The 113,342-nt window shown below is 69.3% G+C and carries 110 protein-coding genes, 2 tRNA genes and 3 pseudogenes (1 of these 115 only partly in view); 46 read left to right on the top strand and 69 right to left on the bottom strand.

The features are described from left to right. Nucleotides 1-61 (top strand): annotated as a pseudogene (locus LOZ83_RS36255) (transposase); its annotated part reaches 133 nt to the left of the window's first position; the annotation flags it as partial. Between the two features lie 414 nt (nt 62-475). On the opposite strand, the gene LOZ83_RS36250 reads toward LOZ83_RS36255, so the two are convergent. From LOZ83_RS36250 to LOZ83_RS36240, 3 genes are all read right to left on the bottom strand, one after another. Beyond that, complete coding sequence (locus LOZ83_RS36250; RefSeq protein ID WP_236796393.1) at nt 476-808, bottom strand: hypothetical protein; 333 nt, start codon at nt 806-808, stop codon at nt 476-478. Nucleotides 809-1,136: 328 nt separating this feature from the next. Further along, a tRNA-Thr gene (locus LOZ83_RS36245) sits at nt 1,137-1,209 on the bottom strand. Nucleotides 1,210-1,225: 16 nt separating this feature from the next. Then, nucleotides 1,226-1,795: a TIGR03086 family metal-binding protein gene (locus tag LOZ83_RS36240; RefSeq protein WP_236796392.1), complete on the bottom strand. Its 570-nt coding sequence runs from the start codon at nt 1,793-1,795 to the stop codon at nt 1,226-1,228. Between the two features lie 50 nt (nt 1,796-1,845). On the opposite strand from LOZ83_RS36240, the gene LOZ83_RS36235 reads away from it, so the two are divergent. The 5 genes from LOZ83_RS36235 (at nt 1,846) to LOZ83_RS36215 (ending at nt 8,613) form a co-directional block, all read left to right on the top strand. Continuing rightward, nucleotides 1,846-2,253, top strand: coding sequence for a MarR family winged helix-turn-helix transcriptional regulator (locus LOZ83_RS36235; protein WP_236796391.1), 408 nt, complete (start codon nt 1,846-1,848; stop codon nt 2,251-2,253). Between the two features lie 121 nt (nt 2,254-2,374). Then, nucleotides 2,375-3,886: a threonine/serine exporter ThrE family protein gene (locus tag LOZ83_RS36230; RefSeq protein WP_236796390.1), complete on the top strand. Its 1,512-nt coding sequence runs from the start codon at nt 2,375-2,377 to the stop codon at nt 3,884-3,886. Between the two features lie 87 nt (nt 3,887-3,973). Beyond that, complete coding sequence (locus LOZ83_RS36225) at nt 3,974-5,416, top strand: trehalose-6-phosphate synthase (protein ID WP_236796389.1); 1,443 nt, start codon at nt 3,974-3,976, stop codon at nt 5,414-5,416. 49 nt (nt 5,417-5,465) lie between these two features. Then, complete coding sequence (gene otsB, locus LOZ83_RS36220; protein ID WP_236796388.1) at nt 5,466-8,018, top strand: trehalose-phosphatase; 2,553 nt, start codon at nt 5,466-5,468, stop codon at nt 8,016-8,018. A gap of 58 nt (nt 8,019-8,076) precedes the next feature. Next, nucleotides 8,077-8,613, top strand: a complete 537-nt coding sequence (locus LOZ83_RS36215; RefSeq protein WP_236796387.1) for a Uma2 family endonuclease — start codon at nt 8,077-8,079, stop codon at nt 8,611-8,613. Here the strand turns inward: LOZ83_RS36215 and radA are convergent. After that, nucleotides 8,610-9,968, bottom strand: coding sequence for a DNA repair protein RadA (gene radA, locus LOZ83_RS36210; protein ID WP_236796386.1), 1,359 nt, complete (start codon nt 9,966-9,968; stop codon nt 8,610-8,612). The genes LOZ83_RS36215 and radA overlap by 4 nt on opposite strands. A gap of 33 nt (nt 9,969-10,001) precedes the next feature. Next, the gene (locus LOZ83_RS36205) at nt 10,002-10,616 is read right to left on the bottom strand and encodes a hypothetical protein (RefSeq protein ID WP_236796385.1); all 615 of its coding nucleotides are present in this window, start codon (nt 10,614-10,616) and stop codon (nt 10,002-10,004) included. A 273-nt stretch (nt 10,617-10,889) separates the two neighbouring features. Here LOZ83_RS36205 and LOZ83_RS36200 point away from each other — a divergent pair, with 273 nt between their 5' ends. From LOZ83_RS36200 to LOZ83_RS36165, 8 genes are all read left to right on the top strand, one after another. Then, the gene (locus LOZ83_RS36200) at nt 10,890-11,381 is read left to right on the top strand and encodes a CarD family transcriptional regulator (protein ID WP_236796384.1); all 492 of its coding nucleotides are present in this window, start codon (nt 10,890-10,892) and stop codon (nt 11,379-11,381) included. 42 nt (nt 11,382-11,423) lie between these two features. Then, nucleotides 11,424-12,062 carry a 2-C-methyl-D-erythritol 4-phosphate cytidylyltransferase gene (locus tag LOZ83_RS36195; protein WP_236796383.1) on the top strand — a complete coding sequence of 213 codons (639 nt, stop codon included), beginning with the start codon at nt 11,424-11,426 and terminating at the stop codon, nt 12,060-12,062. After that, on the top strand, nt 12,059-12,526 hold the full coding sequence (gene ispF, locus LOZ83_RS36190; RefSeq protein ID WP_236796382.1) for a 2-C-methyl-D-erythritol 2,4-cyclodiphosphate synthase: 468 nt from the start codon (nt 12,059-12,061) through the stop codon (nt 12,524-12,526). Before LOZ83_RS36195 ends, ispF begins: the two co-directional genes overlap by 4 nt. 46 nt (nt 12,527-12,572) lie before the next feature. Beyond that, a complete protein-coding gene (locus LOZ83_RS36185) occupies nt 12,573-13,259 on the top strand; it encodes an HAD family hydrolase (protein ID WP_236796381.1) in 687 nt (228 codons plus the stop codon). Between the two features lie 34 nt (nt 13,260-13,293). After that, on the top strand, nt 13,294-14,685 hold the full coding sequence (gene cysS / locus LOZ83_RS36180; RefSeq protein WP_236796380.1) for a cysteine--tRNA ligase: 1,392 nt from the start codon (nt 13,294-13,296) through the stop codon (nt 14,683-14,685). Between the two features lie 5 nt (nt 14,686-14,690). After that, on the top strand, nt 14,691-15,647 hold the full coding sequence (gene rlmB, locus LOZ83_RS36175; RefSeq protein WP_236796379.1) for a 23S rRNA (guanosine(2251)-2'-O)-methyltransferase RlmB: 957 nt from the start codon (nt 14,691-14,693) through the stop codon (nt 15,645-15,647). Between the two features lie 97 nt (nt 15,648-15,744). Further along, entirely contained in the window at nt 15,745-17,178 is a 1,434-nt protein-coding gene (locus tag LOZ83_RS36170; RefSeq protein ID WP_236796378.1) for an MBOAT family protein, read from the top strand. A 164-nt stretch (nt 17,179-17,342) separates the two neighbouring features. Next, on the top strand, nt 17,343-17,528 hold the full coding sequence (locus LOZ83_RS36165; protein ID WP_236796377.1) for a hypothetical protein: 186 nt from the start codon (nt 17,343-17,345) through the stop codon (nt 17,526-17,528). A 74-nt stretch (nt 17,529-17,602) separates the two neighbouring features. Here the strand turns inward: LOZ83_RS36165 and LOZ83_RS36160 are convergent, their stop codons facing one another. Next, a complete protein-coding gene (locus LOZ83_RS36160; RefSeq protein ID WP_236796376.1) occupies nt 17,603-18,643 on the bottom strand; it encodes a hypothetical protein in 1,041 nt (346 codons plus the stop codon). Between the two features lie 199 nt (nt 18,644-18,842). Here LOZ83_RS36160 and LOZ83_RS36155 point away from each other — a divergent pair, with 199 nt between their 5' ends. Both LOZ83_RS36155 and LOZ83_RS36150 read left to right on the top strand, forming a co-directional pair. Beyond that, nucleotides 18,843-20,051, top strand: a complete 1,209-nt coding sequence (locus LOZ83_RS36155) for a DUF445 domain-containing protein (protein ID WP_236796375.1) — start codon at nt 18,843-18,845, stop codon at nt 20,049-20,051. A 21-nt stretch (nt 20,052-20,072) separates the two neighbouring features. Beyond that, nucleotides 20,073-21,383 (top strand): hypothetical protein, encoded by a 1,311-nt coding sequence (locus tag LOZ83_RS36150; protein WP_236796374.1) that lies wholly within the window; start codon nt 20,073-20,075, stop codon nt 21,381-21,383. On the opposite strand, the gene LOZ83_RS36145 is transcribed toward LOZ83_RS36150, so the two are convergent. The 3 genes from LOZ83_RS36145 to LOZ83_RS36135 are packed head-to-tail and all read right to left on the bottom strand — an operon-like array spanning nt 21,337 to nt 23,930. Continuing rightward, nucleotides 21,337-22,221, bottom strand: coding sequence for a metal ABC transporter permease (locus tag LOZ83_RS36145; protein WP_236796373.1), 885 nt, complete (start codon nt 22,219-22,221; stop codon nt 21,337-21,339). The genes LOZ83_RS36150 and LOZ83_RS36145 overlap by 47 nt on opposite strands. Beyond that, nucleotides 22,222-23,022, bottom strand: a complete 801-nt coding sequence (locus LOZ83_RS36140; RefSeq protein ID WP_236796372.1) for a metal ABC transporter ATP-binding protein — start codon at nt 23,020-23,022, stop codon at nt 22,222-22,224. After that, nucleotides 23,019-23,930, bottom strand: coding sequence for a metal ABC transporter solute-binding protein, Zn/Mn family (locus LOZ83_RS36135; RefSeq protein WP_374202763.1), 912 nt, complete (start codon nt 23,928-23,930; stop codon nt 23,019-23,021). The genes LOZ83_RS36140 and LOZ83_RS36135 overlap by 4 nt, the downstream gene beginning before the upstream one ends. A 194-nt stretch (nt 23,931-24,124) precedes the next feature. On the opposite strand from LOZ83_RS36135, the gene LOZ83_RS36130 reads away from it, so the two are divergent. From LOZ83_RS36130 to LOZ83_RS36120, 3 genes are read left to right on the top strand one after another with little or no spacing between them, the layout of a single operon-like run. After that, a complete protein-coding gene (locus LOZ83_RS36130; RefSeq protein WP_236796371.1) occupies nt 24,125-25,225 on the top strand; it encodes a LacI family DNA-binding transcriptional regulator in 1,101 nt (366 codons plus the stop codon). 31 nt (nt 25,226-25,256) lie between these two features. Then, nucleotides 25,257-25,748: a carbonic anhydrase gene (locus LOZ83_RS36125; protein WP_236796370.1), complete on the top strand. Its 492-nt coding sequence runs from the start codon at nt 25,257-25,259 to the stop codon at nt 25,746-25,748. A gap of 9 nt (nt 25,749-25,757) precedes the next feature. Beyond that, entirely contained in the window at nt 25,758-26,642 is an 885-nt protein-coding gene (locus LOZ83_RS36120) for an A/G-specific adenine glycosylase (RefSeq protein ID WP_236796369.1), read from the top strand. Between the two features lie 69 nt (nt 26,643-26,711). Here the strand turns inward: LOZ83_RS36120 and LOZ83_RS36115 are convergent, their stop codons facing one another. Together LOZ83_RS36115 and LOZ83_RS36110 are read right to left on the bottom strand one after the other, a co-directional pair. After that, complete coding sequence (locus tag LOZ83_RS36115) at nt 26,712-27,452, bottom strand: alpha/beta fold hydrolase (protein WP_236796368.1); 741 nt, start codon at nt 27,450-27,452, stop codon at nt 26,712-26,714. Next, on the bottom strand, nt 27,449-28,858 hold the full coding sequence (locus LOZ83_RS36110) for an ATP-binding protein (protein WP_236796367.1): 1,410 nt from the start codon (nt 28,856-28,858) through the stop codon (nt 27,449-27,451). Before LOZ83_RS36110 ends, LOZ83_RS36115 begins: the two co-directional genes overlap by 4 nt. Nucleotides 28,859-28,892: 34 nt before the next feature. Here LOZ83_RS36110 and LOZ83_RS36105 point away from each other — a divergent pair, with 34 nt between their 5' ends. Further along, entirely contained in the window at nt 28,893-29,195 is a 303-nt protein-coding gene (locus LOZ83_RS36105; RefSeq protein ID WP_236796366.1) for an antibiotic biosynthesis monooxygenase, read from the top strand. Further along, complete coding sequence (locus LOZ83_RS36100) at nt 29,185-30,009, top strand: Sir2 family NAD-dependent protein deacetylase (protein ID WP_236796365.1); 825 nt, start codon at nt 29,185-29,187, stop codon at nt 30,007-30,009. The genes LOZ83_RS36105 and LOZ83_RS36100 overlap by 11 nt, the downstream gene beginning before the upstream one ends. On the opposite strand, the gene LOZ83_RS36095 is transcribed toward LOZ83_RS36100, so the two are convergent. After that, nucleotides 29,996-30,910, bottom strand: a complete 915-nt coding sequence (locus LOZ83_RS36095) for an endonuclease/exonuclease/phosphatase family protein (protein WP_236796364.1) — start codon at nt 30,908-30,910, stop codon at nt 29,996-29,998. The genes LOZ83_RS36100 and LOZ83_RS36095 overlap by 14 nt on opposite strands. Before the next feature lie 166 nt (nt 30,911-31,076). On the opposite strand from LOZ83_RS36095, the gene LOZ83_RS36090 reads away from it, so the two are divergent. Beyond that, entirely contained in the window at nt 31,077-32,027 is a 951-nt protein-coding gene (locus LOZ83_RS36090) for an ATP-binding cassette domain-containing protein (RefSeq protein ID WP_236796363.1), read from the top strand. Next, nucleotides 32,024-32,824 carry an ABC transporter permease gene (locus LOZ83_RS36085; RefSeq protein ID WP_236796362.1) on the top strand — a complete coding sequence of 267 codons (801 nt, stop codon included), beginning with the start codon at nt 32,024-32,026 and terminating at the stop codon, nt 32,822-32,824. The genes LOZ83_RS36090 and LOZ83_RS36085 overlap by 4 nt, the downstream gene beginning before the upstream one ends. Nucleotides 32,825-32,852: 28 nt before the next feature. Here LOZ83_RS36085 and LOZ83_RS36080 read toward each other — a convergent pair whose 3' ends face one another. From LOZ83_RS36080 to LOZ83_RS36065, 4 genes are all read right to left on the bottom strand, one after another. After that, complete coding sequence (locus LOZ83_RS36080; protein WP_236796361.1) at nt 32,853-35,969, bottom strand: BTAD domain-containing putative transcriptional regulator; 3,117 nt, start codon at nt 35,967-35,969, stop codon at nt 32,853-32,855. Between the two features lie 75 nt (nt 35,970-36,044). Continuing rightward, nucleotides 36,045-36,398 carry a helix-turn-helix domain-containing protein gene (locus LOZ83_RS36075; RefSeq protein WP_236796360.1) on the bottom strand — a complete coding sequence of 118 codons (354 nt, stop codon included), beginning with the start codon at nt 36,396-36,398 and terminating at the stop codon, nt 36,045-36,047. Between the two features lie 85 nt (nt 36,399-36,483). After that, entirely contained in the window at nt 36,484-36,630 is a 147-nt protein-coding gene (locus LOZ83_RS40625; RefSeq protein WP_308190380.1) for a hypothetical protein, read from the bottom strand. A 91-nt stretch (nt 36,631-36,721) separates the two neighbouring features. Further along, entirely contained in the window at nt 36,722-39,274 is a 2,553-nt protein-coding gene (locus LOZ83_RS36065) for an ATP-dependent Clp protease ATP-binding subunit (protein ID WP_236796359.1), read from the bottom strand. A 296-nt stretch (nt 39,275-39,570) separates the two neighbouring features. On the opposite strand from LOZ83_RS36065, the gene LOZ83_RS36060 reads away from it, so the two are divergent. After that, nucleotides 39,571-40,392: a (2Fe-2S)-binding protein gene (locus LOZ83_RS36060; protein WP_236796358.1), complete on the top strand. Its 822-nt coding sequence runs from the start codon at nt 39,571-39,573 to the stop codon at nt 40,390-40,392. 260 nt (nt 40,393-40,652) lie between these two features. Here LOZ83_RS36060 and LOZ83_RS36055 read toward each other — a convergent pair whose 3' ends face one another. Both LOZ83_RS36055 and lysS read right to left on the bottom strand, forming a co-directional pair. Beyond that, nucleotides 40,653-41,000 carry an Lsr2 family protein gene (locus tag LOZ83_RS36055; protein WP_236796357.1) on the bottom strand — a complete coding sequence of 116 codons (348 nt, stop codon included), beginning with the start codon at nt 40,998-41,000 and terminating at the stop codon, nt 40,653-40,655. Nucleotides 41,001-41,144: 144 nt separating this feature from the next. Then, nucleotides 41,145-42,656 (bottom strand): lysine--tRNA ligase, encoded by a 1,512-nt coding sequence (gene lysS, locus LOZ83_RS36050; protein ID WP_236796356.1) that lies wholly within the window; start codon nt 42,654-42,656, stop codon nt 41,145-41,147. 73 nt (nt 42,657-42,729) lie between these two features. Here lysS and LOZ83_RS36045 point away from each other — a divergent pair, with 73 nt between their 5' ends. Next, complete coding sequence (locus tag LOZ83_RS36045) at nt 42,730-43,491, top strand: class I SAM-dependent methyltransferase (RefSeq protein ID WP_236796355.1); 762 nt, start codon at nt 42,730-42,732, stop codon at nt 43,489-43,491. Nucleotides 43,492-43,502: 11 nt separating this feature from the next. Here LOZ83_RS36045 and LOZ83_RS36040 read toward each other — a convergent pair whose 3' ends face one another. The 7 genes and pseudogenes from LOZ83_RS36040 to LOZ83_RS36010 all read right to left on the bottom strand — a co-directional run bounded on the left by LOZ83_RS36040 (nt 43,503) and on the right by LOZ83_RS36010 (nt 50,125). Continuing rightward, complete coding sequence (locus tag LOZ83_RS36040) at nt 43,503-44,273, bottom strand: type III pantothenate kinase (RefSeq protein WP_236796354.1); 771 nt, start codon at nt 44,271-44,273, stop codon at nt 43,503-43,505. Further along, nucleotides 44,274-44,768, bottom strand: coding sequence for an aspartate 1-decarboxylase (gene panD / locus LOZ83_RS36035; RefSeq protein ID WP_236796353.1), 495 nt, complete (start codon nt 44,766-44,768; stop codon nt 44,274-44,276). A gap of 12 nt (nt 44,769-44,780) precedes the next feature. Then, the gene (gene panC / locus LOZ83_RS36030) at nt 44,781-45,662 is read right to left on the bottom strand and encodes a pantoate--beta-alanine ligase (protein WP_236796352.1); all 882 of its coding nucleotides are present in this window, start codon (nt 45,660-45,662) and stop codon (nt 44,781-44,783) included. Continuing rightward, nucleotides 45,659-46,561: pseudogene (locus LOZ83_RS36025) on the bottom strand (Rossmann-like and DUF2520 domain-containing protein); the annotation flags it as partial. The pseudogene LOZ83_RS36025 and the gene panC, both read right to left, overlap by 4 nt. Nucleotides 46,562-46,699: 138 nt before the next feature. Continuing rightward, nucleotides 46,700-47,833 carry a PrsW family intramembrane metalloprotease gene (locus tag LOZ83_RS36020; RefSeq protein ID WP_236796350.1) on the bottom strand — a complete coding sequence of 378 codons (1,134 nt, stop codon included), beginning with the start codon at nt 47,831-47,833 and terminating at the stop codon, nt 46,700-46,702. Nucleotides 47,834-47,872: 39 nt separating this feature from the next. Then, nucleotides 47,873-49,594, bottom strand: a complete 1,722-nt coding sequence (locus LOZ83_RS36015; RefSeq protein WP_236796349.1) for a DUF6779 domain-containing protein — start codon at nt 49,592-49,594, stop codon at nt 47,873-47,875. 69 nt (nt 49,595-49,663) lie between these two features. After that, nucleotides 49,664-50,125, bottom strand: coding sequence for a DUF3180 domain-containing protein (locus tag LOZ83_RS36010; RefSeq protein ID WP_236796348.1), 462 nt, complete (start codon nt 50,123-50,125; stop codon nt 49,664-49,666). Between the two features lie 53 nt (nt 50,126-50,178). On the opposite strand from LOZ83_RS36010, the pseudogene LOZ83_RS36005 reads away from it, so the two are divergent. Then, nucleotides 50,179-51,152: pseudogene (locus tag LOZ83_RS36005) on the top strand (MerR family transcriptional regulator). Here the strand turns inward: LOZ83_RS36005 and folK are convergent. From folK to dacB, 13 genes are all read right to left on the bottom strand, one after another. Then, a complete protein-coding gene (folK, locus tag LOZ83_RS36000; protein WP_236796347.1) occupies nt 51,133-51,633 on the bottom strand; it encodes a 2-amino-4-hydroxy-6-hydroxymethyldihydropteridine diphosphokinase in 501 nt (166 codons plus the stop codon). The pseudogene LOZ83_RS36005 and the gene folK sit on opposite strands and share 20 nt — an antisense overlap. Further along, nucleotides 51,630-51,989 (bottom strand): dihydroneopterin aldolase, encoded by a 360-nt coding sequence (folB, locus tag LOZ83_RS35995; protein ID WP_236796346.1) that lies wholly within the window; start codon nt 51,987-51,989, stop codon nt 51,630-51,632. Before folB ends, folK begins: the two co-directional genes overlap by 4 nt. After that, nucleotides 51,982-52,821, bottom strand: coding sequence for a dihydropteroate synthase (folP, locus tag LOZ83_RS35990; protein WP_236796345.1), 840 nt, complete (start codon nt 52,819-52,821; stop codon nt 51,982-51,984). Before folP ends, folB begins: the two co-directional genes overlap by 8 nt. Continuing rightward, entirely contained in the window at nt 52,818-53,429 is a 612-nt protein-coding gene (gene folE / locus LOZ83_RS35985) for a GTP cyclohydrolase I FolE (protein ID WP_236796344.1), read from the bottom strand. The genes folP and folE overlap by 4 nt, the downstream gene beginning before the upstream one ends. Continuing rightward, on the bottom strand, nt 53,410-55,770 hold the full coding sequence (gene ftsH, locus LOZ83_RS35980) for an ATP-dependent zinc metalloprotease FtsH (protein ID WP_236796343.1): 2,361 nt from the start codon (nt 55,768-55,770) through the stop codon (nt 53,410-53,412). Before ftsH ends, folE begins: the two co-directional genes overlap by 20 nt. Before the next feature lie 192 nt (nt 55,771-55,962). Next, nucleotides 55,963-56,787 carry an ESX secretion-associated protein EspG gene (locus tag LOZ83_RS35975; protein ID WP_236796342.1) on the bottom strand — a complete coding sequence of 275 codons (825 nt, stop codon included), beginning with the start codon at nt 56,785-56,787 and terminating at the stop codon, nt 55,963-55,965. Next, entirely contained in the window at nt 56,784-57,599 is an 816-nt protein-coding gene (locus tag LOZ83_RS35970) for an ESX secretion-associated protein EspG (protein WP_236796341.1), read from the bottom strand. The genes LOZ83_RS35975 and LOZ83_RS35970 overlap by 4 nt, the downstream gene beginning before the upstream one ends. Continuing rightward, nucleotides 57,599-59,020: a hypothetical protein gene (locus LOZ83_RS35965; RefSeq protein ID WP_236796340.1), complete on the bottom strand. Its 1,422-nt coding sequence runs from the start codon at nt 59,018-59,020 to the stop codon at nt 57,599-57,601. The genes LOZ83_RS35970 and LOZ83_RS35965 overlap by 1 nt, the downstream gene beginning before the upstream one ends. A gap of 17 nt (nt 59,021-59,037) precedes the next feature. Beyond that, nucleotides 59,038-59,406: a hypothetical protein gene (locus tag LOZ83_RS35960; protein WP_236796339.1), complete on the bottom strand. Its 369-nt coding sequence runs from the start codon at nt 59,404-59,406 to the stop codon at nt 59,038-59,040. A 154-nt stretch (nt 59,407-59,560) separates the two neighbouring features. Beyond that, nucleotides 59,561-60,115 (bottom strand): hypoxanthine phosphoribosyltransferase, encoded by a 555-nt coding sequence (gene hpt / locus LOZ83_RS35955; protein ID WP_236796338.1) that lies wholly within the window; start codon nt 60,113-60,115, stop codon nt 59,561-59,563. Between the two features lie 3 nt (nt 60,116-60,118). Continuing rightward, complete coding sequence (tilS, locus tag LOZ83_RS35950; protein ID WP_236796337.1) at nt 60,119-61,075, bottom strand: tRNA lysidine(34) synthetase TilS; 957 nt, start codon at nt 61,073-61,075, stop codon at nt 60,119-60,121. Continuing rightward, entirely contained in the window at nt 61,062-62,120 is a 1,059-nt protein-coding gene (locus LOZ83_RS35945; protein WP_236796336.1) for a zinc-dependent metalloprotease, read from the bottom strand. Before LOZ83_RS35945 ends, tilS begins: the two co-directional genes overlap by 14 nt. 20 nt (nt 62,121-62,140) lie before the next feature. Beyond that, on the bottom strand, nt 62,141-64,294 hold the full coding sequence (dacB, locus tag LOZ83_RS35940; protein WP_236796335.1) for a D-alanyl-D-alanine carboxypeptidase/D-alanyl-D-alanine-endopeptidase: 2,154 nt from the start codon (nt 64,292-64,294) through the stop codon (nt 62,141-62,143). A 165-nt stretch (nt 64,295-64,459) separates the two neighbouring features. On the opposite strand from dacB, the gene LOZ83_RS35935 reads away from it, so the two are divergent. After that, nucleotides 64,460-64,975 (top strand): inorganic diphosphatase, encoded by a 516-nt coding sequence (locus LOZ83_RS35935; RefSeq protein WP_236796334.1) that lies wholly within the window; start codon nt 64,460-64,462, stop codon nt 64,973-64,975. A 54-nt stretch (nt 64,976-65,029) separates the two neighbouring features. Here the strand turns inward: LOZ83_RS35935 and glyA are convergent, their stop codons facing one another. Next, nucleotides 65,030-66,298 (bottom strand): serine hydroxymethyltransferase, encoded by a 1,269-nt coding sequence (glyA, locus tag LOZ83_RS35930; RefSeq protein WP_236796333.1) that lies wholly within the window; start codon nt 66,296-66,298, stop codon nt 65,030-65,032. 107 nt (nt 66,299-66,405) lie between these two features. After that, nucleotides 66,406-66,927 carry a gamma carbonic anhydrase family protein gene (locus tag LOZ83_RS35925; protein WP_236796332.1) on the bottom strand — a complete coding sequence of 174 codons (522 nt, stop codon included), beginning with the start codon at nt 66,925-66,927 and terminating at the stop codon, nt 66,406-66,408. Between the two features lie 88 nt (nt 66,928-67,015). On the opposite strand from LOZ83_RS35925, the gene LOZ83_RS35920 reads away from it, so the two are divergent. Then, entirely contained in the window at nt 67,016-67,660 is a 645-nt protein-coding gene (locus tag LOZ83_RS35920) for a Pr6Pr family membrane protein (protein WP_236796331.1), read from the top strand. On the opposite strand, the gene LOZ83_RS35915 is transcribed toward LOZ83_RS35920, so the two are convergent. Continuing rightward, nucleotides 67,645-68,076, bottom strand: a complete 432-nt coding sequence (locus LOZ83_RS35915) for an ArsI/CadI family heavy metal resistance metalloenzyme (protein ID WP_236796330.1) — start codon at nt 68,074-68,076, stop codon at nt 67,645-67,647. The two genes, LOZ83_RS35920 and LOZ83_RS35915, sit on opposite strands and share 16 nt — an antisense overlap. A gap of 73 nt (nt 68,077-68,149) precedes the next feature. On the opposite strand from LOZ83_RS35915, the gene LOZ83_RS35910 reads away from it, so the two are divergent. The 3 genes from LOZ83_RS35910 to LOZ83_RS35900 all read left to right on the top strand — a co-directional run bounded on the left by LOZ83_RS35910 (nt 68,150) and on the right by LOZ83_RS35900 (nt 71,162). Further along, complete coding sequence (locus tag LOZ83_RS35910) at nt 68,150-68,500, top strand: metalloregulator ArsR/SmtB family transcription factor (protein WP_236796329.1); 351 nt, start codon at nt 68,150-68,152, stop codon at nt 68,498-68,500. Between the two features lie 89 nt (nt 68,501-68,589). Then, complete coding sequence (locus LOZ83_RS35905) at nt 68,590-68,796, top strand: heavy-metal-associated domain-containing protein (protein WP_236796328.1); 207 nt, start codon at nt 68,590-68,592, stop codon at nt 68,794-68,796. Next, complete coding sequence (locus tag LOZ83_RS35900; protein ID WP_374202762.1) at nt 68,793-71,162, top strand: heavy metal translocating P-type ATPase; 2,370 nt, start codon at nt 68,793-68,795, stop codon at nt 71,160-71,162. Before LOZ83_RS35905 ends, LOZ83_RS35900 begins: the two co-directional genes overlap by 4 nt. On the opposite strand, the gene LOZ83_RS35895 is transcribed toward LOZ83_RS35900, so the two are convergent. Beyond that, a complete protein-coding gene (locus LOZ83_RS35895; protein ID WP_236796327.1) occupies nt 71,125-71,679 on the bottom strand; it encodes a sigma-70 family RNA polymerase sigma factor in 555 nt (184 codons plus the stop codon). The genes LOZ83_RS35900 and LOZ83_RS35895 overlap by 38 nt on opposite strands. A 62-nt stretch (nt 71,680-71,741) precedes the next feature. On the opposite strand from LOZ83_RS35895, the gene LOZ83_RS35890 reads away from it, so the two are divergent. Genes LOZ83_RS35890 through LOZ83_RS35880 form a run of 3 tightly spaced genes read left to right on the top strand, consistent with a single transcriptional unit; the run spans nt 71,742 to nt 74,839 of the window. Continuing rightward, nucleotides 71,742-72,470 (top strand): zf-HC2 domain-containing protein, encoded by a 729-nt coding sequence (locus tag LOZ83_RS35890; RefSeq protein WP_236796326.1) that lies wholly within the window; start codon nt 71,742-71,744, stop codon nt 72,468-72,470. 36 nt (nt 72,471-72,506) lie between these two features. Next, nucleotides 72,507-73,202, top strand: a complete 696-nt coding sequence (locus tag LOZ83_RS35885; protein WP_236796325.1) for a YcnI family protein — start codon at nt 72,507-72,509, stop codon at nt 73,200-73,202. After that, complete coding sequence (locus LOZ83_RS35880) at nt 73,199-74,839, top strand: FixH family protein (protein ID WP_236796324.1); 1,641 nt, start codon at nt 73,199-73,201, stop codon at nt 74,837-74,839. Before LOZ83_RS35885 ends, LOZ83_RS35880 begins: the two co-directional genes overlap by 4 nt. A gap of 4 nt (nt 74,840-74,843) precedes the next feature. Here the strand turns inward: LOZ83_RS35880 and LOZ83_RS35875 are convergent, their stop codons facing one another. Then, nucleotides 74,844-75,410: a DUF5134 domain-containing protein gene (locus LOZ83_RS35875; protein ID WP_236796323.1), complete on the bottom strand. Its 567-nt coding sequence runs from the start codon at nt 75,408-75,410 to the stop codon at nt 74,844-74,846. A 555-nt stretch (nt 75,411-75,965) separates the two neighbouring features. Here LOZ83_RS35875 and LOZ83_RS35870 point away from each other — a divergent pair. From LOZ83_RS35870 to LOZ83_RS35860, 3 genes are all read left to right on the top strand, one after another. Next, nucleotides 75,966-77,246: a hypothetical protein gene (locus LOZ83_RS35870; RefSeq protein WP_236796322.1), complete on the top strand. Its 1,281-nt coding sequence runs from the start codon at nt 75,966-75,968 to the stop codon at nt 77,244-77,246. A 147-nt stretch (nt 77,247-77,393) separates the two neighbouring features. Next, a complete protein-coding gene (locus LOZ83_RS35865) occupies nt 77,394-77,903 on the top strand; it encodes a nucleoside-diphosphate kinase (protein WP_236796321.1) in 510 nt (169 codons plus the stop codon). Between the two features lie 15 nt (nt 77,904-77,918). Then, nucleotides 77,919-78,239, top strand: coding sequence for a hypothetical protein (locus LOZ83_RS35860; RefSeq protein ID WP_236796320.1), 321 nt, complete (start codon nt 77,919-77,921; stop codon nt 78,237-78,239). Nucleotides 78,240-78,301: 62 nt separating this feature from the next. On the opposite strand, the gene LOZ83_RS35855 is transcribed toward LOZ83_RS35860, so the two are convergent. The 4 genes from LOZ83_RS35855 to LOZ83_RS35840 all read right to left on the bottom strand — a co-directional run bounded on the left by LOZ83_RS35855 (nt 78,302) and on the right by LOZ83_RS35840 (nt 80,285). Further along, the gene (locus LOZ83_RS35855; protein WP_236796319.1) at nt 78,302-78,643 is read right to left on the bottom strand and encodes a permease; all 342 of its coding nucleotides are present in this window, start codon (nt 78,641-78,643) and stop codon (nt 78,302-78,304) included. Nucleotides 78,644-78,664: 21 nt separating this feature from the next. Continuing rightward, complete coding sequence (locus tag LOZ83_RS35850) at nt 78,665-79,069, bottom strand: NUDIX hydrolase (RefSeq protein WP_236796318.1); 405 nt, start codon at nt 79,067-79,069, stop codon at nt 78,665-78,667. Continuing rightward, entirely contained in the window at nt 79,066-79,722 is a 657-nt protein-coding gene (locus tag LOZ83_RS35845; protein WP_236796317.1) for an NUDIX hydrolase, read from the bottom strand. Before LOZ83_RS35845 ends, LOZ83_RS35850 begins: the two co-directional genes overlap by 4 nt. Nucleotides 79,723-79,856: 134 nt before the next feature. Further along, on the bottom strand, nt 79,857-80,285 hold the full coding sequence (locus tag LOZ83_RS35840; RefSeq protein ID WP_236796316.1) for a transcriptional regulator: 429 nt from the start codon (nt 80,283-80,285) through the stop codon (nt 79,857-79,859). A gap of 168 nt (nt 80,286-80,453) precedes the next feature. On the opposite strand from LOZ83_RS35840, the gene LOZ83_RS35835 reads away from it, so the two are divergent. Genes LOZ83_RS35835 through LOZ83_RS35820 form a run of 4 tightly spaced genes read left to right on the top strand, consistent with a single transcriptional unit; the run spans nt 80,454 to nt 83,560 of the window. Further along, entirely contained in the window at nt 80,454-80,729 is a 276-nt protein-coding gene (locus tag LOZ83_RS35835) for a helix-turn-helix domain-containing protein (RefSeq protein WP_236796315.1), read from the top strand. Beyond that, a complete protein-coding gene (locus LOZ83_RS35830; RefSeq protein WP_236796314.1) occupies nt 80,726-81,073 on the top strand; it encodes a WhiB family transcriptional regulator in 348 nt (115 codons plus the stop codon). The genes LOZ83_RS35835 and LOZ83_RS35830 overlap by 4 nt, the downstream gene beginning before the upstream one ends. Beyond that, on the top strand, nt 81,070-81,396 hold the full coding sequence (locus tag LOZ83_RS35825) for a hypothetical protein (protein WP_236796313.1): 327 nt from the start codon (nt 81,070-81,072) through the stop codon (nt 81,394-81,396). Before LOZ83_RS35830 ends, LOZ83_RS35825 begins: the two co-directional genes overlap by 4 nt. Before the next feature lie 43 nt (nt 81,397-81,439). After that, the gene (locus LOZ83_RS35820) at nt 81,440-83,560 is read left to right on the top strand and encodes a cell division protein FtsK (RefSeq protein WP_236796312.1); all 2,121 of its coding nucleotides are present in this window, start codon (nt 81,440-81,442) and stop codon (nt 83,558-83,560) included. 171 nt (nt 83,561-83,731) lie between these two features. Here the strand turns inward: LOZ83_RS35820 and LOZ83_RS35815 are convergent, their stop codons facing one another. From LOZ83_RS35815 to LOZ83_RS35805, 3 genes are all read right to left on the bottom strand, one after another. Further along, nucleotides 83,732-84,004, bottom strand: a complete 273-nt coding sequence (locus LOZ83_RS35815; protein WP_236796311.1) for a GntR family transcriptional regulator — start codon at nt 84,002-84,004, stop codon at nt 83,732-83,734. A 23-nt stretch (nt 84,005-84,027) separates the two neighbouring features. Beyond that, nucleotides 84,028-84,351 (bottom strand): winged helix-turn-helix domain-containing protein, encoded by a 324-nt coding sequence (locus LOZ83_RS35810; protein WP_236796310.1) that lies wholly within the window; start codon nt 84,349-84,351, stop codon nt 84,028-84,030. 506 nt (nt 84,352-84,857) lie between these two features. Further along, nucleotides 84,858-85,190, bottom strand: a complete 333-nt coding sequence (locus LOZ83_RS35805; RefSeq protein WP_236796309.1) for a hypothetical protein — start codon at nt 85,188-85,190, stop codon at nt 84,858-84,860. On the opposite strand from LOZ83_RS35805, the gene LOZ83_RS40955 reads away from it, so the two are divergent. Then, nucleotides 85,164-85,499, top strand: coding sequence for an NUDIX hydrolase (locus LOZ83_RS40955; protein ID WP_374202765.1), 336 nt, complete (start codon nt 85,164-85,166; stop codon nt 85,497-85,499). The two genes, LOZ83_RS35805 and LOZ83_RS40955, sit on opposite strands and share 27 nt — an antisense overlap. A gap of 62 nt (nt 85,500-85,561) precedes the next feature. Here the strand turns inward: LOZ83_RS40955 and LOZ83_RS35800 are convergent, their stop codons facing one another. From LOZ83_RS35800 to LOZ83_RS35790, 3 genes are all read right to left on the bottom strand, one after another. Then, nucleotides 85,562-86,533, bottom strand: a complete 972-nt coding sequence (locus LOZ83_RS35800) for a restriction endonuclease (protein ID WP_236796308.1) — start codon at nt 86,531-86,533, stop codon at nt 85,562-85,564. A gap of 114 nt (nt 86,534-86,647) precedes the next feature. Continuing rightward, complete coding sequence (locus LOZ83_RS35795) at nt 86,648-88,156, bottom strand: tyrosine-type recombinase/integrase (protein ID WP_236796307.1); 1,509 nt, start codon at nt 88,154-88,156, stop codon at nt 86,648-86,650. A gap of 82 nt (nt 88,157-88,238) precedes the next feature. Further along, nucleotides 88,239-88,312, bottom strand: a tRNA-Thr gene (locus tag LOZ83_RS35790). A gap of 114 nt (nt 88,313-88,426) precedes the next feature. Here LOZ83_RS35790 and LOZ83_RS35785 point away from each other — a divergent pair. Further along, on the top strand, nt 88,427-90,067 hold the full coding sequence (locus LOZ83_RS35785) for a hypothetical protein (protein WP_236796306.1): 1,641 nt from the start codon (nt 88,427-88,429) through the stop codon (nt 90,065-90,067). A gap of 3 nt (nt 90,068-90,070) precedes the next feature. On the opposite strand, the gene LOZ83_RS35780 is transcribed toward LOZ83_RS35785, so the two are convergent. The 6 genes from LOZ83_RS35780 to LOZ83_RS35755 all read right to left on the bottom strand — a co-directional run bounded on the left by LOZ83_RS35780 (nt 90,071) and on the right by LOZ83_RS35755 (nt 98,582). Continuing rightward, nucleotides 90,071-91,282, bottom strand: a complete 1,212-nt coding sequence (locus tag LOZ83_RS35780; RefSeq protein ID WP_236796305.1) for a DNA polymerase III subunit delta' — start codon at nt 91,280-91,282, stop codon at nt 90,071-90,073. Nucleotides 91,283-91,313: 31 nt separating this feature from the next. Next, complete coding sequence (locus LOZ83_RS35775) at nt 91,314-93,386, bottom strand: MFS transporter (RefSeq protein ID WP_236796304.1); 2,073 nt, start codon at nt 93,384-93,386, stop codon at nt 91,314-91,316. 184 nt (nt 93,387-93,570) lie between these two features. After that, nucleotides 93,571-94,050, bottom strand: coding sequence for a hypothetical protein (locus LOZ83_RS35770; RefSeq protein WP_236796303.1), 480 nt, complete (start codon nt 94,048-94,050; stop codon nt 93,571-93,573). 120 nt (nt 94,051-94,170) lie between these two features. Next, complete coding sequence (locus tag LOZ83_RS35765) at nt 94,171-94,947, bottom strand: ESX secretion-associated protein EspG (RefSeq protein WP_236796302.1); 777 nt, start codon at nt 94,945-94,947, stop codon at nt 94,171-94,173. Between the two features lie 55 nt (nt 94,948-95,002). Next, nucleotides 95,003-97,753: a type I DNA topoisomerase gene (topA, locus tag LOZ83_RS35760; RefSeq protein WP_236796301.1), complete on the bottom strand. Its 2,751-nt coding sequence runs from the start codon at nt 97,751-97,753 to the stop codon at nt 95,003-95,005. 214 nt (nt 97,754-97,967) lie between these two features. Next, complete coding sequence (locus tag LOZ83_RS35755; RefSeq protein WP_236796300.1) at nt 97,968-98,582, bottom strand: hypothetical protein; 615 nt, start codon at nt 98,580-98,582, stop codon at nt 97,968-97,970. Nucleotides 98,583-98,679: 97 nt separating this feature from the next. On the opposite strand from LOZ83_RS35755, the gene LOZ83_RS35750 reads away from it, so the two are divergent. Then, complete coding sequence (locus tag LOZ83_RS35750) at nt 98,680-99,447, top strand: TipAS antibiotic-recognition domain-containing protein (RefSeq protein ID WP_236796299.1); 768 nt, start codon at nt 98,680-98,682, stop codon at nt 99,445-99,447. Here LOZ83_RS35750 and LOZ83_RS35745 read toward each other — a convergent pair. Both LOZ83_RS35745 and LOZ83_RS35740 read right to left on the bottom strand, forming a co-directional pair. After that, nucleotides 99,437-100,036 (bottom strand): hypothetical protein, encoded by a 600-nt coding sequence (locus LOZ83_RS35745; RefSeq protein WP_236796298.1) that lies wholly within the window; start codon nt 100,034-100,036, stop codon nt 99,437-99,439. The genes LOZ83_RS35750 and LOZ83_RS35745 overlap by 11 nt on opposite strands. Before the next feature lie 135 nt (nt 100,037-100,171). Continuing rightward, entirely contained in the window at nt 100,172-102,463 is a 2,292-nt protein-coding gene (locus tag LOZ83_RS35740) for a sodium-translocating pyrophosphatase (RefSeq protein WP_236796297.1), read from the bottom strand. 239 nt (nt 102,464-102,702) lie between these two features. Here LOZ83_RS35740 and LOZ83_RS35735 point away from each other — a divergent pair, with 239 nt between their 5' ends. Then, entirely contained in the window at nt 102,703-105,177 is a 2,475-nt protein-coding gene (locus LOZ83_RS35735) for a DEAD/DEAH box helicase (protein ID WP_236796296.1), read from the top strand. Here the strand turns inward: LOZ83_RS35735 and LOZ83_RS35730 are convergent. The 8 genes from LOZ83_RS35730 to ssd form a co-directional block, all read right to left on the bottom strand. Continuing rightward, complete coding sequence (locus tag LOZ83_RS35730; protein ID WP_236796295.1) at nt 105,144-105,767, bottom strand: bifunctional DNA primase/polymerase; 624 nt, start codon at nt 105,765-105,767, stop codon at nt 105,144-105,146. The two genes, LOZ83_RS35735 and LOZ83_RS35730, sit on opposite strands and share 34 nt — an antisense overlap. A 349-nt stretch (nt 105,768-106,116) precedes the next feature. Next, nucleotides 106,117-106,458, bottom strand: coding sequence for an Rv3654c family TadE-like protein (locus LOZ83_RS35725; RefSeq protein ID WP_236796294.1), 342 nt, complete (start codon nt 106,456-106,458; stop codon nt 106,117-106,119). Continuing rightward, nucleotides 106,445-106,810, bottom strand: coding sequence for a TadE family type IV pilus minor pilin (locus tag LOZ83_RS35720; RefSeq protein ID WP_236796293.1), 366 nt, complete (start codon nt 106,808-106,810; stop codon nt 106,445-106,447). The genes LOZ83_RS35725 and LOZ83_RS35720 overlap by 14 nt, the downstream gene beginning before the upstream one ends. Then, entirely contained in the window at nt 106,810-107,037 is a 228-nt protein-coding gene (locus LOZ83_RS40205) for a DUF4244 domain-containing protein (protein ID WP_255826791.1), read from the bottom strand. Before LOZ83_RS40205 ends, LOZ83_RS35720 begins: the two co-directional genes overlap by 1 nt. Before the next feature lie 33 nt (nt 107,038-107,070). After that, nucleotides 107,071-107,652 carry a type II secretion system F family protein gene (locus LOZ83_RS35710; RefSeq protein ID WP_236796292.1) on the bottom strand — a complete coding sequence of 194 codons (582 nt, stop codon included), beginning with the start codon at nt 107,650-107,652 and terminating at the stop codon, nt 107,071-107,073. Next, nucleotides 107,649-108,410, bottom strand: coding sequence for a type II secretion system F family protein (locus LOZ83_RS35705; RefSeq protein ID WP_236796291.1), 762 nt, complete (start codon nt 108,408-108,410; stop codon nt 107,649-107,651). Before LOZ83_RS35705 ends, LOZ83_RS35710 begins: the two co-directional genes overlap by 4 nt. Before the next feature lie 665 nt (nt 108,411-109,075). Next, a complete protein-coding gene (locus tag LOZ83_RS35700; protein WP_236796290.1) occupies nt 109,076-110,245 on the bottom strand; it encodes a TadA family conjugal transfer-associated ATPase in 1,170 nt (389 codons plus the stop codon). Nucleotides 110,246-110,635: 390 nt separating this feature from the next. Beyond that, nucleotides 110,636-111,709, bottom strand: a complete 1,074-nt coding sequence (ssd, locus tag LOZ83_RS35695; protein WP_236796289.1) for a septum site-determining protein Ssd — start codon at nt 111,707-111,709, stop codon at nt 110,636-110,638. A gap of 441 nt (nt 111,710-112,150) precedes the next feature. Between ssd and LOZ83_RS35690 the strand changes: the two genes are divergently transcribed. Beyond that, nucleotides 112,151-112,984 carry an HAD family phosphatase gene (locus tag LOZ83_RS35690; protein WP_236796288.1) on the top strand — a complete coding sequence of 278 codons (834 nt, stop codon included), beginning with the start codon at nt 112,151-112,153 and terminating at the stop codon, nt 112,982-112,984. Nucleotides 112,985-113,342 lie beyond the last annotated feature (358 nt).

Below are 113,342 nucleotides of genomic sequence, written 5' to 3'. Positions count from 1 at the left end.
CAGGCCCATCCGCACCCTGCACACCGGCGCGGGACTTCTCACCGAGAACCAACGCACCCGACCGGTGGTGGTGGTGGTGGTGGTGCGTTTCCGCTGTAGCCGATCGATGCCATGACTCCTGGACGCGGTCCACGGCAAGCCCAGCACGGAATTGACGATCGCCGACGTAGGCACCGGAAGAGGCAACGGGCTGATTGTCGGCGAGTCAGGGGTCTGCGGTCGGCGCGCAGCCGATCAGCGCAAGGCGGTTGGCGGTGACCGCTCGGTCGGGGCGTCAGGCCAACGGCTGGGGTTCCGCTGACCAATTCTGGGGTGTCGCCACTGCATTGGCGTGTGGTGCGACTGGGCTGAAGTGAATACGGCGATTCAGCGTTGTATGCCCGGTTTCCACACGGAGTCGTATAGGTCCACCCAGGCCCCAGAGTTCGACGGACACCGCGCGCCACTGCAAAATCCGATTTGCGCCGTTCATCGTCTAGAATTCAATTTTCATCACACGAATTACGGTTTCGCTGATCAAACACATGTGCGACTGTGAGCATTGCTGTTCGCCAATCTCGGCGACGACGATCCGGCCGCCGAGAACGGCTGGCGTCTCGCGTGCGCCGAAGCACTGCGTGCGCAGATCGGCCTGGAGACGACGCGCATCTTTGTCGCACCGGCACACGAGGGACTTGTGGCCTGCGGCATCGACACCATTGAGGACTGGCTTCCTGGTCCGCATCTGCACAACGGCCGGATCGGTCACGTCATCGGCTTGGTCACCGATCCACGTCACCGACGACAGGGAACACAGCTGGTCCATCATAGAGCGACTCCTCGAATGGTTCCGCGCCCGCGACGTTGCACGAGTCGACTTGCACCCCCCACCTATGGGAGCGCCGCTGTACCGCTCTCCCGGCTTCGTCCCGCATTGTGCCGCTGGCCGTGACGCTCATGCAGGCACACCACAGGGCCGCTGGCTACCTCACCGAGTACGTTGCTTGGTTGACCGCGGACCATACGACGCCAAGATATGCGTTCGAGACATCGAAGTCTTCCGCACCTGCCCCGCTCCTCTCCCGGTCGATCGGGCAGGCCATTCCGTCCACCCGCATGCTCACCTCCGGCGCGCGAATCGTCACAATTCGTACGAGAGCCGACTAGGGGACTCGAACCCCTGACCTGCTGTTTACAAGACAGCTGCTCTACCAGCTGAGCTAAGTCGGCGTGTGAAGCGTGGTCATCATACGTCGGGCCAGTTCGGGGAGCGGCCCAGGAGCGTCAGGATGCGGTCGAGCAGCGGCCCGCCTGCCGAAGCGGAAGGCAGCGCCGGCGCGAACGCCGCGCCCGGGCGGGTGCGGGCCTCGCCGCCGGGCACTCGGGCCGCGATCACCAGCGCGGGCTCCAGCAGCGTGTCATCGAACGACACGGACGTGCCGAGGGCGCGGGCGAGATCCCAGGTGTGCACCACATAGTCGATGAAGTGGAACCCGATCGCCTGCTCGGCCGGGAACGGGTCCGGGCCGATTTCGGGCAGCAGTAACGGATTCCGCGCGCTCGCGAAGGCGACCAGCACCTCGCTCGCCGCCGACAGGTAGTCCGCGACCGGGTCCGTCGCGACGACCGGATCCCACGACGCGCTCTCCCCGCGGGCCGCCGCCGCGAAGCCGCGGTGCTGAACCGTCATATGCGCCAACAGATCCGCCACCGACCAGCCGGCGCACGGCGTCGGCCGGGGCAGGTCGGCGGCGCGCACCCCGCAGGCGATCGAGACGCTGGCGAGCACGGCATCACGGTGCAAATCAATAAGCATGAGCTTACAATAAGCTCAGACTTACGATAAGCGCAAGCTATCCTCCCAGCATGAACCGGCCCGACCTCGCGGCGATGATCGTTCCCCTCGGCCGCGCCCTGACCCGTGCCGAGGAACCGATCCTGCGCGAGCACGGCCTGACCATGTGGGCGTACATCGTGCTGCTCGCCCTGCGCGAGCAGGAGACCCGCACCCAGGCCGCACTCGCCGAGCGCATCGGCGCCGACAAGACCCGGCTCATCCCCGTCCTCGACGAGTTGCAGGACCGCGGCCTGATCGAGCGCCACCCCGATCCGGCCGACCGCCGGGTGCGCCTGCTCGCGATCACGACCGAGGGCCGCCGGCTCACCGCGAAGACCCAGGCGGCCATCCAGCGCAACGAAGAGAAGCGACTGGCCCGCCTCGACCCGGCGGACCGCGAGGCATTCCTGCGCGCCCTCCGGACTCTCGCCGAGTAGCGCGAACCCGTGTTTTGTGGAGGATCGGCAAGGTGGCGCACGCCACGGTTTCTTCCTTGCAACACAAGCCGGGGTGACGCCGATGGTCACCGGGAGAACCCAGTGAGGAGGTGGCGGCCCAATGAAAAGCAACCAGCGCGCCCGGGGCCCGGTGACCCGGCGGCGCGGCTGGCACATCCTGGAAGCGCCCCAGGATCCGAACATCGACAAAGAGAACCGGCGCAAACGCCCAACCGAGCCACGGCGCCGCGCGTGGCACATCCTGGAAGCACCCACCGGTGAGCATCCGGCGCCGCCCGAAGCGGAGTACGGCCCATCGCTGCCCGACGATGCGACCGTCAACTTCGTGCTGGATCTCGCCCTGCGCATCGGCGAGGTCCAGATGGCCAGTGGCGCCGGCGCGTCCGACGTCACCGCGACGATCCTCGCGCTGACCTCGGCGCTCGGCCTGCCGCACTGCGAGGTCGACGTCATCTTCACGTCCATCACCGTCACCTGCCATCGCGGCACCGACATGGCGCCGGTGAGCGCACTGCGCGTGGTGCGCTCCCGCAGCCTCGACTACACCCGGCTGTCCGCGACCGAGCTGCTCGTCCGGAAGATCACCCGTGGCCAGGTCAGCGCGGAAGAGGCGTACGCGGCACTGCAGCGCATCACCACCGCCCCGCACCCGTATCCACGCTGGGTCGCCACGCTCGCCTGGGGCGGCATGGCCTTCTTCATCACCCTGCTCATCGGCGGTGGCGCCGACATCGCCGTCGGCGCGCTCGTCATCTCCGCACTGGTCGACCGGCTCGGCCGCCAGCTCAACAAGTACGCCCTGCCGTTCTTCTTCCAGCAGGTCGTCGGTGGCCTGGTCGCCACCGGCCTGGCGACGCTGACCGTCGAAACCGGCCTGGTGCCGACGAAATTCTCCACCCTCGTCGCGGCCGCGGCGATCACCGTGCTGCTGTCCGGACTGTCCACGGTCTCGGCCGTGCAGGACGCCATCACCGGCTACAACGTGACCGCGGCCGGCCGCACCATGGAGACCGCGCTGATGAGTGCCGGCCTCATCACCGGCGTCGCGCTCGCCCTGCAGCTCAGCAAGGCGCTGCGCTTCATCCAGGTCGAACCCGAGCTGCCCGCGCAGTCCGTGCTGACACTGCCCGTCATGATCGTCGCGGGCGCCGGCACGGCCGCGTGCTTCGCGCTCGGCAGCTATTCGACCCTGCGCACGCTCCTGGTCGCCGCCACGGCCGGCGCGATCGGCGCCGGTGTGTACGGGGCGCTCGTCGTCACGAAGTTCGACCCCATCACCTCGTCCGCGCTCGCGGCGACGCTCGTCGGGTTCTGCGGCGGCGTGCTGTCGCGGCGGCTGAAGGTGACGCCGCTCGTGGCCGCCGTGTCGGGAATCACGCCGCTGCTTCCCGGCCTGTCCACTTATCGAGGTCTGTACGAGCTGGCAACACAAGGAAACGGCAACGTCTCTACCCTGATGAAGGCGGTCGCCATCGGACTGGCCCTGGCCGCGGGCGTCGTGCTCGGGGAGTACCTGGCACAGCCCGTGCGCAGCGGGCTGGGCAGGCTCGAACGGAGGATGGCCGGGCCACGGCTGGCCGGGCCGCTGCGCTCGGACAGCAGGCTGGAGTAGGACATTTCAGCCACCGCGCGGTCGATCTTGTCCGCTGGGCACGAGATAGTCTCTCGTAACGCCGCGCGAGAGCGAGGAGCAGCAAGCGTGGGTGATGTACGGATCGGGAACGGCTCGGCGGATTTCGTCGTGGTCGCCAACAGGCTGCCCGTCGACCTCGAAAGAGGCGCCGACGGCACCCAGCGCTGGACGGCGAGCCCGGGCGGCCTGGTGGCCGCGCTCGAGCCGTTCCTGCGGTCCCGCAAGGGAGCCTGGGTCGGCTGGCCCGGCGTACCCGGGGTCGAGGTCGACCCGTTCAGCGACGAAGGCATGGTCCTCTACCCCGTCACCCTGACCGCGGAAGACGTCCGCGACTACTACGAAGGCTTCTCCAACGCGACGCTCTGGCCGCTGTACCACGACGTCGTCGAGCGCCCGGTGTTCGACCGCAGCTGGTGGGAGTCCTACGTCCGGGTCAACCGCCGCTTCGCCGAGGCCAGCGCGGACATCGCGGCCGGCGGCGCCACCGTGTGGGTCCAGGACTACCAGCTCCAGCTCGTCCCGAGCATGCTCCGCGAGCTGCGGCCGGACCTGCGCATCGGCTTCTTCCTGCACATCCCGTTCCCGCCGGTGGAGTTGTTCATGCAGCTGCCGTGGCGGGCGGAGATCGTGCGCGGGCTGATCGGCGCCGACCTGGTCGGCTTCCACCGGCCCGGTGGCGCACAGAACTTCCTGTGGCTGGCCCGCACCCTGGTCGGCCTCGAACCGAGCCGCGGCGCGGTCGGCGTCCGGTCCCGGCCCGGCATGATGCAGGTCGGCAACCGGACCGTCCGGGTCGGCGCGTTCCCGATCTCGATCGACGCCGCCGGACTGGACACGCTCGCCCGCTCCCGGCAGGTCGTCGAACGGACCGCCGAGATCCGCCAGGACCTCGGCAACCCCAAGACGGTGCTGCTCGGGGTGGACCGGCTCGACTACACCAAGGGCATCGACCTCCGCCTGCAGGCGCTGCACGAACTGCTGCACGAGGGCCGGGTCAAACCCGAAGACGTCACTTTCGTGCAACTCGCGACGCCCAGCAGGGAACGTGTCGAGCACTACCAGCGGATGCGCAGCGACATCGAACAGATGGTCGGCCGCATCAACGGTGAATTCGCCAGGGTCGGCCACCCGGTGGTGCACTACCTGCACCAGTCGGTCAGCCGCACCGAGCTGGCCGCGTTCTACTCGGCCGCGGACGTGATGGTCGTGACCCCGCTGCGCGACGGGATGAATCTGGTGTGCAAGGAGTACGTCGCGTGCCGCCACGATCTCGGCGGCGCGCTCGTGCTGTCCGAGTTCGCCGGCGCGGCGGCGGAGCTGACCAGTGCGTTTCTGGTCAATCCGCACGATCTCGACGGGGTGAAGAACGCCCTGGAGGCGGCCATTACGCTCGACCCTGCCGAGGGCCGGCGCCGGATGCGAGCATTGCGGCGTCAGGTCCTCACCCATGACGTGGACCGGTGGGCGCGATCGTTCCTGGAAGCACTCGGCTCGGAACCGACTTCCTGATTCGGCCGACTTGTCGACAACGATGTTCTGAACTCCTTAAGGAGGAGTGGTGACCGCCGAGTCCCTGCCCGCCGAGCTGCGCCGTGCGATCGTGCAGATCGCCCGCACGCCGCGACTGCTGGTCGCGTGCGACTACGACGGGACCTTGGCTCCGATCGTGACCAACCCGGACGAGGCGCGGCCGCTGCCCGAGTCCGTGGGCGCGCTGCGTTCGCTCGCCGGGTTGCACGAGACGACCGCCGCGGTGATCTCCGGCCGGGCGCTGCGGGATCTGGCGATCCTGTCGCGCCTGCCGTCCGAGGTACACCTGGTGGGCAGTCACGGGTCGGAGTTCGACATCGGGTTCGTGCACGCGCTGGACGCCAAGGCCCGCGAGCTGCACCGCACACTCGAGCACGAGCTGGAGAAGCTGGCCGGGGACGTGCCTGGGGTGCAGCTGGAGGTCAAGCCCGCCAGCATCGCCGTGCACGTCCGCCGCGCCGAGCGCGAGGACGCCCGCCGGGTCCTCGATGCGGTCCACAGTGGACCGTGCACTTGGGACGGTGTGACGACCACCGATGGCAAGGAGGTCGTCGAGCTCGCGGTGGTCCAGACCGACAAGGGTCGCGCGCTGGACACCCTGCGCCACCAGGTCGGCGCCACGGCCGCGCTGTTCCTCGGTGACGACGTGACCGACGAGAAGGCGTTCGCGCGACTGTCCGGGCCGGACCTCGGGGTCAAGGTCGGCGACGGGGAAACCCTTGCCACGTACCGGGTCCGCGGTACCGAGGAAGTCGCGATGGTGCTCGCGTTCATCCTCGAGGAGCGGCGGAACTGGCTCTACGGCGAGCAGGCGCCGCCCATCGAGCGGCTGTCGATGCTGGCCAACGAGCGCTCGGTCGCGCTGATCACCCCGGACGCGCGGCTGACCTGGCTGTGCCACCCCGGCCCCGACGCGCCCGCGGTGTTCGCGGACCTGCTCGGCGGCGCCGGTGCCGGGCACTTCTCGATCAAGCCCGCGCGCGGCGATTCCGCCCAGCGCAACGGGAACCTGCCGCTGGGCCAGCGTTACCTGCCCAGCACGATGACGGTCGAGACCCGCTGGTCCCGGCTGCTGGTCACCGACTACCTCGAGCCGGAGACCCCGTCGCACCGGACCGATCTGGTGCGCGTGATCTCCGGGTCGACCGCGGCCTCGGTGTCGTTCGCGCCGCGGCCCGAGTTCGGCGCGGTGCCGGTGAGCCTGGTGCCCGAGGCGGACGGTCTTCGCGTGGTCGGCACGTCCGAGCCGATCGTGCTGCGTGCGCCGGGCGTGCGGTGGGAGATCACCAACGACGGCCTGCACGACACCGCCACCGCCGTCGTGAACCCCACGCTCGAAAACCCGGTGGTGCTCGAACTGCGTTGCGGCACAACGGATCTCGGCCCGGCCGAGCTGTCCGAAGTGGACCGGCGGACGCGCGCGGGCAGGTACTGGAGCGACTGGGCGTCCGGGCTGAAGCTGCCGAACATCGAGCCGGAGCTCGTCGCGCGCTCGGCGCTGACCCTGCGCGGGCTGGTCAACACCGACACCGGCGGCGTGCTGGCGGCGGCGACTTCGTCGCTGCCCGAGGAGATCGGCGGCGTGCGGAACTGGGACTACCGGTACTGCTGGGTCCGCGACGCCGCGATGACCGTGCGGGAACTGGTCGGCGTGGGGTCGCTCGCGGAGGCCGACGGGTACCTGAAATGGCTGCACGGCGTGCTTTCCACGCTGGCGGGCCCGGAGCGGTTGCACCCGCTGTACACGCTCGCCGGCACGACCCTCGGCGCCGAAGCCGTCATCGACACCCTGCCGGGGTATGCGGGCTCGCGGCCCGTGCGCGTCGGGAACCTGGCGAACCACCAGGTGCAGCTCGACGTGTTCGGACCGGTCGTGGAGCTGGTGTGCGCGCTGGCCGAGGCGCGCGGCGAGTTGCGCGACCAGGACTGGCAGATGGTGCGCGCGATGGCGGAGGCGGTGACGCGGCGCTGGTCGGAGGCCGACCACGGCATCTGGGAGGAGCGGCACGTGCCGCGGCACCGGGTGTACTCGCGGGTGATGTGCTGGTTGACGATCGACCGCGCGATCAAGCTCGGCGAGGTCTACGAACGCGAAATCCCGCACGGCTGGGAGGAGCTGCGCGCGACGATCGCGAACGACGTGCTGGAGAACGGCTGGAACGAGGAGGTCCAGGCGTTCACCACCGCGTACGACGGCACGGACCTCGACGCGGCTTCGCTGTTCGTCGGTCTTTCCGGGCTGCTGGACCCGTCCGACGAGCGGTTCCAGTCCACGGTCACCGCGATCGAGGCGGAACTGCGCAGCGGCTCGACGGTCTACCGCTACCACCGCGACGACGGCCTGCCCGGCGGCGAGGGCGGGTTCCACATCTGCGCGGCGTGGCTGATCGAGGCCTACCTGTTGACCGGCCGCCGCAACGAGGCCGAGGAACTGTTCGAGCAACTGGTCGACGCGGCCGGCCCGACGGGCCTGCTGCCCGAACAGTACGACCCGATCGCGGAGCGTTCCCTGGGCAACCACCCGCAGGCGTACTCGCACATCGGCCTCATCCGCTGCGCCAAACTCCTGGCGGCCCAGTAGTCGCGGTGTGGCGCGTCCGCGCCTCAGGGAGACCAACCGCCCCGGGCATGCTTGCCCGATGCTGGGACCAGTACCTATCGAAGAGTGGTTCGCGGCCGAGCACCCGTCCGACGGGTCTCGGCTCGAACTGATCCTGGGTCACCTCCACGTGACCCCGCCGCAAGACGCCCTTCATCAGCACGCGATGGCGAAGCTCGCTTTCGCGGCCGACAAGGCACTCGGATGTGCTTGCCGGGCCGATCTGACCGTGCTGCCCGGCGTCGGTGTGCGGATCAGTACGCCGTTGCGTACCGCGCTGATACCCGACGTCGTCGTAGTCGATATTGATTCGGATCGTCCGCTGTTCGATGCCGAGAACGTGCTCCTCGCGGTCGAGGTGTGGTCCTCGGACAACACGAAGGCCGAGCGTGAGACAAAGGTGGCCGCGTACGCGGCCACCGGTGTGCCTTATCTGTGGCTCGCCGAGGCCGGGACGTTCAAGGGCTACCGCCTGACCGGCAACGGTTACCGGTTGGAAGTCCAGGCCGAGGCAGGCGAGACCATCACCGCACCCGGACCGGTGCCGGTCAAGATCGACACTTCCGAACTCGCCTAGGCCTTCATCGCCGCGTTCACCGCGTCCGCGACGCTGCCTGCCTCCAGCACGCGGATGCCATCCGGCAACTTCCCTGGGTCCGGCGGCACGATGGCGTGCGTGAAGCCCAGCCGCTGGGCCTCCGCGAGCCGGCGGCCGACGCCGGTCACCCGGCGGATCTCGCCGGCCAAGCCGACCTCACCCAGCGACACCAGGCGCGGGGAAAGCGCTTCCTCCCGCACCGAGGACGCGATCGCCAGCACGACCGCCAGGTCCACCGCCGGCTCGGTCACCTTCATCCCGCCGACCGTCGCCGCGTACACGTCCTGCTCCCCGAACCGCACACCGCCGCGCTTCTCCAGTACCGCCAGCACCATGCCGACCCGCGCGGCGTCCAGCCCGCTCACCGCCCGGCGCGGCTGCGGCAGGCTCGACTTCGCCACCAGCGCCTGCACCTCGCACAACAGCGGCCGCTTGCCCTCGACCGTCACCGTGATCGCCGTCCCCGGCACTTCGTCGGTATGCCGGTTCATGAACAGCCCGGACGGATCCGGCACCCCGATGATCCCGTCGTCCCGCAGCTCGAAACAGCCGATCTCGTCGGCCGGGCCGAACCGGTTCTTGATCCCGCGCACCAGCCGAAGCGTCGAATGCCGGTCACCCTCGAACTGCAGCACCACGTCCACCAGATGCTCCAGCACCCGCGGCCCGGCGACCGAGCCGTCCTTCGTGACATGCCCGACCAGCACGATCGGCAACCCACGCTCCTTCGCGAGCGCAACCAGCCCGGCCGTGACCGCCCGCACCTGCGTGACCCCACCGGGCGCGCCCTCGACCTGCGGGGATGCCATCGTCTGCACGGAGTCCACGATCAACACCCCGGGCCCGACCGCGTCGACATGCCCGAGGATCGCCGACAGGTCGCTCTCGGCGGCCAGGAACATGCGCTCGTGCAGGTTCCCCGTCCGCTCGGCCCGCAACCGGACCTGACCCGCGGACTCCTCGCCCGTCACGTACAGCGCGGGCTTCGCCGCGGCGGCCGCCCACTGGTAGGCGACCTCCAGCAGCAGCGTCGACTTGCCGACCCCCGGCTCACCGGCGAGCAGGACCACCGCGCCCGGGACGAGCCCGCCACCGAGCACCCGGTCCAGCTCGGGCACTCCGGTCGGCCGCGCGCGGGCCGACTCCAGGTCCACCTGACCGATCGGCCGTGCCGGGGCGCTGGGCGCACCGGCGGCCACCCTGGCTATCGCCGGTCGCGCGTCCCCGCGCTCCTCGAGCGTGCCCCACGCCTGACACTCGGGGCAGCGGCCGACCCATTTCGCGGCTTCGTGACCGCATTCCGCGCAGCGGTAGCTGTTGCCCTTCTTGACCACGGTCGCCGACGTTAGCGGTCGGCACCGACAATCTCAGTGACCCGTTTCGGCCTGTTGCGGCACGGTCTGGCAGTTGGGCAGCTCTTCGGTGGGCGCGTTGACCGGCAACTCCATCGTCACCGAGCCGGCATCCCGGAAAACGAACGTCACCGGCGTCAGCTGACCGGGCCAGACGACCTGCTTGATGCCCTGCAGCTCGATACTCGCGCGCCCGATCTGCGGCTTGCCCGCCGCGGAGCCGCTGGTGGCCGGCGACGCGGACGTGCTGGTGGCCGCGGACTCGGCCTGGTTGGCGGGGCCGACCACGACGCTGGTGCGCGCGGTGAGCGTCTGCTGGCCGCTGACCGCGGCGCTCGCGGCGTTGGGCGAGGAGACCGAAACCAGCTGGTCGTCGGCGGCGCCGTCGTTGGTGATGACCAGCGACAGCGGGGCGCTCGACCCGGGTGCGTAGGCCTGCTGGCAGCTGTTGGTGTTCGCGAGACCGGCGTTGCGGACGGTGATCTTGCCCGTCGTCGCAAGCGCGCCGTTGACCGCAGGCAACATGGTGTCGGTCTGGGTGATCTGCCCGGCACCACACCCGGCCAGTGCCAGCGCGGCGCCGAGGCCCAGCACGCCCGACGTGAGCACACGACGTTTCTGCAGCCTCACGGTCTTCAGTCCCTCCTAGAGCCCGTTACCACTGCGCAGACTAGCCGGGGCACTTCCACCCGGTAGAACCCGGTGGCCACTGCCCGCGCCCGACCGTCCACAGTGGATTCGTGATCAACCGGTGGACCACCTGCATGAGCACGCCAAAAGTGGATTTGTCAACCCCCTCGACGGTGCGCGCATGGCCCCTGACCTGCGAGGACGATCTCGGCCCGGTGGATGGGCCCCATCACAGCGTGCTAGCATGGAGCCAGCGAAAGGGGCAGAGGACACATGGTTTTCAAGGTCGGAGAGACCGTCGTCTACCCGCACCACGGTGCCGCACTCATCGAAGCGATCGAGACCCGCGTGATCAAGGGCGAGGAAAGGCAGTACCTCGTCCTCAAAGTCGCGCAGGGGGATCTGACGGTTCGCGTTCCCGCTGACAATGCCGAGATCGTCGGCGTGCGGGATGTCGTCGGCCAGGATGGTCTGAACCGCGTTTTCGACGTGCTGCGTGCTCCCCACACCGAAGAGCCCACGAACTGGTCTCGTCGGTACAAGGCCAACCTCGAGAAGCTCGCCTCCGGCGATGTGAACAAGGTGGCCGAAGTGGTGCGCGACCTCTGGCGGCGAGAGAAGGACCGTGGCCTTTCCGCTGGTGAGAAGCGGATGCTGGCCAAGGCTCGGCAGATCCTGGTGAGCGAACTCGCCCTGGCGGAGGGCACCGACGAGGGCAAGGCGGAGACCCTCCTCGACGAGGTGCTGGAAACAGCGTCGGTTTAGCCGGCACCGAAAGGCGCACCGAGGGTCTGTGAAAAGCGGCTCATGAAGACGGCTGCGCTCGTCGTCGCCGACGCGGTGGGTTTGGACGCTCTGGTCCAGGGAGAGTCACTGCTGGCGCACGCTATCCATGGCGTGCTCGCTGCGGGCTGCGTGGATGACCTGCGAATCGTCGCCCCGGCGCGACAACTCGACAGTTACGAATCGATCGTGCGGGCGGTGCCCGGAACCGGAAACCGGTGCCGGGTACTGCCGTGCGGCGGTTCCCGGGCCGAATCGATTCGGCTCGCGTTCGAAAGCCTTCCCATCGGCTTCGATGTGATCCTTCTTTGTGACGCCGACCGCGCGTTCGTGCCATCTCCCGTCATCCGGGCGGTGGCGGAAACCGTCGCGGGGGGCGTGCCCGCGGTCGTCCCGGTCCTTCCCGTGACCGACACCGTGAAACTCGTGAATTCTCACGAAGTGATCATCGCAACCGAAGATCGCGCGCGGTTACGCACCGTTCAGACCCCGTTCGGCTGCATGCCGGAATTACTTCACGAAATGTGCATCCGCGGTATCGATCCACTCGCCGAACCGCCGGCCGGCGTGCGCACGATCTCCGGACACCAGAACGGGATCCGGGTCAAAACGCCGTTCGATATCGCCGTCGTGACGGCACTACTGAGCGAGGAGCAGGCGTGAGGGTCGGTACCGGCGTCGACGTGCATCCGGTCGAGCAGGGGCGCGAGTGCTGGGTCGCCGGGCTGTACTGGGACGGCGTTCCCGGGTGCGCCGGGCATTCGGACGGGGATGTGGCGGCGCACGCGCTGTGCGACGCCATGCTGTCGGCCGCCGGGCTGGGTGACCTCGGTTCGGTGTTCGGTACCAGCGACCCGCGCTGGGCAGGCGTGCACGGCCCGGAGTTCATCGCCGAGGTCCGGCGTCGCGTCGAGGCCGCGGGCTGGCGGCTCGCGAACGCGTCGGTGCAGGTCGTCGGCAACGCGCCGCGGATCGGCAAGCGCCGCGAGGAAGCGCAGGACGTGCTGAGCAAGGCCGCGGGCGGCCCGGTCAGCATCAGCGGGACCACCACCGACGGCCTCGGGCTCACCGGCCGTGGTGAGGGCATCGCGGCCATCGCCACCGCCCTGCTCCTCGCGGCCGAGTAGGTCACAAGTCGCCCGCCGCCCGGCTGTGGCCCACTAGCCTGGAGACGTGACGATTCGGGCGGTGATGTTCGACTTCTCCGGGACGTTGTTCCGGCTCGAACAGAACGAGAGCTGGGTGGCTCACCTCAAGGACTCCGACGGCGTACCGCTGGATCTCGAGGCGCAGGCCGAGTTGATGCGCCGGATGACCGCCCCCACCGGCAAGGTCGTCGAACTGTCCGAGGAGTACCAGTACGCCTGGGAGAACCGCGACCTGGACCCGGCGCTGCACGAGAAGATCTACATCGAGGTGCTGCGCAAGTCCGGCCTGCCGCGGCTCGACCAGGCCAAGGCGCTCTACGACCGGCTGATCGATCCGGACGAGTGGACGCCGTACCCGGATACCGAAGCCGCGCTCAAGAGCAGCGCGGGCAAGGGCCTCAAGGTCGGGGTGCTGAGCAACATCGCGTTCGACATCCGGCCGGCGTTCGCCGACCACGGCTTCGACCAGTACGTGGACTCGTTCGTGTTGTCCTTCGAGGTCGGCGCGATCAAGCCGGACCCGGCCGTCTTCCACGCGTTGCTGGACCAGCTCGGCGTCCCCGCCGAGGAGACCCTGATGGTGGGCGACAGCGACGAAGCGGACGGCGGGGCGCGAGCGCTCGGCTGCGCGTTCGCGCTGGTCGACCCGCTGCCCACGAACGAGCGGCCGGACGGCCTGCTCGCCGCGCTGCGCACGCACGGGGTGCTCTGACCACGGGTTCCGGTCGGCCCCGTACCATTTGAAGGTGGCCTTACACCTTTTCGACACCGCGACCAGGGACGTGCGGGAGTTCCATCCCGCTCGTAGTGGAACGGCGTCCATCTACGTGTGTGGGGCCACCGTGCAGGGCATTCCGCATATCGGGCACGTCCGCGGCGCGCTGAACTACGACGTGCTCCGCCGCTGGCTTGTCCACAATGGACTCGACGTGCTGTTCGTGCGGAACGTGACCGACATCGACGACAAGATCCTCACCAAGGCCGCCGACGCGGGCAGGCCGTGGTGGGAGTGGGCCTTCAAACACGAGCGCGCGTTCGAGGACGCCTACGAGGCGCTCGGCTGCCTCCCGCCGTCGATCGCGCCGCGCGCGACGGGGCACATGCCGCAGATGGTCGAGCTGATGCAGCGGCTCATCGACGGCGGCCATGCCTATGCGGAGGGCGGCGACGTCTACTTCTCGGTGGGCAGCTTCCCGGCGTACGGCGCGTTGTCGCGGCAGAAGCTCGACGAGGTCCAGCAGGGCGAGACGCTGGCCGAAGGGAAGCGGGACCCGCGCGACTTCACGTTGTGGAAGGGCGCCAAGCCGGGCGAGCCGTCGTGGTCGACGCCGTGGGGCCCGGGGCGCCCCGGCTGGCACCTGGAGTGCTCGGCGATGGCGACGAACTACCTCGGCCCCGAGTTCGACATCCACGGCGGCGGCGTCGATCTGGTGTTCCCGCATCACGAAAACGAGCGCGCCCAATCGAACGCGGCCGGCGACCCGTTCGCGCGGTTCTGGCTGCACAACGCGTGGGTCACGCTGTCGGGCGAGAAGATGTCGAAATCGCTGGGCAACACGGTGTCCATCGAGGCGATGCTGCGGAACTACCGCGCCGCGGAACTGCGGTACTACCTCGTCCAGCCGCACTACCGCTCGACCATCGAGTACTCCGACGCGGCGCTGTCCGAGGCCGCGGCGGGCTATCGGCGCATCGAGCAGTTCGTCCGCCGGGTCAGCGAGCGCACCGGCGACGTGGCGCCGGGCCTGCTGTGCGCCGACTTCACTGAGGCGATGGACAACGATCTCGGTACCCCGGCCGCGATCGCCGCCATTCACAACGTGGTCCGTGAAGGCAACGCGGCACTCGACGCGGTGAACGAGACGGCCGCCCGGTCGGCGGCGGGTTCGGTCCGCGCGATGATGGGTGTGCTGGGGCTGGATCCGCTCGATCCGAAATGGGTGGACACCGCGAACGCCGACTCGCCGGCCCGGCACGCACTGGCCGACCTCGTCGGCAACATGCTCGCCGAGCGCCAGGAAGCCCGCGCGGCACGCGATTTCGCGCGTGCGGACGCGGTGCGGGATCGGTTGCTCAAGGCCGGTATCGCGGTCGAAGACACCCCGGATGGTCCACTGTGGACCGTTAAGGACGCTTAGGAACAATGGCAGGAAACTCGAAACGCCGGGGCGCGACCCGCAATCCCGGCAGCAAGAAGGGCGCCGTCAAGGGCTCGGGCGGGCAACGCCGGCGCGGCCTCGAAGGCAAGGGCCCGACGCCGCGCGCGGAGGTGCGCCCGGGGCATCCGGCGCAGCGACGCGCCGCGGCCGCGTCGAAGGCCGAGCGGGCGCGAGACAAGAAGGCCGAGGGCCCGGAGATCATCGCCGGGCGTAACCCGGTGGTCGAGGCACTGCGCGCGGATGTGCCGGCCACGACGCTGTACGTGGCGTTGAACATCGAAGCCGACGACCGGGTGAACGAGGCCGTGCAGATGGCCGCGAACAAGGGCATCTCGGTGCTCGAAATCCCCCGCGAGGAGCTGGACCGGAAGACGAACCGCGCGGTGCACCAGGGTCTCGGCCTGCAGGTGCCGCCGTTCGAGTACGCCCATCCGGACGACCTGCTCGACGCCGCGCGCGACTCCGGTGAGCCGCCGCTGCTGGTCGCGCTGGACGGCGTGACCGACCCGCGGAACCTCGGCGCCGTCGTGCGCTCGGCCGCGGCGTTCGGCGCGCACGGTGTGCTGCTGCCCGGCCGGCGTAGCGCCGGCATGACGGCTGTCGCGTGGCGGACGAGCGCCGGCACCGCGGCGCGGATGCCGATCGGGGTGGCACCGAACCTGACCAGGCAGCTCAAGGCCTGGGCGAGCGAGGGCCTGATGATCGCGGGCCTGGACGCGGACGGCAGCGTCGACATCGACGGGATGGACCTGGCCACCGATCCGCTGGTCATCGTGCTCGGCTCGGAGGGGCGCGGGCTTTCCCGGCTGGTGCGCGAGACGTGCGATGTGACCGTGTCGATCCCGATGGCCGCGGGCGTCGAGTCGCTCAACGCTTCGGTGGCCGCGGCGGTGCTGCTGGCCGAAGTCGCCCGCCGCCGCCGCATCGCGGGCCGCGTCTAGCCCCGGGTGCGGTTGGCGTCACGGGCATTTTTCACCGGGTCGCGCGGATGGTCGGTTAAGGTCAGCAGGCTGATCCTGATGGGGGGCCCGCGCACCGATGTCGTTCGTCTCGCCGTTGTTCCTGTGGTACTTCATGCCGGCGTTGCTCGTCGCCGTGCTGGTGCTGCCGCGGACCTGGCGGAACGGCATCATCGCGGTCGCGAGCTTCGTCTTCTACGCGAGCGGCGCGGGCGCGTTCCTCTTGCTGCTGCTCGGCTGCATGGTGGTCAACTACTTCGTCGGGATCGCGCTTGAGCCGAACGACTGGGAACGGCGCGCCTCGCTGCGCAAGCGGCTGCTGATCGGCGTGATCTGCTTCGACGTGGCGATGCTGGTCATCTGGAAGTACGCCGGGTTCGCGACCCAGCAGTTCGACTATCTGGCCCGGGTGTTCGGCGGGGACTTCCCGATCGTGCACCTGGCCTTGCCGATCGGCATCTCGTTCTTCACCTTTCACCACATTTCGTATGTGGTCGACATCTATCGCGGCGAACGGCGAGCGCTCCGTAATCCGGTTTCGTTCGTGACCTATATCGCGATGTTCCCGCAACTGGTCGCCGGGCCGATCGTGCGCTATCGGGAGATCGCGGACCAGCTACCGCAGATTCGTTCACACCGGCTGGACGACATCGCGGCCGGATTCCCGCGGTTCGCGCTGGGACTGTGCAAGAAGACGATCATCGCGGACTCGCTCAACCCGATGGTGGAGGCGTGTTTCCGGACGTCGCCGGACAATATGACCTTCGGCGTCGCGTGGCTGGGCGCGGTCGGGTACACCTTGCAGTTGTTCTTCGATTTCTCGGGCTATTCGGATATGGCGATCGGGCTCGGCCGGATGCTCGGTTTCCGGCTGCCGGAGAACTTCGCGCGGCCGTATTCGTCGGTGACCGTGACCGAGTTCTGGCGGCGCTGGCACATGTCGCTTTCCCGCTGGTTCCGCGACTATGTGTACATCCCGCTCGGCGGTAACCGGCGCGGCGCGGCGAAGACCTACCGGAATCTGTGCATCGTGTTCGTGCTGACCGGTTTGTGGCACGGCGCGAACTGGACTTTCCTGGTGTGGGGTTGTTATCACGGGGCGCTGCTGATCATCGAACGCGCCTTCGGCTGGGACACCACGCCGGCGGCGCGCCTGCCCCGCCTGGGCCGGCGGGTGCTCACGCTCGTGCTCGTCGTGTTCGGGTGGGTGTTCTTCAAGTCGCCGGACCTGACGCACGCGCTGACGATGATCGGGCACATGTTCCTGCCGGACTTCTCGGGCCTGACCGACGTGGTGTCCTCGGCCCTGACCAACCAGCGGCTGGTGATCCTGCTGCTGGCGCTGCTGGTGGTCTTCCTGCCGGCGGATCCGGTGACCGGGCCGCTGCTGGAATCGTCCCGCGGCAAGCCGGCGACGAGCCTGCGCATCGGCGTGATGACCGTGGGCCTGGCCTACGCGGCGATACTGGTGGCGAACGGGACGTTCAGCCCGTTCCTGTACTACCAGTTCTGAGGGACGCCTGCCGGGAGGCCGCATGCGGCACAGCGCTCACCCGCGCGGGTTCGACGTTCAGGCGTTGTTCGGCGCGCTGGACGAACGCCGCGACCGTGAAGGGCTCAGCTGGGCGCAGGTGGCGAGCGCCATGTGGCAGCTGTCGGCCGACCTCAACGCCGGCAGTGAACGAAGCCCGCACCGGACGCGGGGCCAGCTGGGCACAGACGGCGCCGCGCCTGCACTGCACGCCGAGCCAGCTCACCGGGCTGCGGACCGCCAAGTTCGCCACGAGTATGCGGCTGGCCATGCGCATCTGCCAGGGACTCCGCCGCCCGGCGGCTGACTTCGTGCACCCCGCCGGCTGGTAGCACCTGTTTCCGGGCAACGAAAAGCCGCCTTCCCGTCAAAGACGAAAAGGCGGCTGAGGGAGGAGAGGAAAAGGTCAGGCGGGAACCTTGCCCGAATCCTCGGCGGGGACGAGCTGCTTGAGCGCTTCCTGCAGCGCGGAATGCGTCGCGGTGAGCCGCTCGGTGACTTCTGCCTTGAACTCGAAGGCCTGCGTGCGGTTCTGCTCGGCCTCGGTGAGCTGACGCTCGGCGTCCGCCACGAGCACGGCCGCCCGCTCCTCGGCCTCCAGCGTCTGCCGGGAAAGCCTGCTCTCCGTCTGCGACACCTTGGCCGCCAGCGACTCCTCGGTCTGGCGGACCTTGGTCGCGAGCCCCTCTTCGGTCGCGCGGACCTTGGTGCTGAGGTTCTCCTCGGTGGTCGAGACCTTCTCGGCAAGCGCTTTCTCGGTGGTCGAAACCTTGGTGGCGAGCGCTTCCTCGGCGTCGGAGATCCGGATCGCCAGCTCGTCCTCGGCCTGCTTCTCGGCCTGGGCACGCTGCAGGTTGGACGCCTCGTCGAGCCGGGCGCGCTCGGCGTCGGCCTCGGCGTTGAGGCGATCGATCTCGCCGCGCGCGGTCTTCATCAGGTCGTCGTGCTCGCCCTTGAGGCGGGTGGTCAGCGCCTGGTACTCGGCTTCGAGCTCGTTGCGCCGCTCCGCGATGTCGGCCTCGCGCTCGGAGACCCACTTGTCGGTCGCCTTGCGGGTGTCGAGGTCGTACTTCTCGGCCTCCGCCCGGATCGCCGCGGCCTGGTCGTCGGCGTGCTGGCGCAGCTCGGCGATCTCTTCCTCGGCGAGCGTCATCATCGAGCGCACGCGCTCGGTCATGGTGGTGGCGCTGTTCGGGTCGCTCGCCATCCGCGACAGGGCGGTCTTGGTCTCGATGAGCTCCTGCTGCGCGTAGCTGAGCGCCTTCGTCAGCTCCGCGACCGAGGTCATGGCCTCGTCACGGGCCGCCGAAAGATCCTTCATGTCGGCCGCGACCTGGTTGAGCCGCTCGTCGACCGGGACCCGGTCGTAACCGCGGAAGACCAGCGGGAAGTGAGGCGCACCGAGCGAAGGTTCGGTTGATTGGATGGGGGACTGGGCTGGGGGCATGCGGCGACCTTAGTAGGTCCGCGAGTTGGATTCCATACCGCCATTCGAACGCTTCACTCTAGGTAAATGGCAGGTTCACCTCCCGCCGCCCCGCGCGGCGCGACTGTCCACGTTGGTCAGCCGTCTCCGGTGGTGGGTGAGCAGGGCGTTTCCGCACTCCATTAGCCTTGTCGGGCGAGACTGGAGGGAGGTTCCGGGGGTGGCACAGGACCTCGCCGCGCACTGGCCGCTCTATCTAGCGATCCCGTTCATCGCCGCGCTGATCGGCTACGTGACCAAACGTGTCGCGATTGAAATGATGTTCCGCCCGCTCGAGTTCGCCGGCATCCCCCCGCTGCTGGGCTGGCAGGGCATCGTGCCCAAGCACGGCGGCCGGATGGCCGCGATCGCGACCGACCTGCTCACCTCGAACCTGCTGGACCTGAAGGAGATCTTCGCCCGGATCGACCCGGACCGGCTGATGGCCACAATGGAGCAACCGCTGCTGCGGGCCGTGGACGACATCACCCGCGACGTGCTCGCCGAGTACCAGCCGCGGGTCTGGGAAGCGCTTCCAGCGATGGCGCGGGAGCTGGTCGTCAAACAGGTCCAGGCGGGCGCGCCACGGCTTGTCCGGGACCTGCTGGCCGATCTTCGGGACAACCTCGACGAGGTGCTCGACGTCAAGCACATGACCGTCCAGCTCCTCACCCGCAACAAGGCGTTGCTGGTCCGGCTGATCCGCGAGACGACCCGGCCGGAGATGGCCTTCATCGCGCGCTGCGGCATCTACTTCGGCTTCGGGCTCGGCCTCGTGCAGGCGGTCGTCTGGGCGCTGACGAAGAACCCGTGGGTGCTGCCGGTCTTCGGCGGCTGCATCGGGTTGTTCACCGACTGGCTCGCGATCAAGCTGATCTTCCGGCCACGCCGCCCGGTCCGGCTCCTGCCGGGACTGGTCGTGCAGGGCAAATTCCACAAGCGACAGCGCGAGGTCGCCCGCGACTACGGCCACGTGATCGCGCAGGAGGTACTCACCACACCGAACCTGCTCGACGCGATCCTGCGCGGGCCGCGGGCCGACCAGATGGTCGCCATGGTGCGGCGGACGGTCGCGAAGGCGGTCGATGAACAGGCCGGGCGGCTGGTGTCGGTGACCGTCGGCGCGACGCGCCTGCACGAACTGAAGGAGGCCGCGGCGGACCGCGCGGTGGCCCGGCTGCCCGAGACCGTCCGGTATGCCGAGGACTACCTCAGCGAAGCGATGAACGTGGCGAACATGGTGGAGCAGCGGATGCTCGCGCTGACGCCGGTGCAGTACGAGGGACTGCTGCGGCCGGCGTTCCGGCAGGAGGAGTGGAAGCTCATCGTCGTCGGCGGGGTGATCGGCTTCCTCGTCGGCGAATTGCAGGTTCTGCTGCTGTTGCACTGAAGCAGCGGATACCGTGAGGCCGTGGCGCAAGAACCGCAGCAACTGCCCGCCGTGCACGAGGCGTGGCTCCCCCGGGAGCATCCGCTGCACCGTCCCCGGCATGGCGGCAAGCAGCTGACCGCGTTGATCAGCGCCCTCGTGTTCTTCGTGACACCGACCCTGATGTGGGTGTTCGGCGTCCGCCCGACCGAGATCGAGAACCACGCGCTCGCCGGCTTCCCCAGCATCTCCTCCGGCTGGGGCTTCTTCACCGCGCTGCCGACGTGGGCGACCGACCAGCTTTCCTTCCGCACGGCGGCGATCGGGGCCGCGGACGGGATCAGCCGCGGTGTGTTCGGCGAGCCGCTGCCGCACGACACAGGCGGCACCTCGAACTCCGGGCCGCTGCCCGGCGGCCCGCCGCCCGCGAACGGCGGCACCCCCGGACCGGAGGTCGGCGCCGGGCCACTGGATCAGGCCGGCTACCGCCAGGTGATCGAGGGCAAGGACGGCTGGCTGTACTACGGGGTCGACGCCGAGGCCAAGTGCGCGCCCACCCGTGCGCTCGCCGACACGATCGACCGCATCGAAACGGTGCGGAACTTGGTCATCGCCTCCGGCCGCCAGTTCGTGTGGGTGGTGCCGCCGGACAAGTCGACGATGGTGCCGCAGTTCCTGCCGTCGAGCTATCCCGGCAAGGACTGCCAGCAGGCCGCGGAGGCGCCGACCTGGTCACAGCTCGACCGGGCGGGCGCGCTCGACCTGCGCCCGGAACTACGGGCGATCACGGCCCAGCTGGGCCATCCCGTGTACACGCCGGCGGACACACACTGGACCGACGAGGGCGGGCTTTCGCTGACCCGCAACGTCGCCGAGGCCGTGCAGCCCGGGGTGACCAAGACCTGGAAGAGCCCGGCCATCGGCTCGTACACCGGCAGCGCGGACCTGCCGAAGCTGCTCGGCAAGACCGGCACGAAGACCAGCGTCCTCTACAACCTGCTGCCGGATGGCGCGACCAACCGCGCCGGGCCGATCGTGACCGACATCGAGACGCCGGCCAGGCACACGGCGCCGCCGATCACCGGCACCGTCGACAAGAAGACGCTGGTGTACGGCGACTCGTTCAGCATCGCGTCCTCGCGCTATCTCACCGGCGCGTTCAGCGATCTCACGATCCTGGCCTACTCCACCAACAAGACCACCCCGGCGCAGGCCGTGGACGAGTTCGTCGGCGCTCAGGCCGTGGTGATGGAGACCGTGGAGCGCAGCATCTCCGCCGGGGCGTTGCCGTTCTTCGACAACGGGTTCATCGACCAACTGCGGACGGCACTCGCGCAACATCCGGTGCGCTGATCCGGCTGGCGCGCGACCGGCGGTACGCGATCAGCCGGCACACCAGGTAGATCAGGAACGAGATCGCGGTGACGAAGGCGCTGACCGGCACGCCGGGCGCGAGCGACAGGATGATGCCGCCCAGCGCGGCGATCTCCGCGAACAGAACTGCCAGCAGCGTCGCCCGCCACGGGCTCGCCGTGACACGGACCGCGGCCGCTGCCGGGGTGACCATGAGCGACACCACGAGCAGCGACCCGACGATCTGCACGCCGAGCGCCGTCGCGATCCCGACGAGCACCGCGAACACCACCGACAGCAGCCGGCTCGGTACGCCCCGGGCGGCCGCGACATGCGGGTCCACACTGGAAAACAGCAGCGGCCGGTAGATCACCGCGAGCACGAGCAGCACCACGACCGCGGCGGCGATCAGCACGACGATGTTCGTCGAGTCGATGGACACGATCTGTCCGATGAGGATGCCGAACTTGTTCGACGTCCGTCCCGGATAGAACGTCAGCAGCAGCACGCCGAGGCCGAGCCCGAAGGACAGGATCACGCCGATCACCGAGTCGCGATCGGACTCACGCCCGCCCAGCAAACCTAGCAGCAGCGCGGCGATCACCGATCCGGCGAGCGCGCCGTACTCGACGCCGATGCCGAGCAGGAGTGCTCCGGCCGCGCCGGTGAACGCGAGTTCCGCCGTCCCGTGCACCGCGAACGACATCCGCCGGGTCACGATCAGCGGGCCGAGCATGCCGGCGACCAGACCGAGCACCGCGGCGGCGAGCAGCGCCGTCTGCACGAACGGTTGCGCCAGCAGCTGCCCGGTCAGCCCGAAGTCGAACAGCTTGTCCACTCAGGACACCCGCTCTTCCACACCGAGGTGATGGGCCTCGTCCTCGCACAGCGCGCTCTGCGTGCCGACGACGTGGATCTGCCCGCCGACCCGGATGACCTCGACCTTCGTCCGGTACAGCTCGGAGAGCGTCTTCGAGTTCATCACCTCGTCCGGCGTGCCGATCCGGAACCGGCCGTCCACCAGGTACAGCACTCGGTCCACATAGGACAGAACGGGGTTGAGCTCGTGAGTGACGAACAGCACGGCGGTATCCGCCTCACGGCGGCGCCGGTCGATCAGGGCACTCACCGCGCGCTGGTGCGCGAGGTCCAGCGACGCCAGCGGCTCGTCGCACAGCAGCACGTCGGGTTCGCCGATCAGTGCCTGCGCCACCCGCAGCCGCTGTTGCTCGCCGCCGGACAACCGCCCGACCGGGGACTTCGCGTAGGCCTGCGCGCCGACCGACTCGATCGCGGCCGCGACCCGGCGGCGCCGCTCCGCCAGCCCGAACAGGCCGAGACCCCAGCGGTGCCCGTCGAGGCCGAGCCCGACGAGGTCGACGCCGCGCAACGCCAGCGCTTCCTGCATCGCGCGCTGCTGCGGCACGTACCCGACCGGCCGGTCACTCGCCATCCGCCACGAGCCCGCCGACAGCTGCTGGAGCCCCAGCAGGATCTTGAGCAGGCTGGTCTTGCCCGACCCGTTGGGGCCGAGGATCGCGAGGAACTCGCCGGGCTGGACGGTCAGGTCCAGCCCGGACCACAGCGTCCGCCCGCCGAAGGCGAGGCTCGCACCGGAGATCTCGACTGCGGCACTCAAGAGTTCAATGCTCCAGACAAGGCGTTGACTTCGCTGGTCATCCACGAAATGTAGTCCGTGGCGCCGACCGGCAGCGTCTCGGTCACGTCCACGACCGGCAAGCCGGCCTTCTTCGCACTGTCGACCACCTGCTGTGTCACGGGAGTCACCGTCTGCGCGTTGTTCACGACGGCTTGCACCTGCTTGCCCGCGATCAGGCTGTTGACCTCGGCGAGCGCGGCGGCGGGCACGTCGCTCTCCTGCTCGACGGCCTCGGAGAACTCCTTCGGGGTCGCGTCGGTGATCTTCGCCGTCTCCAGCAGGTAGTGCGCGACGGGCTCGGTGGCGATCACCTTCTGGCCCGGGTGCGCGGCGCCGGCCTGCTCGGTCTTGGTCGCGAGGTCGGCGACCTTGGCCTTGAACGTGGCGGCGTTGGCGGTGAAGGCCTGGGCGCTGGCGGGACGGATCTGCCCGAGGTCGGCCGCGACCTGGTCGGCGACCTTCTCGACGCTCGTGAAGCTGTACCAGACGTGCTCGTTCTCGTCGCCGGTCGCGGCGATGTCGTACGCCACGAGCTTCTTGGCGTTCGGCGCCTGGTCGGCGAGCTTGGTGAAGAAGTCGTCGTAGCCACCGCCATTGCCCAGCGTCAGCGCGGCCTTCTGCGCGGCCAGCGCGTCCTGCGGGGTGGTCTCGTAGGAGTGCGGGTCGGCGGCGGGGTCGTGGATGATCGAGGTGACCTGCACCTGGTCGCCGCCGACGGCGGACAGCAGGCTGCCCCAGACGTCGGTCGACGCGACCACATCGAGCTTCCCGCCGCTCCCACTGTCGCCGGTGGTGTTACCACCGCCACATCCAGCGAGCACCAGAGCCAGTGCGGAGGCGGCGGAAGCCAGGCCGATCAGGCGTGGCGAACGACTGTGACGAAACACGAGTACTCCCGAAAGTGGCAGGTAGGGACACCGTCAGTGTTAATGGAAACGATTTTCGAGTTCACCTTACGCTATCGGGTGACGATCTTGCTATCGCGGGTTAAGTCGATCTGAACGCCGCGTTGCGCCTGCTGAGCCAGGAGGCTGCCGCGCTTCGACTTCTGGAATCCGATCTGAACCGTTACGGTTCCCCTATGGGGCGTCCTATGCGCATGAGGCGACAGGCGACGCTGGCGTCGCTCGCCGCGGAACTCGGCGTGTCCAGGACCACCGTCTCCAACGCGTACAACCGGCCCGACCAGCTCTCCCCCGAACTGCGCCGCCGGGTGCTGGAAACCGCGCGGCGGCTCGGCTACCCCGGGCCCGACCCGGTGGCCCGCTCGCTGCGCACCCGCAAGGCCGGCGCCGTCGGGCTGCTGCTCACCGAGAACCTGTCGTACGCGTTCCGCGACCCGGCCGCGATCGGTGTACTGGAAGGGCTCGCGCTCGCCTGCGAGGACGCGGGCGTCGGGCTGCACCTCGTGCCGGCCAGTCCGGGCCGCGACGACGTGGCCGCCGTGCACCGCGCCGGCGTCGACGGGTTCGTCGTCTACTCCGTGCCGGACGACGATCCGCACCTGGCCGCCGTGCTCGCCCGCCCGGTGCCGACCGTGATCATCGACCAGCCCCAGGTCGAGGGCATCGACCGGGTCGGCCCGGACGACGCGGCGGCGATCACCGGGCTCGCCGAGCATCTGGTCGGCCTCGGTCACCGGCAGGTCGGCGTGCTGTGCATGCGGCTCGGGCGCGACCGCAACGACGACTTCGTCTCGCTGGAACGCCAGCGCTCCGCGCATTTTCACGTGCAGAGGACCCGGCTGGACGCGCTCGCGACGGCGTTCACCAAGGCCGGGGTGGACTGGGCCACCGTGCCCGTCGTCGAGCGGTTCGACCACACCGTGGACGAGGGCGCGGCCGCCGCCCGCCAGCTGCTAGGCGCGTATCCGCAGGTCACCGCCCTGATCTGCACCTCGGACATCCTCGCGCTCGGCGCGCTCGCCGAGGCCGACCGGCGGGGGCTGCGGGTGCCGGCGGATCTCACGGTCACCGGATTCGACGGCATCGCGGAGGCCGAGCGGATCGGGCTCACCACCGTGCACCAGCCGGTGCTGGAGAAGGGCCGCGCCGCCGGGAAGCTGCTGCTGACCGCGGCCGATCACGTCAACCCGCAGGTGATCACGCTCCAGACCGACCTGCACATCGGGACGACGTCAGCTGCGCCACGAACGCTGGAGGAGCACTGGTTCGGCCCGTAGGGTGAACAGACCAACGCCGGGAGGGGCCGTAATGACCGCTATCGACGTCTTGCTCAGTCGCTATCACCAACTCGAGGACCGGGTCCGCGGCGACCGCTCCACGCCCGAACCCTCGATGCACATCGCCATTCTGACCTGCATGGACGCCCGGATCCGGGTGTTCGAGCTGTTCGGGCTCATCCAGGGCGAGGCGCACATCCTGCGCAACGCGGGCGGTGTGGTCACCGACGACGTGCTCCGCTCGCTCGCGCTGTCGCAGCGCAAGCTCGGGACGCGCGAGGTGCTCATCGTCCAGCACACCAGCTGTGGACTGTCGATGGTGACCGAGGACGACTTCAAGGACGAGCTGGAGAAGGACACCGGGCTCCGGCCGACGTGGGCGGTCGAGGCGTTCCGCGAGGTGAAGGACAGTGTGCGGACGTCGATGCGGCGGGCGCGGCGCAGCGACTTCCTGCCGTACACCGACAATGTGCGCGGCTTCGTCTACGACGTGCACACCGGTGAGCTGACCGAGGTCGAGTAGCTTGTCCGGGTGCCCATCGACCCCGAGATCCTGATCGACTGGTTCGACCGGACCGGACGCGATCTGCCCTGGCGCCGGCCGGAGTGCACCGGCTGGGGTGTGCTGGTCAGCGAGATCATGCTGCAGCAGACGCCGGTCGCGCGCGTGCAGCCGATCTGGGAGGAGTGGCTGGCGCGCTGGCCGGTCCCGTCCGCGCTCGCGGCCGCGAGCCAGGGCGAGGTGCTGCGCGCGTGGGGCAAGCTCGGCTACCCGCGTCGCGCGCTACGGCTGCACGAGGCGGCGTCCGTCATCGCCGCTTCGCACGGGGACGTCGTACCGTCCGATGTGGACACTCTGCTGGCGTTGCCGGGCATCGGCGCGTACACGGCGCGGGCGGTGGCGGCGTTCGCTTACGGTCGTCGCGCGCCGGTCGTGGACACCAATGTCCGGCGGGTGGTCGCCCGCGCGGTGCATGGCGCCGGTGACGCAGGCCCGGCGTCGAACACGCGCGACATGGCGGATGTCGAGGCGCTGCTGCCCACGGCGGAGGCGCGCGCCGCGCGGTTTTCCGCCGCGCTGATGGAACTCGGCGCGCTGGTGTGCACCGCGCGCTCGCCCAAGTGCGCCGACTGCCCGATCTACGACACGTGCGCGTGGCAGCGCGCGGGGCGCCCGGAGTACACGGGACCGGCCAAGCCGGTGCAGAAGTTCGCGGGCACCGACCGGCAGATCCGCGGGAAACTGCTCGACGTGCTGCGCGGCACGCCGGAACCGGTGTGGAAGGAACGGCTCGACGTCGTATGGCCCGAGGACGGCGGCCGCCGCGACCGGTGCCTGGCGTCATTGCTGACGGATGGTCTGGTGGAACAGATCCCCGACGGCCGCTTCGCGTTACCGGGAGAGCACCGCGCCTGACCTCGCGAACGTCGGACTCGGCGTCGCGAATGTACGACTCGCGGTCTCGAACGTCGGACTCGCGAGAGACTAGAGCGTCGCGGAGAGGAAGGCTTCGACCGCGCCGCGGTATTCGTCAGGGGCCTCGTCGTGGACGACGTGACCCGCGCCTTCGATCACGATGTGGCGGCCGTGCGGGGCGCGCGCCGCCAGCTCCGCCTGCTGGCCCGCCGGCATGAGGGTGTTCCCGGCCTCGATCACCAGCAGCGGGCACTTGACCCCGGCCACGAACGACCAGTAGTCCCGCCGGCCCCATTCGGCCGCGATCTCGTACAGGTCCTCGAGATCGGCGATCAGGTGGTAGCCGTCCGCACGCTCCTCCACGCACTCGGTGAAGTAGTTTCCCGTGCTGCCGAAGAACTCCCGCACGTGCGCGAGCGACTGGAACGGCACCGGCCACGAGTCGAAGTACGCGCGCCAGTCGTCGACCGTGCGCCCGCGCTGGTCCGGCGCCATGTCCTCGACGACCACCGCCCGGACGAGATCCGGGTGCGTCGCCGCGGTCGCCCACGCGTGCAGCCCGCCCATCGAATGCCCGATCAGCACGGCCGGCTCGTCGAACGTCCGCAATAGCGAAGCCACGTCCTCGACGAACCGTTCCGTGGTCCACGGTCCGGTCTTCGGCGCGCGCCCGTGCCCGCGCGCGTCGAGCCCGACGACGTGGCCGTACCGGGTCAGCCACCCGGCGACCGACCACCATGTCCGCGCGCGTCCCATCAGCCCGTGCAGCAGCACGATCGGCTGCCCCTGCCCGCCGAAATCGACGATCATGCGCTGCCCAGCAACGACTTCGTCAACGTCGCCCGCGAGTCGTTCATCTCCCGCAGCGCACGCGCCAGCGCGGCGTCGTCCACCGGAACCGGGTGTCCCTGGACGCCTTCGTGCAACTGGTGCAGCACCGCGCGGCGCAGCAACTCCTTGATGAACGACGCCGTCACGCCATCAGTCTGCGCCACGACAGGCTCGAGATCCGCCCGCAGGTCGACGTCGCGTCCGTACAGTTCGAGCAGCTGCCGCCGCCCGGCCGCGTCCGGTTTCGGGATCTCCACCGCCAGGTCGACTCGGCCCGGCCGGTCCGCAAGTGCTTTCTCCAGGTCCCGCGCGCGGTTCGTGGTGAGCACGAAGGTCACGTCGGCGTCCGCGCCGAGCCCGTCCATCGTGTCGAGCAGGCTGAACAGCAACGGGTTCGTGCCCGGCCCCATCGACCGGTCCTGCGCGACCAGGTCGACGTCCTCAAGCACCAGCAGCGACGGTTGGAGCCGCCGGGCGAGTTCCGCCGCCTTGGTGATGAAACGCATCGCGCCGCCGGTCAGGATGATCACCGTGTGCCCGTCGAGCCGGCCCATCAGGTAGCGCAGCGTATGGGTCTTGCCGGTGCCCGGCGGGCCGTGCAGCAGCAGCCCGCGCTTGAGATGCTGCCCGACCGCCCGCAATCGCTCGGCATGCTCGGCGATCCCGACGGTGTGCCGTTCGATCGTGGCCAGCACGCCGTGCGGCAGCACCACGTCCGACGACGCGAACTTCGGCCGCGGCAGGAAGGTGACCAGCTCGTTGCCGCGGTACTCGCTGCTGCCGAAGGAAAGTACCTGTCCACGCAGCACGTCGTGCGCGAGGACGAGCCGTTCGATCCGGTCCCGCACCGCGCCGGCCACCGCGCGGTCGGCGGCGAGCACCTCGAACCGCACGGTCGCCATCGGCCCGTGCTGCGGATTCATCCCGCGCACCGCGACCAGCACCGGCGTCCCGTCCGGCGCGGTGGTCTCGACGAGGCCGAACTGCACGACTTCCTCGGCCTCGTCCGGGCCGACGGCCTCGGTCTTGTAGTCCACCGCGCCCGGCTCGAACGTCCCCTCGCGGCGCGCTCGGGCGAGCATGCCGAGCAGCTCTTCGCTGCTGCGGTTGGCTCCCGCGATACCGAACCACTCGTGCCCGCCGCCCCGTTCGGTGAGATACCGCTCGACGCCGCGGTGCACGTTGACGTGCTCCCACGGCGCGAACTCCCGGGTCACCAGGATCAGCTCCGGCAGCGGGGCGCCGAGGTGACCGGTCACCCGCGCGACCAGCTCGGCGGCCGGCGTGCCCTCGTCCACCACGGTGGCCGCCGAGCGCAGGATCCGCCGCAGGTCCGCGGCGAGGGCCCGCACCCGGGCCACGTCGTTGTCCCCCTCATCACTCACTCTCGCAGCCTGGCAGATGAGTAGGGTGGTGCGCATGGCAGTAGTCAAGATCAATGCGATCGAAGTCCCCGAAGGCGCCGGCCCCGAGCTGGAGAAGCGCTTCGCCAACCGGCTGCACGCGGTGGACAACCAGCCCGGCTTCCTCGGCTTCGAGCTGCTGCGCCCGGTCGCCGGCGAGAACCGCTACTTCGTCTACACGAAGTGGGAGTCCGAAGAGGCGTACAAGGCGTGGGCCGGCGGTCCGGCGCGCGAGGCGCACGCGGGTCAGCGCGCCAAGCCGGTGGCCAGCGGCGCGAGCCTGCTGGAGTTCGAGGTCGTCCCGCTGGATGCGGAATAACGAGGACCTGCGCCGCGCGGCCGAGCTGATCGTCGGCGCGGACGCCCTGCTGGTGTGTGCCGGCGCCGGGATGGGCGTCGACTCCGGGTTGCCCGATTTCCGTGGTGACGAGGGGTTCTGGCAGGCCTACCCACCCTACGAGCGGCTCGGCCTGCGGTTCGTGGAACTCGCCGACCCCTGGCATTTCACCGAGGATCCGCCGCTGGCCTGGGGTTTCTACGGTCACCGGCGCGAGCTGTACCGGGAAACCGTGCCACACGAGGGTTTCAGCTTGCTGCGCAAGTGGGGCGAGGCCACACCCGGTGGCGTCGCGGTGTTCACGTCCAATGTGGACGGTCAGTTCCAGAAGGCCGGCTTCCCGCTCGTCGCGGAGGTGCACGGCTCGATCCACCACCTCCAGTGCACGGTCCCGTGCGGTCCGGACATCTGGCCCGCGCTCGACGGACCGCGGGTCGACGAGAGCACGATGCGCGCGGCCGAACCGCTGCCCGAATGCCCCGCCTGCGGCCGCCTGGCCCGGCCGAACATCCTGATGTTCGGCGATTCCGACTGGGTCTCCGGCCGCAGCGACGAGCAGTTGCGCGCGGTAAACGACTGGCGGCGCGATCAGCGGCAGGTCGTCGCCATCGAGCTGGGCGCCGGCCAGGCGGTGCCCACCGTGCGGCGCTACTCGGAGCTGGCGAGTGCCGCCACCGGCGCGCTGATCCGGATCAACCCGCGTGAGCCGGAGATCCGGCACCGTCGCGGGATTTCCCTGCCTTACGGGGCGTTGCAGACGCTCACCGCGATCGACGAGCTGCTCACGGCAGGGTGAGCTCGGCCAGCACCGCCCGATGGTCGGAGTTCGGCACGTCCAGCACTCGGTAGCTCTGCACCGCGACGCGCGGGTCCACGAGGACGTGGTCGATCGTCACCGGCGGCGGGAAGAGCCGGGACGGCCAGGTCGGTGTGAAGCCGGCGCCCCGGTTCAGCGCCGCGTCGGTGTAGCCGGCGCTCAGCAGGTCGCGAAACGTCGCGTGATCGACCGTCGAGTTGAAGTCCCCCGCGAGAATCCGCACGGGCCCGCCGCTGTCGGGCCGCGGCAGCCCGCCGACTTCCTTCTTCCACTCCGCCGCGTCGGTCGTCGGCGGGATCGGATGCACCGCGACGATCTCGACCGGCGTGCCACCGACATCGGCCCGCGCACTCGGCTGCTCCATCAGCGACGGGCCGGCCAGCGACAGCTCGGTCAGCGGGTAACGCGACGCGATGCCCGAGCCCGCGCCGCCGTACTGCGGTTTGAACACCCGGTACGGCAGCAGGTCGAACAGCCCGGCCTGCTCCAGCTCACCCGCCTCGCGCGGGGTCAGCTCCAGCAGGTTGAGCACGTCGACGCGGTTGTCGCGGACCAGCTGCACCACGGTCTTGACGTCCGCGTGCCCGAGGTACTGGTTCGACGACATGACCCGCAGCTGGGCGCCGTGCGCCGCCGGCCGGGCGGACGCGAACGCCCGCGGCAGCAGCGTCCCGACCAGCGCGAGCGCCACCACGAGCACGACCCCGCCGATCCACCAGTGTCGTAGCCCCAGCGACACCCCGCCGAGCACCAGCCCGCCCACCGCCCAGTACGGCAGGAGGGCGAGCAGCGCGGCGGTCAGCTTGGTGCCGTCCACCCCGATCCAGCGCATCGCGGCGATCTCCAGGAACGCCACGGCCAGCACGAGAAGAGCGATCATGCGGAGATTCCTGCCAGATGACCGGTTCCGGGGCGGGGCCGGGACCTCTGCGATGTGCACACGATCAGTTCTACGCGAAGTTTGTCAGCTCGCTGTCAGCGCGCTGTGCGCCGGCTGCCAGCGCCGGCGCGCATCTTTGGTCCGTGCGACGACCAAGGAGGATGAGATGTCGCTGGCGATCCAGGCGGAAGGCCTGGTCAAACGTTTCGGGGAAACGGTCGCGTTGAACGGGGTGGATCTGCGGGTGCCGACCGGGAAGGTGGTCGGCGTGCTGGGTCCGAACGGGGCCGGCAAGACGACGGCGGTCCGGATCCTGGCCACGCTGCTGCAACCGGACAGCGGGCACGCCACCGTCGGCGGGTACGACGTGGTACGCGACCCGGTCCGGGTGCGCTCGCTGATCGGGCTGACCGGCCAGTACGCCTCGGTCGACGAGGATCTTTCGGGTAACGAGAACCTCGTGCTGATCGGGCGGCTGCTCGGGCTGTCCCGGCCGGCAGCGAAGGCGCGGGCCGCCGGGCTGCTGGAGCAGTTCGAGCTGACCGAGGCCGCGGGCCGCGCGGCGAAGACCTACTCGGGTGGCATGCGGCGGCGGCTCGACCTCGCCGCGAGCCTGGTCGGCCATCCGCAGGTGCTCTACCTCGACGAGCCGACCACCGGGCTGGACCCGCACGCGCGCAACGAGGTGTGGGCCGTCATCCGGCGGCTCGTCGCCGACGGGGCGACCGTGCTGCTGACGACGCAATACCTCGACGAGGCCGATCAGCTGGCCGACTCGATCACCGTCATCGACCACGGTCGCGTCGTGGCCGAGGGCCGCGCGGACGAGCTCAAGCGGCGGGTGGGCGGCCAGACGATGCTGGTGCGGCCGACCGCACTGTCCGATATGGACATCGTGGAGCGCATCCTGGCCGACCTCACCGGCGTGAATCCGGTGCGCGACAACGACACCGGACTGCTCACCGCTCCCGTGTCCGATCCCGTTCTACTGTCCACAATGGTCCGGAAGCTCGACGACGCCGGTATCACCGCCGACGAGCTGGCCCTGCGCCTGCCGAGCCTGGACGAAGTCTTCCTTGCCCTGACCGGAAAACCTGCCGAGGAGGTGGCCGTATGACCGCCGCTGTGCTCGCGCCGCCGCGCCACATCAGCCCGGCGAAGGCGGCCCAACACGGATTCTCCCTTGCCTGGCGCGGAATCCTGAAGATTCGCAAGAACCCGGAACAGCTGATCGACGTGACGATCCAGCCGATCCTGTTCCTGGTGCTGTTCGTGTACCTGTTCGGCGGCGCGGTCGCCGGCAGCACGGGCGCGTACCTGCAGAACCTCGCGCCGGGCCTGCTGGTGCAGAACACGATCATGGCCAGCCTGTCCGCCGGGGTCGCGCTCAACACCGACGTCAGCAAGGGCGTGTTCGACCGGTTCCGCAGCATGCCGATCGCGCGGTCCGCGCCGCTCGTCGGCGCGGTACTCGCCGATATCGTCCGGTACCTGGTCGCGATCGCGGTGCTGCTGATCACGGCGACGATCATGGGTTTCCGCATCCACACCGACCCGGGGTCCGTGCTCGTCGCGGTGGCGGTGCTGGTGGTGGCGGGCCTGTGCTTCTGCTGGATCGCGGTGTTCGTCGGCATGCTCGTCTCGAACCCGGGTTCGGTGCAGGGCATCATGATCGCGTTCATCTTCCCGCTCACGTTCGGCAGCAACGTGTTCGTGCCGAGCAACACGATGCCCGGCTGGCTGCACGCGTGGTCCGACATCAGCCCGGTGAGCCTGCTGGCGGACGCGATCCGCGGCCTGCTGGTCGGCGGCGAGGTCGGCGGCCCGTTGCTGGGCGCGCTGGCCTGGATGGCCGGTGTGGTGCTGGTTTTCTTCCCGCTCGCGATGCGCGCCTACCGGCGCCGCGTGGGCTGACCCCAGGGGGTGCGAGCAGCCGGTCTCCTCAGGAGGCCGGCTGCTCGCCGCCGGGCGCCTCGAACTCCGCGCGCACCGCCGTGATCGCGTCGTCTTTGGACAGTTCCGCGCCGGCACGGTAAGCGCTTTCATACTCCGTCTCGCCGAGCCGTTCCTTCAGCCGTGCGATCAGCTCGGCCAGCTCCGGGTCGCCCTGGTCGAACGCCCCGCGCAGCGCCTTGCTGACACCCAGCGTCCACGCGGCGCGCTCCCACTGGCCTTCGGCGCCCAGCAGCAGGGCGCCGACCTGCGCGGCGTTCGCGATGTCCGGCATGTCCCGCCGTTCGCTCGACAGCCAGATCGCGGTGGGCAGGTGCGCACGGGCGAAAGCCAGGTCTCCCTCGGAGACCGCCACCGCCGCCCGGAACTGCGCGACCCACTCGTCGGCCATCATCATCGGGAACGGCAGCCGGTCGGACACCGAGATCATCCAGTCCAGCTCCCGGTGTGCCTCTTCGAGATCGCCGGACCGCCGGGCGAGATCGATCAGCGTGAACCGGACGACAGCCCGGTCCTCGAGCCGATCGCCGGCCTCGGCGATGGCCTGTGCCTCCCGGATGTCGCGCCACGCGCCGGGCCAGTCACCGGAGCGCATCCGCTCGGCCGCGAGCCGCGACAGCTGCTGCACGACGTCGTCACCCGAATCCAGTTCCCGCGCCAGCTCCAGGCCCTGCAGGTAACCCGCGATGGCCTCGGTATGCCTGCCGCGCAGGGAAAGCGCGCCCGCCCGCATCGCGAGCGTCATCCCCATCCCCCAGCGGTCACCCGCCTGCCGGAACCCGGCCAGCGCCACCTCGCGCGCCTGCTCGGCACCGTCGAGATCGCCGCGGTCATCGAGGACGAAGGCCCGCACCCACTGCGCGCAGGAACGCGCCCAGGGATCGGGATTCCCGAGCGCGCGGCGCATTTCGCGCTCGGCCAGCTCCGGGTCCCGGGCCAGGAAGGCCAGCATCGGAATGGCCAGCGACAGCGGCGGATACCGTTTCCACACTTCCGTGCGGACACATTCGTCGACCACCTCACGCAGGTTCGGCATCGGCCCGGTCATCGGCGCCGCCCGGAACAACGCGTGCAGCAGGGAGAACGCGGCGTGGAGATCCTCGGGAATCCGGCCGGCGAACCGGAGCACATCGGCGAAGAACTCGGCCGGCTGGTCCTGAAATCCGCGGATCACCCAGTACCAGGTGAGAGCGCGGATGAACCGGGACGCCAGCAACGCGTCGTCGGCCTTCACCGCGCGGCGCAGCGCGGTGACCATGTTGTCGTGCTCGGCCGCGAACAGCGCGATCGCCCGCAGCTGCTCGCCCGTGCGCAGGCGTGGCTCGTTCTCCTCGGCGACGCGCAGGAAATACTCGGCGAACCGGGCGGTGATCAGTTCGGGTTCGCCCGCCTCGCCGAGCCGTTCCTCGCCGTAGACGCGGATGGTCTCGAGCATCCGGTAACGCCCGTCGACGGTGTCCACAATGGACTTCTCGACGAGTGAGCCGAGCACGTACACGATGTCCTCGGCCGGCAGGAGCTCGTCCGCGCAGATCTCTTCGATCGAGGAAACCGTTGCCCCGCCAGGGAAAACCGACAGCCTCCTGGCAAGCACGCGTTCCGGTTTCTCCAGCAGGTCCCAGCTCCACTCGACGACCGCGCGCAGCGTGCGCTGGCGCGGGAGCGCGACGCGGCTGCCGGAGGTGAGCAGTTTGAAGCGATCGTCGAGGCGCCGCGTGATCTGCTCCGCGCTCATCGACCGCAGCCGCGCCGCGGCGAGTTCCAGGGCGAGCGGCATCCCGTCCAGCCGGCGGCAGATCTCGCGCACCGGTTCGGTGGTGACGTCGTCGAGCACGAACCCGGGCCGGACGGCCGCCGCGCGCTCGGCGAACAGGCGCATCGCCTCGGGATCTTCGAGCGGACCGAGGTGGCACAGCAGTTCGCCAGTGATGGCGAGCGCCTCGCGGCTGGTCGCGAGGATGCGCAGGTTCGGCAGCCTGGTGAGCAGTTCGTGGGCCAGCTCGGCGGCGGCCTCGACGAGATGCTCGCAGTTGTCGAGCACGAGCAGGCCTTCGCTGCCGCCGATCAGCTCGGCGATCCGGTCGAGCGGCTCGGTGGCCTGGCGGGCCGGGACGGTCACCCGCATGTCGAGCGAGCCGAGCGCGGCGAGTACCGCGCCGGTCACGTCGCCGGCGTCGCGGACGGAGGCGAGCGCGACGAACCACACGCGCCCGCGCTGGTGGGCTGGATGGCGGACGGCGGCCTCGGTGGCAAGCCGGGTCTTGCCGGCGCCGCCGGGTCCGGCGAGCGTGACCAGCCGGGTTGTCTCCAGGGAGCGCGCCAGCAGGTCCAGCTCCCGGTCGCGGCCGACGAAACTGGTGAGGCGGACGGGCAGGTGGTCGTGCTCGGGCCGGGGTTTGGCGATTTCGCCGCGCAGGACCGCGAGATGGACCTGCTGGAGCTCGTCGGACGGATCGACGCCGAGTTCGTCGGCGAGGGTCGCACGGACGTGCTCGTACACGGCGAGCGCGTCGGGCTGGCGGCCGGCGGCGTACAGCGCGCGCATGCGCAGCGCGGCAAGGCGTTCGCGCAGCGGGTTCTCGGTGCCGGCGGCTTCGAGATCCGCAAGAACGTCGGTGTGCCGGCCGAGTTCGAGTTCGGCCGCGAAGCGGTCCTCCATGGCGGCGAGCCTGATCTCGGCAAGACGCGCGGCGGGCGCTTGCGCGAACGGGGCGTCGAGCACGTCTGAAAGCGCTTCCCCCTGCCAGAGGGCAAGAGCCTCGGTCAGGACAGCGGCGGCCTCCGCGTACCGCTTCGCGGTGAACGCCTGCCTCCCGCGCGCGGCGAGATCCTCGAACCGGTGGGCGTCGACCTCTTCGACCTTGAGCAGGTAGCCGCCGTTCGCCGAAGCGAGGCGGGCGCTGTCGCCGAGGGCGCGGCGCAGGCGGGAGACGAGGGACTGGAGCGCGTTGGCGGCGTCCGCGGGCGGATCGGTGCCCCACAGCCCGTCAACGAGCGACTCGGCCGTAACGGGCCGGTTGGCTTCGAGCGCCAGCCGGGCGAGGAGCATGCGAAGGCGGGCGCCGCCGATATCGATCGGCGCACCGTCGTCGGCTTGGACCCGCACGGGGCCGAGCACGCACACTCGCACTGGTCCAGCTTTCCAGATCTCTCCGGACGAGTCCCACAACAACCCGATCTCTCAGGCACTCCGATCCAGCTGGCTACTCGAAACGACGACATCGTGGTCGTCGAAGTCCGCGATCACCTTCATGCGCCCGCCCAGCGCGGTGATGTACCGGTGGATCGTGTCGAGCTCCATTTGCCCCGGGTCGCCCTGTTCGAGCTGGCTGATGCGCGGCTGGCTCACACCCATCCGCTTCGCGAGTTCGGTCTGGCTGATGCCGACCTCCTCCCTGAGCTGCGCGAGCCTGAATCCGAGTACGTAGGCCCGGGTGGCTTCGCGAGCGTCGGCGCGAGCCTTCGCGACATCCCGCCCGGCCGCCTCATCGCGAGCCAGCTTCTGTGCCTTGACTTCCCGCCAGTCGCGTCCCATGCCTCAGCCCTCCTCGATCGTGGTCAGATGCTCGTCGTAGCGTTGCTCGGCCAGCGGCACATTGACCTCGTACCAACGCCTCCAGTTACCCGCTTTGTCCCCTGCCACAAGAAGAATCGCCCGGTCGAGCCGGATCGAACGCGAACAGGATCCTGATCTCGGTGGCACCGGCTGACGCCGGTCGAAGTTCCTTCAGATCGTGTAGGCGCCGTGCGCCCTTGATCCTGTCCACGAGCGGCCGCCCCAAGGCCGGTCCCAGCCGCAACCCTCAAAAACGAAGCGCCCCCAGGGAGTCCCTGGGGGCGCTTCGTTTCTCGGAAAAACTACTCGGCCTCGGCCTCGCCGCGGCGGTCGTTCGCGGCGCCGATCGACACGGGCGGGGCGTCCGGCACCTCGAGCGGCTTGGGCTCGCCGCGGAAGGTGAAGTGCGCCTGGTCGTCCTTGTCCTCGGGGTTACCGCTCCAGCCCTCGACGTCGACGATGATGATCTGACCCGGCTGCACCTCGCCGAACAGGATCTTCTCGGACAGCTGGTCCTCGATCTCCCGCTGGATGGTCCGGCGCAGCGGACGGGCACCGAGCACCGGGTCGAAGCCGCGCTTCGCGAGCAGCGCCTTCGCCTTCTCGGTCAGCTCGAGAGCCATGTCCTTGGCCTTCAACTGGGTCTCCACCCGGGTCACCATCAGGTCCACCATCTGGATGATCTGCTCACGGGTGAGCTGGTGGAACACGATGATGTCGTCGATCCGGTTGAGGAACTCCGGCCGGAAGTGCTTCTTCATCTCCTCGTTGACTTTTTGCTTCATCTTGTCGTACTTGGCTTCGCCCTCGTTGCCCGAGGAGAAGCCGAGGGACACGGACTTGGAGATGTCCTGCGTACCCAGGTTCGAGGTGAAGATGAGCACCGTGTTCTTGAAGTCGACCGTGCGGCCCTGACCGTCGGTGAGGCGCCCGTCCTCCAACACCTGCAGCAGCGTGTTGTAGATCTCCTGGTGCGCCTTCTCGATCTCGTCGAACAGCACCACCGAGAACGGCTTGCGCCGCACCTTTTCGGTGAGCTGGCCGCCCTCCTCGTAACCCACGTACCCGGGAGGGGCACCGAAGAGCCGCGAGGCGGTGTACCGGTCGTGGAACTCGCCCATGTCGATCTGGATGAGCGCGTCGTCCTCGCCGAACAGGAACGCCGCGAGCGCCTTGGACAGCTCGGTCTTACCGACACCGGACGGGCCGGCGAAGATGAACGAGCCGGACGGGCGCTTCGGGTCCTTCAGGCCGGCACGGGTGCGGCGGATGGCCTGCGAGACCGCCTTGACGGCGTCCTCCTGGCCGATGATCCGCTTGTGCAGCTCGTCCTCCATGCGGAGCAGACGCGTGGTCTCCTCCTCGGTGAGCTTGAACACCGGGATACCGGTCCAGTTGGCCAGGACTTCGGCGATCTGCTCGTCGTCGACCTCGGCGACGACGTCCAGGTCACCGTCCTTCCACTGCTTCTCCCGCTCGGACTTGTGGCCCAGCAGGGTCTTCTCCTCATCACGCAACCGGGCAGCGCGCTCAAAATCCTGCGCGTCTATCGCGGACTCCTTGTCCCGGCGGACGGCGGCGATCTTCTCGTCGAACTCGCGCAGGTCCGGCGGCGCCGTCATGCGACGGATACGCATCCGGGCACCGGCCTCGTCGATCAGGTCGATCGCCTTGTCCGGCAGGAACCGGTCGTTGATGTACCGGTCGGCCAGGGTGGCCGCGGCGACCAGCGCGGAGTCGGTGATCGACACCCGGTGGTGCGCCTCGTAGCGGTCGCGCAGGCCCTTGAGGATCTCGATGGTGTGCTCGAGCGACGGCTCGCCGACCTGGATCGGCTGGAAGCGGCGCTCCAGCGCGGCGTCCTTCTCGATGTACTTGCGGTACTCCTCGAGCGTGGTGGCACCGATCGTCTGCAGCTCACCGCGGGCGAGCATCGGCTTGAGGATCGACGCCGCGTCGATCGCGCCCTCGGCGGCACCCGCGCCGACGAGCGTGTGCAGCTCGTCGATGAACAGGATGATGTCGCCGCGGGTCTTGATCTCCTTGAGCACCTTCTTCAGCCGCTCTTCGAAGTCACCGCGGTAGCGCGAGCCGGCGACCAGGGAGCCGAGGTCGAGCGTGTACAGCTGCTTGTCCTTCAGCGTCTCCGGCACCTCGCCCTTGACGATGTTCTGCGCCAGGCCCTCGACGACGGCGGTCTTGCCGACGCCGGGCTCGCCGATCAGCACCGGGTTGTTCTTGGTGCGCCGGGAAAGCACCTGCATGACCCGCTCGATCTCCTTGCCGCGCCCGATGACCGGGTCGAGCTTGCCCTCGCGGGCGGAGACGGTCAGGTTGCGGCCGAACTGGTCGAGCACCAGCGAAGACGACGGGGTGCCCTCGCCGCGGCCGGCACCGGCCTCGGCCGGCTCCTTGCCCTGGTAGCCGGACAGCAGCTGCAGTACCTGCTGGCGGACACGGTTGAGATCCGCGCCGAGCTTGACGAGTACCTGCGCGGCCACGCCTTCGCCCTCGCGGATCAGCCCGAGCAGGATGTGCTCGGTGCCGATGTAGTTGTGGCCGAGCTGCAGCGCTTCGCGCAACGACAGCTCGAGCACCTTCTTGGCACGCGGCGTGAAGGGGATGTGCCCACTCGGGGCCTGCTGGCCCTGGCCGATGATCTCCTCGACCTGCTGGCGGACGCCCTCCAGCGCGATGCCCAACGATTCGAGCGCCTTGGCGGCGACACCCTCACCCTCGTGGATCAAACCCAGGAGGATGTGCTCGGTGCCGATGTAGTTGTGGTTGAGCATCCTGGCTTCTTCCTGAGCCAGGACGACCACCCGCCTCGCGCGGTCGGTGAACCTCTCGAACATTCCCACTCCCTCGACTGCTGCGCCGGCGGTGAGTCTCCACCATCGCGATGGATTCAGCACCGTGAGTCCACTGTAGTAGCCAACGGCGCAGACCGGACTACCACTAGGTCGGATTAGGTCACAGAAGTCAGTTCGCCGGCCCGTGCCGGCCCGTACGTTCTCGCTGGTAACTGACATAAGGACCAACGCGGGGCGGGCGAAAGGGATTCCACTGATCGCGTTTGTCCGCTGACCGCGAACACGTCGAATGGCACCCCTCCGAAACCCGTGTAAGGTAAGGCACGCCTAACACTCGAATGGAGCAGCGGGAGGTCGCCATCGACACGGTGCGGCGACACGGCGCCGCCATCGGCCTCGCGGCTTCGATCAGCCGGGTCGCCCCGCGGCAGCGGCGCACGGAGTTCCGTTCCGACCTGCCCCGCAACGAAAACTGGCAGCGCTGTTCGGACGTACTGGCCGACCCGGCGCGCTTCGACCTGTGGCGCAAGCGGCTCGCCGAATGGCTGTGCGGCCGCTTCGGCGATGCACCCGCTCGGACCACCGCCGGTTACGTGATGTCGTGGTACCTGCACGTGCCCGCCTACGCCGCGGCCCTGCTGCTGCACCACGAGCGGCGGGTCCCGCTGCTGCGCCCGGAGGAGCTCGCCTTCCGCCTCGGCGACGACCGCCCGCACCCGGAAGGGATCGCCGTACTCGGGGCCGATTTCTACTGCCTGCCCGGCGATCCGGCCGCCGGGCACCCGGAGGCCACGGTCGTCGCGGACGAGCGGGCGCTCACGGCGATGCTGCGCGCCCGCTACATCGCGCACGCGGAGAAGTTCGTGCACGCCTACGCCCCCGTCAGCAGGCTCGGGCGCCGCATGCTCTGGGCGGGCGCGACCGACGCGCTGGAGAACTCACTGTGGTGGGCCGGCCGGCAGACCGGCGACGAGGGCGCGGGTGTAGCGAACGCCACACTCGTACTCGACGCCTGCCATCCACCGCTGACTTCGGCTTCGGCGCTGCGCTTCGACGCAGACGACGGCTGGACGCGGCGCCGGGAGAGCTGCTGCTTCTCTTATCTCCTGCCCAATGAGACGGAATGCGCCGAATGCCCGCGCCTCCGCCGCCCGTCGTGACCTACGCCACTACGGTCAAGATCCGATTCCCCGCCGCACCGCGAATTTCCGATCGCGGATGACCGGTTGAACAGAGAACAATAGGTTTGCCCGAATGGGCAAACCATCCCGCCGGATTGCCGAAACCGCTGCCCGGAACCGCAACGTGCAACTTGCATCGGGGTCCGGAGGAACTCACGAATGATCCCGGAACACGAACAGGGCCCGCCGGGATTCGTTCCCGGCGGGCCCTGGCCGCTCAGCGCTTACCCAGAGACGTGTCAGTTCTTCTTGTGGTAGGCCTCGACGACCTCGGACGGGATACGCCCGCGGTCGGAAACCTGAAAGCCGTTCTTCCGGGCCCACGCGCGAATGGCCTGGTTCTGTTCGCGATCAACAGAAGCCGAGCTGGCGGCGGGTTTCGCCGACGGGCGGCCACCGGCACGCTTACGGCCACCGGCGCGGCGCGCGTGCTCGACGTACTGCGCGAGCGCGTCCCGCAGTTCTTCGGCATTGTCGCTGGAGAGGTCGATCTGGTAGTTGATCCCATCCAAACCGAACTCGACGGTCTCGTCCGCCTCCGAACCGTCGAGGTCGTCCACGAGGGAGACCAGCACCTTCTGTGCCATCAGTTTCCTCCTGTTTGAAGTAGCGCAAATGTCTGGGTAGGGCGAGAGCCCCGGTCAGAAGCCATTGACTACGACATTAATACAGGTAATCAGGTCGCAACGCAAACTTGAGTTTGCAATGCGCGTGTTCACGCGGACGGCCGGTTATTCGGGGCGTACCAGCGGGAACAGGATCGTCTCCCGGATACCGAGCCCGGTGAGCGCGATCAGCAACCGGTCGATCCCCATTCCGACGCCACCGGATGGCGGCATTCCGTACTCCAGGGCCCGGAGGAAATCTTCGTCCAGCCGCATCGCTTCGCTATCCCCGGCGGCGGCCAAACGGGACTGCGCGGTCAGCCTTTCCCGCTCGATCACCGGATCGACCAGCTCCGAGTATCCCGTGGCCAGCTCGAAACCCCGCACGTAGAGATCCCACTTCTCGGCCACCCCGGGAACACTCCGGTGCTGCCTGGTCAACGGTGAAGTCTCGATCGGGAAATCACGAACGAATGTCGGGGCGTGAAGGTGATCGCCGACGAGATGTTCCCACAGTTCTTCGACGAGCTTGCCGTGCCCCAGCGCGGGATCCACCTCGATCCCCCTGGCTTCGGCGAACGAGCGCAGCTTCTCGGCCGAGGTGTCCGGAGTGACCTCTTCGCCGAGCGCTTCGGACAACGATCCGTACATCGTGAGCGTCGTCCATTCACCCGACAGGTCATAGGGCGAACCATCGGCGAGTGTCACTTCCAGCCCGCCGAATACCGACTGCGCCGCCTCCTGGATCAGCTCGCGGGTCAGCACCGCGTTGGTGTCGTAGGTCGCATACGCCTCGTAGAACTCCAGCATGGCGAATTCCGGCGAATGCGAAGAGTCGCTGCCCTCGTTCCGGAAGTTCCGGTTGATCTCGAAGACCTTCTCGATGCCGCCGACCACGCAGCGCTTGAGGTAGAGCTCCGGCGCGATGCGCAGATACAGATCGATGTCGAACGCGTTGGAGTGGGTCACGAATGGCCGAGCGGCCGCGCCGCCGTGCAGCGTCTGCAGCATCGGCGTTTCCACCTCGGTGAACCCGCGGTGCTCGAAGGAATTGCGCAGCGAACGGTTGACCGCCGCCCGGGTGCGCACCACATCACGAGCCTTCGATCGGAGGATCAGGTCGACATATCGCTGCCGGATCCGCGTTTCCTCGGCCAGTTCCTTGTGCGCGACCGGAAGCGGGCGCAGCGCTTTCGCCGTCATCTGCCAGCGGTCGGCCATGACCGAGAGCTCACCGCGCTTGGACGTGATGACCTCGCCGTGTACGAAAACGTGATCGCCGAGGTCCACCTCCGCTTTCCAGTCGGCGAGACGACCCTCACCCACGCCGGCCAGACTGATCATCGCCTGCAGTTCGGTGCCGTCGCCTTCGCGCAGAGTGGCGAAACAAAGTTTGCCCGTATTGCGGATGAACAGCACGCGCCCGGTCAGGCCGACGATCTCGCCCGTCCGGGTATCGGCCGGCAGTTCCGGATACTTCGCCCGGATCTCGGCGAGCGTGTGGGTGCGCGGCACCTCCACCGGATACGGTTCGCCGCCTTCGGCGATTATCCGATCGCGCTTGGCCCGGCGAACCCGCATCTGTTCCGGCAGGTCTTCGTCAGGCTGGGGGCGCTCGGCGGCGGCGGATTCGGTCATGACGCATAGAGTACGAACCCGGTGGGTTGCTGAGCCAACCGGATTACGGTTCCTCGCGAATAGTATCGATCGCGTGACCGATCCCACTCCCGCAGATCAGGAACTGTACGCCCGGCGCGCCCGCTCGTTCGGTGCTCGGGCGAGCGCCTACGCCGAACACCGGCCCGATTACCCCTTGCCCGCCCTCCGCTGGGGCTTGCCCGAAAGGGCAGGCGAAGTGCTGGACCTCGCCGCGGGCACCGGCAAACTGACCGAAGGCCTGCTCGAACTGGACCTGCGGGTGACCGCGGTCGAGCCCGATCCGGACATGCGGGCAGAATTCGTGCGCCACCATCCCGAGGTGCCCGCATTCGAAGGCACCGCCGAGCGGATCCCGCTCAGCGACGGCGCGGTCGACGCCGTGCTGGCGGGCCAGGCGTTCCACTGGTTCGATCTCGACCCGGCGCTGACCGAGATCGCCCGCGTCACCCGCACGGGCGGCACCGTGGTCGCGCTGTGGAACCACGACGACAACTCGGTGCCCTGGGTGGCCGAGTTCAACGAGCTGACCAAAACGGGCGTGAGCCGCCGGTTCCTGTGGGAGGCCGCGGAACTGCCCGGGCATCCCGCCTTCGAACCGTTCGAGCGCCGGCAGTTCCCGCATGTCCAGCGGCGCACCGCGGAGACCCTGGTCGACACGATCGCCACGCATTCGCACCTGCTGACCGCGTCCGCGCAGGAGCGCGAGACGGTGCTCACCCGGCTGCGCGAGTTCCTTGCGCGGACCCCGGAGACCGCCGACGGCGAGTTCGACCTGCCGATCATCACCACGGTCCTGCGCGCCGTCCGCACGTAGCGGGGCGGCGGTCAGCGCAGGTGCTGGCGTTCGAAGACGAGGCGGAGGCCGAGCAGCGTCAGGTCCGGGACGTGATCGGTGATGGTGTCCGACTCGTTGATCACCAGCGGGGCGAGGCCGCCGGTGGCCAGCACCGCGACCGGCCCGTCCCCGGACAGCTCCTTGACGATTCGCCGGACCAGGCCGTCGACCTGGCCGGCGAACCCGTACAGGATGCCGGACTGCAGGCATTCCACGGTGTTCTTGCCGATCACCGACCGCGGCGGCACCAGCTCGACCTTGCGCAGCGCCGCCGCCCGCGCCGCCAGCGCGTCGACGGAGATCTCGATCCCCGGCGCGAACGCGCCACCGAGGAACTCGCCGCGGGCCGAGATCGCGTCGACGTTGGTCGAGGTGCCGAAGTCGACGACCACGCACGCCGTCTTGTGCAGGTGATGCGCGGCGAGCGTGTTGACCAGCCGGTCGGCGCCGACCTCGCGCGGGTTGTCGACCAGCAGCGGCACACCCGTGCGAACGCCGGGCTCCACCACGACTTTCGGCACTCGCGCGTAGTACCGGCCGAGCATCACCCGCAGTTCGCGCAGCACCGCGGGCACGGTGGACAGCGCACTGATGCCGGTGACCTCGTCCGCGTGGGAACCCAGCAGCCCGCGCATGGTGAGCGAGAGTTCGTCGGCGGTCATCTGCGCGTCGGTCCGCATCCGCCAGTCACCGATCAGCTCGGTGCCCTCGTACAGCCCGAGCACGATGTTCGTGTTGCCGACATCGATCGTCAGCAGCACCTAGCTCTCCGTGTGCAGGAGGGCGTCGAGCCGGGCCGCGTCCACGGTTTCCGCTGTCGGGTAAGCGCTTTCACCATCCGGCTGGACCGTCACGCTCCCGCTGAGCAGCCCCGAGCCTTCGGGCGCGTACGCCGGGTCGGAGCCGTCGTGCTTGATCCGGTTTTCCCGGTCCACGAACACGATCCGCGGCCGGAACGACACCGCTTCGGCCCCGTCCATCTGCGCGTAGGAGATCAGGATGACCAGGTCACCGGGGTGCACCAGATGCGCTGCGGCGCCGTTGATGCCGATCACCCCGCTGTCCTTCTCGCCCGCGATGACGTAGGTCTCCAGCCGGGCGCCGTTCGTGATGTCCACAATGGACACCTGCTCGCCGGGCAGCAGGTCCGCCGCCCGCATCAGCGTCTCGTCGATCGTGACCGAGCCCACGTAGTGCAGATCGGCCTGGGTGACGGTCGCGCGATGGATCTTGGACTTGAGCATCGTGCGGTACATGGCTACTCCCTCTCATTCCCCTGCGGCGCCGAGCAGGACGGGCACGTTGTCGATCAGCCGGGTGCGGCCGGCGCGGGCGGCGATCAGCAACCGCGCCTCGCCGTCGGCGGGAGCGGGACCCAGATCGGTTCCGCGCAGTTCGAGATAGTCCACGGCGACGGACGGCCGGGCGGCCAGCGTCTGCTTCGCCAGGGACAGCACCGCGTCGGCGCCCTCCCGGCCGACGTGCGCCCCCGCGGCCAGCGCCGCGGACAGCACCCCGGCGTCGGCTCGTTCCTCCTCGCTCAGGTAGACGTTGCGCGAGGACAGCGCGAGGCCGTCGTGCTCGCGCACGGTCGGCACCCCGATCACCCGCGTCGGCATGTTCAGGTCCCGCACCATCCGCTTGACCAGCACCAGCTGCTGGTAGTCCTTCTCGCCGAAGAACGCGTAGTCCGGCGTCACGATGTTGAACAGCTTCGCCACGACGGTCAGCACACCGGCGAAATGTCCTGGCCGCGCCGCGCCTTCCAGCTCGTCGCCGAGCGGGCCGGGGTGCACGGTGACCGCGTGCCCGTCCGCGTACAGGTCGTCCGCCTTGGGCACGAACGCGAGCTCGGCGCCGATCCCGGCCAGCACTTCGAGATCGCGGTCGAGTGGGCGCGGGTAGGCCTCGAAGTCCTCGCCTTGGCCGAACTGCAACGGGTTCACGAAGATCGACGCGCCGACGACGGTGTTGGGCAACCGCTTGGCACGGCGCAGCAACTCGCGGTGCCCGGCGTGCAGCGCGCCCATCGTCGGCACCAGCGCGACCTTCCGGCCGACCGCGTGCAGGGCCGCGGTGACCCGGTTGATTTCGCCGGGCGTCTGGAACGTGTTGAGCTGCCCGCGGGTGAACTTCGGGGACGGGTTCACGGCTTTTCGTTTCCTTCGAGGAGTTCGGTGATCTCGGCGGCGGTGTCCTTGCCGAGCAGGCCGGCCGCCGACGCACGCTCGGCGGTCCGCCGGGCGAGCGCGGTGTAGCAGGGCCGGATGTCCGGCGCCTCGGCGTCCAGCACATCCAGATGCTTCCGTACGGTGCCCGTGTCGCCGCGCGCGACCGGGCCCGTCAGTGCGCGGTCGCCGTGGCGCAACGCGTTGTCCAGCGCCGCCGACAGCAGCGGGCCGAGCATCCGCTCGCCGTTGGCGATGCCGGCGCGGGCGAGTAGTTCCAGGCAGTCTTCCACCAGCGTGACGAGGTGGTTCGAGCCGTGTGCCAGCGCGGCGTGGTAGAGCGGCCGCGCCTCCTCCGGCACCCGGACGGCCTCGCCGCCCATCTCCACGGTCAGCGCCTCGCCGACGCTCCAGGCGATCTCGTCGTCGCTCGCCGCGGTGACGCCGACACTGCACGCCGCCATCCGCTGCAGGTCCTCCTCGCGCCCGGTGAACGTCATCACCGGATGCAGCGCGAGCGCCAGCGCCCCGGCCTCGGCCGCGGGCCGCAACACGTCGACGCCGTGCGCGCCGGAGGTGTGGATGACGATCTGACCCGGCCGCCAGTTCCCGGTCGCGCCGAGTCCGGCGACCAGATCCGCGAGCGCGTCGTCGGGAACGGCGAGCAACACCAGATCCGCGGCGGCGACGACCTCGTCCGGTGGCAGCAGGGGAACGCCGGGCAGCAGCCGTTCGGCGCGCTCGTGCGAAGCGGTGGAAATGCCCGATGCGGCGACAACCGTGTGCCCGGCCCTGGCGAGGGCGGCACCCAGCACACTGCCCACCCGGCCGGCGGACACGACTCCCACGGCCAGCCTGGCCGGCCGCGTCATGGCGTGCCCCGATGGACGCTCATGGCAAAAAGCTCCTCATTTCGTTCCAGTCCCGCTCTTCGGTCGCGGGTACCGGACGACGGCGCGAGAGTAGCTCGGTCCAGCACGATTGTTCCGGTCCTGGTGACCAGCTTCACCCGACCCGGTCTAGGAGCCCCGGGGATTTTCCCCCGCCAGCCTGACCGCCTCCGAGCGCGATTCGCGCAGCGTATCGAGCAGTTCGGCCTCCTTCACGGTACTGCCGGCGCTGCCATTGCGGCGCTTGAGGAACGCGAGCTCCGTCACGCTGTTCTGGTACGCCGCCACCGCCTTCGCGGCCCGCCGCCCGGACTGCCGCCGCGCCTGCCGCCGCCATTCGCGGCGCCCGTTGAGACTGGACAGCAGATCGACCTCGGAGGCCGCGATCCACCGTGACTTCACCATGCCCGGCAGGGCGGCCTCGACGGTGCGCTGCTCGCGGCGCCGCTGCAGGATCACCACCAGCACGACCGCGACGAAGATCGGCACCATGACCAGGAAGTACACGTTCAGGAACGTCTTCGCGCCGCCCAGCGTGGCAGCCCCGTTCCAGAGCGCGTGCAGCAGGACCGCGGCGAGATAACCGCCCAGTGGAGCCAGAATCCGCACCGTGCGGCTGGTGGTCCGCGCGGCGTAGCCGAGGCCGACCCCGGTGAGCGCGGTGAACAGCGGGTGGGTGAACGGCGAGAGCACCCCGCGCAGCACGAACGCCGCGATCACCCCGGTACTGGTGCCGTTGCCGAACCCGTAGTCGGAAAACGCGCGGCCGAAGTAGTAGATGTTCTCGGTGAACGCGAAGCCCGCGGCGGTGATCCCGGCGTAGACGATGCCGTCGATGATCCCGTCGAACTCTTCGCGACGGCGCAGCAGGATGAGCAGGACGAACGAGCCCTTGGCGGCTTCCTCGACCAGCGGCGCGGAGACCAGCGCGCTCACCTTGCTGCCGTTTCCCATGCCCAGCAACAGATCCCCGACGCTCTCCGCGGTGCTGTTGATGAGCAGCGCGGTGATCGCCGCGATACAGGCGCCCCACGCGAACGCGATCATCAGCAGCTTCGCCGGTTCCGGCTCCCAGCGGTCGATCCACAGCACGGCCGCGACCACGATCGCGACCGGCACGAGGGCCGCGGCCACGCCGATCACGACGCCCAGCGGACCGACCCGGACCGTGGCGAGCGCGAGCAGGGTCAGCCCGCATACCGCGACCACGATGAGGCCGAGCACAGGCAGCAGAACGGTGATCCTGCGAGAAGCCGTCGTCACAGTCCGGCACTTTACGGTGACTCCGCAGAGCCGCCGAAGCTAGTCCTCGGCTCGCCGGCGGCGGCGCGGGATCGCGTCGGTGGTGCCGTGTGCCGCGAGCAGGTCACTGACCGACCGACCGGCCGTGTGCGAGCCGCTGTCCTCGGGTTCCGGCGCGGCACGGCGGCCATCGGCGACCTCGGGCCGGGCGTGGCTGCCCGTGGCATGCCCGCGCGAAGGCGTTTCCCACGCCGGCGGCTCACCATCTGGACGGCGGCGGCGACCGCCACCGGACTGCTCCGCCGGAGACTCGTCCTCGGCCCGGCGGCGACGCCCGCCGACGCGGCCTTCCTGCGCGAGCCGGCGGACCTCCTCCGGCAACGTGGGGTTCGCAGGTGGCGGCGGCTCTTCCGCGGGCGGCGGCACGGGCGCGACCTTCGGCCGGGACAACTCGAACCGCGACTCGAACGGCTCCGGCTGCGGCGCCGGAGGCGGCGGGGGCTGTGGCGGCTGGACAGGTTCCAGGCGCGGCCGGGAGATCTCGAACCGCGACTCGGCCGGCTCCACGCGCGACGGCATCGGCTGAGGCGGCTGGACGGGCTCCATCCGGGGCCGGGAAGTCTCCATGCGTGGCGGCTGTACGGGTTCCATGCGGGGCCGGGAAGTTTCGAAGCGCGGCTGCACCGGCTCCATGCGCGGACGCGACGTCTCGAACCGCTGCTTGGGGGGTTCGGGCGGCTCAGGCGGTGGCGCCACGGGCGTCATCCGCGGGCGCGACCGCTCGGCCGGCCGGGCCGGAGGCTGCGCCGCCGCACTGCCGTTCGGCGAGGGATTGTCCTTGACCAGCCCGGATTCCCACGACGCGGTCCAATCGGCGTCGACGGGCTTCGACAGCTGGGTCGGCTCGTCAACGGGCGTGGGCTCCGGCGGACGGCGACGCCGATCCGACGGGCTGAAGGCGGGGCGGGTGGCTTCGGCCGAGCCGGTGAATCGCGGCTTGGGCTCCGCCGTTGGCGCCTGGTTCACCGCAGTCTGCTGGGCACGCGCCTCGGCGGCGGCCTTCGACACGCTGGCCGCGGCATGACTGCCGCGCCCCGGTCGCACCGGCTCGCCCTTCGCCACCCGGCGGGGCGGGAGATCCATGGATCGTTCGGGGCGACGAGGCTCCGGCGCGGCCTGGCGCCCAGCGGGCCGCGCCTGCTGTTTTTCCCGGACACGGTCGACCAGTTCCGACGGTCTCTCCTGATGCCGGTCTGGCGCGGCCGTCAGCTGTGCCGGGGTGGGCCCGCTGCCGGACTCGACGATCCGCTGTTCCTCGCGCAGCGCGCGCATCCGCGTCGCCTGTGCCGTCAGCGCGAACCGTTCGAGCAGTACCTCGCCGCCGCCGAACAGCGACTGCAGGTTGTCCCGCAGCGCGGCGACCTCGGCCCGCAGTGCGTCCAGCTCGGTGCGCGAGTCGGCGTGTGCCTTGGCGCGGACGTCGTTCTCGACTTCCAGCTCGTACTCGCGCCGGGCGGCGATCTCGCGTTCCAGTTCCAGCTCGTAGACCTCTTGCGCCTGCGCGACCGCATCTTCCGTGCTGGCGGCCTGTTTGCGGTACCGGACCGCGAGAAACGCGCCGACGAGCGCGGCCCAGAGCGCGGCGACGATACCCAGCCGCAGGTAGCGAATGTCGTCCGCGAGCACCAGCGCGAGCGTCGCGGCCACTGCGAGGGCCAAGCCGACGACGAACCACGGCCGGCCCAGGAGGCGGCCGCGCGAGTCGTCACCCACGCTAGTCATGCCGAACACCGTACCCTCTAGTTATCCGTCTGAGACCTAGTCGGTACTTCGAACGGTAGGTTCTCCGCGTTAACCGGTCGAGTGATGTTCGGGATCGTGATCACGTTGTTCTGGTGTCCGGCAGCAGTGTTCGAGCCACAGCGCGGCCGCGATCAGCACCACCGCACTGATCGCGCTGATGATCGCGCTCCGGACGTCACTCGCGGCCGCGGTCACCTCGTCCGCGTTGGGGAACAAGGCAATCAGCGCGCCCAGCCACACACCGAGCATCAGCGCGCCCAGCACCGATGAAGCCTTCGCCAGCGCGACCGCGCGCGCGACGCCGATCGCACCCAGCAGCCGCCCGCTGCGGATCCGCGAGCGGATGGTGAACGCCAGCACCGTCTCGATCACGGCGATCACGACGAGCGTGATGCCGGCATAACGCGGCAACCGCGGCAGGGAACCGTAGGCGAACTTGAACGCGAGGTAGGCCAGCACGACGCCGACCAGCCCGGCGATCACGAGCTCGCGGGGCCGCGTGAAGTGCATGCCGTCAACGGTACCGTGCGAGACTTGACTCTCCAGCCAGTGGAGACATCAGCATGGACCGTGTGGGCAGGACGTTCACCATCGGGGAGCTGGCACGCCGGACCGGGCTGCCGGTCAAGACGATCCGGTTCTACTCCGATGAAGGACTCCTGCCGCCCACCGACCGCACCCCCAGCGGCTACCGGCTCTACGACACCCGGTCGCTGGCCCGGCTCGAGCTGATCAGGACCCTGCGCGAACTGGGCCTCGGCCTGGACGACGTCGCGCAGGTGCTCGGCTCGCGGGTCAGCGTGCCGCAGCTGGCGGCCCGGCATCTCGAGGCGATCGAGGACCAGCTCCGGCGGTTGCGGCTGCGCCGGGCGGTGCTGCGCGCGGTGGTGAAACGGGAATCCGAGCTGGAGGAAGTGAAACTGATGAACAAGCTGGCATCGATGTCCGACGAGGAGCGCGTACGCCAATAGACCAGCAGCGCGAAGCGCTTCCGTCGGGGGTGGCGGTCGGGCGACGGGTGGGGGAGTTCTGGAGCGAGGTCTTCGGCGGGCTGAACGTGGACCCGGACTTCTCGGCCGGGATGCGCTCGGCGAAACCGAACCTGCCCGATGATCCGACGCCGGAACAGCTGGAGGCGTGGGTCGAACTCGCGGAACTGATCCAGGATCCGTCGTTCCGCGCGACCATCCGCGGGATGAGCGAGCAGCACGCGGCGGAGCGCGACGCGGGCCGGGATCCGAATCCGACCCAGGCCCAGCGGGAGCATTGGTTCGAGTGGAACAACCGGGCCCAGGAGTACCTGGAGGCAGGCCGCGAACCGGCATCGGCGGAAGGTCGTTCGCTGGCGGAGGAGATCGTCCGCGTCGCGGAGGTGGAATCGGCGGCCGGACTGGCCGATCGCATCGAGTCCAGTAGCGATCCCAGGGCCGCTCGCTACTGGTACCTGCTCGCGGTCATGAACGGCTGGCAGCCGGTGCCGTGGCGGCAGCCGGCACTGGACTGGACCATCGCCGCACTCAGGGCACTCGGAGCGTGAGCGCCGGGCGGGGGTGCACACCCGCCCGGTCCGCTTCCGGCAGCGCCGCAAGGAGATCACGGATCGGACCGTGACCGGGGAGGACGGCGTCCGGCTCGATTTCCAGCCACGGGATCAGCACGCTCGCGCGATCCGGCGTGCCCGGGTGCGGCAGCAGCAGTTCCGAATCGTCCGAACGCACACTGTCCACCGTGACCACGTCCACGTCCAGGGTGCGCGGGCCCCAGCGCAGTTCCCGCACCCGGCCCGCGGCCTTCTCCAACGCCTGCCCGGTGCGCAGCCACGCCCAGTGGTCGCGCGCGGGATCGTCCACGATGCATACGGCGTTGAGGAAATCCGGCTGGTCCTCGACACCCCACGGTTTCGTTTCGTACACAGTGGACACTGCGACGAGCGCGTCACCGAGGCCGGTCACCACCGATCGCAGATAACCGAGCCGGTCGCCGAGGTTCGAGCCCAGCGACAGGACCGCGCGGCTCACCGCTGCCGCCGCACGGTCACGGCCACGTCATCGAACGTCAGCGGGATCGGCGCCGACGGCTTGTGCACGGTGACCTCGACGGCCTGCAGACGCTCGTCTTCCATGACCTCGTCGGCGATCTTCCCGGCGACGCTCTCGATCAGGTCGTACGGCTCGCCGCCGACGATGCCAGCGGCAAGCTCGGCCAGTTCGCCGTAGTGCAGCGTTTGGGCCAGGTCGTCGGTCTTCGCCGCTGCCGTCAGGTCGAGCCACACCATGATGTCCACGACGAACTCCTGCCCGTCGCGCTTCTCGTGCTCGAAGACACCGTGCCGGCCGAACACGCGCAGCCCGGTCAGCGTGATGCGGTCACTCATGCCCGCGCCGCCAGGCGGACGCGACGGTGACGGCGTCGAGGGAGGCGCCGACGGTGTGCACGCGGACACCCCACGCCCCGGCCGCGGCGGCGAGCGCGGAGATGGCTGCGGTCGCGTCTTCCCGGCCGGACGGCGGCCGCGGCTTGTCGTGCTCGTCGGCGAGCAGGCGACCGAGAAAGCGCTTTCGCGAGGCGCCGACCAGCACCGGGTAGCCCATGTCCACAAAGGACTTCAGGTGGTGCAGCAAGGCCCAGTCGTGCGGCGCGTGCTTGGCGAACCCGAGCCCGGGGTCGACCACGATGCGCTCGGGCGCGACCCCGGCGGCCAGCGCGGCGTCCACTCGCGCGCTCAACTCGGCGCGCACGTCGGCGACCACGTCGCCGTACTCGGCGAGGCTGTTCATGTCCTTGCTGTGCCCGCGCCAGTGCATCAGGATCCACGGCGCCTCGGTGGCCGCCGCGACCTTCGCCATGTTCGGGTCGGCCAGTCCGCCGGAGACGTCGTTGATGATCCGCGCGCCCGCGTCGAGCGCCGCTTCGGCGACCGCGGCGCGCGTCGTGTCGACGGAGAGCCGCAAGCCGTCCTGGGCGAGCACGCGGATGACCGGCAGCACCCGGTCGATCTCGGTCTGCGCGTCCACGCGCGCCGCGCCCGGCCGGGTCGACTCACCGCCGACGTCGATGATGTCCGCGCCACGCGCCCACATCTCGTGCGCGTGGGCGAGCGCCGCGCCGGCGTCGAGGTACCGGCCACCATCGGAGAACGAGTCGGGTGTGACGTTCAGGACGCCCATCACGACACACCGCCCCGGCGAAGGCAGGGCGGCGGTCATCGACGGCCCTTGATCAACTCCAGCGCCTCGGCCCTCGTGGTGGCCGAGGACTGCAAGATCCCGCGCACCGCTGAGGTCATCGTGCGGGCACCCGGCTTGCGGATACCGCGCATCGACATGCACAGATGCTCGGCCTCGATCACGACGATCGTCCCGCGCGGCTTGAGCTTGCGGTCCAGGGCGTCCGCGACCTGTGAGGTCAGCCGCTCCTGCACCTGCGGCCGCTTCGCGTACAGGTCGACCAGCCGCGACAGCTTCGACAGGCCGGTGACCTTCCCCTGCCCGTTCGGGATGTAACCGACGTGCGCGACGCCGTGGAACGGGAGCAGGTGGTGCTCGCAGAACGAGTACAGCGGGATGTCGGTGACCAGCACCATCTCTTCGTGCGCCTCGTCGAAGGTGCGGTCCAGCACCGCCGAGGGATCGGTGTACAGGCCCGCGAACATCTCCTGATAGGCGCGGGCGACCCGGGCCGGGGTGTCCTGAAGACCCTCCCGGTCCGGGTTCTCGCCGACGGCCAGCAGCAACTCACGCACGGCTTTCTCGGCACGTGCCTGGTCGAACACCGGCCCGGGTTCGCGGGTCAGCTCACTGTCGATGTTGACCATCCTGCTCGTCGGGATCGCGGCGGTGCTGGCCCTCACCGGACTCGCCGAACCACTTGCCGCGCTGCTCTTCGCCCTGTCTGCGCCATTCGTCCGACGGCGGGCGCCACTGCTGGCCGCCACCGGTCGGCTCGGTCGCCGGCCGCCACCCCGGAGGGGCACCGTAGTTCGGCGGGCCACCCTGGCCGCCCTGGCCGCCGGACGGCTGCGGCCACTGGCTGCTGCCGTTCGCCGGGCTGTAGCGGCCGCCGCCGTTCGGCGCCCCGGGCGGGGCGTACGGGTTGGCGTTGGCGGGCTGTTCGGGCTGGCTGTACGGCGGCGGGGCCACGGGAAGGTCCGCTCCACCCGACACGCTGCCGACGGGCGCCGGCGCCGGACGCGGGGCCTTCTCCTCCTGCGGCGGCGGCCACGGCTCGCCGCGCTCCATCGCCAGCTCGCCCGGGGTCTTCACCGGCGGCTTGTCCGACGGCGTGCGCTCACCGAACTCGTTGAACACGGTGATGTGCGGGCGCTTCTCCACGGTCGCGAAGATCCGCGCGAGATCCTTGCGCTGCAAGGTCTCCTTCTCCAGCAGCTCCACGACGAGATCGTCGAGCACGTCGCGGTAGGTGTTGAGCACCTCGTACGCCTCGGTGTGCGCGGTCTCGATGAGCTTGCGCACCTCTTCGTCGATCTCGTGCGCCACTTCGAGCGAGTAGTCCGGCTGCCGGCCCGCGGACCGGCCCAGGAACGGGTCGCCCTGCTCCTGCCCGTACTTCACCGCACCCAGCCGGGCGCTCATGCCGTACTCGGTGACCATGGCGCGAGCGATCTTGGTGGCCTGCTCGATATCGGACGACGCGCCGGTGGTCGGCTCGTGGAAGACCAGTTCCTCGGCCGTGCGCCCACCGAGGGCGAACACCAGCCGGGCGATCATCTCCGAGCGGGTCATCAACTGCTTGTCGTCCTCGGGCACGACCAGCGCGTGCCCGCCGGTGCGGCCACGCGGCAGGATCGTCAGCTTGTACACCGGCTCCAGGTCCGGCATCGCCCACGCGGCGAGCGCGTGCCCGCCCTCGTGGTAGGCCGTGATCTTCTTCTCCTTCTCGGAGATGATCCGGCTCTTGCGCGCCGGCCCGCCGATCACGCGGTCCACCGATTCTTCGAGCGCGGTGTCGGTGATCACGTGCCCGTTCTGCCGGGCCGTCAGCAGCGCCGCCTCGTTGATCACGTTCGCCAGGTCCGCACCGGACATGCCGACGGTGCGCTTGGCCAGCGCCTGCAGGTCGACGCCCTGCGCGAACGGCTTGCCCTTGGAATGCACCTCGAGGATCGCGCGCCGGCCACTCAGGTCGGGCGCCGACACCGGGATCTGCCGGTCGAACCGGCCGGGCCGCAGCAGCGCCGGGTCCAGGATGTCGGGCCGGTTGGTGGCCGCGATCAGGATGATGCCGCCGCGCGCGTCGAACCCGTCCATCTCGACCAGCAGCTGGTTCAGCGTCTGCTCGCGCTCGTCGTGCCCACCGCCGAGACCGGCACCACGCTGGCGGCCGACCGCGTCGATCTCGTCGACGAAGATGATGCACGGCGAGTTCTGCTTGGCCTGCTCGAACAGGTCACGCACACGGGAGGCGCCGACACCGACGAACATCTCGACGAAGTCGGAACCGGAGATCGTGTAGAACGGCACCCCGGCCTCACCGGCGACGGCCCGCGCGAGCAGCGTCTTACCGGTACCGGGCGGGCCGTAGAGCAGCACGCCCTTCGGGATCTTCGCGCCCAGCGCCTGGTATCGGGACGGGTTCTGCAGGAAGTCCTTGATCTCGTAGAGCTCTTCGACCGCCTCGTCGGCACCCGCGACATCGCCGAACGTCGTCTTGGGCATGTCCTTGTTCAGCTGTTTCGCCTTGGACTTGCCGAAGTTGAGCACGCGGTTGCCGCCGCCCTGCGCGTTGTTCATCATCCACATCAGCAGCAGGAGCAGCAGGCCCAGCGGGATCAGGTAGATCAGCAGCTGCGAGATCCACGACTGCTGGCTGACCGTGGTGGCGAACTTGACGTTCTTCGCGCCGATCAGCTGGTTGTAGATCGTATCGGTCGCGCCGGACGGGTACGACGTGATGATCTGGTCGACCTGCTGGCCGTCGACGTCGATCTTGTTGTTGAGCGACAGCTTGAGCTGCTGCTCCTTGTCCTGAAGGTTCGCTTCCTTCACATTGTTCGCGGTGATCTGCGAGATCGCTTGTGAAGTGGGAACCGGGGTGTAGCCGCGATTGCTGTCGAAGATGGAGCTGAACGCGAAGTACAGCAGCAGAACCGCGACAATCCACACAAGTGGGTTCCTGAGCAGGCGCTTCCGGTCCATATGCCTCGGCCGTGCTGGCCTTGACCCTCCCTGGTAAGGCGGTAGATGCTGACATCCGCCGTCACGGTGTACACAACGACTATCGGTGCGCGGGGGACACCCGTTCAACCAGGGTACAGTCCGGTCGAGCTGGACACCCGCCTGAGCCTCCGGCAGCTCAACGGCCGGTCGGCCCGGAGGGTTCCCCGCCGATCAGGACGCGACGCTCGCGACCATCTCCGACAGCCTCGTGCGGAGGGTCTTCGCGTCGGCCGGAGCGACCGTCACCCACTCCCGCCCATCGCCGCCGGCCCGGGAAAGGCTGAGGTAGCGGCCGGTCTTGGTGTCGAACCAGGCCAGCACCGGCGAGCGGCGGCGGCCGTTCACCTCGTTGCGGCTGTTCGCTGCGAGCTGACCGCCGCGCAACCGCGGCTGGCCGGCGAGCCGGGCGTAGGACTCGCGCGGGTCGGCGACCTGGTCGCTCAGCGAGGTCCGGCGGCGAGACCTGGCGGCGCCCTTGGTGGTCGGCGCCGCCTCGCCGTCGGGTGTCACCGGGACCCTGGCCGGCGGGATGCCCAGCGCCTCGTCGACGGGCAGCGTGATGGAGGCCTCGGTGCCGCGGTTGCCCTGCGGCAGCAATTCGACGACGGTCGAGGCGAGGCCCTCCGCGAAGGTCGGGCGCAGCCAGACGCCGTCGGCGGTCTGGGTGGCGATCACGCCGATCCGGCCGTCGGACGCGGCGAGAATTCCGACCGGCGGCGCCTGGAAGTCGGGGATGTGCAGCGCGTCGATGCTCAGCGTCGGCCGGGCCAGCACGCCGAACCACTCCTCGACCCACGGTTCGAGCCGGCCGAAGTGGTCACGCAGGCCCCGCGCCTGCAGCTCGTTGTCCGCCCGCCGGCGCAGCATCGCGCGCTCGTCCATGGTCACGCCGTGCGAACGCACCCGCAGCGGGTACGGCAGTTCGCCGAGACCGGCGGACTCCCACAGGAAGTCGAACGTCAACGGGGTGAAGAACTCCGCTCCGGCGGTCGTCACCATGCCCCTCCCGGTGCCACGCCTGGCTGTGCTGTCGTGCTGGCGGCACCGGTGAGCATCTCATTGAGCCGTTGACGCAGGGAAGCCGCGTCGGCGGGCGCGATCGTGATCCAGTCACGGCCGTCGTGACCGCTGCTGGCCTGGGTGAAGTAGCGGCCCGACTCGGTGTCGAACCAGCTCAGCACCGGCATCCGGACCTTGCCGGCGAGCCGCCCGCGGGCGTTCGCGCCGATCTGCCCGCCACGCAGCCGCGGCTGCGCCTGCAACCGGGCGAGTGCCTTGCGGTCCTCGTCCGCGCTGACCCGTCCGGTGGCGTCCGCCACCCGCCGCTGCAGGAAATCCGCGCCGGTGCCGGTGAGCAGCTGCGCCAGCGGCACCGTGATCGACTTCTCCGCACCGCGAGCCGCGCCCGGCAGCAGCGAGATGATCGCCGACGCCAGGCCGTCGGCCGGGGCCGGATGCAGGTGATAGCCCCGCTCGTCCCGCACCGCGAGCACGCCCTGGCCACCGAGCGAGGCGGCCACCGCGAGCAGCGGCGGCGTGTTCGGCGCCGACAGGTGCACCGAGTCGAGGCTCACCTCCGAACCGGCGAGCACCTCGAAGAAGTTCTCGACATGCGGCTCGGGGCGTCCCCGGCCGTCCGCGACACCACGGCGGGCCAGCTCGGCCATCGCCTGCCGGCGCAGGTGCGCGCGTTCATCCAGGGTCGCCCCGTGTGACCGGAGCTCCAGCGGGTACGGCAGTTCGCCGCCCCCGAACGACTCCCACAGGAAGTCCAGCTCCAGCGGAGTCAGCAGCTCCGCACGCGTCACTATTCGTCCTCTTCCTCGGTCCAGGCACCGATGACCGGCGGCGCGGTCGCCACGTTGGCGCCGAACGCCGCGTCCGGGTCGGCCTCGACGAGGTACGAAGCGCGGCTGTGCTCCTCGTCCTCCTGGCCTTGAGCGCCGCCCGCACCCATCCCGCCCATGCCGCCGCCCATACCGGCGGGCGGCGGGGTGGTGGTGCCGCCGATCGTGCCGTTGGGCGACATCACCGGCTGCTGCGGCATGTTCCCGGCCGCGCTGTTGCCCTGCTGCTGCGCCTGGTCGGTGCTCGCCGCGGCCGTCTCGTCCGGGTTCTCCTTGGCGCCGCTCTTGTTGCCACGGCCCAGGACCGCCTTGCCCGCGGCCGCGCCGAGCCCGGCACCGGCCAGGCCGAGCCCGACGCCGAGCGCCGCACCGCCGCCTCCGCCGCTGGTCGGCACCGGCGTCGCGTGCGCGGCCGGGGACACGCCCGCGCCGGAGACCACACTCGGGCCCGCGGGGGTGCCCGGAGTGCCTGGGGCACCCGGCGCGCCGGGCGTTCCGGGAATCTGGGCACCGGGACCGCCGGCCGCACCGGCACCGGCGAACTGCGCGGCGTCACCGATGTGGCCGCCGAAAGCCGAAGCGTGTCCGGCGAAGTCGCCGCCGCCGACCTGCATGCCAGTCATCGGGCCGAGCGAGCCGGCACCGTAGGCACCGGGGATCGCGCCCGCCGCACCGACCGAGGACGCCTTCGTGGTGCCGGCGATCGAACCCTGCGGCGGGAGGCCGAGGGACTCCGGGCCGAAGCTCGGCGTCGAGTCGTCCACCTCCGACATCGCCTGGGTGTAGGCGTTGAAGTACTGGACCTGCTGCTCGTGCACCGACTTGGCCTCGTCGGCCTGCTGCTTCATGTCGGCGACCATCGCGGCGGGGCCACCCGCCAGCATCGCCGCGGTCTGCTTCGCCGGGTCGAACTCCTTGGGCGCCGGCATCTTCTTGACCTCGGCGGCGGCCGAGGCCTGCTGCGCCATCCGGCTCGACATGGTGTGCGCGGCGTCGCCGGCCTGCTGGCTCGAGTTGGCGATGCCGACCAGCGCGCCCTGCGCGCCACCGGCACCCTGGCCGATCCAGACCGCGCCGAGCTCGGTGATCGCGTTGTACAGGTCGTTGGCCGCCTGGTGCAGCTCGTCGCCGTGCGACTTCCAGGTGTGCCCGGTGGCCTCGGCCGTCGCCGGATCGTTGTTCTGGGTGGCGCCCTGGTACAGCTGGTCGCTCTCCTGCGAGGCCCAGTTGGGCGGGCTGGCGATCGCGCGGTCCGAGCCGTAGTCGAACCCGCCCGCGCTGCTGCGCGCCTGCTGGACGATCGCCGCGCTCTGGCTGTTGTCGCCGAGAGGCACGGAACTGGTCGGCGTGCCGCCGCCGTACTGGTTGTCGCTGCCGGTCATGCTGCTCGCCCCCGGATTCACGCCTGCCCGCCGGACAGCGCGTCCGCGGCAGCCTGGTCGATCTGCTGGTAGTGGCGCATCGCCTCGACGACGCCCTGCTCGGCCTGCTCGTACTGGCTGTAGAGATTCTGCAGCGCGGTGGTGTAGGAGTCGCCGCCGCCGTCCGCGCGCTGGGCGAACTTGGCAGCGATGGCGTCACCGACGGGGTTCGCGCCCAGCTTCGGGGGCTCCGCGAGCGCACCGGCGCCGCGCAGGAGGTTCTCGACCGAGTCCTTGCCGGCGCGGATCTTCTTCAGCACGTTCTGCGCGGCGTCCGGGTCCACTCCCAGCTGACCGTTGACCGCCGCGTTGCGAAACGCCGCGGCATCCGCGTAGCTGTTCCCCATCGGTTCTCTCCTGCCCCAAAGTCGATGCCGGGAGTGGCCGCCCGGCTACCCCTGTTCGCATAGGCTAACGCACTCGGACAAGGAGTATGACGGCTTTCCCCGCTGTCAGGTTCCGGATTCTCGCAAGCGTGCGCCGCCGTTCACCGTCTGTTACTCAGGCGCTGTAGACCTTGGGGTCGAGGGTGCCGATGTAGGGGAGATCGCGGTAACGCTCCGCGTAGTCGAGGCCGTAGCCGACGACGAACTCGTTCGGGATGTCGAAGCCGACGTACTTCACCGGCACGTCGACCTTGACCGCTTCCGGCTTGCGCAGCAGCGAGCAGACGTCGAGCGACGCCGGGTTGCGGCTCGCGAGGTTCTTCAGCAGCCAGGACAGCGTCAGCCCGGAGTCCACGATGTCCTCGACGATCAGGACGTGCCGGCCCGCGATGTCCCGGTCGAGGTCCTTGAGGATCCGCACCACGCCCGACGACGAGGTCGAGGACCCGTAGGAGGACACCGCCATGAACTCCAGCTGCGCCGGGATCGGCAGCGCGCGGGCGAAGTCGGTCATGAACATCACCGCGCCCTTGAGCACGCCGACGAGCAGGAGATCGCTGGTGTTGCCGTCCCTGGTGTAGTCCGCCGCGATCTGCTTGGCGAGTTCGGTGACCTTGTCCTGGATCTGCTGCTCGGTGACGAGCACGGAGGCGATCTCGCCTTCGTACACGGGTCATTCCCCTCTGGCTGCTTCGCGACGATTCATGCTCAGGGTGCCATGTGTCCGCGCCACCACCAAGCCGCCCGGCAGCCACACACCACCCTGACCACGCCATTCGCCGATCAACGCGTCGACAGAACGCAGGTGCGAGTCGGAAAGATCACACCCGCCGCGGTCCAGTAACCAGCGCCGGAGCACTCGCCGGCGCAGCGCGGGCGGGACGTCTTCGAGTGCCTTCGCGTCCAGGGTCTCGCCCTCGTGGGTGAATTCTTCGGCGAGCGCGTCCAGGGTCTCCAGGTCCTCGCGCACCTGTGCCGCGGTGCGGGCGAGCGCCGACGCGACGCCGCCGGCAAGGACGTCTTCCAGCAGTGGCAACACTTCCGTGCGCAACCGGACGCGGGTGAACCGCGGGTCGGCGTTGAACGGGTCCTGCCACGGCCGGACACCCAGCGCCGCGCAGGCGGCGACAGTGGCCGACCGTGGCACGTCCAGCAGCGGGCGTCCCCACGGCGGATCGAGCGGTTTCATGCCGGCGATCGAGCGCGGCCCGGAGCCCCGGCCGAGGCCGAGCAACACTGTCTCCGCCTGATCGTCCCGGGTGTGCCCGAGCAGCACGAGGCCACGGCCCTTGCCGGACAGGGCCGCGTAGCGGGCCCGCCGCGCGGCCGCTTCGATCCCGCCTGACCCGCCGACTTCGACGGTTAGCACCTCAGCCTCGTCGACGCCGAGCGTGCGCGCCGTGGCGGCGGCCGCCTCGGCGATTTCGGCGGAGCCGTCCTGCAGACCGTGGTCGACGACCAGCGCGCGCACCCGCAGGCCGAGCTTGTGTCCCTCGTGCGCGGATGCCTCGGCGAGGGCGAGGGAATCGGCGCCACCAGACACCGCGACGTCGAAGTCCGCCTCGGCGTGCGCGGCCAGAAACCGCCGCACCGCAAGGCGGACCGGGATCAGGTCGTCAGCCGTGCACACGCCGCACCCATGCCGCCGGGTCGGCGATCTCGGCGCGGCTGGGCAGCGTGTTCGGCGAGGTCCACACGGCGTTGAAACCGGTCATGCCGACGCGGTCGACGACATGCCGGGTGAACGCCGCGCCCTGTGCGTACTGGCGGATCTTGGCGTCGATCCCGAGCAGGGTGCGCAGCAGCCGGTCCAGCAGGCCGCCGCCGTTGCGCCGGGCGGTGAAGCGGGCGCGGATCTGCTCGACCGCGGGCACCACGCCGGGACCGACCGCGTCCATCACGTAGTCGGCGTGCCCCTCCAGCAACGTCGACAGGGCAAGGAGTTTGTCGAACACCGCGCGCTGCTGCGGTGAGCGCAGCAGCTGGCTCAGCGCCACCACACTGCCGTCCGCCTTGGCGCGCTTGGCTTCCCGCAAGGCCGTGGGCAGCCGGCTGACGAAATCGGCGACCCCGTCGTCCTCGGTGGCGAGCCCGCTGACGAGGCGCTCGACCTCGTCGGCGAAGTAGTCGCGCAACCAGGGCACCGCGGTGAACTGCAGGCGGTGTGTGCACTCGTGCAGGCAGACCCACAGCCGGAAGTCCCGGCCCGGCACCTGCATCGTGTGCTGCGCGGTGACGACGTTGGGCGCCACCAGGAGCAGGCGGCCGCCGGCCCCGCCGAACGGGTCGTACTGGCCGAGCACGCGGGACGCGAGAACCGCCAGCACCACCCCGGTCTGCACCCCGGCGCCGCCGGCGAGCACGGGCGCGAGCGGATTCGACGGGAGCGCGCGCAAAGCGTTGCTGGTCAAGGAATCCAGGCCCGCGGCGGCGGCACGCACCCAACCCGGCCGGTCGACGACCTCGCCGGGAAGGAGTGGCAGCCCCGCACCGAGCCCGGTCAGCTCCCGGACATGCGCCTCGGCGTTCACGGTGAGCTCCCGCAGCTCGCTGACCGCCAGCTGCGCCTCCTCGCGTGACACCGCCGGGCCGCCCCGCACGAGGAACGCACCCGTCGCCGCGGCGAGCGACCAGTCCACGACCGGACGCGTCTTTTCCTCGGTCACCGTGTTCATTCTCCCGAAGCTACCCGCCCCTATCGGCATCCGCAGCCACGTAAGGTTGCCGCGACCGCGTCGAGGGCGGGGCGGGCTTCGAGGATGTTGGAACCGTTGGACATCATCGCGAACACCAGCACTCGGCCGTCCTTGTCGAGCACCACCCCGGCGAGCGTGTTGACACCCGAAAGCGTGCCGGTCTTGGCCCGCACCCAGCCCTTGCCCGTCGACGAGTTCGGCGTGTTGTAGCGGTCCGCGAGCGTGCCGCTGCCACCAGCCACCGGGAGCCCTTCCAGCAGCGGGCGAAGCTTCGCCGTGCGCGGGTCCTTGTTGTCGGGCGCGGCGGCGACGGTGAGCAGCTGCGCGAGCAGCTTCGGCGGCACCTTGTTCAAGACAGACAGCCCGCTGCCGTCGTTGAGCACCACACCGGACACATCGAAACCGTTCTGTGCCAACGTTTTCAGCGTCGAGTCCGCGACGCCGCCGAACGTGGCGGGGCCACCGGTCGCGATCGCCGTCTGGCGGCCGACCGCTTCGGCGAGGTTGTTGTCCGAGATCTGCAACAGGTTGTCGACCAACTCCGTGAGCGGTGCCGAGCGCACCTCACCCAGCACCTTGGCGCCCGCCGGCGCGGTCGCGTTCCCGGCCGCCGTCGCGCCGAGCCGCTGCGCGAACGTCTGCAGCAGTACGCCGCCCGGGTCACCGGTGCGTGGCACTTCATCGACCGTCGGGTTCGACCGGCCGCCGTCGAGCATCCCCGGCACGACTGGCACGGCGTAGGTGGACGGCGCGTCCTCCGGCGCCCAGCCGGGCGCGGCCGGTGCGCCCGCGTAGAGCGAGGCGTCGAGCTGCACCTTCTTGATGGCGCCGCCGGACGCCTTCTTGACCTGGGCCACCAGATCGTCGAGGTGCGCGGCACCCGGGTAGACCGAGTCCTTCCCGCCGGGCAGCGAGGACAGCGTGGGATCGCCGCCCGCGACGATGACCGCGGTGTCCGGCGAGGAGCCCTGCACGACCTTCGTCGGGATCTGCAGACCGTGGTCCAGCGTGAGCAGCGCGGCCGACGTGGTGAGCAGCTTCGTCGCCGACGCCGGGGTCAGCAACTGGCCCGAGTTGTGGTTCCACAACGTCTCACCGGTCGCCGGGTCGATGACGACACCGGCGAGGGTGCCCAGCGCGCCGTTGGCCGCCGGGCCCGCGAGGGCCGCCGAGATCCCGGCGCCGGACGGGGTCGGCGCGGAGGAGTTGGGCGGCCGCAACGCCAGCGTGACGGCCGCGGGCTCGGGCAGGTCGCCCTTGGGCAGGTTCGGCGCCCACGGCAGGCCGAGCCGGTTCGACACGTACGGCGTCGCCCCGGCGACCCCGGCGGCGATCACCAGCACCAGCACGATCGCACCGCCGACGAGCAATCCGCGCCGGCGGTTGCGCGGCGGTTCCGCGGGCGGCGGCGGGGTCGGCTCGGTGGGCGGCGGCTGGGTGGGTTCGGCGGGGTGCGACTCGCCGGACGGTTCGATCCGCATCGGCTGGGCGTGCATCTGCCCGGCCGGTGGGACAGGTCGTGGCGGCGGCACCGGGCGTGACAACGGCTGGAACAAGCTCGGCTGTTCGACCGGGCGGGTCACCTGCTCCACGGGCGGCTTGACCGCGGGCATGAACGCCGTGCGCTCCTCAGCACGTTCCTGTGGCGCGGGCTTCGTCGGTTCCTTGGGTTTCTCGACCGGCTTGACCGCGGGCAGGAAGGCGGTGCGCTCCTCAGCACGCTCCTGCGGCGCGGTCGTCTGCTCTGATTTCACCGCTGGGAAGAACGCTGTGCGCTCCTCGACGCTCTCCTTTGGCGCTTCGGCCTTCGGTTTTTCGACCGGCAGCGGCGTGAACAGGTTCATCTTCACCGGCGGGAGAAACGCCGTGCGCTGCTCCACCTTCGGTTCTTCCGGTTCGTCCTTCGGGAGGTCCTTGGGCGCCTCGACCCACAAGGTCGCCTGCTCGGGCAAGGAGACCTTGGGCGCGGCCGGCTGCTCGGCGGCCTCGCCGTCCTCAGCAGGCTCGTCCGCCTCCTCCACGGCCGCCTTCTCGACAGGATCCTCGGCGGACTCGGACTCGTCCGCGGGCTCGGGCTTCTCGCCGGGCGCGCCGACGTCGGCCACGTCCGAATCGTCGGACGGCCAGGCCGGCTCGTCTTCGTGCGGCGGCACGCACCCCTCCTCATCGCGTCGGCGCACCAGGGGCCAAACTCACAGTAGTCAAGATGACATTGGTGCGGCTTCCCAACGGCGCGTGGTCCACACTAGTGAAGACAAGTCAGCGAATCGTGAGCCGCCAGGGGCGGCCCCGAAAAGACGAGTTCAGCGAGGATCGCCGTGGAGTTCGACGCCACCATCGAAATCCCCAAAGGGGAGCGCAACAAGTACGAAGTGGACCACAAAACCGGGCGCATCCGGCTGGACCGCACCCTGTTCACGGCCACCCAGTACCCCGCCGACTACGGGTTCATCGACGACACCCTCGGTCAGGACGGTGACCCGCTCGACGTGCTGGTCCTGGTGCAGGAGCCGACGTTCCCCGGTTGCCTGATCCGCTGCCGCGCGATCGGCATGTTCCGGATGACCGACGAGAAGGGCCCGGACGACAAGGTCCTCGCGGTGCCCTCGGACGACCCGCGGCTGGAGCACCTGCGCGACATCCATCACCTGAACGAGTTCCACAAGCTCGAGATCGAGCACTTCTTCCAGGTGTACAAGGATCTGGAGCCGGCGAAGAGCGTCGAGGGCTCGGACTGGGTGGGCCGGGTCGAGGCGGAGGCCGAGATCAAGCGCTCCTACCAGCGCGAGACCGACCGCCTGGCCAAGGAAGCCGCCGAGGCCGGCGAGCACTGACCGAACGCGAAAACGGCCGGCTCCCACCAACGGGAACCGGCCGTTTTCGTGTGCTCAGGCCTTGTAGCCCGGGACCGGGTACGCGACCAGAAGCTCGCGCACCTCGCCCGCGATCTTGTCGAGCGCCGCGTCGTCATCGGCCGAAGCGGCGGCGACCGTGCGGTCGATCCACTCGGCGATCTGCGGCTGCTGCTCGGGGGTGAGGCCGCGGGTGGTGATCGCCGCGGTGCCCAGCCGGATGCCCGACGGGTCGAACGGCTTGCGCGGGTCGAACGGCACCGTGTTGAAGTTGAGCTCGATGCCCGCCCGGTCCAGCGCCTTCGCGGCCGGCTTGCCGCCGATCTGCTTGCTGGTCAGGTCCACCAGCAGCAGGTGGTTGTCGGTGCCGCCGGAGACGAGGTCGAAACCGCGCTCGGTGAGCGCGGCGGCGAGCGCCTTCGCGTTGGCGACGATGGCGTGCGCGTAGTCGCGGAACTCCGGCTTGGCCGCCTCGCCCAGCGCGACCGCGATACCCGCCGTCGTGTGGTTGTGCGGGCCGCCCTGCAGGCCCGGGAAGATCGCCTTGTCGATGGCCTTGGCGTGTTCGGCGTCGGACAGGATCATCGCGCCGCGCGGGCCACGCAACGTCTTGTGCGTGGTGGTGGTGATGACCTGCGCGTGCCCGACCGGCGACGGGTGCGCGCCACCGGCGATCAGGCCCGCGATGTGCGCGATGTCGGCGACCAGCACGGCCCCGACCTCACGCGCGATCTCGGCGAACACCGGGAAGTCGATGGTGCGCGGGATCGCCGTGCCACCGGCGACGATCAGCTTCGGCCGGTGCTCCTTGGCCAGGTCACGCACCTGGTCGAAGTCGACGCGGCCGGTCTCCTTGCGCACGCCGTACTGCACGGCGTTGAACCACTTGCCGGTGATCGACACCGGTGCGCCGTGCGTGAGGTGGCCGCCGGCGGGCAGCGACATGCCCAGCACCGTGTCGCCCGGCTGCGCGAACGCGAAGTACACGGCCAGGTTCGCCGGCGAGCCGGAGTACGGCTGCACGTTCGCGTGGTCGGCGCCGAACAGGGACTTCGCGCGCTCGATCGCGACCGCCTCGAGCTGGTCGATGACCTGCTGGCCCTCGTAGTAGCGCTTGCCCGCGTAGCCCTCGGAGTACTTGTTCGTCAGCACGGTGCCGGTGGCTTCCAGCACGGCCTGTGAAACGTAGTTCTCCGAAGCGATCAGGCGGATCTTCTCGGCCTGGCGGCGGGCTTCGTCCTCGACGAAACCGGCGATCTCGGGGTCGGCGGCGGTGAGGGTCGGAATCGGTGGCTGGTGCGTCATTCCCTACTCCTGAGACTGGCCACACCCAGGCGCGCGGTGCCGGCCTCGTCGGTCGCTTCCCGGTGGTGCTCCACCTCTACGGCGCCAGTCGCTTTGCGCACCCCAGACTAGTCGACCGGGGCGACGCTGTCGGCGTGCCGCCGGGCCAGCTGCTGGTAGACGGCGGCGTTGTGGTCCACCCAGGCGCGGGCCGAGTCGGTCAGCGGCACGAACTTCTTCGCCGGGCTGCCCATCGCGATGTGCTCGGCCGGCACCCGCGTGTTCGGGGTCACGGTGGCCCCGGCGGCGACGAGCGCGCGCTCCCCGATGACCGCCTGGTCCAGCACGGTGGCGCCGTTGCCGATCAGCGCCTGCTCGCCGACGGTGCAGTCGTGCACCAGGCACAGGTGCCCGACGGTCACGTTGCGGCCGATCTCGCACACCCCGGTGTTGACGTGCAGTACCGAGTTGTCCTGGATGTTGGCGCCCTCGCGGATGACGATCTTGCCGAAGTCGGCCCGGATGACCGCGCCGTACCAGATCGACACGTCCTTCTCGATGACGACGTCACCGATGAGGGTGGCGGTGGGGGCGATCCAGGCGTCGGGGTGCACGGTCGGGCTGACGCCCTCGAACGAGAACAGTGGCATAGCCGCACCTTAAGCTGGCCGGTCGCGCTCCGGTCCGGGAGGCAGGCTCTGCCGAGCGGCAGACCACAATGGACAGTACGGTGCCGTCATGGTCGCTCGCGCGTGGTTCGCCCTCACCGCACTGACGGTGCTCGTGGGAGTCGTGGTGCAGCTGATCGACACCGCGCACGCCACGGGCGGGCTCTTCGCCTCGCCCGCGGCGCGAGTGGCCAACGTGTTCTGTTACTTCACGATCCTGTCGAACCTCATCCTCGGCGCCACCAGCCTGCTGCTCGCGCTGCACCCGGATCGCCGGTCCACCGTGTTCCGCACACTGCGGCTCGACGGCGTGCTCGCGATCGCGGTCACCGGCGTCGTCTACCACATCGCGCTCGCCGGGTTGCTCGAGCTGACCCCGGCCGGGCAGCTCGCGAACCAGTTGCTGCACACGGTTTCGCCGCTGCTCGGCGTGCTCGGCTGGCTGGTGTTCGGTCCACATGGGACGCTCAGCCCGCGCACCGTGTGGTGGAGCCTCGCGTATCCGTTGCTGTGGCTGGCTTTCACGCTCATCCGCGGCGCGGCGACCGGCTTCTACCCGTACCCGTTCCTGGAGGCCGGCCGGCTGGGCTACCCGCAGGTCGCGCTGAACTGCGTACTCGTCGCCGTGTTATTCCTCGCGCTGGCGGGTGCGGCGCTGCTGCTCGATCGGTGGCTTGGCCGGGTTGTTGCGGCACGACGTCAGCCGGCGGCCTGACCCGCGTTCGGCGCGCAGCAGGTGGCGGTGGCCTCGGTGCCGAAGGTCTGAGAGTCGGCCTTGACGGTGTAGACCTCCCACGGTTCCTGGCCGGGACCGTGCACCCACACCTTGTCCTGGACGGCATAGCAGCAGGTGGTGTCGTCCTCGGTCAGCGTCTCCAGCCCCTCGCCGGTGAGGCGCTTGCCGGCGGCGCTGACCTCGTCGGTGGATTCGACTTCGACCCCGAGGTGATCCAGCGCGGTCGCCTGGCCGGGCTCGCCTTCGAGGAGGACGAGCTTGAGCGCGGGCTCTTCGACGGCGAAGTTGGCGTAGCCGGGCCGCAGCTTCGCGGGCTCGGTGCCGAACAGCTTCGAGTAGAACTCGATCGAGCCCGGCAGGTCGGCGACGCGGAGCGCGAGTTGCACGCGGGACATGGTCATCCTCCTTGAATAGACGGTTGTCGAATCAAGAATTGCCCACTGAATAGATCGCTGTCAAGATAGACGCATGTCGAAACAGCTGCCGGTCGTCGTGATGGACGCCTGTTGCTCCCCGCTGGCCGACACGCCGCTGTCGGCCGAGCAGGCGGTGGAGTTGTCGCGCTTGTTCAAGGCGATCGCCGATCCCGTCCGGCTGCGGTTGCTGTCGCTGATCGCCTCCCACGGCGGCGGCGAGGTGTGCGTCTGCGATCTGACCGGCGCGTTCGACCTCACCGGCCCGACGATTTCCCACCACCTCAAGGTGCTGCGCGAGTCCGGCCTGATCACCGGCGAGCGCCGCGGCACCTGGGTCTACTACCGGGCACAGCCGGAGGTGCTGGCCCGGCTGTCCGCCGTCCTGGTGCCCGCCGGCGCCTGAAGATCCCGGAACTTTTCGCCTCGGGCCGACGACCTCGACAGCGGTGAGAACACCGCCTCGCGACGAGGCCACGACCGAGAGGACGACCCATGGCTCAGATGACCTTCGCCGTTTCCGGCATGACCTGCGAACACTGCGCGGCATCGGTGCGGGAGGAGGTGGGTGAGCTGCCCGGCGTCCGCTCGGTCGAGGTGGATCTCGGGCGGGGCAATGTCCGGGTCGCCGGCGACGGGATGCTGGACATCGAGCAGCTGGCGGCCGCGGTCCGGACGGCGGGCTACGAGCTGGTGCGATGACCCAGGATGGGCACCTCGACGAGACTGCTGCTCTTCGGCGTAGCGCTGATGGTCGTGTTCGGGTTGGGGTGGCTGCTGGGCGGAACGGTCCGGTAGCGCCCGCCGGGCCCGGCCCGGTCACCGAGACCGAGCTGGCGATCGGCGGCATGACCTGCGGTGCCTGCGCCGCGCGGGTCGAGCGGAAACTCAACAAGCTCGACGGCGTGCGGGCGATGGTCAACTACGCGACCGAGAAGGCGCACGTGGAGATCCCGGACGGCACCTCGGTCGAGGACATCGTGCGGGCCGTCGAGGCGGCCGGGTACACGGCACAGCCGCCCCGGCCGCGCGCGGAGCCCGAGCCCGCCGCACAGGTGACCGGCGATCCGGCGCGGCGGCGGCTCATCGTCACCGCGGCGCTCGCCGTGCCGGTGATCGCGCTCGGCATGGTGCCGCCCCTGCAGTTCACCAACTGGCAGTGGCTGTCGGTCATGCTCGCGGCGCCGGTGGCGGTGTGGGGCGCGTGGCCGATCCACCGCGCCGCGTGGACGAACCTGCGCCACGGCACCGGGACCATGGACACCCTCGTCTCGCTGGGCGTGGCCGCGGCCTTCCTGTGGTCGCTGTACTCGCTTTTCCTCGGCAACGCCGGGGTGCCCGGGATCCGGCACGAGTTCTCGTTCACCCCGAAACCGCTCGACCACGACGGTATCTACCTCGAGGTCGCCGCCGGGGTCACCGTGTTCATCCTGACCGGCCGCTACTTCGAATCCCGCTCGCGCCGGCGCGCGGGTGCGGCGCTGCGGACGCTGCTCGACCTCGGCGCCAAGACCGTGACGATGCTGCGCGACGGCCGCGAGGACCGGGTGCCGATCGAACGCCTGCGCGTCGGCGACGAGTTCGTCACCCGCCCCGGCGAGAAGATCGCGACCGACGGTGTGGTCATCGACGGCGATTCGACGGTCGACCTGAGCACGGTCACCGGCGAGTCGATGCCGGTGGAGGTGACCGCGGGCGACGAGGTCACCGGCGCGACGATCGCGCTCAGCGGGCGGCTCGTCGTGCGCGCGACCAGGGTCGGCGCGGACACCCGGCTGGCCAGAATCGCCAAGATGGTCGAGAAGGCCCAGAGCGGCAAGGCCGCGGCACAGCGCCTGGCCGACCGGGTGGCCGGGGTGTTCGTGCCGATCGTGCTGACACTGGCCGTCGGCACGCTCGGGTTCTGGCTCGGCACCGGCGCGAGCGCGGACGCCGCCATCACCGCCGCGGTCGCGGTGCTGATCATCGCCTGCCCGTGCGCGCTCGGCCTTGCCACACCGACCGCGCTGCTCGTCGGCACCGGTCGCGCCGCGCAGCTCGGTGTGCTGGTCAAGGGGCCGGAAGCGCTGGAATCCACCCGGCGGGTCGACACGATCGTGCTCGACAAGACGGGCACCGTGACGGCAGGCCGGCCGAGTCTGGTGCGGGTGCACGCCGGCAAGAACGTGGACGTCGACGATCTGCTGTGGCTCGTCGGCGCGGTCGAGGAGGCATCGGAGCATCCGATCGCCTCGTGCATCGCCACGGCCGCCACCAAGCGGCTCGGCCAGCTGCCCGCGGTGCGGGACTTCCGGTCCGTCGCCGGGGCCGGCGTGCAGGGCACGGTCGACGGTTACCGCATCACCGCGGGAAAACTCGACCTGCTGACCGGCTTCATGATGCCGATGTCGTTGCTGCGGGCCAAGAACGAGGCCGAGGCGGCCGGCTGCACAGCGGTGGTCGCCGGCTGGGACGGCATCGTGCACGCGGTGTTCGTCGTCGCGGACACGATCAAGCCGACGTCGGCGACCGCGCTGCGGCAGCTACGCGGGCTCGGCTTGCGGCCCGTGCTGCTGACCGGGGACAACGAGACCGTCGCCGGCTCGATCGCCCGCGAGGTGGGGATCGACGAGGTCATCGCCGGGGTGTCGCCCGAGGGCAAGGTGCGCGTGATCGAGGATCTGCAGGCCCGCGGCGCGGTGGTCGCGATGGTCGGCGACGGGGTCAACGACGCCGCCGCACTCGCGGCGGCCGACCTCGGCCTCTCCATCGGCACCGGCACGGACGCGGCGATCGAAGCCGGCGACCTGACGCTGGTGCGCGGCGACCTGCTCGCCGCCGTCGACGCGATCCGGTTGTCCCGCAAGACTCTCGCGACGATCAAGGCCAACCTGTTCTGGGCGTTCGCCTACAACCTCGGCGCGCTGCCGCTGGCCGCCGCCGGGCTGCTCAACCCGATGATCGCCGGTGCGGCGATGGCCCTGTCGAGTTTCCTGGTGGTGTCCAACAGTCTCCGGCTGAAGCGGTTCCGCGGGACCCCGGCGCCCGAGCTCACAACACGTCATCGTCGCGCAGCCGCGTCGCCTTGAGCAGGTCTTCGCGGGCCCGGGCGATCCGGGACCGCACGGTGCCGACCGGGCAACCGCACACCTGCGCCGCCTCCTCATAGGACAGTCCCAGAATTTGGGTCAGCACAAGGATTTCCCGCCGCTCGGGCGACAGGTCGGCGAGTAGCAGCCCGAGTTCGACGACGTCCTCGAAGCCCCCACTGGTGTGCCCGTCGACGGGTTCCCATTCGGCCTGCGCGACGAGCCGCGGCCGCGATGCCGCCGCGCGGATGTGGTCGACGAGAACCCGGCGCGCGATCGAGAGCAGCCACGTCCGCGACGACGACCGGCCGGCGAAGCGAGGCAGGCCGCTGAACGCCCGCAGATACGTCTCCTGGGTCAGGTCGTCGGCGCGATCGGTGTCCGCCAGATGCGCCAGCAGCCGCCACACGTCCGCCTGCGTCGCCCGCACCCACTCGGCCAGCGCGCCCCGGTCGCCGCGGCCGGCCGCGATCGCCAGTGCGGTGACCCGGTCGTCGTCGGCGCGCGTTCCTGGCACGGCGGTTGAGGCTAGTACATGGTCACCGGGAACTTTCCCGCGCTGGGCACGACTAGGAAGGCGTGCGATGCGAGACTTTCCGGGAAGCGCTGTCCGCGCGGATCGACGGTGAGCCGGAGCCGGTGGACCCCGCCACCGTCGACCGGCATCTGGAGTCCTGTGCGGACTGCCGGGCGTGGTACTCCGGCGCGCAGGACCTGCGCCGCTGGATGACGGTGCGCGCCGCGCCCGCGATGCCCGACCTGACCGGCGTCATCCTGGAGCGGATTCCCGCCCCCACCGGCGAACGGTGGCCGGTCCGGATCGGACTCGGCATCGTCGCGCTCGCACAGCTGGCGTTGTCCGTGGCGCAGTTGCTCGGCGCGGCGACCGGGATGGACGCGATGTCCGGCGCGTCGATGCTGGAGCACCTCACCCACGAAAGCACCGCGTGGAACATCGCCGTCGGTATCGGCCTGCTCTGGGCCGCACTCCGGCCCCGGGCCGCGGCCGGGCAACTGCCGGTGATGACCGGGTTCGTGCTGGTGCTCACCGGGCTGTCCATCGCGGACCTGCTCGGTCACGCGGTCTCCCTGGGACGCCTCGCGTCGCACGTGTTCGTCGTGATCGGGCTGGCGCTGCTGTTCGTCGTGCGTCACCAACACCGCGACGACCGGCTGCCCGGCGCCGGTGACGCGCTCACCCCGGGCCGGCGCGTCGAACCGTCCGGCAGCACGAGCGACGCCCCGGACGCGCCGCAACCGCATCATCCGCGCTGGCACCGGCCGGCGAGCCGGCACCACGCGGCCTGAGTTCCCCCGCTCAACCGTCCCCTCTGGAGTGTCCCCATGTCCCGACCCCTCCGCCGCCTTGCCGTGCTCGCCGCGGCTGCGGCCGTCGCGCTGCTGGCCGCACCCGCCGTGGCCTCGGCGCACGTCACCGCCAACCCGAATTCCGCCCAGCAGGGCGGCTACGCCAAGGTCTCCTTCCGCGTGCCGACCGAACGCGACAACGCCTCGACGACGCAGGTGGAGATCGACTTCCCGGCCGACCACCCGCTCGCCTCGGTGTCCACCCGCGCCGTGCCGGGGTGGACCGCGAAGGTCGAGAAAACCCCGCTGGCCCAACCGATCCAGACCGACGACGGGCAGCTGACCGAGGCCGTGTCGAAGATCGTCTGGACCGGCGGCAAGATCCCGCCCGGCTCGTTCGAGGAGTTCGACGTGTCGATGGGCCCGTTGCCGACCGACACCGACCAGCTGGTGTTCAAGGCGCTGCAAACGTATGACAGCGGCGAAGTCGTCCGCTGGATCGACACCACCAGCCCTGGCGGGCCCGAGGCCGAGCACCCCGCGCCCGTGCTGAAGCTGACACCGAAGAACGCGGCCACCAGCGCCGCGGTCACTGCCGCCGCCGTGAGCACCGGCTCGGATTCTGGCTCGAGCACCGGAACGGTGCTCGGCATCATCGCGATCGTGCTGGCCGCGATCGCGCTCGCGGTGGGCCTGCTGCCGCGGCTGCGTTCCCGCTCGCGCGCGGAATGACCGCAGCCCGCGCGGCTCTGCTGTTCGTGCTGAGCGGCTGGCTCGTGTTGTTCGCCGGCCCGGGTATCGCGTCCGCGCACGCCGCGCTCGACGTGACCGATCCCGCGCAGGGTGCGGTGCTGCCCACCGCACCCGCGCGGGTTTCGCTGAAGTTCAGCGAAACGGTACAGGTCGCCACGGACGGCGTCCGCATCTTCGGCCCGGACGGCAGCCAGGTCGACGACGGGCGGGCCACCCATTTCGGGCCCGCCGACACCGTCGGGGTCGCGTTGCGCGACGGAAACCGCCAGGGCACGTACACAGTGTCCTGGCGGGTTATCTCCGCCGACTCGCATCCGGTCGCCGGTGCGTTCACGTTCTCGATCGGTCATGCCTCCGCCGGTGGCGCCGCCCCCGCGACGCCCCAGGGCAGCACCACGGTGAGCGTGCTCTACGCGATCGCGCGCGGGCTCGCCTTCGCCGCGTTCGCCGTCCTCGTCGGTTCCGTGACGTTCGTGCTCGCGTTCCTGCCGTCCGCGCAGGGCTCCCGCGCGATGCGGCTGGTCATGTTCAGCGGATGGGCCGGTTCGGTCGCGGGCGCGCTGGGCTGCCTGATCCTGCAAGGCCCGTACGGGTTCGGGCTCGGCGCCGGGCACATGTTCGATGCCGACCTTGTCGAGCAAGTCCTCGCCAGCACGCTCGGGATCGCGTTGCAGGCCAGGCTGCTGGTCCTGTTCATCGCCGGGATCTACCTGACGCTGCTGTGCACCGCACCCATGAATCCGTTGTACCGCCGCGTTTTCGGGGTGACCGGAGCGGTGCTCGCGATCGGGCTGGCCGCGACGTGGTCGGCGAGCGATCACGCCGCCGTCGGGCTCCAGCCGGAGATCGCGCTACCTGCCGACGTGGCCCATCTCGTCGCGATGGGCGTGTGGCTCGGCGGCCTGACCGCGTTGCTGGTCGCCCTTTTCCGCCGCAGCGCGGGGGAATCGGAGCTGACGCGGGCGGCCCGGCGGTTCTCGCCCGTCGCCGCGGCGTGTGTGCTCGTGCTCGTCGCGACCGGCAGTTATCAGGCGTGGCGGCAGCTGGGCAGCTGGGGCGCGTGGTTGTCCACCGGCTACGGGCGGCTGTTGCTGATCAAAGTGGTGCTCGTCGCTTGCCTGCTCGCGGCGGCGGCGTTCTCCCGGCGCTGGGTACGGCGGCGCCCGATGGCGTTGCGCCGCAGTGTCTTCGCCGAGGCCGCGCTGGGCCTTGTCGTGCTCTCGGTGACCGCGCTGCTGGTCGAGGCCGAGCCCGGTCGCACCGCGACCGCGGCACAACCGCAGCGTCGCGAAGTCTCCTACGACACAGGTGGTCCCGGCGGCAGCGGCCAGGTCGACGTCGAGCTCGCTCCCGCGGCCGGCGGCCCGAACACGGTGACGCTGTCCATTGTGGACAAATCTGGGAAACCCCGTGACGTGCCGGAGTTCCACGCGAAGCTGACGCTGCCCGCGCGTGGGATCGGCCCGCTGGAGATCCCGTTGCGGCAGACCGGTCCCGGCGGTTATGTCGCGACGGCGGTGCAGATCCCGGCGGCCGGATCGTGGCAGCTGGCCCTGACCGTGCGGACCTCCGACCTGGATGAGACGACGGTCGCGACCACGGTGGACGTCCGCTGACCGGTCAGATCAGCAGTGCTGCCATGAGCCCCATGCCGAGGCTCATCACCCCGTCCACGGCGAGTCCCGCGGTCCGCAGCCGCACCGTGCCCTCACCGCGGCCGGTGTCGACGGCGTGGGCCAGCCAGCCGACTCCGGCGACGAGGAAGACGAGCGCGAGCACGACGGCGACGATCACGACGTGCGCCGGGGTGTCCATCGTCATGCCGGACATCGTCATGCCGGACATCGCGGAGGGCATCACCAGCACCATCCACGCCATGCCGGCCATCATCAGCGCGTGATGCCCGAGCGAGAGCCGCCCGTGCGCGCCGTGGCCGTCGGTGCCCAGCACGAGCATCCCGACGAACCACACCGCGGCCGCGCTGAAGAGAAGTAGCTGAGGGACGTGCGCGAAGTTCATCCCGGCCGGCCACGACATCGCGACCATGCCGGCGCACATCAGCGTGTGCAGCACGTCGGCAACCCGATGCGTGGCCGGTCCGTGGCTCAGGCACCGGTAGAGGCAGAACCCACCCGCCACGGCGAACACGAGCGTCACACCCCAGCGCAACCCCAGTTCGGTGATCATCGTGCTCCCTCCGCGCTCACCAGAACCAGTCGTCCGGTGCGGCGGAAGAGTTCCGGGGGCTAGGCGAAGAAGTGCAGGACGGAAGCGCGAACGGAGCTGTCGTAGCAGATGGCGGAGGCGGTCTTGCCGATGCCGACGACCTTGCTGGTCGCAGACTTCCCGTCCCAGCAGGCCGCGGCGATGCCGTAGTGCCCCGCTGACCATCCAGGTACAGGGCTACGAACGAGACCAGGCCCTCCTCGGTCTCCCGAGAAGGGCCTGGTCAATGGTGGAGCCGCCTGGGGGAATCGAACCCCCGACCTGCTCATTACGAGTGCCTGGTACGAAGACCACTAGGGCTTTTACCAGCTATTTTAGGTGATCGCAGATGGCTCCACGTCGCCGCGGAGACTCCGTGGCACCACAGTTCGCTCCACGACTGGCTCCACGACGGGACGTGTTGCATGTCACAGTGTCGGCGGGGTCCTACGCACCGCCGAGCAGATCCCCGCCGCCCGGGTTCGGCAGCGACCGAGAAGGACCTGCTGCGCCGGAACTCGCGGCGACGAGACCTCGATGCGCGAGCCCAAGATCGCCGTCGGAACAGCGCAGGTTGAGTCACTCCGCACGGCCGGTGCTGACCCTCGACTCAGCCGCCTTGCGCACTCACTGAGAAAAGGGCATTTCGATTTCGGTCGAACTAACACCGAACACCGAGATGTCCTGTCCGCTCACGACATCCGGGGCGCCGCGCGGGAAAACCAGGAAGCGGTGGGACAATGCCCCATGGCTCAGAACCAGGACGGAACGCTGGCACAGATCATGGCGGCCGTCCTTGACGACACGGTGCCGGTGAGCAGTCTGCTACAGAAATGCGTCGTCCTCGGCGGACTGACCCGCTCGACGACGATGAGCGACTGGGCGAGCAAGGAGCTACACGGCTACGACCGGACGAAGGATGAAATACCGGACTACCGGCGTGTGAGCGGGACGCTGACGGTGCGGTTGACCAACATGGCTGGCTACCAGCCGGTGGAACGAGTGTTCTCCCCGATGCGCGAACTGCCTGAGCAGATCCGCAATCAGAACGACTGGGAGACGGCCCACCTAACCAACGATATTGGCGAATTGGAGGGCTGGGTCGACGCCAGCGACGGAACAATCAGACTCAGTGTTCCGTGGGAGACACCGCTGATCAACTTTGTGGGCCCAGCTTACGGTCAGCAGGCGACACGCGTGGAAGCCTTTTACCTGGCGGTATCCACCGCCACCATAAATGGGCTACTGGTTCGGGTGCGCACGGCCGTAGCCGAACTGGTCGCCGAATTACTTAAGCTGACGCCCGAAGGGCAGGACGTGCCGGATAGGTCCGCCGCCGACGAGGCCATGCACGTCACGATCAACGGCCACAACAACACATTCACCTACGCGCCGCAGCGTGCGGGCGATGGCGGCATCAACACCAACACGATCGGCACGTCCACGGCCGGTTCAACAACCGTCGCCGGGGCCGCCAGTGCAGCGGTTGGCAGCCAGAGCGGCAGTGGGGACCACGCCACCGTGGTCGGTGGCCAGGCAGTTCACGGCGAGCACAATGCCGTGACCGGCCGCGACGCCACACCCGCCAGCGGCACTGACCATGCAGAGACGGGAGGCTGGTGGACACGACTGCGCCACCGGGGCTTGTTCCTCACGGTGGCCACTATCCTCGCGGCGATCGTCGCGGTGCTGACCTGGTTGGGATTCACGCCATCGTCGCCTAGCACGGGTCAGCCCTCGTCACCAAGAACAAGCGCCACCATTACGCCGACGGCGTTGACACCGATCACCGCCGCCCGCCCCGGCTCCAATAAGTAATGGCGACCAGCCGGTTGAGTTGGCCTCCCCCGCAACGACCCACACGAAACGCGCGTATATCGGACAACCGCACCTCGACGCCGAGTCGGTGCCAGATGCGTCGAGAATCGATACCATCCGTGTCGACGCGGCGACGAAGGGAAGAACATGGCCAACACGCCGGACCTTGGTGTCGAAAAGACGCTGGTACTGCTCAAGCCCGACACCCTCGTGCGCGGCTTGGCTGGCCGCATCATCACCCGGTTTGAGGACGTCGCGCTGAAGATCGTCGGTGTGAAGATGAAGCACATGGACGCCAAGTTCGCGCGCAAGCACTACTTCGACCTGGAGGAACGAGCAGGCGCGGAGATCTACAACACGACCGCCGCGTTCATGCAGTCCGGCCCGGTCATTGCACTGGCACTTGAAGGTGTGGACGCTGTAGCCAAGGTTCGGAAGATCATCGGCAGCACGTTCCCGAACGAAGCGGCGCCCGGCACCGTGCGCGGCGACTTTGCGCACCAGACGAAGGCGTCTTCCGAGGTCAGCGGCAAGGCCGTGATGAACCTCGTCCACGCATCGGGCAACTCCGAAGAGGCCAAGTACGAAGTCGACCTGTGGTTCGACGGCTCGGAGCAGTTCGAGTACGAGACGCTTGCGGAGAAGCTCGCCTACTGACCCTGGGAGGCAGCCGTGACCGGTGACGGGGAGAGCCGGATCTCACTGCATGATCTACAGATCGCGTTCGAGCGCGAGGTGACGGCCGACAAGCGCGCCGCCGCTGAGACGGCATACGCGCTCGCGTTCCGGTATCGGAACCAGGACGTAGACGGACGTCGCCGATTCGACCTCGCGAAGCAATGGGCTCGTCGGGCCATCAAGCTGCTCGACGAGCTTCCGTCGGACAGGCTCGACCAGATCGCCACTACCCGCGCTTCCGTGGGTGGTGTTGATCTTCCCGGCCTGCTCCATGCAGGTGTGGTGCGCGAGCGCCTCGCGGACGTGCTGTTCTAACAAAGACCGGCCGTCGCGACCCGAGGTCGCGACGGCCGGAATGGCAACGCAGTGGCTGGCTGCTACTCGCTGTCCTGCTGACCAATGAGCGTGTTGAGCAGGCCGACGATCTGCTGCTGTCCGGCCGCCGTCGCGTCGAGCTTGCCCCGCACTTCGGCGAATCCGTTGTCCACCTTGCGCTCCAGAACGTCAAACCGTTCGCGCGTCTGTTCGCCCAGCGCGTTGATCGCCGCCCTGTTCGCGTCGACCTTCACCCCGAGGTCCGCGATGTCGCGATCCCGGGCAGCGGCAAGGTGCCGAGCGGCGGCAGCCTCTTCGCGGGCCGCCCGCGCGTCCGCCGCCAGCTGCCCAAGCCGGGCTTCCAGCGCGGCCACCCGCGCCTCCAGCTCGTTCGATGCGGTCATGACCGGCAGCCTACCGGCTGATCACGCCGACAACGCCGAGTCCAGGTGCTCCTGGACCGGGCCGAAGAACCCGTACGGCACGTACTCGGCGAGCTGATCGCGCTTCAGCCAGGCGAACTCGTCGAGTTCCTCGTCGTCCACCACGCTGGCCTCTCCGCTCAGCACGTCACAGGCGACGTAGACCATGGTCCGACCCGTGTTCGGGTGGACACGCTCGCCGAGGACCTGCGACTCGGCGACGGTCAAGCCCGTCTCCTCCTGGGCCTCGCGCGCCGCCGCCTGTCCTGGCGTCTCTCCAGCCTCGACCTCGCCCGCCGGGAACTGCCACGACAAGCTCCCCTCCTTGACGCGACGCCGGACGAGCAGGACCTGGCCGTCCTTGACGATCACAGCAGCCGCGATGGGCGGCCGGGGAGTCTCAGTCATTCGGTAACCTCCAAAGCTTCGAGTATTGGCAGGAAGATCTGTTCTGCCGGGATGAAACGGGTTAATTTCGCCTTGTCAACCCAGACAACGCTAACATTCTCGACTACGTCCTTGTTTTCAGCCTCCCCGGCCAGGTAGTCGCAAAGTAGATACTCGCAGAAGACGTTCGTGATGGGATGAAGCCGGGTACCAAGGCTTCGGACGACAGCACAATGAACCCCCGTCTCGGCGAGAGTCTCACGAATTGCAACCGTCTCCGCTTGCGCTCCCGGTTTAATCATTCCCGCCGGGAATTGCCACGATATTCCGCGCCCGTCGTCTCCCCTTCTACAGACGGCCAGAACTTCCGAATCCCTGGACACAACCGCGATCGCGACGCGAAGCGCCTGTGCACTGTCCGGAGGTTCCGACGTCTCCGGACCGGCATCGGTGAGCGTCGCGAACCGCGCCTTCGCGACCTCTGGGGCGCGGTCGAGCGCGGTGTCTAGCAGCTGCTGCATCTCCGAACGCGGCGTCACGTCGGGTCGCTGGTGCCAGGTGGCCACGGTGCGAACGGCCACCCCGAGATGCCGCGCGAACGACTCGTTCGACATCCTCAGGGCCGCCTGGAGAACGCAGGCAGTTCGCCCCGTCCAGTCGTTCACGAATTCCATGGCCTACACCCCCAACGGCCGGGAAATGCACTGGTGTTGCATTGGTTCTGCACTGGCGACGCACTGGTTATGCATGGGTTCCGTCGACGATTCGACGTTGACTGAGAGGCATGCAGAACAGCCATTCAGCCCACCTACCGACGGCGCCGCTCACGTTCCGCGGCAATGTGCTCCACCACGGACGCAACGCCGGTATTGATGTCGTCGATCTTCTTGTCCAGCGCGTCGAACTCGCGGAGACGGTCGGTAATTTCCCGCAATTGGTGCTCAATGACCGCCAAGCGGCCGGAAATGTCATCCTCCGAGCGATAAAAAGGCTCGCCGACTTCCGGGGGACGGCGGCCGGCGAGCGCCGCCGCCAGGTGAGCGGGATGCCACTCAAGCGCAAGCGAGAGCGCCTCCAGCGTCCTGTCACTGCGGCGACGCTGCATCAGGTTGTGCTGGATCTCGCGGACCACGGACTTCGAGACATGCGAGCGCGCGACGAGGTCGCGCTGGCTCAAACCCAGCTCGACCATGCGCCGATTGATGGCGCTCGCGACCGCCGCCCAGTCCTCCGTCACCTATTCCTCCGCGCTCCGCCTCAGTAGCCGAGAGTAGCGCGCGGACGATTTCAATCCGCGCCTTCACGCGCATTTGCCGAGGATTCGGCTCTTCTTTGTCCCAGTCGGGACGAAATCAATCTTTTTTGCGGGATGAAATAGACCCGTCGAGCTTTGGGGATCATTCCAATGGAACACAACTTCGAGGGCGCAAGCCCTGCCTTCTACACGGTCCGGGAGGCTGCGCGAATTCTGCGTGTCGTCCCGGCCACCCTCTATCGCGCGATCAGAGAGGACGCATTTCCCGCGCTCCGTATCCGGACCCGATACGTCGTTCCGGCCGCCGCCCTCCACGAGTTGATGGCGAAGGCCGCCGAGTCGGGCGGATGCGTCGACGTGGCCAAGCTGGCGGCCGAGCGACGCACGGCTCGGGAGGTCGAACGGCTCATCGGGGGTGACCGATGAGGCCGGACGACTACGCGGAGATGGCGAAGGGACTCGATCGGGTCGCCGACGTACCCGACGAGGTGCTCGCCGACCTCGTGACCCGAGATGGCCTCTGCTTCTGGGTGTTCGACCGTTCCGAGATGCCGCAGCTGACCGGCGAGAACACCCCGGACCGCGAACTGGCGGCCCGACTGTGCGCCGGATGCCCAGTCATCGACGAGTGCCTGGAACTCGAACTGCGGCAAGCCGGGGAGACGACGGTCGGCGTTTGGGGCGCACTTGCCGACACGGACCGCCGCGCGGTCTATCGGTTCTGGCGATGGCGCCGCCGCTCGCACGGAAGCAGGGGTGACGAACGATGAGCATCGACTTGACGCCAACGGAGATTCTCGTCGGGGCCGGTGGCCTGCTCGTCCTCGTCCTGGTTTGGCGTTACGGAGCGCGCAAGGCTCGGCGCGCGGCACAAACCTCACGAGCAGGCGCGCGGGCCGTCTCGCTGGTGGGCCGAGTGCTACTCATGGCGGCCGGGATGGTCGGCGTGCAGTGGCTACTCGTCACGCATGCGTCCGACATCACGCTACGGGTCGTAGCGCTGGCCCTGCCGGACTTGATCGCAGCGCACGTCCTTACGCGGGCGCTGACGGTCACCGACCTCAGCACCAGGCGGCGAGGTGACCGGCGATGACCGGAACCGAGCGGCTGCCGTTCGTGAACGGGGTGTCCCGGTCATGAACGGCAACAACGAGGCTATGGAGAAGGCGGAACCGGTTTACGACGCTGAACTGGTCGACGACACTTTGCCGCAACCTCGCCGCCGAACGGCTCGCGAGCGGTTCTTGCAGTGGTGGCACCGCTCGCCCCGGGTGCCCCGCAGCTTGAAGAGCCGCGCGCAAGCCCGGCAAGCGGCGAAGGACGCCACGGTCACAGCCGTGAAGCTGCCATACCGGTACCTCGGGTCCGTCGCGCGAGGGCTGATCGCGGGTGCTCGCTGGTGGCGCCGCTGGGTCACGGTCCGGGACTACCGGGAGGCCGCCGAGCAACAGGAGAAGCTGGCGGACAAGTTCGCGGAGATCCGCGAACTGACCTTGTTCCGCTGGCGCGTCACCGGAGCCGTCGCGGTCGCCAGCGCGTTCGCATTCACGCTCGTGGTTGTGCTCTGGGGCTACGGACCACTGTGGATCGCCGGTGCGTTGCTCTCGGCATCCCTCGCGATGCTGGGCCGAAGGAACGACGGGAGCCCAGGCCGGAAACCAGCGTTGGCAGGTCCGCGCACGCTCACGTGGACGATGGACCCTCAAGTCCTCGTCGACGCGTTCCGGGACGCGAAGCTCATCGGCAAGGACGAGGTTCTCCGGCTGGTCGAACGGGCAACGCGAGTAGGCAACGGTTGGGCGGTCACGGTCGATCTTCCAGCCACCCGGAAGGCCGCTGACGTGATCAAGAACCGGGAGGCACTGGCTTCGGCTCTCGCGGTCGACGAGATTCAGCTGATCGTCGAGAGGGTGCGCGGCAAGGGCGGACATGCGGGACGGGTGGCGATGTGGGTTGCTGACGAAGACCCGTACTCGTCGCCGCCCTTGCGGACACCGCTCCTCGGTGTGGATCGATGGGACGCCTGGCGTCCTGTCCCCTTCGGACGAGATGCACGGGACCGAAGGATCGACCTGCCGCTGGTCTGGACTTCTGTGCTGGTCGGAGCGATTCCACGGCAGGGCAAGACCTTCGCCGCGCGGCTTGCGGCGGCTGGGTTGATCCTTGATCCGCACACCCGGCTGTACGTGGCCGACTTCAAGGCAGGAAAGGACTGGGACGCCGCCGCGCAGGTGGCTCACCGGTTCATGTCGGGCGACGAGACGGAGCACGTGCACGCGCTCAAGGATTGGCTGGTCGAGCTGGTCGGCGAGGTTCAGGGGCGGTATCGGCGCATGCGGACACTCGACGACATCGTCTGTCCGGAATCGAAGATCACTCCGGAGATCTCGCGCGACACGACTCTGAACATGCCAGTGACAGCGATCATCGTCGACGAGGTTCAGGTTCCGTTGGAGGACCGCACTCCCGTTGCGGTGCAAGGAAAGAAGCTCACCGCGGGCGAGTACATCGGCGAACTCCTGACCTGGCTGGCGAAGAAGGGACCAGCCGCCGGCATCGTGCTCATCTTGGCCACCCAGCGTCCCGACTCGAAGACGATCCCCTCCGGCTTACGAGCGGTGCTCGGGTCGCGGTTCGCCTTGCGGGTAATGGACTGGCAGGACAGCAACATTGTGCTCGGCGAGCAGATGAACACCAGGGGCTACGACAGCAGCCGTTTGCTGCCGTCGCACAAGGGTGTCGGGATCTTGCGGCCAGATGGAGAGACTCAGGCGGGGGCTGACGTGCTCGCCGTGACCGTCCGGACCTACTACATGCCGAACGAAGACTGGCGGACCGTCTGCGAGCGCGGCCGGGCCTTGCGGGAGTCCGCAGGGACTTTGACCGGTCACGCGGCCGGTGAGGAGGCGCCGCCGGAACTCGATCACGCGGCAGTCGCTCGCGTGATCGGCACCGGTACGGCGGCAGCGGCACCCGAACCGGCCCGGCCGGTCGAGCTGCCGGAGCCGCTCGCCTCCGTCGTGGATTACCTCGGCGATGACCTCGACGAGCGCGAGTTCGTGCCCTCGGCCGAACTTGTTGAGGCGCTGGACGTCGAGCCCACTGCATTCGGACGGCAGATGGGCGACCTCGGTTGCCGCTCGGATCGCCAGCGCGTACCTCGCGACGACGGCAGCGTCCGGCAGATTCGCGGGTACTACACGGCCGATATCCGAGCCGTCGTCGATGGCTGGGCGGACCGCGAGGACGACCCGTAACCCGTCACAACCCGTCTCGGCTACCCGTCACGCCGTCACAAGCAGCGTGACGGGTAGCCGATGGCGTTGACCAGTGGAAACAGTCCGTGTGACGGGTGTGACGGGTTGCGGAGCAACTCGTCACCAGGCTGATCGTGCGCTTGCGGACCGTCCAGTCGCTATCACCCACCATCAGCGCTCGACGACGAACGTGCCCCTCACCCGGACCGTCTGGACGAGGCCGCGATGACGAAGTTCGGCCAGAGCGCGGCGCACGGTGACCACCGCGACGCCGTAGCCGAGAGCCAGGTCGCGTTCAGTGGGCAGGCGGGTACCGGGTGGCAATTCGCCAGCATCGACGCGTTGGGCGATATGGTCAGCCACCTGGACGTAGACATAGACCGCGCTCGACCGGTCCGGCTCGAACCAGTCGGCTCGCCCGCTCACGTGTTCAACAGGAACCATCGAATTTTGCACCTATTCCGCCGCTATGAAGTCCCCCGGTAGTCGTGATGAACCGGGCGCTCGATGCTGGCGGTCCCGATGTCGTACGTGACGTAGGTTCCTTTGGACTTCACTGTCGTGACCAGACCACGTCGCCGCAGAAGCTCGGTGGCGTGGCGAGCAGTGCCCAGTGACACTCCATACTCACTGGAGAGCTGGATCTCCCCGGGGAACTTCTGGTATCGGCGAAACCGGCCTCGGGTGATCAACTCGGCGAGGTAGTCCGCCAACCTGTCGTAGAGGTACTCGGGGACATCGCTGGTCGGGTCGAACTCGTGAAGATCGTCGTCGGTCGTTTCATCAGCCATTGGTTCATGCACCTGCCCGCGCATAGGACCAGGCAGCGGCGTGACGCGCCTGGGTGCGGCGACGGCCAAGCCGAAGTGCCGAATAGGACATCCGCGACGGCGTGAGCACGAGGTCCAGGACGCAGAGGTGCCGCCGACACTGCAAACAGTTCGCGCCAGGCGGGGCCAACAACGAGTCGATCAGTACTTCGTGCCCGCAAACTGCCTGATAGCGGCCCAGGCGTCGATGAGTACCGGCCACGAACTCCTCGTCAGTCACCGCATGCTCCGCACCGTCGCGCACGCACCGATACCAGGCCACGAACGGGCGGTCTACGCGGCGTTCTTCCATCTCAGTCTCTCCCAACCGAACCGCAGGGACGAAATCGCCCCTTGTGTCAGAATGAAATCGACACTGCACGTAGTTCGGAGTTGACGACACGTCGTAAGCACGACCGGCAGCCGCCATACCGATGACTCGTCACCGAGAGGAGAGACCACGAATGTCCGCGCCAAGCCCGTCCGGTTCAGCTCGCACTTTGCTCGAACAGTTGATCAGGGAGCGTCAGCAGACGTTCGAGGAGTTCGCCGAGTATGCCGAGAGGTTCGCCCGTGACCATGGTGAGCCAGGGACACTCAGCGTCCGCCACCTGCAACGGCTCGCGGCAGGTCGCCCTTCGAGCGGAAGAGGCCTGTCTGTCCGCCCTGCAACCGCGCGACTCCTGCAACGTGTACTCGGCGCGGGCGTTGACGAACTCCTGGCGCCCCCACAACAAGCAGCAGACGTACAGCCGCTCCGGGTTGCCCTGGCGGTAGTCGTCCGAGACGAGTACGTGCTGCTCGTGTGCCGTCGAGACCAAGGCGAGGCTGGCATCTCATGGCAATTTCCCGCTGGAGTTGTTAAGCCAGGCATGTCACCGGACACGGTCGCGATTCGAGAGACACTCGACGAAACAGGCGTACATTGCATCGTTGCACGTCGTCTAGGTCGCCGCCTGCATCCGGTAACCCGCGTTCTTTGCGACTATCTCCTGTGCGACTACGTCCTAGGCGAAGCAACGAACAAGGATCCCATCGAAAACGTAGACGTACTTTGGGCAACAAAGGCGGACTTGACACGGCTTATCCCGCCGAACCAGATCTACACTGAGGTCTTCGCGGCAATTTAAGTCTAAACAAATGCGCGCGCGAACACGAGTGGTCGCCGTTGCCAGACGCCATCGACTGCTTACTATTGCAACTCAGGCGCTTTCGGCCCGACATACGTGAAGTTGTGCCCCTCGAATTCCGCCGTGTCTATGCGCGCATCTTCCACCGTCATGAAGAACCCTGCAACATTGATAGCCAAGCGACTAGGATCTTCTATCTTAGCCCATTCCCCCGACTCCAGCGAAGGAAGGTCCAACGCGATATATGACGGCAGGAATCGCTTATCGTTAAGATGATCAATCAAACCTCGATAATCCGAGGGCTTAAGTTGCCCAAGGTAGCTATGACGTTCAACAGTGTATGTGACAACCAGATCTCTGACTGGGACAACCCTCACTTCTCCATCCTCGGCAACACCTTCAATGGCAAGGCTCTGCTCCAAGAGGAACTCGTGCTCGACACCTGTCTCAAAACTAAGCTCCCCCGAGTCCCACGCTTTCTTAAATTCAGCCGCAAAGTCATATGGTGAACCTGCATCCAGCGAAACAAAGGGGAAGGATTTGTCATCTCGAAGCTGTATAGTCAGCGGAGCGTCTTCGACGTAAATCTGCGATCTGTAATTTACGTAGGGATTGATCCTGTGCCAGAGCGTAGGAACTGTCAGTTCCAGTTCCCATCGCTTTGATTTCGCATCACTAAGACTGTAGAGTTCAACGCCAATGTTTCGGGAGTACGTCATGGCGTTTTTGGAGAATCCCCCACTGCAGATAAGTATTCCGCGGTCAGCACGAACATCCTGAATAACCGAGCGAAACTCGCCGACGACGTTCACATCCGCAGACCGGCGCTTGTAATCCCTAACCTGAACAATCAGTAGGCGCTCGACATCTCCGTCCGTCCATCGAGCAGAAACGTCAATTTGCCGACGCGCCTCGGAGTCGCGACCAACTACGTGATCGTCATGGGTGACCGCAGCGTGCGGACTAAGTTCAGCAATGATTTTCGCGGCGAGCTTCTCGTATTCTGCCCACTCTGGTCTTTTCTTGCCAGCCACACGATCTCCTCTTACGAACTCTATTGTCCGCCACCACAGGAACAAGAGATCCGCGTACTTTACTCTGCTATAAGGACGATCAGCACTCTGACGGGTCAAACCCTGATCCGGTGCTTACAACACCACCGAACGTCGACCCCGGCTCACAGTTAGTAGTCCAGCTACTCTCAACTCGGCTATCGCGCGTTGTGCAGTGCCAAACGACACCCTGTACCGCGCAGCGAGGTTAGCGACCGTTGGGAGTTGCTCACCGGAACTCAGGACGCCGCTGACGATGGCGCCGCGAAGATCGGCGGCAATGCGCATGTAGGGACTCTCATCCTCCTCGCGCGGGGAGGACACGGACGAGGCTAGTTCACCGCTCTCAACAAGCGATGCTGGCAGAGCAGGCATCCGCCCCGCGAGCGTGCCAGCCGCACGCTGGTCAGTCTCGGAAACCCAAGCGCTGTAGACCTTGAGCGTGGTCGCTCCGCCGCCGCTGTGCCCAAGCCGTCCCGCCACGGTGCGGACGTCGACACCAGACGTGATGAGTTCCGTCGCCGAGTAGTGGCGGAGCTGGTGGATGTTCATGTCCCACCCCAGGCGAGCGCACATCCGGGAGTAGCGCTGGCTGACCGTGTCCGGCTTGATCCAGGTGCTCCCGTCCGGCGACAGGGAGAAGATCCGGGCCTTGCCGGGCATCTCGTCGCCGAGTTGGGCGCGCTGCGCACAGTGCCGCTTGAAGGCCCGCAGGAGCGTCAGAGTCTGCTCGTCGAGGGTGATTCGGCGTTGCTGGTGGGTCTTGGTGTCTTTCTCCCACGTACGGCCGCCTCGCTGGCCGATGCTGGACCGGATCGTCAGGACGCCGCTCCCGAAGTCGAGCCGGTCCCACTTGAGCGCGCACAGCTCGCCTCGGCGCGCGCCGGTCGTCATGGCCAGCCAGACGAGCATGCCCCAGTCCAGGTCTAGCCAAGCCTCGCTGACGATCGACGCCGCCTGCTCCGCTGTGGGCGGTTTCGGGTCCGGGCGCGGAGCTGGGACCGGCTCGGAGAGGTCGAACGGGTTCACGCCCACCCAGTTCCAGCGAACCGCACGCTTCCCAGCCCCGGAGAGAACGGCCCGAATCTTGCGGATGGAGCCCTCACCGAGCGGAGCGCACTTGTGCGGTCCGCAACGGTGGTCGCACTCGTGGGGCCGGGTAGTCCGATGCTCGACGTACTTGTGGCCCCGGCAGTGACCGCGGCAGGTACGAAGTTCCTTGTAGAACGAGTCGAGAACCTCACCGTCGATCCGGCCGAGAGGTTGCTTCCCGATCAACGGACGGATGTGAATCCGCGCGAGCGACATGTAGTCGGTCAGGGTGTTGTCCTCGACCTTCAGCAACTCGAAGTGCCGGTCGAGGAGCTGGTTCACCGACGCCCGCGTGCGGGGATTCCGGCGCTCGTCGACCTGGTTCAGCAGCTTGGTACGGACCTTCTCCGCGAGCTTCTCGGCGTCGGGTCCCGCAGGGATCACCTCTGTGAGGTAGTTGCGCTTCCCCGAGACCGGGTCGATCCCCGCGTAGACGCGCACCCGGAGGGAGCCACTCGGCAGGGACTCGATCTCTCCGCGAGTGCGCTTCTGGGGCTTCGACAAACGCGCCATGGAGCCAGCGTAAGCCGGTTTGGCTCCACGTCTAGCTCCACAAATGAGTCAGGGGCCCTCCGACGAGGGCCCCTGACCTGGGAGCCGCCTGGGGGAATCGAACCCCCGACCTGCTCATTACGAGTGAGCCGCTCTGGCCGACTGAGCTAAGGCGGCGAAACCACGGATCAGTGTACCGGCATGGCGCACGTCACTTTTCACCCCGGCCCTCGTTAGTCTCTCCAACGCCGGTCGCAGCCGCCCGGCCCGGTGACCTGGAGGACAACCCGCATGCGTAGAAGCCTGCCTCGCACGCTGGCTCTGCCCGTGACCGCCGCGCTGCTCATGCTCTCGGCAACGCCGGCGATGGCCGACACCACCATCCCCACGACGCCGATCCCCCAGCCCGTGAACCCCGGCCAGCCGCCGATGTCGGCGCCGCAGGGCCCGCAGCCACTGGGACACGCGGTCGGAGACGCGGCCGCGGCCCTCGGGGTGGTGCGACTGCTCCCCAACACCGTCGACACGAGCACGATCCTGCCCGGCTTCGGCGAGACCCTCCCGAAGCAGTCGGTCCTCGAAGCCGGCATGGGGTTGTCCAGCGCGCAGGCGAACTCCGAGTCCTACCTCAGCTACGAGCGCGCCATCGCGCAGTCCTCGCCACTCGGGCTGGCCGTCGCCGGCAACGCCCCGCAGGCACCGGGCAGCCTGGTCCAGACCGCGTTGCCGGACAACGAGAAGGGCCTCACCGGCGGCTTCAACGCACCGCAGAACCCGCTGCTCAACGTCGGCCTGCTGAACGGGAACGTGCACGCGCGCTGGAGCGACACGCTCGGCCCGTGCGTCGGCACGATCGCGGACGCCAGCACCTCGATCGCCAGCCTGTCGCTGCTCAACGTCATCCCTTCGCTGCCGAACCTGCCGCTGTCCGGGCTCAACGGGCTGCCGCAACTGGCCCAGGGTTTCGACGCGACCAAGGGACTGCAGTCGCTCGGCGGGCTCCTCACCGGCGGCGGGCAGACGGCGGCGGACGGCTCCGGCTCGCTGCTGAGCCTGCCGAACACGCTGTCCTCCCGGTCGGTGATGCAACTGGTCGACCTGCCGAACTCGAAGAACAAAGCCGTGCAGTCGGTCTCGACGCTGCAGGCCGCGGACATCGAGATCCTCAAGGGCACCCCGCTGGAGCTGTCGCTGAAGGTGGTCAGCCAGCCGACGCTGAAGGTCACCTCGACCGGCGACAAGGCCACCTCGAAGGTCGAGTACACCGCGCCGGTGATCACCATCCAGCGCGGCGACCAGGTGCTCTACACCCTCGACGCCACCCATCCGACCAAGGACATCCCGATCGGACTGCCCCTCGAGGGGCTTTCGCAGCAGTTCGGGCCGATCCAGAACCTGCCGGTGGTGGGCGGGCTGTTCGCGACGCTGAACGACGGCGTCAAGCAGGTCACCGACACCACCGGCAAGGTGCTCGACCTCGGCGTGCTCCGGCTGAGCATCGGCGAGCTCGACCAGAAGGGCCAGCAGCTCGACACCCCGTTCGCCGGGTTCCAGCTGGGCGCGTCCGCCCGGATGCTGGACCTGCAGGTGCTGCCGACGAGCGGGCTCAAGAACCTGCTGCCGGCCGGGTCGGCGGACTCGCTGCCGTCGTCGCTGGCGCAGCTGTCGCTGGGTGAGCAGATCGGCCGCGTGTACACGCCGACCGGTGGCGTCGTGTGCGGCAGCACCAACCCCGTGACACCGCCGCCCGGCAACGCGGCGCCGGGCGTGCCGCAGAAGCTGGCCTACACGGCGGGGGCGTACTCGGCGGTGCCGCTGTTCTGGACCGGCACGGCGATGTTGCTGCTGGGCGTGATCCTGGTGGCCGCGATCCCGGGTCGCCGCCGCAAGCCGGCGATCGTCAAGCCCTCGCCGCGGCCCCGCTCGGAGTAGGCGTCAGCCGTGGCGTAGCGCCGTCACCATCGCCTCGACCGCGATGCGCGGCTTGACGTTCAACAGGATCGCCTCGCGACAGGCCAGCACCGCTTCGAGGCGGCGCAGCGTCGAGTCCGGCGTCCAGGTGCGCGCCGCTTCCTCGGCGTCGGCAGCGTAATCGGGGTGGTTCAGCACCGCCTTGGCGCCGCTCGCGGTGACCAGGACGTCCCGGTAGAACGCGGCCAGGTCGACCAGGGCGAGGTCCAGCGTGTCGCGCTGGGTGCGGGTCGCGCGGGACTTCTGGCGTTTCTCCAGCGCCTTCACCGCGGCCTCGGCCGCCCGCTTCGCGCCCGCCACGCCCTTGCCTGTCGCGTCGCCGCCCATGGCGTTGCGCAGCTCGGCTTTCTCGGACTCGTCGCGGACCTTGCTCTCCTCGCTCGCGTCGCCCTCGGCGGCCGCGATCAACTCGTCGGCGCTGGCGAACACGTCCGCCGGACGGCGCAGGCCCAGCGGGATACGCAAGACGGTCTCGCGCCGCTTGCGCGAATGCTCATCGGTGGCCAGGCGCCGCGCGCGGCCGACGTGGCCGCTGGAGACCGACGCGGCCCAGTGCGCCAGCTCCGGATCCACCCCGTCCCGCTCGGTCAGCACCTGCGCGATCGCTTCCGGCGGCGGCGTGCGGAGATTGACCAGCCGGCAGCGCGACCGGATGGTCACCGAGACGTCCTCGGGATGATCCGACGGCGCGCACAGCAGGAACACGGTCCGGTCCGGCGGCTCCTCGACGGCCTTGAGTAGCGCGTTCGACGCGCCTTCGGTGAGCCGGTCGGCGTCCTCGACGATCACGACCTGCCACTGTCCGGTGGTCGGCCGGCGCGCCGCCGCCTGCACGAGCGCACGCATTTCGGCGACCGAGATCGACAGCCCTTCGGGCACCACCAGCCGGACATCGGCATGCGTGCCGTGCAACGTGGTGCGGCAGCCGGTGCACTCGCCGCAGCCCGTGCCGGTGGCGCACTCCAGTGCCGCCGCGAAGGTTCGCGCCGCCACCGAACGGCCCGAACCGGGCGGGCCGGTGATCAGCCAGGCGTGCGTCATCGCTCCCGGGGGCACCGGTTGCTTGGCGACGATCTTCGCCGCGGCGTCCGCGGCAGCCGACAACACCTCGACCGCGGGCTCCTGCCCGACTAGCTGAGACCAGACCGACGCCACCGTGTCTCCCCGTGCCTCCACCGCGAATCCGTGCCGTTCCCAGTGTGGCGCATCAGGCGTCGACGGCCTCCAGCGGCGCGAGTCCCGCGTGCCTGGCTACCAGCACGGCCCGGACGGCTGTCTGCACGCGCTCGCTGACCTCGTCCGTGCTGCCGTCCCCGTCGACGACGACGTAGTGGTCCGGGTCGGCGGCGGCCATTTCGCTGAGCAGGCTCTGCACGCGCCACCGGTCCTTGATCGGGCTGGGATCGGACGGTGTGTCGCCCGGATGTGCGTCCAGCAGGACGGTCACGTCCGGCCGCAACCGCCCCGTCGCCCAGTCCGCCAGGCCCTCCAGCTCCTTCGCGTCCAGGCCGGCGATCGCCGACAGGTGCGCCAGCGGCGAGTCGACGAACCGTTCCATCACCACGATCGAACCGGCGTCCAGTGCCGGCTGCACGTCGCGTTCCACGAGATCGGCGCGGACCGCCGCGGCCGCCAGCGCCTGTGCCCGCGCGCCCGTCAGCGACGCGCCGCTGACCAGCTGCACGAGGCGATCGTCGTCCAGGCCGGGATCGGCCGCCAGCACGACCGGCCGCGGCCCGACCGACTTCAGCCACTGGACGAGGTTCGCCGCCTGGTGCGCGGTGTCCGCGGACGCGGTGCCCTCCAGTGCGATGAGCAGGCCGTTCACCCGCTGCGGGCGGCGGCGGAGCACGTTCCGCAGATCGGACATGATCGTCTCGGCGCGGCGCGAGTCCATCTGCTTGTACGCGATGACGCCGACCACCGCGGCCAGGATCCCGCCGCCGAGCATGACCGGCCGGGTGCCGTCGATGATGATCGGGTTGCCCCAGACCTGCACCGTGCGGGGCTTGGTCAGGCCGATCAGCAGCGGCACGATCGCGGTCGACCCGAACACGATGATCTTCATCATCGACTGGTAGATCGCGTTGATCCGGCCCCGGATGGCGTCGTCCACCTGCGAGCCGATGATCGTGATCCCGGTCAGGAACGCGGCTCCGGCGCAGGCCCCGACGATGGCGACCGCGACGAGCGACACCGCGAGATGCGGCGAGACGGCGACCAGGATCAGCGCCAGGCCGGCCAGCACGATCGAAATGCCGAACAGGCGGTCGTGCGGGAGCCGCCGCGCCAGCTTGGGCGCGCCGCCCATCCCGGTGGCCAGCCCGACGAACACCGCGACCAGCAACAGGCCCCACGCCGCGTCCCCGGCGAGCAGGCTCGACGAGTACGGCTTGGCCGAGCCGACCACCGCGCCACCCGCCGCGAACGCGCCGGCCGCGCCGATCAGCAGGCCGCGGATCAGTGGCGTGCTCCGGACGAACTTCGCGCCGTCCCGGATCAGCGTCTTCAGGCCGACCGGGGCCTCGCTGTCCGTCTTCGGCGCCACGGCCACCGGGGCGTGCACGTTCCGCTTGGACAGCTCCGGGATGCGCGTGATGATCAGGAACGCGCTGGTCAGGTACAGCAGCCCGATCAGCACCACGATGATCTTCGCGAAGCCCAGGTCGCCGAACATGGTCGGCGGCAGGTGCAGCGTCGGCCCGATGCCGGTGATGATCGTGTAGATACCGCCCGCGGACAGCACGGCCAGGCCGTAGGTCATCACGAGGCCGAGCTGGTTGGCCGTCTCGACCTGGTCCGGCCTGCGCAGCAGGTTCGGCACCGCGGCGTCCTTCGACGGGATCCACATCATCGCGCTGGCGCTGGCCAGGAAGTTCGCCGCGTAGAGCCACCAGCCGGTGCCGACGAACGCGATCGACATGACGAACCCGCAGCGCAGCAGGTCCGCCACGAACATCACCTTGCGCCGGTCGAACCGGTCGGCGAGGAGCCCGCCCAGCGGGGCGAAGATCAGCCCGGGCAGCAGCGCCGAGAGCAGCACGCCGGTGAACGCGAAGTTCTGGGCCGTGTAGTTGTGCGTCAGCTTGGTCGCCAGGCTGGTGACACCGAGGATGGTGAGCCAGTCGGCCACGCTGCACAGGTACGTGACACCCCAGAGCCGGCGGAACGGCCGGATCGCCAGCACACTGCGGGCGCGGTGGATCGTGGATCCGCCGCCACCGGCCGGCGGCGCGCTCGCCCCGGCCTTCGTCTGCACGACCTCGCTGATCCGACCCACCCCGCTAGGTTCGCCCGTGGCGCCGGCGACACCCCCTGGCGTTTGCCATTTCGTCACCGGACCGGTGTGGCCAGAGTAGCTCCGGCGGGTGGGGCGCGCCCTTCGCGGGCTGGCGAATGTCGCCAAAACAGCTTGTGGAGTGGGGTTTCGGGCCGGCGAATCGGCCCGATCGGGCGAGGCGGCCCTAGTTGAACAATCCGGAAATACTGCTGATCAGGCTTGACAGGAACTCGATCGCGACAAATGCGTACACGAGGATCAGCAGCACCGCCACGATGATCGCGGTGGAGCCTGTCGACGGACGCCGGGCGCCGGGCTGCGGGAGCCGAGGCATGCGCAGCTGCGGCCGCCGGAACGAGGGCAGGCTCGGTCGGGTGCGCTGCCGCGGCAGCATCCCGAGCGGGGGCGCCGGTGGGATCGCCGAGCCGGGCGAGGCGGTGCCGGCCTGCGGGCTGCCGGGCTGCTGGGCGTCCGCCATCGACGCGTCCACCAGCTCGCGCACCGCGTCCGGATCGGGCCTGACCGGTGAGGCGACCCTGGTCATCTTGAAGTCCTCGTGGTCGTCCGGCTCGTTCAGCGAGCCGGTCAACGCGTCGCCGAACGCCACCGGCGGCAACGCACTCTGCGTACCGTCGCCGAAATCGGCGTCGTCCTTCGCAGACATCACTACTCCCAGTCCTCGGTCGGCCCACGCACGCGCCAGCGTCCCGCCCAGCGTAGTCGCCATTTCGCCGGAGGTACTGGCCCATCCGGGTTCTGGCAAGATCACGCAGCGCGAGCATGATCAGCCACATACCGGCTCCAGATGCGTCTGCACCGAATGCCGGATCCAGCTCGCGACGTGCTGACCGCTCGCGGGCGCGAAGAACAGCACCCAGCGCCCGTCCGCGCCGACGCTCGTGAACACCAGGTAGCGGCCGAGGTCGGTGTCGAACAGCACCACCGCGCCGCGCGGATGCTCGGCGACGATCTTCCGGCCGACCGTCAGATCGAAGACCATCGTGGCCAGCCGGGGCCGCGCGGCCAGCGCACGCAACTCGGCGACCGCCTCCGGCGCGATGCGGCCCAGCGGGTCAGCCTGGATCCGGACCAGCTCACCCGGCCCCGGCTCGGCGGCGGGCAGGCGGGCCGCCACCTGCTCGGGCAACCGCGCGGCAGGGCTCACCCCGAGCCGCACCTGCTTGCCGGCGTACTCCAGGACGGCACCGGTCTCCTGATCGCCGAAGAAGTGCAGCCGCAGCGGTTCGAGCCGGTCGGCGACCAAGCCCGTGACGGCACCGCGGACGGGTCCACGCCGCATCACCCGGAACAACGCCACGGCCTTCGGCGTCAGCGCGCCGTCCCGGGACAGGCCGATCGCACCGAGCGCGGCATGCCATCTCGTCTGCCGCTCGGCGGCCTCGACGATATCCGCCGACGGCGGGCCCATCGGTAGCCCCGGATCGCCGTCCGGGTCGTAGTACCTGCGGACCGACAGGCGGCGGGGCACCGCCAGCGTCAGCGGCCGGATCACCTCGTCGACCAGCTCGAATACCGTCGGTGCCAGGCTCAGATCGCTCATGGCCAGCAGTCTGCACCCGACCACCGACAGTTTTCGTCGAACGCCTGTTCGGACGCTACTTCTTCGCGGCGGCCTTCTTACGAGGCGGCGCCTTCCGCTTGGGCGCCGGGCCCTTCGCGCGCTTCTCGGCCAGCAGCTCGGCCGCCCGCTCGGCAGTCAGCTCCTCGACACTGTCGGCCTTGCGCAGGGTCGCGTTGAACTCGCCATCGGTCACGTACGCGCCGAACCGGCCGTCCTTGACCACCATCGGCTTGCCCGACACCGGATCGTTCCCGAGTTCCTTGAGCGGAGGCTTGGCCGCGCCCTGCCGGCCGCGGCGCTTCGGCTCCGCGTAGATCTTCAGCGCGTCTTCCAGCGTGATGCCGAACAGCTGGTCCTCGGTCTCGAGCGACCGCGAATCCGTGCCCTTCTTCAGGTACGGCCCGTACCGGCCGTTCTGCGCCGTGATCTCGTCGCCGGACTCCGGGTCCTTGCCGACCACCCGCGGCAGCGACAGCAGCTTCAGCGCATCCTCGAGCGTCACGGTTTCGACCGACATCGACTTGAACAGCGAACCGGTGCGCGGCTTGGGTTTCTTCGCCTTGCTGGTCTTCTTGCCGTCGGCCGGTTCCTCGGTCTCGGGCAGGATCTCGGTGACGTACGGGCCGAACCGGCCCTCCTTCGCCACGATCTCGTGCCCGCTCACCGGGTCCGTGCCCAGCGGGCGGCCCTCCTGCGGGGTCGCGAACAGCTTCTCCGCGATCTCCGCGGTCAGCTCGTCCGGCGGCAGGTCCTCGGGCAGGTTCGCGCGCTGCGACGCGCCGTCGACCTCGCGCTCGAGATACGGGCCGTAGCGGCCGACGCGCACGTACACCGTGCGGTCCGCTTCGTCGGTGAACAGCGGGATCGAGTTGATCTCGCGGGCGTCGATGTCCTCGACACCCGTCCCGACCAGCTTCTTCAGCCCGCCGAGCCGGCCGATCGAGCCGTCGACACCCATGTCACCGCCGAAGTAGAACTTCGACAGCCAGCGTGTGCGCTGCTCGTCACCGGAGGCGATCCGGTCGAGCTCGTCCTCCATCGCCGCGGTGAAGTCGTAGTCCACGAGCCGCTCGAAATGCCGCTCCAGCAACCCGACCACCGCGAACGCCACCCAGGAGGGCACCAGCGCGGAGCCCTTCTTCCACACGTAGCCGCGGTCCTGGATGGTGTTGATGATCGACGCGTACGTCGACGGACGGCCGATCCCCAGCTCTTCCAGCTTGCTCACCAGGCTGGGCTCGCTGTAGCGCGGCGGGGGCGTGGTGTTGTGACCGTCCGGCGTCAGCTCGGCCGCCGCCAGCGCCTGGTCCTTGGTCAGCTGCGGCAGGCGGCTCTGCTTGTCGTCCGCGTCGCCGCCGGCCTCGCTGTCGACCGCCTCGACGTACGCCTTGAGGAAACCGGGGAACGTGATCGTGCGGCCCGAGGCCGAGAACACGCACTCCTCGCCGGTGGTCGCCAGACCGACGATCCGGACCGACATCGTGGTGCCCTTGGCGTCGGCCATCTGGGACGCGATGGTGCGCTGCCAGATCATCTCGTACAGCCGGAACTCGTCGGCCTGCAGCTCGCCCGCGACCTGGCCCGGGGTGCGGAAGACCTCACCGGCCGGCCGGATCGCCTCGTGGGCCTCCTGCGAGTTCTTCACCTTCCGGGTGTACTGGCGCGGGCTCGGCGAGACGTACTCGGAGCCGTACAGGTTCGTCGCCTGGCTGCGGGCGGCGGTGATCGCCGTCTCCGACAGCTGCGTCGAGTCGGTACGCATGTAGGTGATGTAGCCGTTCTCGTACAGCCGCTGCGCGACGCGCATCGTGCGCTCCGATGAGAACCGCAGCTTGCGGCCGGCCTCCTGCTGGAGCGTCGAGGTCATGAACGGCGGGTACGGGCGCCGGGTGTACGGCTTCTCCTCGACGCTCGCGACCTTGAAGTCCTGGTCCCGCAACGCTTCCGCGAGCCGCGTCGCACCGCCCTCGTCGAGTACGCGCACGTCGCTCGCCGACGACTTGAGCCGCCCGTCGGGGCCGAAGTCCTTACCGGTGGCCAAGCGGGCGCCGTCGACGGTGATCAGCCGCGACGGGAAGGTGCGCGGCGAGGCCTCCGCACCGGCGTCCATCATCGCCGCGATGTCCCAGTACGAAGCCGAGGTGAAGCGCATCCGCTCCCGCTCGCGCTCCACGATGATCCGGGTCGCCACCGACTGCACGCGGCCCGCCGACAGCTTCGGCATGACCTTCTTCCACAGCACCGGCGAGACCTCGTAGCCGTAGAGCCGGTCGAGGATGCGGCGGGTCTCCTGTGCGTCGACGAGGTCGGCGTCCAGTTCACGGGTGTCGGCCGCGGCGGCGCGGATGGCCTGCTCGGTGACCTCGTGGAACACCATGCGGCGCACCGGCACCTTGGGCTTGAGCGTCTCCAGCAGGTGCCACGCGATGGCCTCGCCCTCGCGGTCGGGGTCGGTGGCGAGGTAGAGCTCGTCGGCGTCCTTGAGCAGGCTCTTCAGCTCGGTGACCTTGGTCTTCTTGTCCGGGCTGACCACGTACAGAGGCTCGAAGTCGTGGTCGACGTTCACGCCGAGCCGCGCCCAGGCCTCGCCCTTGTACTTGGCCGGCACGTCCGCCGCGCCACGCGGCAGGTCGCGGATGTGCCCGACCGAGGACTCGACCACGTACCCGCTGCCGAGATAGGGAGCGATCTTGCGGGCCTTGGTGGGCGACTCGACGATCACGAGCCGTCGACGGCCGGCGCCGTTCGTCGCCTCACTGTCGGTCTTCTTCGTCCGTGTTGCCACGCTGCCCGCTCTCCGCTCATGTCCATCGCCATCCCGCGACGCTGTTCAACCAGCCAGTGTGCACGCCGCGGGCCGGTTCTGTCCGTCCAGGTGGCGCAACACGCCGTCCTTCGTGTGTGAAGCGCATCGGTGCCGGGCCCGGCGGCGTTTCCTTTCCACACCTAGCACGTGATGCTCACCACGTGCTTCCCGGGGTCGTTCGGTGACTGTTCCGCTACGCAGCGGCGTCGTCCCCCACACGGGCCGCCGCAACCGGCCTGACCTGCGGCCAGACGGCCACCGCGGCCGGTGGCGGTGGCCCGATCAGCTCTTCGAGAGTGGCCAGTCGGCGCCTGCCCGTCACCCGGATGGCCGGACCGCCTGCCCGGGGCCCGGCGAACTGCGCCGGCAAGCCGAGCTGGCGGCAGGCATCCGCCAGCAGGGTATGCGTATCCGGTGCCCGTTCGTCAACAGCGAGCAGGTAATGGTTGCCGTTCGGCTGCCCGGATGCCAAGGCCCACAAGCGCAACGCGCCACCGGTCAACCGGAACCCGGTTGGTAATTCCTTCACCTCGCCGGCCTGCCACGAATGGGCGAGCGGGATCAGATCGACCCGGAACGCCGTGCGCACCAGCAGCCCTGTCTCGCCCCGGAAGACGTCCGCGTGCACCCCGCGGCGGGCGAACTCGGCGGCGAGTGCCCGCGCGCGCCACAGTTCGCCGACCGGTACCGACAGCCGCGCCGCCGTCCGGCCGAAGGCCGTCACCTGCCCGGGCCCGCACAGCACACCGGCCAGATCGGCGAGCACCGGGCCGCTCGCCTCCGCGGAGAAGAACGAGAGCTGATCCACAGCGAGCAGGATAGAACACCAGTTCGATGCTGCAAAACCCTTGCAGTTGACGTCGCGTCAACCTCTACCGTCGAAATCAAGGACGGCGGGAGGCGAGATGGCGGACGAGGCACTGTCGATCGCGCAGGTCGCGAAGCTCGCGAAGGTCACTTCGCGGACCCTGCGGCACTACGACGACGTCGGCCTGCTGCCACCGGCCTACACCGACGACAGTGGGAGGCGCTTCTACCGGCGCGAACACCTGGTGCGGCTTCAGCAGGTCCTGCTGCTGCGGGAGCTGGGCCTCGGCTTGGACCGGATCGCGGAGATCCTGTCCGGCTCGGTCACGCGAGCCGAGGGGCTGCGGCTGCACCGGAAATGGCTGCTGGCGGAGCGCGATCGGCTGGACCGGCTCGCCACCACCGTCGCCAGGACCATCACCGAACTGGAAGGAGGGATCAAGATGCGGACCGAGGAGATGTTCGACGGGTTCGCGCCCGGCTCCGAAAAGGCCGACGCGCTGGCGAAAGAAGCCGCCGAGCGCTGGGGTGAGGGCGTCACCGAGTCCTACGACGGCACCAAGAAGTGGTCGAGGCAAAAGTGGGACGCGGTCAACCGGCAGGGCGCCGAGGCGACCGAGCGGCTCGCCGAACTGGCGAAGGCGGGGGTGCCGGTGGGCGACGAGCGCGTGCTCGATGCGGTCGCCGCGCACTACGAGTGGATCAAGAACCACTGGACACCCGACGCCGAGTCCTACACCGGCCTGGGCCGTGTGTACGCCGAGGACGAGCGCTTCCGCCGCCAGTACGAGGCAGTGCAGCCTGGCTTCGCGGACTACCTGAGGGACGCGCTGGCCGCCTTCGCGGCGGCACGGCTCACGAAGTAGCGCGGACGGTCAGCTGCTGGCAGACCGGGGCGTGCGCGACCGCGAACTGGAGATCGGGGGCGTCGAACCCGGCCAGCAGGTCCAGTTTCGACACCTCGTCGAGCGGTCCGTGCGCCTCACCCAGCGTCTGCTGACTGATCGTCGGAGCGTCACCCGCGTCGTCGAGGCGCTTTTTCGCCGCGGCGGCGCGATCGCGCACACCGGTCAGCCTGGTGACGGTGCCGGCGCGCGCCGCGTCACCCTCCGGCACCGGCGCGGGTGGCAGCGCCCGCAGACCGGTCACGGCCTTGTCGAGCCCGCCGATCATGGAACCGAGCAGGTCGCTGGAAGTCTGGACAGCACGGCGCGGCGTGCTCGGATCGACGGTCGGCATCGTCGCGAGGCCGTCGACGAGCGAACCGACCGCGATGCAGTAATCGTTGGCCCACCGGGTGATCGCGTCCTGTCGCTGCACCTCGACCTGGGAAATCCCTGGTCCGCCCGGCTGGATCTCGTTCCGCTCCTGGCGGGCCGGAGTCTGGCCACAAGCCACCAGGCCGACGCAGAGACCCGTGAGTACCGCCAGGAAACCGATCTTCCCGGGTCGCACGCGAACACCTCCCGAATATGGCGGTATGTCTCGACGGTACCCACCCGGTTGCACTGTGCAAATCGTGGGGCCACAACCAGGACACGGAAACGGGCCCGCCCCACGTCACGCAGGACAGGCCCGTTCCGTTCGAACTCAGGCGGTTTTCGCAGGTTCCTGCGTGTCCGCCGGGGTGTCCGCGATGACGCTGCTGCGCCGCTTCGACACGACCACCGCGACCACGATGATCACCACCGCGACAAAGGAGATCCCGAGCCGCACGCCGAGCGAAGCGTCCGGGCCGACCGAGAACTGCACGATCGCCGGCGCGATCAGCACCGAGACCAGGTTCATCACCTTGATCAGCGGGTTGATCGCCGGGCCGGCGGTGTCCTTGAACGGGTCGCCGACCGTGTCGCCGATGACCGTCGCCGCGTGGGCTTCCGAGCCCTTGCCGCCGTGGTTGCCGTCCTCGACGAGCTTCTTCGCGTTGTCCCACGCGCCACCGGAGTTGGCGAGGAAGACCGCCATCAGCGTGCCGGTCGCGATCGCGCCGGCCAGGTACCCGGCCAGCGCGCCCGTGCCGAGGCCGAAGCCCACGGCGATCGGCGCGAACACCGCGAGCAGGCCCGGCGTCGCCAGCTCCCGCAGCGAGTCACGGGTGACGATGTCGACGACCCGGCCGTACTCGGGACGGGTCGTGCCCTCCATGATCCCGGCGATCTCGCGGAACTGGCGGCGCACCTCGTACACCACCGCGCCCGCCGCGCGGGACACCGCGTTGACGGCCAGGCCCGAGAACATGAACACCACCGCGGCGCCGACGATCACGCCGACGAGCGTGTTCGGGCTGACGATCGTGTCGATGAACGACTTCATGCCGTCGGCGGTCGCGCCGATCCCGCTCAGTGCCTTGGTGATGGCGTCCTGGTAGGACCCGAACAGCGCGGTCGCGGCCAGCACGGCGGTGGCGATCGCGATGCCCTTGGTGATGGCCTTCGTGGTGTTGCCGACCGCGTCCAGCTCGGTCAGCGTCTGCGCCGCCGCCTCGTCGACGTCGCCGGACATCTCCGCGATGCCCTGCGCGTTGTCCGAGACCGGGCCGAAGGTGTCCATCGCGACGATAACGCCGACGGTGGTCAGCAGGCCGGTGCCGGCGAGCGCGACGGCGAACAGCGCGATCGCGCCGCCGAGCAGGTAGGCGCCGAACACGGCCGCGCCGATCACGAGCGCGGTGTACACGGCCGACTCGAAGCCCACCGAGATACCGGACAGGATCACCGTCGCCGCACCGGTTTCCGACGTCTTGCCGACGTTCTTCACCGGACCGTGCTCGGTGCCCGTGTAGTAGCCCGTCAGCCGCAGGATGAGGCCGGCGAGCACGATGCCGATGATGACCGCGACGGTCGCGATGACCGCCGGGTTGCCGTCATTGGCGTACTGCTGGCCGAACTCGGCGAACGAGCTGGGCAGGAACACGAACGAGGCGACCGCGCACAGCACCGCCGAGATGACGGCGGAGATGTAGAAGGAGCGGTTGATCGTGACCAGACCGCCCTCGCTCGACCGCGCCCTCGTGATGTACACGCCGATCACGGCGGTGATCACACCGATGGCCGGCACGATGAGCGGGAAGATCAGCCCGGACGCACCGAACGCGGTGCTGCCGAGGATCAGCGCCGCGACCAGCATCACCGCGTAGGACTCGAACAGGTCCGCGGCCATACCGGCGCAGTCACCCACGTTGTCACCGACGTTGTCGGCGATGGTGGCGGCGTTGCGCGGGTCGTCCTCGGGGATGCCCTGCTCGACCTTGCCGACCAGGTCCGCGCCCACGTCCGCGGCCTTGGTGAAGATGCCGCCGCCGACACGCATGAACATCGCGATCAGCGCGGCCCCGAAACCGAAGCCCTCCAATACCTTCGGCGCCTGCCCGGTGTAGGCGAGCACGACGACCGCGGCACCGAACAGACCGAGTCCGACGGTGAACATCCCGACGGCGCCACCGGTGCGGAACGCGATCCGCATCGCCTTCTCGCGGCCGCCGTCCTCCCGCGAAGCGGCGGCGACGCGCAGGTTCGCCCGGGTCGCCAGCCACATACCGAGATAGCCGATGGTGAATGAGAAGACCGCACCGACGAGGAAGAAGATCGAGCGGCCGATGCGCTCGCTCCAGTCATCCGCCGGAAGCGCGAACAGCAGCAGGAACACCACGACGCCGAAAATCGACAGGGTGTTGCGCTGGCGCTTGAGATAAGCGGTCGCCCCCTCCTGCACCGCCTTGGCGATATCCTGCATCTTGGCGGTGCCCTGGCCGGCGGCCAGCACCTCCTTGAGCAGGAAGTAGCCGATGACGAGTGCGATCAGGGCGACCACGGCGACCACACCCGCGATGGCGTAGTCACCCCCGGAGAGCTGCAAGCCCTCCGCGAGGAATTGCCGGGACATCCGTCCTCCTGGAAACGTCGCCTTGCACCAACGACGGCTTCACCTTCGGACAGCGATGCCGGCGTTGGCATGGAATGAACACCACATGTGGTGTCGGTTTGCCGGAGTGTATTGGTAGTGCTCCGGGCACGGTCAGGGCGTCCCGTCTCGATCACGCTGCGTGCATGTGAGTCTGCTCACTGTTCATGATCGACAACGGGTTTCGGGGAGCTGTCGTACATGTGTGCGATCCTGGATCGGTGGCAGATATCGAGCGGGCCCGGCGACTGCTGAGCCGCGCCACGGCCGGCATTCCGGAGTCCGCGAATCCCGTGACACACGTGGCCGAGCAGCCGGCCCGCGCCGCCCGTTGTGCCGAATGGCCTTCGTGGGCGGACGAAGACGTGGTGACGGCGCTGCGCAAGTCCGGGGTCGAGCAGCCGTGGACGCATCAGATCGAGGCGGCGACGCTCGCGCACTCGGGCCGGAACGTGGTTGTCTCGACGGGCACGGCGTCCGGAAAGTCGTTGGCGTATCAGCTGCCGGTGCTGTCGGACCTGTCCGAGGACGAGCGCGCGTGTGCGCTGTACCTGTCGCCGACCAAGGCGCTCGGCGCGGACCAGCTCCGCGCAGTGTCCTCTTTGGACATCGACAGCGTGCGCGCGGCGACGTACGACGGTGACACCCCGATGGCCGAGCGGGACTGGGTTCGCGCGCACGCGCGGTGGATCTTCACCAACCCGGACATGCTGCACCGCGGCATCCTGGCTTCGCACGCGCGCTGGTCGCGGCTGTTCCGGAAGCTGTCGTACGTGATCGTCGACGAGTGCCACGGCTATCGCGGAGTGTTCGGCTCGCACGTGGCGCTGTTGTTGCGTCGGTTGCAGCGGGTCGCGCGGTACTACGGGTCTTCGCCGGTGTTCGTGCTCGCGTCGGCGACCACGGCGGCGCCGGCCGAGTTCGCGTCGCGGCTCGTCGGGCAGGACTGCGTTGCGGTGACGGACGACGCTTCGCCGCGCGGTGCGCGGACGGTGGCGTTGTGGGAACCGCCGCTGCTGGAAGACTTTTCGGGCGAGAACGGCGCGCCGGTACGGCGATCGGCGGGCGCGGAAGCGGGCCGGATCCTGGCGGAGCTGGTCATCGAGGGGGCGCGCACGCTGGCGTTCGTGCGGTCGCGGCGGGGCGCGGAGCTGACCGCGCTGGGTGCTCGCCGCATTCTGTCCGAAGTGGACACTGCGCTGGCCGGCAAGGTCGCGGCGTACCGGGCGGGGTACCTGCCCGAGGAACGGCGGAAGCTGGAGCGCTCGCTGTTGTCCGGGGAGCTGCTGGGTGTGGCGACGACGAACGCGCTCGAGCTCGGGGTGGACATCGCGGGGCTGGATTCGGTGGTGCTGGCCGGATATCCGGGCACGCTCGCGTCGTTCTGGCAGCAGGCGGGGCGTGCCGGGCGGTCCGCCGACGACGCGCTCGTGGTATTCGTGGCGCGGGATGATCCGCTCGACACCTACCTGGTGCACCATCCCGCGGCGATCCTGGACCGGCCGGTGGAGACGGCGGTGCTGGATCCGGCGAACCCGTATGTGCTTGCGCCGCAGCTGGCGTGCGCGGCGGCGGAGTTGCCGTTGACGACGAAAGAACTGGACACGTTCGGCGGGGCCGCGGCACGCGACGTGCTGGACATGCTGGTCGCGGACAAGTTGCTGCGGCGGCGGCCGAGCGGCTGGTACTGGACTTCGCGGGACCGGCCGCAGTACGAGGTGGACATTCGCGGTTCCGGCGGGGACCAGATCGCGGTGGTCGAGGCTGACACGTCGCGGTTGCTGGGCACGGTGGATCCCGGTTCGGCGTGCTCGACGGTGCATCCGGGGGCGGTGTATCTGCACCAGGGTGCGTCGTATGTGGTGGACGAGCTGGATCTGGAGTCCGGGGTCGCGCTGGTGCACGGGGAGGATCCGGACTGGACGACTTCGGCGCGCGAGGTCGCGGACATCAGTGTGCTGGCGGTGCACGAGCGCGTCGACTATGGCGGGGTGAAGGTGTTCCTGGGTGACGTGGCGGTGACTTCGCAGGTTGTGGGTTACCTGCGACGGCGCCCGTCGGGGCAGGTTCTTGATCAGGTGCCGCTGGACCTGCCGGAGCAGAAGCTCGAGACGCGAGCGGTCTGGTACACGATTTCGGACGAGTTGATCGAGGCGCCGTCGGCGACCGGGAACGACCGGTCGCCGATGCCCGAGAGCGGGGCGGGGACCGGAAGACTCTCGGACATCGGCGAACCTGGTGCCAGGGCGCCGGGGGGCGCTGGGCTGGAGCCCGCGCGCATCCCCGGCGCCCTGCATGCCGCCGAGCACGCGGCGATCGGCCTGCTACCGCTGTTCGCTACGTGCGACCGCTGGGACATCGGCGGGGTGTCGACCGCTTTGCACGCTGACACCGGGGAGGCGACGGTGTTCGTGCATGATGGCCATCCCGGGGGTGCGGGATTCGCCGATCGCGGTTTTGCCGCTCTGGTCCCTTGGCTGGCCGCTACGCGGGAGGCCATTGTCTCCTGCGAGTGCCCGGCGGGCTGCCCGTCCTGTGTGCAGTCACCGAAATGCGGGAACGGTAACGATCCACTGGACAAGGCAGGGGCGGTGGCCGTACTGGATACCGTGCTCGGGGCGGTGCGTCATCACGGCGGCCGGCACGACCACGTCGGTGTTGCTCAGGCCGCGGCGGAAGCCCCGACCAGCTGCTGACCCCGGACCCAGCTCTCGCTCTGGTCGAGAGCGCGGGCGAGGACGCCGTGCACCGCGTCGGCTTCCGGCAGGCGCCAGCCCCACACGTCGGGCTTGACCCGCCAGTGCACGACACCGTGCTGGAACGGGGTGGGCGGCAGCGGCACCCAGCTGCCCGCGCCGTGCCAGCGGATCTTGCCGCTGACGGCGAGCCGCTCGGGCAGGCTGTCGGCCACGGTGCTCAGGAACAGCCAGCGACCGTCCGGGGTCGCGACGATCGGCGCCGGGTGCCCGGTGGCGCGCAGCAGGCATGCGGCGCGCTTGCCCAGCTCGACGTCGACCTCGACGGCGTCCACGACCTTGCCGGTGGCGACCAGCAGGCTGTAGGGCTTGCGCCACCAGCCGGCGACGTCGTCGGGGTGCGCGCCGAGACGGTCGGCCCAGTCGCGGTGCACCGGGACCGGCCATGACCAGGCCTGGTCCCCGGACTCCGCTGCCGGCGAGGTACCGGGCAACACCGGCCACCCGTGGCAGGCGAGCCCGATCGCCTCGGCACGCAGCTCTATGTGGAACGAGCCACGCCAGCTATCCGACCATTCCGTGTCCAACATCCGTCAACAACTCCTCGTTCTTTCCACCGCCCGTGGTGGCTTCTGATCCAAATAAAGGGCAATTTGCAGAGTGCCGGTAGTGGGCGGTCGACAACCGGCCGTTACGGGACGACGAGCGAGCCTCGGGTCACCGCCCGCACCGAACGCGGTTTGTCGATCACCGCGCGCCCGGCGGACGGCGCGGCACGTGTCGCCCGATAGTGATCAGTCATGCGGTTTTTCCTTTGCTAGCAGCAGGTTCTGGTAATCAAAGCATCAACTAGTGTGTCTGCGGGCCGACCGCTCGACGCGTGAGGACGACCGTCCGTCCTCCTTCGTCGCGGGAACCGTTCGTCTTGCCGGATGCCATTCATCGTGCGACCGGCCCGGCTCGCGCGTGTGCCGACGCGACCCCGAGACCGCCCGGCGCATCGGCCTCGACTTCGACAAGCGCGTCCCACTGCTCGAACCGGCAGCCGACCAGCCGGACCGACATCCGTTCCGCCACCGACCGGGCCTGTGCGCACGCCGCGCTGGTTCCCTGCTCGGCCTGGCCGGCCGCGGCCAGCGCCGCGAGGTCGGCCGCGTCCGTCGCTCGGTGCCGGGTGACGACGGCCGACCCGAGCGCGAACAGCAGGCCCGCGACCGCGAGCAGTGCGGCGATGGCCCCGGCGGTCCACACGGTGGCCGAGCCCCTCTCATCCCGGAGCATCGGGAGCTCCAGGCTCGAGTAGGGCATAGGCATGCCCGCGCAGGTGTACGCCGGGCAGCAGCCCGCCGGCCGGTTCGGCGGTCACGTCCACGGTGACCGCGTTACCGGTCAGGTCGACCTGTAGCCGTGCGCCGGGGGCGATCTGGGTGACCGCCTGTTCGGCGAGCGGCCGGTCGCCGCGGGCGATGAGGCGGGCGGCTTCCCGTGCGGCGTCGGCGCACCGGAGCTGTCCCGCCACCGCCGCGACACCGGCGAGGACCAGGCCGAGCACGAGGGTCAGCGCGCCCAGCGCGATCGCCGCCTCGACGGTGACCGCCCCGCGATCGGCCTCGGGCCTCGCCGGTGGCGACATCAGAGGTTCACCGACAGGGCGTGCTCGATGAGCGAGGTCAGCCCGGCGGTGACCGTGTCACCGGTGACGATGCTGTACAGCACCGCGGCCAGCGCGGCGGCCGCCACCGTGCCGATCGCGTACTCGGCGGTGCTCATCCCGTCGTCGGCGATGAGCACCGGTCGTCGCCAGCGGTGCCACCATCGGATCTTGCGCCGGGCGTGACGACCGGGTGTCTGCCAGAACATGCTGTCTCCTTTCGTTGGATCCTTTGTGGACGTTCAGAAAACGGTGAGCCTGGTGGCGAGCCCGACCACGACCGGCACCACTCCCAGGCACAGGAAGGCGGGCAGGAAGCAGAGGGCCAGTGGTCCGGCGATCAGGACGCCGGCTCGTTGCGCCGCGGCCTCGGCCTTGTCCGTCATCGACAGGCGCAGGTCGACGGCCAGTTCCTCGGCGACCGCGGCGAGCGCGGTCCCTGACCGGGCCGTTCGCTGGGCAGCTCTGGCGAGCTCGGCCGTGCCGGGGCCCGCACGGGCGGGTGCCCAGGCCTCCGCCGGACCGGCGCCCAGGCTGAGCAGACCGGCCGTCGCCCTGAGCGCGTCCGCCTCGCGCCCGGCTTGTCCGTCGATCACCGCGGAAATCGCGGCGGGCACGGGAAGTCCGGCTCGCAGGCAGGCGGCGAACAGATCCCAGGTGGCGGCGAGACCGAGGTCGTCGGGTTTCGCCCTGGGGCGCCGGCGAGGCAGCCTGAACCGCGGTCCGGCCGGTTGGAAGAGCCGGGTGAGCCGGAGGTGGGCCGCAGCCTGTCCGGGCAGGATCAGCAATGCCAGACCGGCGAGTGCGGCGCTCATGCTGATCATCGGGCCAGTTTCGTGAGCTGAGAGGTCCATACCACTCCGGCAAGGATCAGTGCGGACCCGAGCACGAGCAGGAGGTGACCGGCGGCGGTGCCGGTCAGGACGTGCAGGGGTTCGGCGCCGACCGCTTCGCCGAGCAGGACGCCGACCACGGGCAGAAAAGCGAGTACCGCCGCGCTGGCCCGTGGCCCGGCCATGTTCGCGTCGGCCCGGGTCAGAAAGCGAGTGCTGGCAACGACATCGCGGCGAACCGCGTCGAGCAGATCGGCGAGCGGAAGGCCGTGCCGTCGGCTGAGGATCCAGGCTTTGGCCACCTGGCCTTGTGCGCCGGGGAGTTGCGGGGGTTCGACACCGAACCGGGCCGCGGTGGCCAGCGCGTTCATCGCCGCGGCCACTTCGGGTGGCGCGTCACCGGCCGCCGCCGCAGCGGCGATCGCCGGCGGCGCGCCGTTGCGTAGCTCGGCAACGGTGATGCGGAGGGCTTCCGCCAACGCTTTCGCCGCCGCGAGTTGCGATCGGATTCGTTTGCGTGACCTGCGCTGGTGCCAGAGCGCGAAGGTAAGGAGGGCGGTGGCGATCGCGCCGGCAGGACCGAGTAGGGCGACTGCCGGGAGTGCGGACAGGGCCAGGAACCAGCGGTGGTTTGGATGCCAGGGTTGGCGGGGTTCGTGGGGCACGAGTGCTGTCAGGCGGGTGGTTGCAGTTCTGGCTGCGGGCCAGATCAGCAGGGCGGTTGCGGTGGTGAGCAGGGTGGGGATCATGGCGCGACCGCTCTCCTGGGACGGTGAGGGAAATCTCGGTTGCGCCGCACGGCGGAGACCAGTGGGCTGGTGGTCGCCGCGCCCGCCGGGCCGAGTCGGGCGGCTGCTGGCGGCGCGGAGTGGGGTAGGAACCAGCGGTGGTCAGGGCGGCAGGGCTGGGGAGGTTTGTGCGGCGCGAGTGCGACAAGGCGGGGCGCTGTGCTGAACAGGGTGAGAGTCACGACGCGAACACTCCCCGGCGACGTAATGAGAAATCTCGTTGGCGGCGCGGATAGGGGTAGGAGCAGCGGTAGTCAGGGCGGCAGGACTGGCGGTGTTCGTGGGGCATGAGTGCCGTGCGGCGGGGCGCTGTGTTGAACAGGGTGAGGGTCATGACGCGAACACTTCCCAGCGACGGACAGAGAAATCGCGGTTGCAGAGCACGGCGAAGAGCAGTGGTCCGGTGGCGATCGCGGGGCCGAGTTGGGGGGCTGCTGGCAGTGGGGATGGGGGCAGGAAGCGGCGGTCAGGGCGTCGGAGGTGGCGGCGTTCGTGGGGGCTAAGTGCCGCAAGAGACAGTGCCTCGGGGTTGGAGGCGGGGCGGGTGAGGAACGTGGCTGTGGCGCGGAGTGGGGCGACGGTGACCGCTCCTTGGTGGTGGTGCGAGAAGTCTCGATTTCGGGTGGTCAGCATCGGAAATCCACTCCTCGTGATTCCAGTAGGGCCGTGAGTAGGAGGCGGCGTTTGGTCCAGACGCCATTGGTCCAGACCGAGACGACGCGGACGTCGCCGTAGTCGGTTCGGGTTAGGGCTGCTAGCTCGGCCAGGTGGCGGGTGCCGTCGGCGGTGCGGCGCATGTGCAGGACGATCTGGACCGCCGCGGCGAGTTGGCTATGTAGGGCTGCGCGGGGTAGACCGCCGAGGGCTGCTAGCGCTTCGAGGCGGGCCGGGACTTCGGCCGGTGAATTTGCGTGCAGGGTGCAGGCACCGCCGTCGTGGCCCGTGTTCAGTGCGTTCAGGAGTTGACAGACCTCGCCTCCACGCACCTCGCCGACCACCAGGCGGTCCGGGCGCATGCGCAGCGCTTGGCGGACCAGATCCCGCAACGTGATCTCGCCCGCGCCTTCGACGTTCGGCGGGCGGGCGATCAGCCGGACGAACTGGGGATGCGCCGGCTGCAGCTCGCCGGCGTCTTCGACGCAGACGATGCGCTCGGCGGGGTCGACCGCACCCAGCATCGCCGCCAGGAGGGTGCTCTTGCCGGCTCCCGTGCCACCGGTGACGAGGAAGGCCAGCCGCGCCGCGACCACGGCTCGAACCAGCCGGGCACCGTCGTCGTCGAAGGTGCCTAGGTCACGAAGCGCGTCGAGACCATGCACCGCCGGGCGCAGCACGCGCAGCGAGACGCAGGTGCCGTCGGCGGCGATCGGTGGCAGCACGGCGTGCAGCCGCACCCGGCCGTGCGGGCCCGCGCCGGGCAGCCAACCGTCCACATAGGGCTGTGCGTCGTCGAGGCGGCGGCCCGCGGCGACCGCCAGCCGCTGGGCCAACCGGCGGACAGCCTCATCATCCGTGAAGCGGATCCCCGTACGCCGCAAGCCTTCCGGGCCGTCGGCCCACACTTGGTCCGCGCCGGTGACGAGGACGTCGGTGGTGCCCGGTTCCGCCAGCAGCGCCTCCAGCGGGCCCACGCCGGTGAACTCGTCGTGCAACAGGCGCAGTGCGTCCAGCACCTCGGCGTGCCCGACCGGGCCGCCCGCCTCGGCACGAATCGCTTCCGCGACCGCGGCCGAGTCGGTGGCGGAACCGTTGCCCGCCAATCGAAGGCGGACTCGTTCGAGCAGCTCGGGGGTCATCCGAGATCACCCGCGCCGGGCCGAACAGTGTTGGCAGGCGCCGAGTCGGCTCCGCGGTGAAAGGCACGCTCAGGCAGAGCTGAGCGAGCGCGCCGGGTAGTGGCTCGCGGGACCTTCGGGACCGTCGGGTTCGTGGCGGATCCGTTGCCCGCTAACCGAAGGCGGACTCGTTCGAGCAGCTCGGGGGTCATCCGAGATCACCCGCGACGGGCCGAACGGTGTCGGTGGGCGCTGAGTCGGCTCCGCGTCGAAGGGCACGCTCAGGCAGGGCTGAGCGAGCGCGCCGGGTAGTGGCTCGCGTGGTCTTCGGGACCTTCGGGTTCGTGACGGAACCCTTGCGGGTCAAGCAAAAGTCGAGGGGCTTCGGCATGACACCGGCGGAAGCGCGCATCACGCCGCCACCTCGACAGAGCCCACGGTGCCGCGCAACTCGGCAAGGACCATCCGGGCCGCGGTGACCAGGGCGCCCCGTGCACGCGGGGCGAACTCGCCGTTCTCCACGCAGCGGTCGAGGTTCCGCTCCGGGGCCATCGACGTCAGCAGTGGTACCCGGACGCTCTCGGCCGCGTCCTGCGGGGCGAGCCCGCCCGGCGCCGGCCCCCGGACGACCAGCTTCACCTTGTCCGCCCGGTCGCCCAGGCCGTCGACGACCCGTCTGGCCGACACGCACGCACGGACTTCGGCCGGTACCACCAGGACGAGGAGATCGGCCCGGTCGACGACCGGCCAGATGCCTGAGTTCAGGTGCCGGGGCAGATCGCAGATCACGACCTTGCCCGCACGGCGGCCGGCGTCCACAACGGACGCGAGCGCGTCGGCCGACGGGCCGGCACCGTCGCGATCGCAGGAGAGGAAGGGGAGCCGGCCGTGCCGATGCGCGTACTGGGGTAGCGCTCCACGGAGCGCCTCCATCGAGATGCGGCCGCCGTCGAGCCCGAGGCTCGGCCACCGCGCTCCTTCGACGGATTCCGCGCCCAGCAACAGATCCAGGCCGCCGCCCAGCGGGTCGCAGTCGACCAGCAGGGCGCCGTCTCCGGCGGCCAGGCCGAGCGCCGCGGCGAACATCGAGGCACCGGCACCGCCGCGGCCGCCGAGTACTCCGATGACGCAGCCACCGGGCACGATCGGGCCTTCCGCGACGTCCGCCAGTGCGCCGACGATCGCCGATTCCGCGTCGGGCAAGGAAAGCACTTGCTGTACCCCGGCGGCGAACGCGCGCTCCCACGTGGATGGCGGGGGCGAGCCCTTGGTGAGCAGGAGGACATCTCGCCGGCGTGGCAGCTCGACCTCGCCCTCGATCACCTTTTCGTCGATCAGTACCAGCGGGGCGCGCGCCCAGGCACGGCCTGCCGATCGCAGGTCCAGCGCGCGTTCGAACTCGCAGCCGACGGCGGCGGCAAGGCGGAGGATTTCGTCGAGCAGCGTCTCGTCGGACACGATCACGAGCGGGCGAACGTCGGTCATCTCAGGCCCCCAGAAACGGTTGACGGTAGGAATTCGAGCTGGGATCACCGTCGCCTGAGGGTGCCTGGGGGGACAAGATGGAGTTGGGTTGGCTGTGGACAACCGGGGTGTTGTGGACAACTTCAGGCGCTCGTGTGGATAGCCGTGCGGCCATGGGAAATCGCGTCATGCGACCCGGGTGAGAGGCGGCCCCCGCCAGGGGGGAGAGACGGGGACCGCCAGGGGTTCAGCCTCGGGGGTTGGGCTGAACCAGGCCGGTGAACACACCGGATGGCAAATACTGTAACGCCGCGATCGGCGGTTTAGTGTGGCCTGCACCGCCCACAATTCGGTAACGTCGTGAGCAATCGTTTTCCAAGTGTGGTAGCGAATTTTCCCTCACCACGGCGCGTGCGTGGTCACCTGACGAACCAGTGCGCCGGAAGCTTCTATCCTGAGCAGGTGGCAGAAACGATCAGCTCACCGGCGAGCGCAGCGCGCGTCGCGGCTTTCTTCGATCTCGACAAGACGATCATCGCGTCCTCCAGCGCGCTCGCGTTCAGCAAACCGCTGTTGCGCCAGGGCCTGATCAGCAGGCGTGCGGCGCTCAAGAGCGCGTACGCCCAGCTCGTGTTTTCGTTGTCCGGCGCCGACGAGGACCGCACCGAGCGGATGCGCGCCGAGATCTCCGCGCTGTGCACGGGCTGGGACGTGGCCCAGGTTCGCGCGATCGTGAACGAGACGCTGCACGACATCGTCGACCCGCTCGTGTACGCGGAGGCGGCGGAGCTGATCGCGTCGCACAAGGAGCGGGGGCACGATGTGATCGTGCTGTCCGCGGCCGGCGAGGAGGTGGTGAGTCCGATCGCGGCGATGCTCGGGGCCACCCGCAGCGTCGCGACACGGATGGAGATCGTCGACGGCCGGTATTCCGGACAGGTCGAGTTCTATTGCTACGGCGAGCAGAAAGCGGTCGCGGCGAAGCAGCTGGCCGCCGATCACGGTTACGACCTCACGGCGAGCTTCGCCTACACCGACTCGAGCACGGACGTGCCGATGCTCGAAGTCGTCGGTCACCCGTTCGCGGTCAATCCGGACCGGGCGCTGCGCCGGGTCGCCATCGAGCGCGAGTGGCCGGTGCTGACGTTCAGCAATCCCGTCTCCCTGCGCAGCCGCATCCCGTCGCCCTCACCCACCGCGTTCGCCGTGGGAGTCGTCGGTATCGGGGCGATGGCCGCAGCCGGCGTGACCTGGTACGGACTGGCCCGGCGGAAGCGCAGCGCGAACAGCGCGTAATCGCCGGGCGTGCCGTTAACACCGGATCGAGTTCTCTGTACCGGTGCACCCGCCAGACCCCTTGAAGTGACGGCGGTCACTGGGTACAAAGTGAGTGCGGACATCTGGTCGGCCAGGGAACGAGGCGAAGATAAGCCTCGATCCACCCCGAGAGATCTCCGTGCGCGGGCCTCGGGCACCCACGCGCAGCGCGCCGCGGGAGGCTTGTCGTCAAGGGACTGCGTACCGGGACGCCGGACGCCGAGTCCAGGTAGGTACGACTTGAGTTGCACGCTTGGTCACCCGAGTGATCCGCGCGGGCGGGGGGGGGGCCGCCGAGGGGGGGGGGGCCCCCCCCCCGGGCGGGGGGGGGGGGACC

Source organism: Amycolatopsis sp. GM8 (assembly GCF_021653975.1).
Classification (GTDB): domain Bacteria; phylum Actinomycetota; class Actinomycetes; order Mycobacteriales; family Pseudonocardiaceae; genus Amycolatopsis_E.
This window is presented reverse-complemented; position numbering and strand designations above follow the sequence as displayed.

Coding starts and splice junctions, on each gene's coding strand:
- LOZ83_RS35845 (WP_236796317.1), bottom strand. CDS start 79,722: ATGGAATTCGTGAACGACTGGACGGGGCGAACTGCCTGCGTTCTCCAG.
- LOZ83_RS36250 (WP_236796393.1), bottom strand. CDS start 808: ATGATGGACCAGCTGTGTTCCCTGTCGTCGGTGACGTGGATCGGTGAC.
- LOZ83_RS35835 (WP_236796315.1), top strand. CDS start 80,454: ATGGAACACAACTTCGAGGGCGCAAGCCCTGCCTTCTACACGGTCCGG.
- LOZ83_RS35810 (WP_236796310.1), bottom strand. CDS start 84,351: ATGGCTGATGAAACGACCGACGACGATCTTCACGAGTTCGACCCGACC.
- LOZ83_RS35700 (WP_236796290.1), bottom strand. CDS start 110,245: ATGACCCCCGAGCTGCTCGAACGAGTCCGCCTTCGATTGGCGGGCAAC.
- LOZ83_RS35945 (WP_236796336.1), bottom strand. CDS start 62,120: ATGAACACGGTGACCGAGGAAAAGACGCGTCCGGTCGTGGACTGGTCG.
- LOZ83_RS36010 (WP_236796348.1), bottom strand. CDS start 50,125: ATGCACTTCACGCGGCCCCGCGAGCTCGTGATCGCCGGGCTGGTCGGC.
- LOZ83_RS35920 (WP_236796331.1), top strand. CDS start 67,016: ATGGTCGCTCGCGCGTGGTTCGCCCTCACCGCACTGACGGTGCTCGTG.
- LOZ83_RS35750 (WP_236796299.1), top strand. CDS start 98,680: ATGGCGGACGAGGCACTGTCGATCGCGCAGGTCGCGAAGCTCGCGAAG.
- LOZ83_RS36015 (WP_236796349.1), bottom strand. CDS start 49,594: ATGACTAGCGTGGGTGACGACTCGCGCGGCCGCCTCCTGGGCCGGCCG.
- LOZ83_RS35825 (WP_236796313.1), top strand. CDS start 81,070: ATGAGCATCGACTTGACGCCAACGGAGATTCTCGTCGGGGCCGGTGGC.
- rlmB (WP_236796379.1), top strand. CDS start 14,691: ATGGCAGGAAACTCGAAACGCCGGGGCGCGACCCGCAATCCCGGCAGC.
- LOZ83_RS35900 (WP_374202762.1), top strand. CDS start 68,793: ATGACCCAGGATGGGCACCTCGACGAGACTGCTGCTCTTCGGCGTAGC.
- LOZ83_RS36055 (WP_236796357.1), bottom strand. CDS start 41,000: ATGGCACAGAAGGTGCTGGTCTCCCTCGTGGACGACCTCGACGGTTCG.
- lysS (WP_236796356.1), bottom strand. CDS start 42,656: ATGACCGAATCCGCCGCCGCCGAGCGCCCCCAGCCTGACGAAGACCTG.
- LOZ83_RS36060 (WP_236796358.1), top strand. CDS start 39,571: ATGGAGCAGCGGGAGGTCGCCATCGACACGGTGCGGCGACACGGCGCC.
- LOZ83_RS35855 (WP_236796319.1), bottom strand. CDS start 78,643: ATGACCGCATCGAACGAGCTGGAGGCGCGGGTGGCCGCGCTGGAAGCC.
- folP (WP_236796345.1), bottom strand. CDS start 52,821: ATGACCGCCGCCCTGCCTTCGCCGGGGCGGTGTGTCGTGATGGGCGTC.
- LOZ83_RS35885 (WP_236796325.1), top strand. CDS start 72,507: ATGTCCCGACCCCTCCGCCGCCTTGCCGTGCTCGCCGCGGCTGCGGCC.
- LOZ83_RS36065 (WP_236796359.1), bottom strand. CDS start 39,274: ATGTTCGAGAGGTTCACCGACCGCGCGAGGCGGGTGGTCGTCCTGGCT.
- LOZ83_RS35905 (WP_236796328.1), top strand. CDS start 68,590: ATGGCTCAGATGACCTTCGCCGTTTCCGGCATGACCTGCGAACACTGC.
- LOZ83_RS36095 (WP_236796364.1), bottom strand. CDS start 30,910: ATGATCGCTCTTCTCGTGCTGGCCGTGGCGTTCCTGGAGATCGCCGCG.
- LOZ83_RS36075 (WP_236796360.1), bottom strand. CDS start 36,398: ATGGGACGCGACTGGCGGGAAGTCAAGGCACAGAAGCTGGCTCGCGAT.
- LOZ83_RS35880 (WP_236796324.1), top strand. CDS start 73,199: ATGACCGCAGCCCGCGCGGCTCTGCTGTTCGTGCTGAGCGGCTGGCTC.
- folB (WP_236796346.1), bottom strand. CDS start 51,989: ATGAGTGACCGCATCACGCTGACCGGGCTGCGCGTGTTCGGCCGGCAC.
- LOZ83_RS35705 (WP_236796291.1), bottom strand. CDS start 108,410: ATGATCCCCACCCTGCTCACCACCGCAACCGCCCTGCTGATCTGGCCC.
- panD (WP_236796353.1), bottom strand. CDS start 44,768: ATGTACCGCACGATGCTCAAGTCCAAGATCCATCGCGCGACCGTCACC.
- LOZ83_RS35815 (WP_236796311.1), bottom strand. CDS start 84,004: ATGGTTCCTGTTGAACACGTGAGCGGGCGAGCCGACTGGTTCGAGCCG.
- LOZ83_RS35850 (WP_236796318.1), bottom strand. CDS start 79,069: ATGACTGAGACTCCCCGGCCGCCCATCGCGGCTGCTGTGATCGTCAAG.
- LOZ83_RS35865 (WP_236796321.1), top strand. CDS start 77,394: ATGGCCAACACGCCGGACCTTGGTGTCGAAAAGACGCTGGTACTGCTC.
- LOZ83_RS35720 (WP_236796293.1), bottom strand. CDS start 106,810: ATGTCGCCACCGGCGAGGCCCGAGGCCGATCGCGGGGCGGTCACCGTC.
- LOZ83_RS35870 (WP_236796322.1), top strand. CDS start 75,966: ATGCGCGAGCCCAAGATCGCCGTCGGAACAGCGCAGGTTGAGTCACTC.
- LOZ83_RS35965 (WP_236796340.1), bottom strand. CDS start 59,020: ATGACCGGCAGCGACAACCAGTACGGCGGCGGCACGCCGACCAGTTCC.
- LOZ83_RS36195 (WP_236796383.1), top strand. CDS start 11,424: ATGAAGACGGCTGCGCTCGTCGTCGCCGACGCGGTGGGTTTGGACGCT.
- LOZ83_RS35765 (WP_236796302.1), bottom strand. CDS start 94,947: ATGAGCGATCTGAGCCTGGCACCGACGGTATTCGAGCTGGTCGACGAG.
- LOZ83_RS36115 (WP_236796368.1), bottom strand. CDS start 27,452: ATGATCGTCGATTTCGGCGGGCAGGGGCAGCCGATCGTGCTGCTGCAC.
- LOZ83_RS35710 (WP_236796292.1), bottom strand. CDS start 107,652: ATGATCAGCATGAGCGCCGCACTCGCCGGTCTGGCATTGCTGATCCTG.
- LOZ83_RS35875 (WP_236796323.1), bottom strand. CDS start 75,410: ATGATCACCGAACTGGGGTTGCGCTGGGGTGTGACGCTCGTGTTCGCC.
- folE (WP_236796344.1), bottom strand. CDS start 53,429: ATGGTCAACATCGACAGTGAGCTGACCCGCGAACCCGGGCCGGTGTTC.
- LOZ83_RS35960 (WP_236796339.1), bottom strand. CDS start 59,406: ATGGGGAACAGCTACGCGGATGCCGCGGCGTTTCGCAACGCGGCGGTC.
- LOZ83_RS36200 (WP_236796384.1), top strand. CDS start 10,890: ATGGTTTTCAAGGTCGGAGAGACCGTCGTCTACCCGCACCACGGTGCC.
- LOZ83_RS35830 (WP_236796314.1), top strand. CDS start 80,726: ATGAGGCCGGACGACTACGCGGAGATGGCGAAGGGACTCGATCGGGTC.
- ssd (WP_236796289.1), bottom strand. CDS start 111,709: ATGACCGACGTTCGCCCGCTCGTGATCGTGTCCGACGAGACGCTGCTC.
- LOZ83_RS36215 (WP_236796387.1), top strand. CDS start 8,077: ATGCTGGGACCAGTACCTATCGAAGAGTGGTTCGCGGCCGAGCACCCG.
- LOZ83_RS35925 (WP_236796332.1), bottom strand. CDS start 66,927: ATGCCACTGTTCTCGTTCGAGGGCGTCAGCCCGACCGTGCACCCCGAC.
- LOZ83_RS35730 (WP_236796295.1), bottom strand. CDS start 105,767: ATGTTGGACACGGAATGGTCGGATAGCTGGCGTGGCTCGTTCCACATA.
- LOZ83_RS35820 (WP_236796312.1), top strand. CDS start 81,440: ATGAACGGCAACAACGAGGCTATGGAGAAGGCGGAACCGGTTTACGAC.
- LOZ83_RS35785 (WP_236796306.1), top strand. CDS start 88,427: ATGCGTAGAAGCCTGCCTCGCACGCTGGCTCTGCCCGTGACCGCCGCG.
- LOZ83_RS36085 (WP_236796362.1), top strand. CDS start 32,024: ATGACCGCCGCTGTGCTCGCGCCGCCGCGCCACATCAGCCCGGCGAAG.
- LOZ83_RS36160 (WP_236796376.1), bottom strand. CDS start 18,643: ATGCCCCCAGCCCAGTCCCCCATCCAATCAACCGAACCTTCGCTCGGT.
- LOZ83_RS36090 (WP_236796363.1), top strand. CDS start 31,077: ATGTCGCTGGCGATCCAGGCGGAAGGCCTGGTCAAACGTTTCGGGGAA.
- LOZ83_RS36105 (WP_236796366.1), top strand. CDS start 28,893: ATGGCAGTAGTCAAGATCAATGCGATCGAAGTCCCCGAAGGCGCCGGC.
- LOZ83_RS35740 (WP_236796297.1), bottom strand. CDS start 102,463: ATGTCCCGGCAATTCCTCGCGGAGGGCTTGCAGCTCTCCGGGGGTGAC.
- LOZ83_RS36230 (WP_236796390.1), top strand. CDS start 2,375: ATGAAAAGCAACCAGCGCGCCCGGGGCCCGGTGACCCGGCGGCGCGGC.
- LOZ83_RS36100 (WP_236796365.1), top strand. CDS start 29,185: ATGCGGAATAACGAGGACCTGCGCCGCGCGGCCGAGCTGATCGTCGGC.
- LOZ83_RS36240 (WP_236796392.1), bottom strand. CDS start 1,795: ATGCTTATTGATTTGCACCGTGATGCCGTGCTCGCCAGCGTCTCGATC.
- LOZ83_RS36170 (WP_236796378.1), top strand. CDS start 15,745: ATGTCGTTCGTCTCGCCGTTGTTCCTGTGGTACTTCATGCCGGCGTTG.
- LOZ83_RS35725 (WP_236796294.1), bottom strand. CDS start 106,458: ATGCTCCGGGATGAGAGGGGCTCGGCCACCGTGTGGACCGCCGGGGCC.
- LOZ83_RS36125 (WP_236796370.1), top strand. CDS start 25,257: ATGACCGCTATCGACGTCTTGCTCAGTCGCTATCACCAACTCGAGGAC.
- glyA (WP_236796333.1), bottom strand. CDS start 66,298: ATGACGCACCAGCCACCGATTCCGACCCTCACCGCCGCCGACCCCGAG.
- LOZ83_RS35770 (WP_236796303.1), bottom strand. CDS start 94,050: ATGTCTGCGAAGGACGACGCCGATTTCGGCGACGGTACGCAGAGTGCG.
- LOZ83_RS35915 (WP_236796330.1), bottom strand. CDS start 68,076: ATGTCCCGCGTGCAACTCGCGCTCCGCGTCGCCGACCTGCCGGGCTCG.
- LOZ83_RS36130 (WP_236796371.1), top strand. CDS start 24,125: ATGGGGCGTCCTATGCGCATGAGGCGACAGGCGACGCTGGCGTCGCTC.
- LOZ83_RS36235 (WP_236796391.1), top strand. CDS start 1,846: ATGAACCGGCCCGACCTCGCGGCGATGATCGTTCCCCTCGGCCGCGCC.
- LOZ83_RS35795 (WP_236796307.1), bottom strand. CDS start 88,156: ATGGCGCGTTTGTCGAAGCCCCAGAAGCGCACTCGCGGAGAGATCGAG.
- LOZ83_RS40205 (WP_255826791.1), bottom strand. CDS start 107,037: ATGTTCTGGCAGACACCCGGTCGTCACGCCCGGCGCAAGATCCGATGG.
- LOZ83_RS35910 (WP_236796329.1), top strand. CDS start 68,150: ATGTCGAAACAGCTGCCGGTCGTCGTGATGGACGCCTGTTGCTCCCCG.
- ftsH (WP_236796343.1), bottom strand. CDS start 55,770: ATGGACCGGAAGCGCCTGCTCAGGAACCCACTTGTGTGGATTGTCGCG.